At 61.7% G+C, this 112,443-nt stretch carries 114 protein-coding genes and 2 tRNA genes (2 of these 116 running past the window's edge); 51 read left to right on the top strand and 65 right to left on the bottom strand.

The annotated features are described in order from the left end of the window. From LPB73_RS11435 to LPB73_RS11425, 3 genes are all read right to left on the bottom strand, one after another. A protein-coding gene (locus LPB73_RS11435; RefSeq protein WP_231080632.1) for an acetyl/propionyl/methylcrotonyl-CoA carboxylase subunit alpha crosses the window boundary here: on the bottom strand, positions 1–1,218 show its 5' portion. 795 nt of this gene lie to the left of the window's left edge; only the first 1,218 of its 2,013 coding nucleotides appear in the window; it begins with the start codon at positions 1,216–1,218; the stop codon falls past the left edge of the window. 2 nt (positions 1,219–1,220) lie between these two features. Continuing rightward, positions 1,221–2,825 carry a carboxyl transferase domain-containing protein gene (locus LPB73_RS11430; RefSeq protein WP_120289612.1) on the bottom strand — a complete coding sequence of 535 codons (1,605 nt, stop codon included), beginning with the start codon at positions 2,823–2,825 and terminating at the stop codon, positions 1,221–1,223. A gap of 166 nt (positions 2,826–2,991) precedes the next feature. Then, positions 2,992–3,297, bottom strand: a complete 306-nt coding sequence (locus LPB73_RS11425) for an ETC complex I subunit (protein ID WP_089264254.1) — start codon at positions 3,295–3,297, stop codon at positions 2,992–2,994. A 263-nt stretch (positions 3,298–3,560) separates the two neighbouring features. Here LPB73_RS11425 and LPB73_RS11420 point away from each other — a divergent pair, with 263 nt between their 5' ends. Together LPB73_RS11420 and LPB73_RS11415 are read left to right on the top strand one after the other, a co-directional pair. Beyond that, a complete protein-coding gene (locus LPB73_RS11420; protein ID WP_093758518.1) occupies positions 3,561–4,745 on the top strand; it encodes an OpgC domain-containing protein in 1,185 nt (394 codons plus the stop codon). Between the two features lie 91 nt (positions 4,746–4,836). Then, positions 4,837–4,913 (top strand) — tRNA-Pro (locus LPB73_RS11415). Positions 4,914–4,934: 21 nt separating this feature from the next. On the opposite strand, the gene LPB73_RS11410 is transcribed toward LPB73_RS11415, so the two are convergent. The 5 genes from LPB73_RS11410 to LPB73_RS11390 form a co-directional block, all read right to left on the bottom strand. Then, positions 4,935–5,414, bottom strand: coding sequence for a DUF192 domain-containing protein (locus LPB73_RS11410; RefSeq protein WP_414716885.1), 480 nt, complete (start codon positions 5,412–5,414; stop codon positions 4,935–4,937). A gap of 164 nt (positions 5,415–5,578) precedes the next feature. Next, positions 5,579–6,238, bottom strand: a complete 660-nt coding sequence (locus LPB73_RS11405) for a cold-shock protein (protein WP_170849667.1) — start codon at positions 6,236–6,238, stop codon at positions 5,579–5,581. A gap of 193 nt (positions 6,239–6,431) precedes the next feature. Beyond that, positions 6,432–7,193 (bottom strand): SIR2 family NAD-dependent protein deacylase, encoded by a 762-nt coding sequence (locus LPB73_RS11400; RefSeq protein WP_231080631.1) that lies wholly within the window; start codon positions 7,191–7,193, stop codon positions 6,432–6,434. A gap of 104 nt (positions 7,194–7,297) precedes the next feature. After that, entirely contained in the window at positions 7,298–7,612 is a 315-nt protein-coding gene (locus LPB73_RS11395; RefSeq protein WP_120289604.1) for an H-NS family nucleoid-associated regulatory protein, read from the bottom strand. Positions 7,613–7,789: 177 nt separating this feature from the next. After that, entirely contained in the window at positions 7,790–8,029 is a 240-nt protein-coding gene (locus LPB73_RS11390) for a hypothetical protein (RefSeq protein WP_093758515.1), read from the bottom strand. 153 nt (positions 8,030–8,182) lie between these two features. On the opposite strand from LPB73_RS11390, the gene LPB73_RS11385 reads away from it, so the two are divergent. After that, positions 8,183–8,656 carry a hypothetical protein gene (locus LPB73_RS11385; RefSeq protein ID WP_120289602.1) on the top strand — a complete coding sequence of 158 codons (474 nt, stop codon included), beginning with the start codon at positions 8,183–8,185 and terminating at the stop codon, positions 8,654–8,656. A gap of 107 nt (positions 8,657–8,763) precedes the next feature. On the opposite strand, the gene LPB73_RS11380 is transcribed toward LPB73_RS11385, so the two are convergent. From LPB73_RS11380 to LPB73_RS11370, 3 genes are all read right to left on the bottom strand, one after another. Next, positions 8,764–8,961, bottom strand: a complete 198-nt coding sequence (locus LPB73_RS11380; RefSeq protein WP_068736505.1) for a DUF3606 domain-containing protein — start codon at positions 8,959–8,961, stop codon at positions 8,764–8,766. A gap of 119 nt (positions 8,962–9,080) precedes the next feature. Then, on the bottom strand, positions 9,081–9,329 hold the full coding sequence (locus tag LPB73_RS11375) for a DUF6719 family protein (RefSeq protein ID WP_139212548.1): 249 nt from the start codon (positions 9,327–9,329) through the stop codon (positions 9,081–9,083). Positions 9,330–9,490: 161 nt separating this feature from the next. Then, positions 9,491–9,697: a hypothetical protein gene (locus LPB73_RS11370; RefSeq protein ID WP_089264246.1), complete on the bottom strand. Its 207-nt coding sequence runs from the start codon at positions 9,695–9,697 to the stop codon at positions 9,491–9,493. A gap of 282 nt (positions 9,698–9,979) precedes the next feature. Here LPB73_RS11370 and LPB73_RS11365 point away from each other — a divergent pair, with 282 nt between their 5' ends. Continuing rightward, positions 9,980–10,147 carry a hypothetical protein gene (locus tag LPB73_RS11365; protein WP_158550333.1) on the top strand — a complete coding sequence of 56 codons (168 nt, stop codon included), beginning with the start codon at positions 9,980–9,982 and terminating at the stop codon, positions 10,145–10,147. A gap of 112 nt (positions 10,148–10,259) precedes the next feature. Next, on the top strand, positions 10,260–10,556 hold the full coding sequence (locus LPB73_RS11360; protein ID WP_120289595.1) for a hypothetical protein: 297 nt from the start codon (positions 10,260–10,262) through the stop codon (positions 10,554–10,556). Positions 10,557–10,680: 124 nt separating this feature from the next. Here the strand turns inward: LPB73_RS11360 and LPB73_RS11355 are convergent, their stop codons facing one another. Next, positions 10,681–11,007: a hypothetical protein gene (locus tag LPB73_RS11355; RefSeq protein ID WP_092143275.1), complete on the bottom strand. Its 327-nt coding sequence runs from the start codon at positions 11,005–11,007 to the stop codon at positions 10,681–10,683. A gap of 467 nt (positions 11,008–11,474) precedes the next feature. Between LPB73_RS11355 and LPB73_RS11350 the strand changes: the two genes are divergently transcribed. Continuing rightward, a complete protein-coding gene (locus LPB73_RS11350; protein WP_120289591.1) occupies positions 11,475–11,720 on the top strand; it encodes a hypothetical protein in 246 nt (81 codons plus the stop codon). 96 nt (positions 11,721–11,816) lie between these two features. After that, on the top strand, positions 11,817–12,182 hold the full coding sequence (locus LPB73_RS11345) for a PRC-barrel domain-containing protein (protein ID WP_231080630.1): 366 nt from the start codon (positions 11,817–11,819) through the stop codon (positions 12,180–12,182). Positions 12,183–12,264: 82 nt separating this feature from the next. On the opposite strand, the gene LPB73_RS11340 is transcribed toward LPB73_RS11345, so the two are convergent. After that, a complete protein-coding gene (locus tag LPB73_RS11340) occupies positions 12,265–12,438 on the bottom strand; it encodes a DUF3606 domain-containing protein (RefSeq protein ID WP_089264239.1) in 174 nt (57 codons plus the stop codon). A gap of 255 nt (positions 12,439–12,693) precedes the next feature. Between LPB73_RS11340 and LPB73_RS11335 the strand changes: the two genes are divergently transcribed. Beyond that, a complete protein-coding gene (locus tag LPB73_RS11335; protein WP_170849665.1) occupies positions 12,694–12,861 on the top strand; it encodes a hypothetical protein in 168 nt (55 codons plus the stop codon). A gap of 29 nt (positions 12,862–12,890) precedes the next feature. Here the strand turns inward: LPB73_RS11335 and LPB73_RS11330 are convergent, their stop codons facing one another. The 3 genes from LPB73_RS11330 to LPB73_RS29115 all read right to left on the bottom strand — a co-directional run bounded on the left by LPB73_RS11330 (position 12,891) and on the right by LPB73_RS29115 (position 13,931). Next, positions 12,891–13,112, bottom strand: coding sequence for a hypothetical protein (locus LPB73_RS11330; protein WP_231080629.1), 222 nt, complete (start codon positions 13,110–13,112; stop codon positions 12,891–12,893). Between the two features lie 299 nt (positions 13,113–13,411). Then, positions 13,412–13,597, bottom strand: a complete 186-nt coding sequence (locus tag LPB73_RS11325) for a hypothetical protein (RefSeq protein ID WP_231080628.1) — start codon at positions 13,595–13,597, stop codon at positions 13,412–13,414. A gap of 208 nt (positions 13,598–13,805) precedes the next feature. Beyond that, positions 13,806–13,931 carry a hypothetical protein gene (locus tag LPB73_RS29115; protein ID WP_256461297.1) on the bottom strand — a complete coding sequence of 42 codons (126 nt, stop codon included), beginning with the start codon at positions 13,929–13,931 and terminating at the stop codon, positions 13,806–13,808. A 161-nt stretch (positions 13,932–14,092) separates the two neighbouring features. On the opposite strand from LPB73_RS29115, the gene LPB73_RS11320 reads away from it, so the two are divergent. From LPB73_RS11320 to LPB73_RS11305, 4 genes are all read left to right on the top strand, one after another. Further along, positions 14,093–14,617, top strand: coding sequence for a PAS domain-containing protein (locus LPB73_RS11320; protein WP_175368960.1), 525 nt, complete (start codon positions 14,093–14,095; stop codon positions 14,615–14,617). A gap of 163 nt (positions 14,618–14,780) precedes the next feature. After that, positions 14,781–14,948 carry a hypothetical protein gene (locus tag LPB73_RS11315; RefSeq protein WP_231080627.1) on the top strand — a complete coding sequence of 56 codons (168 nt, stop codon included), beginning with the start codon at positions 14,781–14,783 and terminating at the stop codon, positions 14,946–14,948. Between the two features lie 138 nt (positions 14,949–15,086). Beyond that, positions 15,087–15,536, top strand: coding sequence for a VOC family protein (locus tag LPB73_RS11310; protein WP_089264233.1), 450 nt, complete (start codon positions 15,087–15,089; stop codon positions 15,534–15,536). Positions 15,537–15,866: 330 nt separating this feature from the next. Further along, positions 15,867–16,514 carry a glutathione S-transferase family protein gene (locus LPB73_RS11305; RefSeq protein WP_231080626.1) on the top strand — a complete coding sequence of 216 codons (648 nt, stop codon included), beginning with the start codon at positions 15,867–15,869 and terminating at the stop codon, positions 16,512–16,514. Positions 16,515–16,535: 21 nt separating this feature from the next. Here the strand turns inward: LPB73_RS11305 and LPB73_RS11300 are convergent, their stop codons facing one another. Then, on the bottom strand, positions 16,536–16,688 hold the full coding sequence (locus tag LPB73_RS11300; protein ID WP_231080625.1) for a hypothetical protein: 153 nt from the start codon (positions 16,686–16,688) through the stop codon (positions 16,536–16,538). 12 nt (positions 16,689–16,700) lie between these two features. After that, positions 16,701–16,955 carry a PilZ domain-containing protein gene (locus LPB73_RS11295; RefSeq protein WP_068736534.1) on the bottom strand — a complete coding sequence of 85 codons (255 nt, stop codon included), beginning with the start codon at positions 16,953–16,955 and terminating at the stop codon, positions 16,701–16,703. Positions 16,956–17,284: 329 nt separating this feature from the next. On the opposite strand from LPB73_RS11295, the gene LPB73_RS11290 reads away from it, so the two are divergent. The 3 genes from LPB73_RS11290 (at position 17,285) to LPB73_RS11280 (ending at position 18,429) form a co-directional block, all read left to right on the top strand. Beyond that, a tRNA-Glu gene (locus LPB73_RS11290) sits at positions 17,285–17,359 on the top strand. A gap of 158 nt (positions 17,360–17,517) precedes the next feature. After that, on the top strand, positions 17,518–18,057 hold the full coding sequence (locus LPB73_RS11285) for a hypothetical protein (RefSeq protein ID WP_231080624.1): 540 nt from the start codon (positions 17,518–17,520) through the stop codon (positions 18,055–18,057). A 135-nt stretch (positions 18,058–18,192) separates the two neighbouring features. Beyond that, the gene (locus LPB73_RS11280; protein ID WP_068736536.1) at positions 18,193–18,429 is read left to right on the top strand and encodes a hypothetical protein; all 237 of its coding nucleotides are present in this window, start codon (positions 18,193–18,195) and stop codon (positions 18,427–18,429) included. A 21-nt stretch (positions 18,430–18,450) separates the two neighbouring features. Here LPB73_RS11280 and LPB73_RS11275 read toward each other — a convergent pair whose 3' ends face one another. Next, the gene (locus LPB73_RS11275; protein WP_231080623.1) at positions 18,451–19,044 is read right to left on the bottom strand and encodes a DedA family protein; all 594 of its coding nucleotides are present in this window, start codon (positions 19,042–19,044) and stop codon (positions 18,451–18,453) included. Between the two features lie 198 nt (positions 19,045–19,242). On the opposite strand from LPB73_RS11275, the gene LPB73_RS11270 reads away from it, so the two are divergent. Then, a complete protein-coding gene (locus LPB73_RS11270) occupies positions 19,243–19,533 on the top strand; it encodes a hypothetical protein (RefSeq protein ID WP_199712062.1) in 291 nt (96 codons plus the stop codon). 3 nt (positions 19,534–19,536) lie between these two features. On the opposite strand, the gene LPB73_RS11265 is transcribed toward LPB73_RS11270, so the two are convergent. After that, a complete protein-coding gene (locus LPB73_RS11265) occupies positions 19,537–19,797 on the bottom strand; it encodes a hypothetical protein (RefSeq protein WP_068736902.1) in 261 nt (86 codons plus the stop codon). A gap of 156 nt (positions 19,798–19,953) precedes the next feature. Here LPB73_RS11265 and LPB73_RS11260 point away from each other — a divergent pair, with 156 nt between their 5' ends. Then, positions 19,954–20,979, top strand: coding sequence for a PrsW family glutamic-type intramembrane protease (locus LPB73_RS11260; protein WP_231080622.1), 1,026 nt, complete (start codon positions 19,954–19,956; stop codon positions 20,977–20,979). 122 nt (positions 20,980–21,101) lie between these two features. Continuing rightward, a complete protein-coding gene (locus LPB73_RS11255; protein WP_089264182.1) occupies positions 21,102–21,677 on the top strand; it encodes an HdeD family acid-resistance protein in 576 nt (191 codons plus the stop codon). Positions 21,678–21,700: 23 nt separating this feature from the next. On the opposite strand, the gene LPB73_RS11250 is transcribed toward LPB73_RS11255, so the two are convergent. The 3 genes from LPB73_RS11250 to epmA are packed head-to-tail and all read right to left on the bottom strand — an operon-like array spanning position 21,701 to position 24,169. Next, positions 21,701–21,979: a hypothetical protein gene (locus LPB73_RS11250; RefSeq protein ID WP_231080621.1), complete on the bottom strand. Its 279-nt coding sequence runs from the start codon at positions 21,977–21,979 to the stop codon at positions 21,701–21,703. A 40-nt stretch (positions 21,980–22,019) separates the two neighbouring features. After that, a complete protein-coding gene (locus tag LPB73_RS11245) occupies positions 22,020–23,120 on the bottom strand; it encodes a lysine-2,3-aminomutase-like protein (protein WP_231080620.1) in 1,101 nt (366 codons plus the stop codon). Continuing rightward, positions 23,117–24,169, bottom strand: a complete 1,053-nt coding sequence (gene epmA / locus LPB73_RS11240; RefSeq protein ID WP_231080619.1) for an EF-P lysine aminoacylase EpmA — start codon at positions 24,167–24,169, stop codon at positions 23,117–23,119. Before epmA ends, LPB73_RS11245 begins: the two co-directional genes overlap by 4 nt. 138 nt (positions 24,170–24,307) lie before the next feature. On the opposite strand from epmA, the gene efp reads away from it, so the two are divergent. Next, the gene (gene efp, locus LPB73_RS11235; protein ID WP_068736546.1) at positions 24,308–24,874 is read left to right on the top strand and encodes an elongation factor P; all 567 of its coding nucleotides are present in this window, start codon (positions 24,308–24,310) and stop codon (positions 24,872–24,874) included. 168 nt (positions 24,875–25,042) lie between these two features. Beyond that, positions 25,043–26,272 (top strand): lytic murein transglycosylase, encoded by a 1,230-nt coding sequence (locus LPB73_RS11230; protein ID WP_231080618.1) that lies wholly within the window; start codon positions 25,043–25,045, stop codon positions 26,270–26,272. Positions 26,273–26,281: 9 nt separating this feature from the next. On the opposite strand, the gene LPB73_RS11225 is transcribed toward LPB73_RS11230, so the two are convergent. From LPB73_RS11225 to LPB73_RS11215, 3 genes are read right to left on the bottom strand one after another with little or no spacing between them, the layout of a single operon-like run. Continuing rightward, the gene (locus LPB73_RS11225; RefSeq protein ID WP_231080617.1) at positions 26,282–27,670 is read right to left on the bottom strand and encodes a class II fumarate hydratase; all 1,389 of its coding nucleotides are present in this window, start codon (positions 27,668–27,670) and stop codon (positions 26,282–26,284) included. 9 nt (positions 27,671–27,679) lie between these two features. Beyond that, entirely contained in the window at positions 27,680–28,660 is a 981-nt protein-coding gene (locus tag LPB73_RS11220) for a tripartite tricarboxylate transporter substrate-binding protein (protein ID WP_231080616.1), read from the bottom strand. A 34-nt stretch (positions 28,661–28,694) separates the two neighbouring features. Further along, positions 28,695–30,044 (bottom strand): class-II fumarase/aspartase family protein, encoded by a 1,350-nt coding sequence (locus LPB73_RS11215; protein WP_231080615.1) that lies wholly within the window; start codon positions 30,042–30,044, stop codon positions 28,695–28,697. Between the two features lie 135 nt (positions 30,045–30,179). Between LPB73_RS11215 and LPB73_RS11210 the strand changes: the two genes are divergently transcribed. After that, positions 30,180–30,929: a GntR family transcriptional regulator gene (locus tag LPB73_RS11210; RefSeq protein WP_231080614.1), complete on the top strand. Its 750-nt coding sequence runs from the start codon at positions 30,180–30,182 to the stop codon at positions 30,927–30,929. A gap of 41 nt (positions 30,930–30,970) precedes the next feature. Here the strand turns inward: LPB73_RS11210 and recJ are convergent, their stop codons facing one another. From recJ to LPB73_RS11175, 7 genes are all read right to left on the bottom strand, one after another. Continuing rightward, positions 30,971–32,809 carry a single-stranded-DNA-specific exonuclease RecJ gene (recJ, locus tag LPB73_RS11205; protein WP_231080613.1) on the bottom strand — a complete coding sequence of 613 codons (1,839 nt, stop codon included), beginning with the start codon at positions 32,807–32,809 and terminating at the stop codon, positions 30,971–30,973. A gap of 47 nt (positions 32,810–32,856) precedes the next feature. Continuing rightward, positions 32,857–33,576 (bottom strand): haloacid dehalogenase type II, encoded by a 720-nt coding sequence (locus LPB73_RS11200; RefSeq protein ID WP_231080612.1) that lies wholly within the window; start codon positions 33,574–33,576, stop codon positions 32,857–32,859. 79 nt (positions 33,577–33,655) lie between these two features. Next, positions 33,656–34,108 (bottom strand): GNAT family N-acetyltransferase, encoded by a 453-nt coding sequence (locus LPB73_RS11195; RefSeq protein WP_231080611.1) that lies wholly within the window; start codon positions 34,106–34,108, stop codon positions 33,656–33,658. 10 nt (positions 34,109–34,118) lie between these two features. Next, a complete protein-coding gene (gene glpX / locus LPB73_RS11190; protein ID WP_068736567.1) occupies positions 34,119–35,117 on the bottom strand; it encodes a class II fructose-bisphosphatase in 999 nt (332 codons plus the stop codon). Positions 35,118–35,174: 57 nt separating this feature from the next. Then, on the bottom strand, positions 35,175–36,497 hold the full coding sequence (locus LPB73_RS11185; protein ID WP_120289462.1) for a homoserine dehydrogenase: 1,323 nt from the start codon (positions 36,495–36,497) through the stop codon (positions 35,175–35,177). A 77-nt stretch (positions 36,498–36,574) separates the two neighbouring features. After that, positions 36,575–37,795 (bottom strand): LL-diaminopimelate aminotransferase, encoded by a 1,221-nt coding sequence (locus LPB73_RS11180; RefSeq protein WP_089264170.1) that lies wholly within the window; start codon positions 37,793–37,795, stop codon positions 36,575–36,577. 93 nt (positions 37,796–37,888) lie between these two features. Then, positions 37,889–38,209 carry a hypothetical protein gene (locus LPB73_RS11175; RefSeq protein WP_414716883.1) on the bottom strand — a complete coding sequence of 107 codons (321 nt, stop codon included), beginning with the start codon at positions 38,207–38,209 and terminating at the stop codon, positions 37,889–37,891. Between the two features lie 351 nt (positions 38,210–38,560). Between LPB73_RS11175 and LPB73_RS11170 the strand changes: the two genes are divergently transcribed. From LPB73_RS11170 to LPB73_RS11160, 3 genes are all read left to right on the top strand, one after another. Beyond that, the gene (locus LPB73_RS11170; RefSeq protein WP_305801705.1) at positions 38,561–40,300 is read left to right on the top strand and encodes a PHA/PHB synthase family protein; all 1,740 of its coding nucleotides are present in this window, start codon (positions 38,561–38,563) and stop codon (positions 40,298–40,300) included. Between the two features lie 146 nt (positions 40,301–40,446). Next, positions 40,447–40,848 (top strand): MAPEG family protein, encoded by a 402-nt coding sequence (locus tag LPB73_RS11165; protein ID WP_089264168.1) that lies wholly within the window; start codon positions 40,447–40,449, stop codon positions 40,846–40,848. A gap of 27 nt (positions 40,849–40,875) precedes the next feature. Beyond that, the gene (locus LPB73_RS11160; protein ID WP_089264167.1) at positions 40,876–41,817 is read left to right on the top strand and encodes a glutaminase; all 942 of its coding nucleotides are present in this window, start codon (positions 40,876–40,878) and stop codon (positions 41,815–41,817) included. Between the two features lie 113 nt (positions 41,818–41,930). On the opposite strand, the gene LPB73_RS11155 is transcribed toward LPB73_RS11160, so the two are convergent. Then, a complete protein-coding gene (locus LPB73_RS11155) occupies positions 41,931–42,131 on the bottom strand; it encodes a DUF2735 domain-containing protein (protein WP_089264166.1) in 201 nt (66 codons plus the stop codon). 502 nt (positions 42,132–42,633) lie between these two features. Here LPB73_RS11155 and LPB73_RS11150 point away from each other — a divergent pair. Both LPB73_RS11150 and LPB73_RS11145 read left to right on the top strand, forming a co-directional pair. Beyond that, positions 42,634–43,668, top strand: a complete 1,035-nt coding sequence (locus LPB73_RS11150) for a glutamine synthetase beta-grasp domain-containing protein (RefSeq protein WP_089264165.1) — start codon at positions 42,634–42,636, stop codon at positions 43,666–43,668. 197 nt (positions 43,669–43,865) lie between these two features. Further along, positions 43,866–44,330, top strand: a complete 465-nt coding sequence (locus tag LPB73_RS11145) for a carboxymuconolactone decarboxylase family protein (protein WP_093758440.1) — start codon at positions 43,866–43,868, stop codon at positions 44,328–44,330. 103 nt (positions 44,331–44,433) lie between these two features. Here the strand turns inward: LPB73_RS11145 and argC are convergent, their stop codons facing one another. The 5 genes from argC to LPB73_RS11120 form a co-directional block, all read right to left on the bottom strand. After that, positions 44,434–45,492 (bottom strand): N-acetyl-gamma-glutamyl-phosphate reductase, encoded by a 1,059-nt coding sequence (argC, locus tag LPB73_RS11140; RefSeq protein WP_231080609.1) that lies wholly within the window; start codon positions 45,490–45,492, stop codon positions 44,434–44,436. Next, positions 45,489–46,175, bottom strand: coding sequence for an FMN-binding negative transcriptional regulator (locus tag LPB73_RS11135; protein ID WP_089264163.1), 687 nt, complete (start codon positions 46,173–46,175; stop codon positions 45,489–45,491). The genes argC and LPB73_RS11135 overlap by 4 nt, the downstream gene beginning before the upstream one ends. A gap of 232 nt (positions 46,176–46,407) precedes the next feature. Further along, positions 46,408–47,397 (bottom strand): MBL fold metallo-hydrolase, encoded by a 990-nt coding sequence (locus tag LPB73_RS11130; protein ID WP_231080608.1) that lies wholly within the window; start codon positions 47,395–47,397, stop codon positions 46,408–46,410. 146 nt (positions 47,398–47,543) lie between these two features. Next, a complete protein-coding gene (locus LPB73_RS11125) occupies positions 47,544–48,533 on the bottom strand; it encodes an MBL fold metallo-hydrolase (RefSeq protein ID WP_231080607.1) in 990 nt (329 codons plus the stop codon). A 148-nt stretch (positions 48,534–48,681) separates the two neighbouring features. Further along, on the bottom strand, positions 48,682–49,212 hold the full coding sequence (locus LPB73_RS11120) for a DedA family protein (RefSeq protein WP_089264160.1): 531 nt from the start codon (positions 49,210–49,212) through the stop codon (positions 48,682–48,684). 276 nt (positions 49,213–49,488) lie between these two features. Between LPB73_RS11120 and LPB73_RS11115 the strand changes: the two genes are divergently transcribed. The 5 genes from LPB73_RS11115 (at position 49,489) to LPB73_RS11095 (ending at position 53,940) form a co-directional block, all read left to right on the top strand. Further along, positions 49,489–49,869, top strand: coding sequence for a hypothetical protein (locus tag LPB73_RS11115; RefSeq protein ID WP_231080606.1), 381 nt, complete (start codon positions 49,489–49,491; stop codon positions 49,867–49,869). Between the two features lie 102 nt (positions 49,870–49,971). Beyond that, positions 49,972–52,020, top strand: a complete 2,049-nt coding sequence (gene parE, locus LPB73_RS11110) for a DNA topoisomerase IV subunit B (RefSeq protein ID WP_089264158.1) — start codon at positions 49,972–49,974, stop codon at positions 52,018–52,020. A 78-nt stretch (positions 52,021–52,098) separates the two neighbouring features. Then, on the top strand, positions 52,099–52,290 hold the full coding sequence (locus LPB73_RS11105; RefSeq protein ID WP_231080605.1) for a hypothetical protein: 192 nt from the start codon (positions 52,099–52,101) through the stop codon (positions 52,288–52,290). Positions 52,291–52,380: 90 nt separating this feature from the next. Continuing rightward, positions 52,381–53,151, top strand: a complete 771-nt coding sequence (locus LPB73_RS11100; protein ID WP_231080604.1) for an SDR family NAD(P)-dependent oxidoreductase — start codon at positions 52,381–52,383, stop codon at positions 53,149–53,151. A gap of 18 nt (positions 53,152–53,169) precedes the next feature. Further along, entirely contained in the window at positions 53,170–53,940 is a 771-nt protein-coding gene (locus LPB73_RS11095; protein WP_231080603.1) for an SDR family NAD(P)-dependent oxidoreductase, read from the top strand. A gap of 6 nt (positions 53,941–53,946) precedes the next feature. Here LPB73_RS11095 and LPB73_RS11090 read toward each other — a convergent pair whose 3' ends face one another. After that, the gene (locus LPB73_RS11090; protein ID WP_089264153.1) at positions 53,947–55,179 is read right to left on the bottom strand and encodes an FAD-dependent oxidoreductase; all 1,233 of its coding nucleotides are present in this window, start codon (positions 55,177–55,179) and stop codon (positions 53,947–53,949) included. Between the two features lie 94 nt (positions 55,180–55,273). After that, a complete protein-coding gene (locus LPB73_RS11085) occupies positions 55,274–56,773 on the bottom strand; it encodes a caspase family protein (protein ID WP_231080602.1) in 1,500 nt (499 codons plus the stop codon). A 228-nt stretch (positions 56,774–57,001) separates the two neighbouring features. Between LPB73_RS11085 and LPB73_RS11080 the strand changes: the two genes are divergently transcribed. The 5 genes from LPB73_RS11080 (at position 57,002) to LPB73_RS11060 (ending at position 62,897) form a co-directional block, all read left to right on the top strand. After that, positions 57,002–57,307 carry a hypothetical protein gene (locus LPB73_RS11080; protein WP_231080601.1) on the top strand — a complete coding sequence of 102 codons (306 nt, stop codon included), beginning with the start codon at positions 57,002–57,004 and terminating at the stop codon, positions 57,305–57,307. Positions 57,308–57,707: 400 nt separating this feature from the next. Next, the gene (locus LPB73_RS11075; RefSeq protein ID WP_089264150.1) at positions 57,708–58,322 is read left to right on the top strand and encodes a TetR/AcrR family transcriptional regulator; all 615 of its coding nucleotides are present in this window, start codon (positions 57,708–57,710) and stop codon (positions 58,320–58,322) included. Positions 58,323–58,441: 119 nt separating this feature from the next. After that, positions 58,442–59,818 (top strand): MFS transporter, encoded by a 1,377-nt coding sequence (locus tag LPB73_RS11070; RefSeq protein WP_231080600.1) that lies wholly within the window; start codon positions 58,442–58,444, stop codon positions 59,816–59,818. A gap of 376 nt (positions 59,819–60,194) precedes the next feature. Continuing rightward, positions 60,195–61,706 carry a DEAD/DEAH box helicase gene (locus tag LPB73_RS11065; RefSeq protein WP_231080599.1) on the top strand — a complete coding sequence of 504 codons (1,512 nt, stop codon included), beginning with the start codon at positions 60,195–60,197 and terminating at the stop codon, positions 61,704–61,706. 123 nt (positions 61,707–61,829) lie between these two features. Then, positions 61,830–62,897: a GGDEF domain-containing protein gene (locus LPB73_RS11060; RefSeq protein WP_184516910.1), complete on the top strand. Its 1,068-nt coding sequence runs from the start codon at positions 61,830–61,832 to the stop codon at positions 62,895–62,897. A gap of 53 nt (positions 62,898–62,950) precedes the next feature. Here the strand turns inward: LPB73_RS11060 and LPB73_RS11055 are convergent, their stop codons facing one another. The 9 genes from LPB73_RS11055 to LPB73_RS11015 all read right to left on the bottom strand — a co-directional run bounded on the left by LPB73_RS11055 (position 62,951) and on the right by LPB73_RS11015 (position 70,941). Further along, the gene (locus tag LPB73_RS11055; protein WP_231080598.1) at positions 62,951–63,418 is read right to left on the bottom strand and encodes a TfoX/Sxy family protein; all 468 of its coding nucleotides are present in this window, start codon (positions 63,416–63,418) and stop codon (positions 62,951–62,953) included. Between the two features lie 203 nt (positions 63,419–63,621). Then, positions 63,622–64,032, bottom strand: coding sequence for a HesB/IscA family protein (locus LPB73_RS11050; protein ID WP_231080597.1), 411 nt, complete (start codon positions 64,030–64,032; stop codon positions 63,622–63,624). A gap of 78 nt (positions 64,033–64,110) precedes the next feature. Next, positions 64,111–64,512: an SUF system Fe-S cluster assembly protein gene (locus tag LPB73_RS11045; protein WP_170849663.1), complete on the bottom strand. Its 402-nt coding sequence runs from the start codon at positions 64,510–64,512 to the stop codon at positions 64,111–64,113. After that, a complete protein-coding gene (locus tag LPB73_RS11040) occupies positions 64,509–65,756 on the bottom strand; it encodes a cysteine desulfurase (RefSeq protein WP_231080596.1) in 1,248 nt (415 codons plus the stop codon). The genes LPB73_RS11045 and LPB73_RS11040 overlap by 4 nt, the downstream gene beginning before the upstream one ends. Next, positions 65,753–67,072, bottom strand: a complete 1,320-nt coding sequence (gene sufD, locus LPB73_RS11035) for a Fe-S cluster assembly protein SufD (RefSeq protein ID WP_231080595.1) — start codon at positions 67,070–67,072, stop codon at positions 65,753–65,755. Before sufD ends, LPB73_RS11040 begins: the two co-directional genes overlap by 4 nt. A gap of 11 nt (positions 67,073–67,083) precedes the next feature. Beyond that, positions 67,084–67,842, bottom strand: a complete 759-nt coding sequence (sufC, locus tag LPB73_RS11030) for a Fe-S cluster assembly ATPase SufC (protein ID WP_089264143.1) — start codon at positions 67,840–67,842, stop codon at positions 67,084–67,086. Further along, complete coding sequence (locus LPB73_RS11025; protein WP_120289416.1) at positions 67,826–68,137, bottom strand: hypothetical protein; 312 nt, start codon at positions 68,135–68,137, stop codon at positions 67,826–67,828. Before LPB73_RS11025 ends, sufC begins: the two co-directional genes overlap by 17 nt. Before the next feature lie 5 nt (positions 68,138–68,142). Then, positions 68,143–69,624 carry a Fe-S cluster assembly protein SufB gene (sufB, locus tag LPB73_RS11020; protein WP_093758420.1) on the bottom strand — a complete coding sequence of 494 codons (1,482 nt, stop codon included), beginning with the start codon at positions 69,622–69,624 and terminating at the stop codon, positions 68,143–68,145. 108 nt (positions 69,625–69,732) lie between these two features. Next, positions 69,733–70,941, bottom strand: coding sequence for a cysteine desulfurase family protein (locus tag LPB73_RS11015; protein ID WP_231080594.1), 1,209 nt, complete (start codon positions 70,939–70,941; stop codon positions 69,733–69,735). A 276-nt stretch (positions 70,942–71,217) separates the two neighbouring features. Here LPB73_RS11015 and LPB73_RS11010 point away from each other — a divergent pair, with 276 nt between their 5' ends. Next, entirely contained in the window at positions 71,218–71,865 is a 648-nt protein-coding gene (locus LPB73_RS11010) for an alpha/beta hydrolase (protein ID WP_068736626.1), read from the top strand. A 104-nt stretch (positions 71,866–71,969) separates the two neighbouring features. On the opposite strand, the gene LPB73_RS11005 is transcribed toward LPB73_RS11010, so the two are convergent. After that, on the bottom strand, positions 71,970–73,493 hold the full coding sequence (locus LPB73_RS11005; protein ID WP_120289412.1) for a porin: 1,524 nt from the start codon (positions 73,491–73,493) through the stop codon (positions 71,970–71,972). A gap of 317 nt (positions 73,494–73,810) precedes the next feature. Beyond that, entirely contained in the window at positions 73,811–74,920 is a 1,110-nt protein-coding gene (locus tag LPB73_RS11000) for an anhydro-N-acetylmuramic acid kinase (RefSeq protein WP_231081129.1), read from the bottom strand. Between the two features lie 156 nt (positions 74,921–75,076). Here LPB73_RS11000 and tyrS point away from each other — a divergent pair, with 156 nt between their 5' ends. The 4 genes from tyrS to LPB73_RS10980 all read left to right on the top strand — a co-directional run bounded on the left by tyrS (position 75,077) and on the right by LPB73_RS10980 (position 81,283). Beyond that, positions 75,077–76,327, top strand: a complete 1,251-nt coding sequence (gene tyrS / locus LPB73_RS10995) for a tyrosine--tRNA ligase (RefSeq protein ID WP_231080593.1) — start codon at positions 75,077–75,079, stop codon at positions 76,325–76,327. Between the two features lie 84 nt (positions 76,328–76,411). Continuing rightward, positions 76,412–77,629, top strand: coding sequence for an MFS transporter (locus LPB73_RS10990; protein ID WP_231080592.1), 1,218 nt, complete (start codon positions 76,412–76,414; stop codon positions 77,627–77,629). Positions 77,630–77,739: 110 nt separating this feature from the next. Further along, positions 77,740–79,434, top strand: coding sequence for a methyl-accepting chemotaxis protein (locus tag LPB73_RS10985; RefSeq protein WP_231080591.1), 1,695 nt, complete (start codon positions 77,740–77,742; stop codon positions 79,432–79,434). Positions 79,435–79,588: 154 nt separating this feature from the next. Beyond that, positions 79,589–81,283: a methyl-accepting chemotaxis protein gene (locus LPB73_RS10980; RefSeq protein ID WP_231080590.1), complete on the top strand. Its 1,695-nt coding sequence runs from the start codon at positions 79,589–79,591 to the stop codon at positions 81,281–81,283. Positions 81,284–81,358: 75 nt separating this feature from the next. On the opposite strand, the gene LPB73_RS10975 is transcribed toward LPB73_RS10980, so the two are convergent. Both LPB73_RS10975 and LPB73_RS10970 read right to left on the bottom strand, forming a co-directional pair. Next, complete coding sequence (locus LPB73_RS10975) at positions 81,359–82,129, bottom strand: SDR family NAD(P)-dependent oxidoreductase (protein WP_231080589.1); 771 nt, start codon at positions 82,127–82,129, stop codon at positions 81,359–81,361. A 105-nt stretch (positions 82,130–82,234) separates the two neighbouring features. Next, positions 82,235–83,458 (bottom strand): ABC transporter substrate-binding protein, encoded by a 1,224-nt coding sequence (locus LPB73_RS10970; protein ID WP_231080588.1) that lies wholly within the window; start codon positions 83,456–83,458, stop codon positions 82,235–82,237. Between the two features lie 239 nt (positions 83,459–83,697). Between LPB73_RS10970 and LPB73_RS10965 the strand changes: the two genes are divergently transcribed. After that, positions 83,698–84,441, top strand: coding sequence for an IclR family transcriptional regulator (locus LPB73_RS10965; protein WP_175368901.1), 744 nt, complete (start codon positions 83,698–83,700; stop codon positions 84,439–84,441). 45 nt (positions 84,442–84,486) lie between these two features. Here LPB73_RS10965 and LPB73_RS10960 read toward each other — a convergent pair whose 3' ends face one another. Then, on the bottom strand, positions 84,487–87,720 hold the full coding sequence (locus tag LPB73_RS10960) for a DUF3971 domain-containing protein (protein WP_231080587.1): 3,234 nt from the start codon (positions 87,718–87,720) through the stop codon (positions 84,487–84,489). Here LPB73_RS10960 and LPB73_RS10955 point away from each other — a divergent pair. The 5 genes from LPB73_RS10955 (at position 87,676) to LPB73_RS10935 (ending at position 93,059) form a co-directional block, all read left to right on the top strand. Continuing rightward, positions 87,676–88,236, top strand: a complete 561-nt coding sequence (locus tag LPB73_RS10955; protein ID WP_231080586.1) for a hypothetical protein — start codon at positions 87,676–87,678, stop codon at positions 88,234–88,236. The genes LPB73_RS10960 and LPB73_RS10955 overlap by 45 nt on opposite strands. Positions 88,237–88,431: 195 nt before the next feature. Beyond that, the gene (locus tag LPB73_RS10950) at positions 88,432–88,572 is read left to right on the top strand and encodes a hypothetical protein (protein WP_158005733.1); all 141 of its coding nucleotides are present in this window, start codon (positions 88,432–88,434) and stop codon (positions 88,570–88,572) included. Between the two features lie 20 nt (positions 88,573–88,592). Then, on the top strand, positions 88,593–89,387 hold the full coding sequence (locus LPB73_RS10945; protein WP_231080585.1) for a peroxiredoxin: 795 nt from the start codon (positions 88,593–88,595) through the stop codon (positions 89,385–89,387). Positions 89,388–89,478: 91 nt separating this feature from the next. Continuing rightward, a complete protein-coding gene (locus LPB73_RS10940; RefSeq protein ID WP_231080584.1) occupies positions 89,479–90,837 on the top strand; it encodes a M23 family metallopeptidase in 1,359 nt (452 codons plus the stop codon). Positions 90,838–90,998: 161 nt separating this feature from the next. Then, the gene (locus LPB73_RS10935) at positions 90,999–93,059 is read left to right on the top strand and encodes a carbamoyltransferase C-terminal domain-containing protein (RefSeq protein WP_231080583.1); all 2,061 of its coding nucleotides are present in this window, start codon (positions 90,999–91,001) and stop codon (positions 93,057–93,059) included. Here LPB73_RS10935 and LPB73_RS10930 read toward each other — a convergent pair. Further along, the gene (locus LPB73_RS10930; protein WP_089264130.1) at positions 93,056–94,036 is read right to left on the bottom strand and encodes a tripartite tricarboxylate transporter substrate binding protein; all 981 of its coding nucleotides are present in this window, start codon (positions 94,034–94,036) and stop codon (positions 93,056–93,058) included. The genes LPB73_RS10935 and LPB73_RS10930 overlap by 4 nt on opposite strands. 196 nt (positions 94,037–94,232) lie before the next feature. Further along, entirely contained in the window at positions 94,233–95,102 is an 870-nt protein-coding gene (locus LPB73_RS10925) for a fumarylacetoacetate hydrolase family protein (RefSeq protein ID WP_231080582.1), read from the bottom strand. 228 nt (positions 95,103–95,330) lie between these two features. On the opposite strand from LPB73_RS10925, the gene LPB73_RS10920 reads away from it, so the two are divergent. Continuing rightward, entirely contained in the window at positions 95,331–95,960 is a 630-nt protein-coding gene (locus LPB73_RS10920) for a helix-turn-helix domain-containing protein (RefSeq protein ID WP_231080581.1), read from the top strand. Positions 95,961–96,045: 85 nt separating this feature from the next. Here LPB73_RS10920 and LPB73_RS29155 read toward each other — a convergent pair whose 3' ends face one another. From LPB73_RS29155 to LPB73_RS10895, 5 genes are all read right to left on the bottom strand, one after another. Further along, positions 96,046–96,429 carry a hypothetical protein gene (locus LPB73_RS29155; protein WP_116662286.1) on the bottom strand — a complete coding sequence of 128 codons (384 nt, stop codon included), beginning with the start codon at positions 96,427–96,429 and terminating at the stop codon, positions 96,046–96,048. Positions 96,430–96,602: 173 nt separating this feature from the next. After that, on the bottom strand, positions 96,603–97,481 hold the full coding sequence (locus tag LPB73_RS10910; protein WP_231080580.1) for an NAD(P)-dependent oxidoreductase: 879 nt from the start codon (positions 97,479–97,481) through the stop codon (positions 96,603–96,605). Between the two features lie 3 nt (positions 97,482–97,484). Next, positions 97,485–98,616, bottom strand: a protein-coding gene (prfB, locus tag LPB73_RS10905; protein ID WP_139285829.1) for a peptide chain release factor 2 whose coding sequence is annotated in 2 segments (ribosomal slippage) — positions 97,485–98,546 and positions 98,548–98,616 — 1,131 coding nt in all. Because the reading frame shifts where the segments join, the coding sequence is not laid out codon by codon here. A gap of 108 nt (positions 98,617–98,724) precedes the next feature. Further along, the gene (locus tag LPB73_RS10900; protein WP_231080579.1) at positions 98,725–101,217 is read right to left on the bottom strand and encodes a penicillin-binding protein 1A; all 2,493 of its coding nucleotides are present in this window, start codon (positions 101,215–101,217) and stop codon (positions 98,725–98,727) included. A 246-nt stretch (positions 101,218–101,463) separates the two neighbouring features. Continuing rightward, the gene (locus tag LPB73_RS10895; protein ID WP_093759080.1) at positions 101,464–102,762 is read right to left on the bottom strand and encodes an N-acetylmuramoyl-L-alanine amidase; all 1,299 of its coding nucleotides are present in this window, start codon (positions 102,760–102,762) and stop codon (positions 101,464–101,466) included. A gap of 699 nt (positions 102,763–103,461) precedes the next feature. Here LPB73_RS10895 and LPB73_RS10890 point away from each other — a divergent pair. After that, positions 103,462–106,644, top strand: a complete 3,183-nt coding sequence (locus LPB73_RS10890) for an Rne/Rng family ribonuclease (RefSeq protein ID WP_231080578.1) — start codon at positions 103,462–103,464, stop codon at positions 106,642–106,644. Positions 106,645–106,718: 74 nt separating this feature from the next. Here LPB73_RS10890 and LPB73_RS10885 read toward each other — a convergent pair whose 3' ends face one another. From LPB73_RS10885 to LPB73_RS10875, 3 genes are all read right to left on the bottom strand, one after another. After that, entirely contained in the window at positions 106,719–108,059 is a 1,341-nt protein-coding gene (locus tag LPB73_RS10885; RefSeq protein ID WP_120289380.1) for a dicarboxylate/amino acid:cation symporter, read from the bottom strand. Between the two features lie 118 nt (positions 108,060–108,177). Continuing rightward, entirely contained in the window at positions 108,178–108,792 is a 615-nt protein-coding gene (locus LPB73_RS10880) for a biotin transporter BioY (RefSeq protein ID WP_414716882.1), read from the bottom strand. Between the two features lie 11 nt (positions 108,793–108,803). After that, positions 108,804–110,006 (bottom strand): pyridoxal phosphate-dependent aminotransferase, encoded by a 1,203-nt coding sequence (locus LPB73_RS10875; protein ID WP_231080577.1) that lies wholly within the window; start codon positions 110,004–110,006, stop codon positions 108,804–108,806. Between the two features lie 114 nt (positions 110,007–110,120). On the opposite strand from LPB73_RS10875, the gene LPB73_RS10870 reads away from it, so the two are divergent. Then, the gene (locus tag LPB73_RS10870) at positions 110,121–111,533 is read left to right on the top strand and encodes a M48 family metalloprotease (RefSeq protein WP_414716907.1); all 1,413 of its coding nucleotides are present in this window, start codon (positions 110,121–110,123) and stop codon (positions 111,531–111,533) included. 114 nt (positions 111,534–111,647) lie between these two features. Continuing rightward, positions 111,648–112,443, top strand: partial view of a DUF3313 family protein gene (locus LPB73_RS10865; RefSeq protein WP_184516964.1) — the 5' portion only. 53 nt of this gene lie beyond the right edge of the window; only the first 796 of its 849 coding nucleotides appear in the window; the start codon lies at positions 111,648–111,650; its stop codon lies beyond the right edge, outside the window.

Genomic DNA, 112,443 nt, shown 5'->3' with positions numbered 1-112,443 from the left:
CGGCGCCCAGGCAATCACCTTCGCGAGCATGGCGTCATAGTTCGGCGACACCGCGTCACCCTCGCGATAGCCAGCATCGATGCGCAAGCCGTTCGTCTCAGCGGGCGTCCGCCAGGCGCGAATCTTGCCAACCGAGGGCATGAAATTCTTGTGCGGATTCTCGGCGTAAACCCGCGCCTCGATGGCGTGGCCGTTGAGCTTGATCTCGCTTTGCGTCAGCGGCAGCTTTTCGCCGAATGCCACACGCAACTGCCATTCGACGAGATCAACCGACGTAATCAGTTCGGTGACGGGATGCTCGACTTGCAGGCGCGTGTTCATCTCGATGAAGAACACGTCCTTGCCGTCAGAGACGAATTCGATAGTGCCGGCGCCGACATAGTTCACCGCGCCTGCGGCCTTGCGTGCAGCCGCGCAAACCGCCTCACGCTGCGCGCCGTTCAACGTCGGCGACGGCGCCTCTTCGATCACCTTCTGATGCCGTCGCTGCAGCGTGCATTCGCGCTCGAACAGCGAGACCAGATTGCCATGACTGTCGCCGACGATCTGCACTTCGATATGGCGGGGATTGTCGACATACTTCTCGATCAGCATGCGATCGTCGCCGAATGCTGCCTTCGCCTCGCGCTTGGCGCTGACGATGGCCGGAGCCAGTTCAGCCGCCGAACGCACCACGCGCATGCCACGCCCGCCGCCGCCGGCGGAAGCCTTCACCAGAACCGGGAAGCCGATCTTGTCGGCCGCCTTGGCCAGTGTCGCGTCATCCTGCGCTTCGCCGTGGAATCCCGGCACCAGCGGCACGCCAGCCTTCTCCATCAACGCCTTGGAGCCCGACTTCGAGCCCATCGCAGTGATCATCTCCGCAGTAGGTCCAACGAAGATCAGGCCGGCATCGGCACAAGCCTGCGCGAACTCGGCGCTCTCCGAGAGAAAGCCGTAGCCGGGATGGATCGCCTCGGCGCCGGTCTTCTTTGCAGCTTCGAGAATGCGCTCGATATTGAGATAGCTGTCGCGCGCACGCGCCGGGCCGATCAACACGGCCTCGTCGGCTTCCGCGACATGCAGCGCATTGGCATCTGCCTCGGAATAGACCGCGACGGTGCGCAAGCCCATGGCCCGCGCGGTACGGATGACGCGGCAGGCTATCTCGCCGCGATTGGCGATCAGGAGCGTGCGAAAGCGGCGATATAAAGCTTTTGAGATTTCGGCTTTGGCCATCATCACATCCTGAACAGGCCGAAGCGCGTCGGCTCGATCGGCGCATTGGCCGACGCTGACAAGCCAAGTCCGAGCACCAGGCGCGTATCTGCGGGATCGATCACGCCATCATCCCAGAGGCGCGCCGTTGCGTAATACGGGCTGCCCTGGGTCTCGAACTGGTCGCGTGTCGGCTTGCGAAACGCTTCCTCCTCTTCGGTCGACCAGGTGCCGCCCTTGGCTTCGATATTGTCGCGGCGCAGCTGACTCAGCACCATCGCTGCCTGCTCGCCGCCCATCACCGAGATACGGGCATTGGGCCACATCCACAGAAAGCGCGGGCTGTAGGCGCGGCCGCACATGCCGTAATTGCCGGCGCCGTAGGAGCCGCCGACAACCACGGTGAATTTCGGGACGTTGGCCGTAGCGACGGCTGTCACCAGCTTGGCGCCATCGCGCGCAATACCGCCGGCTTCGTATTTCTTGCCGACCATGAAGCCGGTGATGTTCTGCAGGAACACCAGCGGGATGTTGCGCTGGCAGCAGAGCTCGATGAAATGCGCGCCCTTCAGCGAGCTCTCGCTGAACAGGATTCCGTTGTTGGCGATGATGCCGACCGGGAAACCCCAGATATGCGCGAAGCCGCAGATCAGCGTCGTGCCGTAGAGCTTCTTGAATTCGTCGAATTCGGAGCCGTCGACAATGCGCGCGATGATGTCGTGCATATCGAACGGCTTGCGCGCGTCGGCAGGAATGACACCGTAGAGTTCTTCAGCTGCATACAGGGGATCGCGCGGCGACTGCATGTTCAGTGTGGCCCGCTGTGGTGGCTTCAGCGTTGCGACGATTTTTCGCGCGATGCCGATGGCGTGGCCATCGTTCTGTGCGTAGTGATCGGTGACGCCAGACTGCCGCGAATGTACATCCGCGCCGCCAAGTTCTTCGGCGGTGACCACCTCGCCGGTTGCGGCCTTCACCAGCGGCGGACCGCCGAGGAAGATCGTGCCCTGATTGCGCACGATGATGCTCTCGTCGGACATCGCCGGCATATAGGCGCCGCCGGCGGTGCACGAGCCCATCACGACAGCAATCTGCGGAATGCCCTGCGCCGACATCTGCGCCTGATTGTAGAAGATGCGGCCGAAGTGGCGCTCATCCGGAAAGATGTCGTCCTGCTGCGGCAGAAACGCACCGCCGGAGTCCACCATGTAGATACACGGCAGATTGTTCTGCCGCGCGATGTCCTGCGCGCGCAGATGCTTCTTCACCGTCATCGGATAGTAGGTGCCGCCCTTGATGGTCGCATCATTGGCGACGATCATGCACTCCCTGCCTGACACTCGGCCGACGCCAGTGATGACGCTGGCGGAATGGACATCGCCGCCATAGAGGCCGTTGGCGGCCAATGGCGAGAGTTCGAGGAAGGCCGTGCCGGGATCGATCATCAGATCGACACGCTCGCGGGCCAGCATCTTGCCGCGCGCGGTGTGCTTGGCGCGGGACGCCTTGCCGCCGCCGCCGGCGACCGCACCGAGCTTGTCCTTGAGCTCGGCAACCTGCGCCTTCATCACATCGACATTGCGTTTGAACTCGGCCGAGGTGGGATCGATCGTGGAGCGAAGCGACATCGGCTTCCGTTTCCTGGAGGGTCTGTTTCTTGTTTGCACGGCGGCCCGGCAACGGGCCTGCCATGATGGTGTCACCCCGTCGTGGCGGGACGCAACCCTAACTTTCGGTGCTGGTCAGGGTGAGATTTGGAGCGTTACCGGGGCTGATTTGCCCGCAAACCGGTCGTCAGTGCGACCATGGCTCCGAGCGGCGGAACGCAAAATTGTCGGCATAGGCGATGGTCCGGGGCGCACGCACCTTGGGCTCGATCACCTGATAGGCAATGCCTTCGCGTTCGCAGTAGGCGACCGCCTCTTCCTTACTGTCGAAGTGGATGGACAGCTGCTGCTTCATGTCACCGGACGACGTCCAGCCCATCAGGGGCTCGATCACCCGCGCCTGCTCCGGCTCATAATCGAGCTGCCAGTCCTTGGTCTTGGCGAGGCCTGCCTGCATGGCATTCTTGGGGGCTTTGAAGATACGTGCGGTCATGGAATGCGATAGCCTTTTAAGGATGGGCCTTCGTCTCGGGATTAGCGTCTCGGGATCGGCCTTGGTCAGCTGCGACACTGCGACAAATTGGTGAAAACGGCGGGGCTGGTATATCCATTTGTCACGAATTTGATCCGTGATTCCGTCGTTTGGCGGCTTCGTTATTGTGTATATTCGTTCCACGGCGTCGTGACAATCGGGGCACGAAGCGGTCTATCTGATCTCGCAATTCGGCATCACGAAGGGCTCCTGAAGCGGCACCCATGGATATTCACGCCATCCTTCCCCCCAAAGGCCGAGACCTTCGGCTGGACCTGTTCCGCGGTATCGCCAACTGGGCGATCTACCTCGATCACATCCCCGACAATGTGGTGAACTGGGTCACCACCCGGAACTATGGCTTCTCCGACGCGGCCGACCTGTTCGTCTTCATCTCCGGCTACACGGCGTCCTTCGTCTACGCCAAGATGATGCTGGAGCGGGGCTTCATCGTCGGCGCTACGCGCCTCACCAAGCGGGTCTGGCAGCTCTATGTCGCCCACGTTATCCTGTTCGTGATCTACATCGCCGCCATCGGCTATGTGGCGCAGCGCTATAACGACCCCGACATCATCAACGAGTTCAACGTTGCCGGTCTGGTCGACAATCCGATCCAGACGCTGACGCAAGGTCTGCTGCTCAAGTTCAAGCCGCTCAATCTCGACGTGCTGCCACTCTATATTGTGCTGATGGGCCTGTTCCCGCCGGTGCTGTGGATGATGCTGCGCAAGCCGGATCTGACGATGCTGGCGTCGCTGGCGCTGTATTTCGCGGCACGCCAGTTCGGCTGGAATCTGCCCGCCTATCCCTACGGCGTCTGGTACTTCAACCCGTTCACCTGGCAATTACTGTTTGTGTTCGGCGCCTGGTTCGCGCTCGGCGGCGCGCTCGAGTCACGCTCGGTGATCCGCTCCAAGGTGCTGCTGTATTTTGGCATCGCCTATCTCTTGTTCTCGCTTGTCATGACCATGGCCGGTCGCTTCCCGGACACCGGCCACATGATCATGCCGGACTGGTTGTTCGACGCGTTCAATCCAAACGACAAGACCAACCTCGCGCCCTATCGCGTGCTGCATTTCGTGATCATCGCCTTCTTCGTCACCCGCTTCGTGCCGAAGGAATGGAAAGGCCTGGAGTGGCCGGTGTTTCAGCCGCTCATCAAATGCGGCCAGCAGTCGCTTGCCGTATTCTGCGTCGGCGTGTTCCTGTCCTTCGTCGGCCACTTCCAGCTGATGATGTCGTCGGGCTCGCTGCTGGCGCAAATATTCGTCAGCGCCGCCGGCATCGGCATCATGACCGGCGTGGCCTATTACATCTCGTGGTCGAAGAAGCAGGACAAGCCGTTGCCGAAGCCGGCAGCTCCCGCAACGTCAGAACAGCAGGCATCGCCGTCGAAAGCCGCAGAATAGACCCGTTGTCGAACATGGTGCGGGACAGGCGAGAAATCGCCGGCAGATGCCTTGCTGCCCCCGGCCTAAGCGTGTATCGACACCGCATCGTCGGGGTATAGCGCAGCCTGGTAGCGCGGCGGTTTTGGGTACCGCAGGTCCTAGGTTCGAATCCTAGTGCCCCGACCATCCCCCATAATATTCAATGACTTAGCGCTTCTTGAACAGCGAATGGACCACTTGGTCTCCCGGCGCGATTCCGTATTTTTTGGCGGTGCCTGCGACCACTTCGAGAACAGCCCGTGCGGGGCCTCCCGATGAAATGATCTTGAGGGATTGTGGCTCGGTATTCTCCGCGATCCGGAGCACCCGGCCGTCGCCGGTAATGAAGACCATGTCGAGCGAAACGAAGGTGTTCTTCATCCACATGGAGACCTGCTGCTCCGGCGTGAAGTCGAACAGCATGCCGCGGCCGTCCGCGAGCTCCTTGCGGTACATCAGACCGGTCGCCCGCTCCTCGTCGGTCTTGGCGATTTCGACGGAGAACATCCGCACACCTGACTTGGTGACGATTTCGAGCGGCTGGAATTCGGCGGCTGCGGCTGGCTTGTAAGGGCCGACAAGGGCCAGAGCGGCGATCACCGCCAGCATCGAGAGGCGGCAGCGGGCGGCGAAGCGAAACAGACTCATGAAGGGCAATCCACGCAAAGAGCCCGGTCAGGACGCCGGGCGGCGCGACCCTAGCCTGACGACGCGTGCCAGCGCCAGACGGTCGTGATGCACAGCCGCGTGATGGCCCTCGGACAGTAAGGCTGGCAGGAAACCCGCAAGAAACTTGGAAAACCGTAGACGGCTTAGTGCGACGAAAGACCCGGCGTACCGCCTTCGGGCTGGATCTCGGCAGCCATCATGCCCTTGGAGCCGGGCCCAAAGCGCACCAGCACATACTGGCCGGGACGCAGCTCGGTCATGCCGAAGCGGCGCAGGGTTTCCATGTGGACGAAGATATCCGGCGTGCCTTCGCCGCAGCTGAGGAAGCCGAAGCCACGCAGCCGGTTGAACCACTTCACCTGCGCCCGCTCAAGGCCACTGGTAGGCGTCACGCTGACATGAGTGCGCGGCGGCAACATCTGCGCGGGATGGATGGCAGTCGACTCGTCCATCGAGACAACGCGGAAAGCCTGATAGCCCTTGGACCGCTGGGTGCATTCAACGACCACACGGGCACCTTCATAGGCCGTCTGGTAGCCGTCGCGGCGAAGCACGGTCACATGCAGGAGCACGTCGGCTGCGCCATTGTCAGGAATGATGAAGCCATAACCCTTGGAAGCATCGAACCACTTGATAACACCGCTGATCTCGACGAGATCGACGGCGTTGCCTTCGCCGACACCCGCAAAGGGGTCGAGTGCGTCGCGGCTTGCGTTGCCTGAAAGCTCATTCCCTGGTCGCGGACCACCCGCTCCGGGAATCAGTCCCCCCAACCGCTTGGACTCAAATGCGTCCGACCCCATGGCCCCGGATCCCACTATCATTTGCGCTGTCAGCCCTGTCAGCGCCATCTCACATGCCCCATCGAAGCTAATTCACGATGGCGCGGTGCGAATCTTTCGATTCGAAGATAACACTGTCGCCTGATCAGCAAAGACAAAAAACGAACACAGTGACAGCTATGAACAGCTTGCGCTCAAACGAATCAGATGCGCATCAATTTCCGACGAATGGTCCGAGCGTTTCGCCGATATCATGGCGAATGACAAGGTCAGCGTGATCGTCCTGCTCGGTCGCCTCATTGTTGATGATGACAAGACGTGCACCGGCATGTTTCGCCATCATCGGGAATCCCGCTGCGGGCCACACGACGAGCGACGATCCAATCGCAATAAACAGATCGCAGCGCTGCGATAGCTCAGCTGCGCGACGCATCTCATCTTCAGGCATCGCCTGACCGAATGAGATCGTCGCAGCCTTCACGGGCTCGCCGCATGCCGTGCAGTCTGGCGCCTGTCTTTCGGAATCGAATCTGCTCTTCACCCAATCGAGCTCATAGCGCCTCGCGCAACCGATGCAACGCGCATAGGTCGTATTGCCGTGCAGCTCGATCACAGCGTCAGCCTTGAAGCCGGACGCTTGATGCAAGTTGTCGATGTTTTGGGTGATCACAGCGGGAATCTTGCCGGCCTTGTAGAGTGAGGCGAGCGCGCGATGCCCGCGACCAGGCTTGGCGGCAGCGAATGTCTCTTCCATCGCAAAGCGCCGGCGCCAGGCTTCATCGCGCGCATCCTGACTGGCGACGAACTCGTCGAACGGAATTGGCCGGTTACGGGTCCACAAGCCACCAGGCGAACGGAAATCGGGAATGCCTGTTTCGGTCGAGATCCCCGCGCCGGTGAACGGCACGATGGTTCTCGCCTCGGCGATCATCTCGCCAAGACGATCCACGCCAGTGGGAAGGTCAGTTGCAATCATTGGAAGGTCCGAGAGGAAGTGATCCGACGACAATGCCGCAGACCGGGATCCGGTGCCATGCCGGGATCAACGCATGTTTCGCTTCGTCGCCACGTTTCCTGGATCTATTTCGCTTTGGCGCGTCCATTCCTTGCGGGCTTGTCGATCAAAAAGTCTTCCCGCTTGCGACCGGCGGCGATCTCCTTCGCGAGCCAGCCCGCTACACCGCCGCGCCCGGTCCAGGTCTCTCCCGTCTTGGGATGGCGATACTTCGCCGGAACCTTGATGCCTTTGACACGGCTGGTTTTGCCATCGACGCTTCTGATCTGTGCGAGTTGCGCCTGCAATTCGGCACGGTGGGCTTGCAGTTGCTTGTCGATATCCTCCCGCAATGCGAGGAGTTCGGGAACCGAAAGAGATTTGATATCAAGGGCCGGCATAAACAAGCTCCGATCAAATGCGTCCGCACTCCTTCCCAAGGCGCGCAAAATACGCGCCAGCGTGCGTCAATTAAATGAAATGCGGGCGGTGTCAAAACACCACATCAAAATCAAATATCGGGGCGAAGCTGAAATGAGCTCCGCCCTTAAGTAATTAAATACCGATTTGCGAAATCTTTATGCAGCCCGCGAGACATCGGCGGAGAGCTCGCTCTTCGGCAGATCGTCCTTCTTCGGCTTTGCCACCGGCGTTGCCTGAGACTTCTTCACGGACTTGCCGTACTGCGCGAGCTTATCCAGCTCGGCTTCGAGCTCAGCCTGACGCGCAGCAACTTTTTCCGCCAGCTTGTCGGATGCATGATCGCGCAGTGCCGCAAGTTCCTCGATGCTCAGTGAGTCCAGATCGATCTTGGCCATGGAAATCTCCGTTTGTTCCGAACTAGCGATAACATCCATGCGCCGCAAGCGCGGCAGCGCGATCATCCACCGAAGACATCATGATGGATGCAATTCAATTGACGTCGAGCTCTTGCTTCGCAGAGAATGGATGCGGGATTGGGGAAACGCGTCATGGCATCTTGGAAAGAAGAGCGTGACCGGCTGGTCGCGCAGACGCTCGCATTCGTACAGGAAGTCGCCGCAGCGCATCCGGTCGCGGCCCAGCGACTGAACATCTGGCAACCGCCGAGCCACGCGCCGTCGCACGCGTCCGATTCAACGGAAACCGTCACCTCGCCTGCCATCATGGAGGCAGATCGCTTGACGGCCCCTGCTTTGATTGTACATGCGGCGAACGCGGCAATTGAAACCTCGGAGCGCAGTTCGCAGGACCTTCCTGTTGCAGGTCCAACCAACGTGCCATCTCCTGCCCGGAGAGATCCGCTTTATTCGGGCCCATCCGAGCGGGCCGAGATCCTCAAGCGCGTTGCGTCGTTCAAGGCTCGCCAGGCCCAGATGATCCACGAGCGCGACGTCTATTACGAAGCTATGCAGACGCGTATCCGCACAACGCTGCGGAACGATTCCGGGCGCGACCGGTTGTAAAGCCGGAGCAGTTTCCCCGATGCTCTGTTTTCAGAAAGCCCCGTCCTCCCCCGGCGGGGCTTTCGCCTTGCGGGCTTCAACGTGAGGAGACGGTCTGTCGGTTCGGGTTATTTGCCGAGGTGTCGCCGCACGGCGGCAACCGACGAGCCGACCTTTTCGATCGCGGCGTTCAATTCGGTCGGCGAGACGCTCAGCCGATAGGCCCAATAGTCGCGTTGGGAAGCATCACTGGAATCGATCACCGGCGCCGGCCGGACGCCACGTTCGGACGCCAGGACGGCGGCGACTGGGACGAGACTGATCATGCCGGCAGGGTAACACGTCGCCCGCACAGCCCAAGCGAGTGCACACTCCAACGTTAACAGGCGATTGATGCGATCTCGGAAAGTCGTCCAGTCAAAGCAAGAAGTCTTGCCGCGAGCAATTACTGAACCACCGAGCCCAGCGAGGCCTGGATCTCATTGAGCGGGATGCACAACTTCTTGCGGCGCAGGCCACGAATGGCGCCGGTGACCTTTAAGATCTTGCCGGCCGCACATGACCCGTCCTGGACCAGCGCGCTCTCGTAAGGCGCCAGGATGAGCGGTTCAGCTGTCCGAATGGACTGAGCGGCGGAAGGTGTGGCCAACGCCACCAGAGAAATTCCGAAAGTCCCCAAAACCCAAAAACGCATGGTCGTCCCCAACACAGCAAATACGCACCGGTCCAAGGGTAATCGTTCACGCCCTTCAATTTTTGCAGTCAGCTCTCCCCGAGCCGTTACCGCAATTATTGCCCCGGACCACCGCGAAACACAAAGCAATTTTCGCGCCGATTTCCGGTTTCAGCATAGGGTCAGAGCGTGACCTGCTCGTGACCGCACTCCTTGCAGGTGAAAGACACCCGCGCGACACCCTTTGGCGCCGAGACCTTGTTCGCCGCGCCGCACTTGCCGCAGGTCGTCATAATCCGTGTGTCGCCCTGCTTCACCACCAGCGCCTTGCGCTCCATAGTCTCGCGGATCAGACGCTCGGCCTCTTCGCGCATTGCCTGCTTGCTCATGCAGCTCTCCTGACAGACGCCGAAGCAAAAGGCCCCGAGCGAGCGGCCTTATAGCTGATGACGATGACACTCTCCATCGCGATCAAAATCGGGAGCCCCGGATCGCACCATTCCCCTGCAGAATTCCGTGCATTCCAATCTCCCGTAGCGAGATCCCGATGGACAGAATGGCTGACCTGAGCTAGAACAAATAGAGAACATCATTCGCCAATGTTTTATCGGGACGTCACAGGAATCGCCGGATTGGCGGGGCATACGCGGCTGGAAAACTGGGAGACTGACATGGATTTGCAGGCACGTATCGACCTTTGGAAAAGCATCGATCCGGATCCGGAATTCTGCCGCAAGGCAGAACGAGAAATGCTGCTCTTGAGTTGTCAGGACGAAGACTGGGTCAACGCGCGGATGCGGGATTTCGAACAGGCGCTTGCGTTGGAGAGTGCTGAATAACGGAACCCTTTGGCGTCGACGGCGTTACGTCTGCGCTGGAATATCCAACCTCGCTTCACAGCGGTGATGCGAGGTTTTGTTTTGCCGGTGATTCGGTGCGAGAGATCTGAGCTTGCGTGAGCGTCGCGCGCTGCGACTTATCCACCGGTCGCCTTGCAAAGATCGGATTGATGCCGCATTCGGCATCGATGCTCTCCTTGGGGAGCGAAACGAAGAGAAGAAAATGAACGAAGAAAGAATTTCAGCGGCGCGCGCCGACATGGAACGCCGGGTGGCAGAATTTCGCGAGAAGCAGGCGAAGTTCCAGCGCGAACGTGAAGACTATTACGAGACCACGATCGAAAAGGTACGGGCAACCGACTGGAACGAGTTCGTGACACCCCGTCAGGAGCGCCGTGTGCGGCACTAGCTACGATCTGCTCGCAGCAGCGACCAATAAAAAGCCCGCCATTTCTGGCGGGCTTTTTATTGAATGCGCGTCACGCACGTGCAGCGCAATAGGCCCGAAGCAATGCTCCGGGCCGTGTTCGGCCCTACCAATAACCATAGCTGCGATAGTAACGCGGGCCATAGGCATAGGGGCCGGGACCATAGTAACCGCCATAGTAAGCCGGACGGTAATAACGCGGTCGGTAATATCCGTAGCCGGGACCGTAGCCATAATAGCGTGGGCCATATCCGTATCCGTACGGTCCGTACGCACCATAGGCCCCCGCGGCCAGCGCACCTGCGGCAATACCAAAGCCGATTGCGGGACCCGGTCCCCAACCTCTACCCCATCCGCGCGCTTCAGCAGGCGCCGTAACGGCGGTCGTGCCGATGGCTGCGACAGTGGCCAGGATCAATGCTGCTTTTTTCATGTGATACCCTTTCTGTTCACCACCGGCCAAATAACGCCAAGCTTTTTTGTTGGTTTCAGGGCCTGTAAGATTTCACCGCTCGGGTTCCGGACCGGAGGTGCGTCATGATGCCCATTCGCTATCGCCGTGCGCAACTCGCACGCCAGCTTCAGGCCTTTCACGCGGCGCATCCCGAATTCATCCGAGAGCGGCTTCGCGCTTTCGATGAACACAACGGACGCGACAAGATGATTCCCGTGACGCATCGCAAAATGAAACCGTCACCCTATGCGCGTCGCTTGGCTGCGCTCCCCCGCGACAAGGCGCCGATTAGCTCGGGGTGAAGCCTTAACGCGCCCCATATCGCCTTCACGTTTCATTAACCATGAGGGGCCGGTTATCGGAACGGCTCGCAAAGCCGACGCTTTCCTCTCCATGAATGTACGCGGAGTCGCACGGACACGCGTGCGAGCAGTGGAGTAATGGCGATGATTGAACAGATCGCAAAGATCGACAAGGCGCTCGATGAATTGCTCGTCGGCCTTGGCCAGATGGTGCTGCGCCTGTCGAGTCCGCATGTCACGCGTACGCGCGAGGAACGCGAGGCTCTTGTCCGCTCAGTCAATCAGTTCTCAACCTGCGCAGCCCGCTCCAGCGATCCGCGGGTCCTCAAGCTTGCTGACGACTTGCAAAATACGCTGAAGCCGCGCCTGCGTCTCGTGGCCAGTCACTGACGACGCTGGGCGTCCCAAAACATTTGCAGGGCAACGACGTAGGAACGTTTCTCCCTTTTACCTGTTGGCCAGACACAACCAAAAGGGAGGCTCTACATGCCCATCGAAGCAAGTGAACAAGGTAACCTGATTGGCAGCGACAAGGTCGAAGGCACCGCAGTGTTCGGCGCTGACGACCAGAAGATCGGTTCAATCGAGCGCGTGATGATCGACAAGAAGAGTGGCCGGGTGTCCTACGCTGTGCTCAGCTTTGGCGGCTTTCTCGGCATCGGCGACGATCACTATCCCCTGCCCTGGCAGTCGCTGAAATATGATACCGCACTGGGCGGTTATCGCACTGGCGTAACGCAGCAGCAGCTGGAGAACGCTCCCAAATACGGCAACGACAATAGTTGGAATTGGGCTGACACATCGCGGGCCCGCGCGGTGAACGATTACTACGGCGTTCCCATGGGCAGCTGACGCCAGGGATATACCACACAGCAGAACGGCACCCGATCGGGTGCCGTTCTTGTTTGTTCACCCAGTCCGATGCATCGGCACTCTAGTGCGCCAGTTCCTTGCGCACTGCCGCAGCCGCATTGCCGACTTTCTCTACTGTTGCCTGCAGCTTCTCGCGGGACACACCGAGCTGATGGGTCCAGTATTTCACCTCATGCGCCTCGTGCATGTTGATCTTGCTGCGATCCGGCTGACCCTTGTTCTTCCGGTCGTCCATCGTCGTCGGCCTCTTCAATTAACTGGTTGATGTACATGGCGAGCTGCTCGCCGGCGTCATTGAAATCTTCGTCCACGCAAGGTGTCCCATATGCCGTTTGGTGAGTGCAAAACATGCACGACTGTGACTTGTTCCGGGCGCCGCTCATCTGCCACACAAGCAATCGTTCAAATGCCGGAGATTCCGCCAACCCGGCTTTAACTGCACTTCCAGAGCTCGGAGAACCCAATCGCACCCGCGGCATTATGGGAGATGATGTCCACAGCCCTTGTCGTTCAAACCGTCGAACTGAGGCCGAACCCGCCGCCTTACGGTCGGCTGTCATTGCGCACGGGGGCATGGGACCAGTTGCAGGCGAAACGGGCCTATGACGACCATCACGAGCCGCCGGAGGCGCCGGTCGAGCTCGACAAGAAGGTCTGAGGAGCCAGCAGTCCGCGGCGATCCACGCTCTAGTGCGAAACGCTTCCACCAATGCCGACGCTCCCGCCGACCCTGATGCAGGTCGACGTCCCCTCAACCTGAACGAAGCCGGCGCCGTATTGCTTACACGGATCTGCTTTTCGTGGTGCCGGCGTCATGCTCTGCTTCGTTGCCACTGGCTTCTTCGACGCCGCAGCGAAGGCCTGCAGCGGTATGACAGCGATCAGCAATCCAACAACGACAATTCTCATGACCTTCCCCCGCCGCTCTTACGCGAGCCGTATAGCTCATTGGAACGAACGCCGCAGTGCGGTGTTTCCATGGCATGGGACCGAGAGAAGAAGATAATGGTGTATTGCTGCTCAGCGCGGTCGCGCTTGTCTGCGGAATGATCGCCTTCGTACCGTGGCTCCTCGAGCCGACACCCGCTGTTGCAAGCAAGAACGCCCGGCATGTCGCTTATGAACGACCTGTGTCGCAAGAGCCGGTGCGCGTGATCATGCCCTTTAGCCCGAACACCACGCCGAGCCAGCGTTGACGCTTTGCTTGGTTAGTTGGCAGTCACGGGCTGGCCGGCGGTGCGAGTGAGCTTGTCGGCTTTCAGCAGGACATGGTCCGTTGCCGGCTGCGGCCGGGCGAAGAAGCTCACCGCGACAAAGGCTGCGCAGAACAAAAATCCTACCAGCATCACCCGTCGATGCGTCGGCTTGTCGGCATTGTGAAACGAAGCGGACATGGTCACTCCCTCGATGGGAAATGAATAGCTCACTCTTATTTCCGCGCAATCATACTCTGGTTTTAACCTAACCGATGAAGGTTACTTGGCCGATCGGATTTTAACGAAGCCGTTGTGGACTGTTAATTTCCGGCGCTCCCGCGATCAAACTAAACTACAGAACCGCATCGTGAAGCGATAATACCTGGTTCGTTACTTCCTCTGCCTGTTACTTCTTATCGACGTTGTCCTGCGAAATCGGCGGAGTGCAGGTCTCCTTCGCATACTTCTCAGCGAGTTCGAATATTTCGCGACGGCGCTCCGGCTCGTTAATGGTGAGGTAAGTCACAACCATTTTTAAGGCCTCCTCGTCCGAAGCCCTTCCAAACCGCCACACGAGTAACACTCCCAAGTTGTACAGAAAGGTTTCGGAACCTTTTCCCTGTACGTTGAATTGAATGCCCATCAATATACGCAATATTACGGTCAGTTGGCCAATAAGTTCCGGGAGCGGTGATGATTGTCGGTCGGCCCATCTCGGAGATCTGCAGGGAGCTCGCCATCTCGGCGCAGGCGGGCCATCACACAGTTCTCGCGCAGATCCTGCGGATGGCTTCGCTCGAAGCCGCCCAGAGCGGCGTGCGTCATCATGAAGGCGATTCCAGTATCCAGGATCGATTGGTCGGCACCTGGGACTGGGACATCGCCAATGACCGCGTCTATGCAGACAGCAAATTCGCCCGTCTGTTCGGCGTCAATGCGGATTTGGCCTCGCGGGGCACGCCGTTGCAAGACTGGCTGGATGCCATTCATCCGGACGACATCGATGATGTCGCCGCCGCTATCACTCGCTCACTGACGACCGGTCAGGTGTTCTCCCGTGAATATCGTGTCGTCTCTCACGGCGACACGCATTGGGTCTATGCGCGCGGTAAGTGCACGCTCGATTCGTCGGGCAAGGCGGTTCGGTTTCCCGGCGCCATCGTCGACATCACGCGGGAGAAGATCGATGACCATCATTTCAGCATCGTCCCGACCTAATTCCGCACGGTTCGAGATTGCCCTTTACGACAGCGTTGCCGATAAAATGCTGCGGTCACGGCTTAATACATCGTCGCCGGGAACGTAGCCTTGCGCTGCCGGTTATGCCCGCATGGCAAGGAAATTTTTTAGCGTCGTCGTCGTTCGCTCCGTCGAGGAATCCGTGGAGATCGTCGTGGAGGCCAAGAGCGCCGATGATGCCCATGTGGCGGCCATTCAGCATTTGCGAAAAAACGGTGACGAATATGCGTGGGAGAAGCCGCGCAAGGATTTGACCGTCTGGCACAAGCGGGAAATCGATACGCCCGCCATCGTGGATGTCAGCGCCTGAGGGCAACGCTCTTCACAATTCAGATGGTGCGCCCTCTTTCTCAAGACGACATCTGCCATTTATCTTGTTTAGCTGCTATGGCAAGCGCCGCTGCCCTAGTGGTTGCACGCTTGTGTCGATCCCATGGAGACAATCCCAATGCGCTACCTTCACACCATGCTGCGCGTCCGCAATCTGGATGCGGCCCTGAAATTCTATGCCGATGCGCTCGGGCTCAAGGAAGTCCGCCGGGTCGACAACGACAAGGCGAAATTCACTCTGGTGTTCTTGTGCGCCGCCGAAGACGAGGCGTTACTTGCCAAGACCAAGGGACGAGGCGCGCCGCTGGTCGAACTCACTTACAACTGGGACGAAGAGAAATATGGCGAGGATCGCTATTTCGGTCATCTCGCTTATGAGGTCGACGACATCTATGCGACCTGCGACCGGTTGATGAAGCTCGGCATCACCATCAATCGTCCGCCGCGCGATGGCCAGATGGCCTTCGTTCGCTCGCCGGATCTGCATTCCATCGAGCTTCTGCAGAAAGGCGACGCACTGCCGCCGCAGGAGCCATGGTCGTCAATGCCCAACACCGGACATTGGTAACTCACAAAACGCATCGCTGCAGGTGCAGCGGTGGAACGCCATGAGCAGTGCCGCGTTGTTGATGCGATACTGATTTCATGGAGGCTGAGACAATGGGACGTGGAATTCTGCTCTGGCTGCTGGGTGTACCGATTCCGGTGATCATTCTGCTGTGGCTCTTCTTCGGTCGCTGACGCCTCCCAAGCTGAACCCATGAACAGGCCTCGCTCACGCGGGGCCTGTTTTGTTTGCGGGCTCGCTCCTTTGTGAGAGGTCAGCACCAGACCGGCCTTGCGATGGCGGCGCGTTGCTGGCTAAACCTGCGGCGCTTATTCGCCAGCGAGGTTCATCGTGCCACAGACTCCCACTCCATCCCTGCAGATCTGGGGCCGCGCCAATTCGGTCAATGTGCAAAAGGTTCTGTGGTGCTGCCATGAACTCGACGTCGCCTATGAGCGCATCGATGCCGGCATGCAATTTGGCCGCAACAGCGAGGCCGACTATCTGGCGATGAATCCCAACGGTCGCGTCCCCACCTTGGTGCAAGGCGATTTCGTGCTGTGGGAATCCAATTCCATCATGCGCTATATCGCCCTGGCCCATGGCGCTACATCGCCCCTCTACCCATCCACGCCAAAAGTGCGCGCCGGGATGGAGCGCTGGCTCGACTGGACATTGACGACATTGCAGCCGGCCGAGCGCCCGTTGTTTTGGGGACTGGTGCGGACGCCCGTCGCCGACCGCGACATGGCCGCGCTGCAGAAGGCCGCGGATGCCAATGCGGCGCTGTGGGAGATGGTCGACCGGCAACTTTCCCATCAGACCTGGATGGAAGGCGACGATTTCAGTCTCGCCGATATCGCCATCGGTTGCTATGCGCGGCGATGGTTCGGCGTCGAGGGTGTCACGCGCCCTGCACTTCCGCATCTGCAACGCTGGTATCAGGTGATCTCGGCACGGCCTGGCTTCCAGACCTATGTCGCGCCGCCGCTCTCCTGAGCGCAGGCGTTCGCTTGAACGTTAGTACAACGAACGTTCGAGCAGCAGGATGCCCATGATCACCACCAGCGTGATCGCGGCCACGATAAGGCGCGTGGACCAGTTCATGCCACGGCCGATCCACCACAGCAGCGCGCAGCCCATCAATACGGGAATGACGATATCGGGGCGCACGATGGTGCAGCCCTATGCGATGAAGCGAACGCCCAGCGTCTTGCCGCGGCGCCAGACCACTTCACACATACGCCCGGTGCGTGCGTCGCGCGAGAAGGCCAGCTTCATCTTGTTGGGGACCGACGTGGGATCGTCGACGACGACTTTCGCGCCGGAAGTCGAGAGATCCAGCACATTGCATTGCCGGGCCGCGAATCCACCGTCCAGCGTGATCCATGCGGCCTGGTGTACGGACCGGCGTGTGTCGCGTTTTTTCGTCACTGCCATCGCATCACTCCACGCCCCCGGGAGAGAGCCTTAAGCCTGCATGCTTTAAGAACCGTTGAGAGGTGCAGAAGAGTTCGAAATGTCCTGTGCACAAGGTCCGTGCGCCGCGCATGGGGATCATCCACCTGATCCCTCACCGCCCACTTGCCGACCCGAACAAACGTCACTATACGTTCGGCCGCTGGCACCAAACTGATTTGCTTTCGGTCGGTGCCGCCCGCGATAGATCAGCCCTAAAGCTTTGATGTTGCGGCGATTTTAGAAATAGCCGTGCAGAACCGCGGTATCCTTGGCCTGATTTCGGGCCGCTGGATCGGCCGGGGTTTTTTGCTCCCTTCGTCTATCGGTTAGGACGCCACCCTTTCACGGTGGAGAGAGCGGTTCGATTCCGCTAGGGAGCGCCATTCGCGCACTGCCCTGGGTTAGGCCACGTTATTGCCACCCGAGCCTTATTTTCGTTGAACTTGGCCGCGACCCTCCCGAAATTCACCCGTTCTGGATGGTTTTGTCGCGGATTGGAACGATCACACGCCATAGGACTTCGAGCTTCATGGTCGAAATCATGCCGAGCGCTTCCCAGCACAGTTACGCGTCCGAACCCAGTCACCCCTGGCGCATTAGCCAGCAGCCGATCATGGTTGCGGCTGCGGCCCTGTTTCTGGTCGTGATCGGCATCGGCGGCATATTCACGTGGCGCAGCTACAGCGGCGCAACGCCGGAGCCGGAGCGGCTCACCGCATCGCGCCTGCAACAGGCCCGTGTGGCGCAGGCGTCCGAACAGCTGATCGAAAAGACCAAAGGCATCGAGGCCACGCAGCAGCAGTCGATCGATCAGCTTCAGGTCGTGCAGGATCAGTTGCAGACCATGCAGCGTCTGATGACAGCGCAGCAGAACGAAGCGCGCAAGCTCAACGAGCAGGTCGGCGCCCTCACCTCCACGCTCGACACTCTCCGGCAGTCTTTTGCCAGCACCTCGGCAACTGACGACAAGCCTGCCGCGCGAGAGCAACCGCGCCGCTCACGCTCCCGCGCCGCGGCAAGCAAGGGCCGTCAGAAGATGAAGATCGTTGTGCAGCGCAAGCGCCCCGGGGCGCGCGGCTAAGCCATCCCGCGCGATTGCTCCCGAGCACACGTGAACTGCTTGTACTCTCCACAGCACCGCGCCTAGTCTGTCTGGCCGAACGCAATCTGCACTGCTCAAGGTGCGAGATCATGCGATACCGGCAGGGAGCGAGACATGAAGCATGACGGCGGCGATCACCTTCACGCGCACGACAGCGCGATGACCGAGAAATACGGCAGCACCACACTGGCAACACTCCGCAAGATCTACGGCAAGTTTTTCGCAGCCGGGCATCCCGACACGCTCACACTCAGCGAAGTGCTGCCGAAGCTCAACGACACGTCGCTCAGTCAGCTCCGCCGCGATCACGACACCGGACATCTCAAGAAAAAGATTTCGAAGGCGGCGTGATGCAACGCATTGGCGCTGTGCCTAGAATGCTTTGCGCAGCAACATCACGGTGAGCACGATCACGACGACCGGTGCTCCGAATGTCACCGGGAGCAACCATGGACTGTCGGCGTCGATGAGTGTGCCGGGGATGACGCCGATCAAGGCGTGATCGACGATCCAGACCATTGCTGACACGATACTGGCAATTTCGAACTTCAGACGCGGCATGCCGGCGATGCCTGCGACGCTGGTGACCAGTGCGCGCGCCGGCCCGATATGGTAGCCGACCATGATCGCCGCGATGCCGTAGCGCTCGAATAGCCCGCGTACCCGCGCCACCAGTTGCTGACGCGATTGGAGCATCCGCATCTCAAGCAGCCTCGGCCCACACCGTTTGCCGAGCTCATAGGACACGCTCATGCCGAGCACCGCGCCGCCGATGGCCCAAAGGACGAAAGTCCAGGACACCACGCCGGCGCCGATCAGCACCCCCGTCGCCGTCACGATGGCCGCAGCCGGAACGACGAAACTGGAGCCGACCAGACATCCGAAGAAGGCGATGACGAAACCGAGCGGTCCAGCCAAATCGGCTTGCGCCGCGATCAGCGCCGAGATTTTCTGAATGATGTCCATCAGGGGTGGGATTCCGACCGGCGCGCTGTGTTTCGTTCAGGCTGTGTTTCGTCCGTCACGAGCAATGAAACAAAACCGCGGTCGAAGAAACCATTTCCTCGCCTCCGCGCAAACCGCCTGAAGCGCACGCCCTCTATCCCATCGTTCCAACGACGCGCCGATCGGCGCACGGATGGACACAAGATCGAGGGACATACGATGACATTCACCACCGCCAAGCTCGCAGCCGCCACTGTTCTTGCATTCGGCATGCTGACCACCGTCTGCCACGCCTACAGCGCCGAGCAGGAACAGCTTTGCACGGGCGATGCGATGCGTCTCTGTAGTTCGGAGATCCCGGATGTCGATCGCGTCACGGCTTGCATGATCCGCAACAAGTCTCAGCTCAGCGACGGCTGCAAGTCGGTGTTCGCGCCGGCTTCGGCCTACCAGCCAGCATCGCTGCGGACCTCGAAGCCGGTCAATCTGGTGCCGGCCCGGATTCGCTGACGCCTAGCGCCGGCGCGCCACGGCGACGCCCAGCAGAAAAGCAACCAGCAGCGATCCCAGCGGCGCTTCACGCGCAACATTGGCCAGGATGCTCAAGGGCATGCCTGGCTTCTTGCCGGACTCGATGGCACCGCCGATGCGGTGCGCGGTCTCGGTCACCGCCTCTTTCACATCCGTGATCGTTTCTGTGATTGTCGACCTGGCCTCAGGCACGGGCTCGACGCCTTCGTAGATGTAGGGGGGTGTCTTTGCGTCGTCGGCCATGGTCATTTCCCGTGCGGCATGAGCTGTGTCAGCCCAATCGACCGAACACTGATTGGTTCCGGCCCTGGCCCGGGCCCGCCAGCTTCTCTTTTGTCGCAGGCGGCTCCCGCAAGAGTCACTCTTTCCGGCCTGCCCGGCCGTCTATAATTAAGTTCCATGAATCTGCTCGAATCGCTCCCCACCGTGATCGGTATCGCCGCCGTGGCACCAGCTCTGCTGGTGCTGTGGCTGGTGATTGCTGCCGATGAACGGCCGGGACCGCCCGGGTTGGTCTGGGCGTCATTCCTGCTGGGGGCCGCCAGCATCTCCCTGCTCGGCTATGCCCGCGCGCTGTTCGCGGCAATTCCGGGTCTTACGGACAACCCGACCCTGGCCATGGTGCTCCACGCTGTGTTTGGCGTCGCCGCGCCGGAGGAGATCGTGAAGATCTTCGTCATCATCGCGGTGTCCACCCAGCGCGCCCGGACGGCCGATCCAATGGACACGGTGGTTTATGGCGCCGCCGCCGGCCTCGGCTTCGCCGCCTACGAGAATCTCGTCTATCTCCTGCAATATCCCGAGATGTGGCGGACGCTCGCGGTGCTGCGCAGCGTACTGACCGTACCATTTCACGGCGCGCTCGGCGTCATCGCCGGCGCTTACATCGCCATCACCCGTTCCGGCCGTGCGCTCGGCGCCCATCGCCGCGACGGCTGGGCTTTCATTCGCACGCCCATGCTCATTGTTCTCGCGCCGGTGACGCTGCATGCCTGTTTCGATCTTCCTTTGCTGACGCTGCAGCGTCATCCGGAAATCGTCGGCGTGATGCGCCGCGTGCTGGAAGCTGCCGGCGTGGTGATCGGCTTCGGCACCATTGCGCTGGCGGCGCGGCTGGTCCGGCGGATCGGCGCGCATCATGCACCGCATACGGAGGTGTCACGCGAGAGGCTCAGCCAGTTGCGCGGCATGTGGGCACTGCTGGTTGCCGGCGGCGGTGCGGGCTTTGCCGGCACGGCCTTTTTGCTGACTTCGATTCATCACTGGTTTACGAACCCGGCGCGCAACGTCACCATGGTGCTGATCCCGCTCGGTCTGGCATCGATCGCCATCGGCGCCGTGCTGCTGGTGCTGACGACGACAGCCTATATTCTCGGGCGCAACCGCATGCGCACGGCCGCACCGGCCATGACCGCGCAGTCGTAACGTTCAAGACCTCACGCGACATTCGAGCTATTCCCGATCAACAAACTTGCACGCTTCCGCGTGTGAGCGGATAAATGCAAGGTACGGCCAGCATGCTGCCGGCCAGATCAGGACATGCCGCCATGACCATGCCGCCCAACCTCGCCGAGCTGCAATCGAAGATGAGCGACGCCGTGCGCGCGCATTGGAAGGCATTTCTAATCGAGGGCATCGTGCTGGTGATCCTCGGCTTCGCCGCGATGATCGTGCCGCAGGTGGCCAGCATCGCCGTCACCGTCATGCTGGGCTGGATGTTCTTCATCTCGGGCGTCGCCGCGCTGCTGATGACCTTCTGGGCGCGCCAGACGCCGGGCTTCATCTGGTCGCTGATTTCAGCAATCCTTGGCATCGGCGCCGGCATCATTCTGCTTACGCGCCCAGCCGAAAGCACGCTGACACTGACATTCGTGGTTGGCGTTTATTTCCTCGCCGAGGGCGTCGCGACCATCATGTACGCGCTTCAGCACCGCAAAGAACTGTCCGAGCGCTGGAGCTGGATGGCCTTCTCCGGCCTGATGGATATCGTGATCGCCTTCATCATCATCTCAGGTCTGCCCGGCACGGCAGCCTGGGCCATCGGCCTGATGGTCGGCATCAATCTGGTGATCGGCGGCGCTTCGCTAATCGGCTTGGCGATGGCCGCCCGCAAGAAGGCCTGACCCCGCCAACTGTCTGCAGGGACTCAGCAGCCCTTGCAGATATTCTTGATCATACGATCAAGCTCGCGATCCTGCGCGTCGATGCGAGACGGATCGTTCTTGCCGGTCTCCGGCGGCAAATCGCCCGGGCGCGGCTGGCGATGGCCGATGGGAGCCTCTGGCAGAGCACCGCCGCTGTTGGTCTGTGTGGTCGGCTGCGAGCGCAGGCCCTTGGGTGGCAGGTTGCGGGACGAATCCTGCGCCAGAGCCAGCGAATGGCCGAGAACGAACAGGCCTGCCGTCATCACGAACAATGTTTTCATTTTTTGTCTCCGACACCAGGTGGCGCGTGTAAGCCGATCGCTACGGCTTCGGTGGATAGATATGAACGTCGCCGCAGTAATCCACAACACGATAGACCGATTCCGCAGAAGCTTCACCGTCAGGCTTGAGGTTGACTGAAGAATTCTCGGACAAATATTCGGGACCGATCGGCGCCTTGCCATAACCGCCGGGAATATCGAGCACATAATCCGGCTGGCACAATCCGGAAACATTGCCTCGAATGGCGCGCATCAAGGCCTGTCCCTCCGCGATGCTGGTCCGCAAATGTGCGGTGCCAGGCGCGAGGTCGCCGTGATGCAGATAATAGGGCTTGATGCGGCACTCGACGAAACCGCGCATCAGTGCCGTCAGCGTCGCCGCATTGTCATTGACGCCGCGCAGCAATACCGACTGGCTCACCATGGGAATGCCGGCATCAACCATCAGCGCGCAGGCCGCACGTGCAGCATCCGTCAGCTCGCGCGGATGATTGGCATGCAGCGCCACCCATGTGCTGGCACCCGTGACTTTCAATGCATCCACCATTTCCGCACTCACGCGGCCGGGATCAGCCACGGGGACCCGCGTATGCAATCGAATGATCTTCACATGCGGGATATCAGCGAGATCCGCCATGATCTCGCTCAATCGCCGCGGCGACAGCATCAGGGGATCGCCGCCGGTGAGGATTACCTCCCAGATCTCGTCATGGCTGCGGATATAATCCAGCGCGGCTGAATAGGCGTCGGGTGACAGCGCGGTCTCCTTGCCCGGCCCCACCATCTCGCGGCGGAAACAGAACCGGCAATACACCGCGCAGACATGTACCAGCTTGAACAGCACACGGTCGGGATAGCGATGCACGATGCCGTCGATTGGCGCGTGAGCGTGGTCGCCGATCGGATCAGCGTTCTCTTCGGGCTGCGCGTTCAGTTCATCCACACTCGGAATGTACTGGCGCGCGATCGGATCGTCGGGATCGCTGCTGTCGATCAGTGCGGCTACGGCCGGCGTCACCGCGACTGCATAACGCGCGGCGACTTTCTCCAGATCGGCCAGCGTCGAGGCTGGCGCCAGACCGTTTTCAATAAGGTCGCTGGCTTGCCGCAGGGTTGTCGCAACTTTCACGTGACGGTTCATGACACACCTGCCGGCGGCGTCCACACCACCTGATCAATCCGCGTCGCGCCCGACGCGAGCATCACCAGCCGGTCGAATCCGAGTGCAACACCGGACGCAGGCGGCATCGTTGCGACGGCCTCAAGAAACTCCTCATCGAGCGGATAGCGCTCGCCATAGCGACGCTCCTTTTCATCCATCGCTTCCGTGAAGCGGCGGCGCTGTTCGTCAGCGTCGGTCAATTCGCCAAAGCCATTGGCAAGTTCAACACCGCAGGCATAGACCTCGAAGCGTTCGGCCACGCGTCGGTCACCTTCTTTGGTGCGCGCCAATGCCGCTTCCGGCGACGGGTATTCTAACAGCACGGTCATCCGTCCCTGCCCGAGATGCGGCTCGACATGTTCGACGAGAATCTTGCTGAAAATATCCGACCAGGTATCGTCATCGCTGATCCGTACCTTGCCAGTTGCAGCAGCCGCCAGCTTAGCGCGATCGCCCTCGGAGCCATCGATGCTCGCAAGCAGATCGATATCCGCAAAGCGTGTGAACGCTGCTGCCACGGTCAACATCTCCGGCTCGGCAAACGGATCGGCAACCTGACCGCGAAACGTGAACTGCTTGATGCCTGTTGCCTGCGCCGCGCATGAAATGATCGCCACGCAATCGGCGATCACGGCCTCATAGCTCTCCTCGGCACGGTACCATTCCAGCATCGTGAATTCAGGCAGGTGCTTGTCGCCGCGCTCGCGGTCGCGAAACACCCGGGCGAATTCGAAGATTTTCGTCTCCCCTGCCGCCAGCAGCTTCTTGCAGGCGAATTCCGGCGATGTCCGCAGATACCGCGAGAACCGCTCGCCGTCGCGGTCGATCAATGTCGTCTTTGGCGCATGCAGATGGGTCTCATTGCCCGGTGAGACCTGCAGGACGCCAGTCTCGACCTCCAGGAAGCCCTGAGCCTCAAACCACGTCCGGATACCCTTCGTGATCGCTCCCCGCGCCAGCAGGAAGCCCCGGCGGTCCTGATGTCGCGCCGGGCTCCACCAGGGCGACGGCCGGTCGGTTCCAGTCATCGGCAAACGGCCCTTTTGGGTTGCAAAACGCTGGCATCGCCGCGTGAAATCAGTATGTTGCCCCCCGAAACCGCTTCGCTGGCCACAGGACACACACGTCCGGATCGGTCCCGGGCCTGAAATCTAGGAAACATATCTGTGAAAGTCATCGCCAGTTCTATTCGCAAGGGCAACGTCATCGAGCAGGAAGGCAAGCTCTACGTGGTTCTGTCCGCGGAGAACATCCACCCCGGCAAGGGAACCCCGGTCAGCCAGATCGAAATGCGCCGAATCAGCGACGGTGTGAAGATCTCGGAGCGCTACAAGACCACTGACCAGGTGGAAAAGGCGACGATTGAAGACCAGAACTTCAATTACCTCTACAAGGACGCCGACGGCTTCCATTTCATGAACAACGACAATTACGACCAGGTTCAGGTGCAGAAGGACGTCATCGGCGATGCCGAGCCCTATCTGCAGGAGAACATGACCGTAAAGCTGTCGCTGCATGGTCTGGTTCCGGTGGCGATCCAGATGCCGCAGCGCGCGACCCTCGAAGTCGTCGATACCGAGCCGGTGACCAAGGGCCAGACCGCGTCGTCGTCCTACAAGCCTGCCATGCTGTCCAACGGCGTCCGTACCAACGTGCCGCCGCATGTTGGTACCGGCACACGCATCGTGGTGCTGATCGAGGACGGCTCGTACATCGAACGCGCCAAGGACTAAAGGATCCCGGCTGTCGCAAGACTGCCGCAAGTTTTTCGCAAGACCGCCGGTGGCCAGAAAAAGGCTGCCGGCGGTCTTTTTCATGCGTGACTTCAGCACGTTGGTTGCCTCCCCGCGCCGCGACGCATTGCCCCTGCCGCCGCGCAGGTCATGCGGCTACAATGGGGCATGACCACGCGCGATTCCCTGATCGACCGACGCAGCCTGCTCCGCTCCGGCCTGGGTGCAGGCGCGTTGCTGGCCATGCCCAGGACCGCCGTTGCGGCGCCCGCGGGCTTCGACGCGTGGCGCGACGGCTTTCGTGCAAAGGCAATTGCCAAAGGCGTCTCCGACGCGACCTATTCGCGCGTGATGGGCCGTATCGAGCCGGACATGTCCGTGTTCACCAAGATGCAGAAGCAGCCGGAATTTCACGAGCAGCTCTGGCAATACATCAACCGCCGCGCCTCCGACTGGCGCATCGCCGCCGGCAAGGAAGCGCTGCGCAAGTATGACGGCGTGTTCGACCGTATCGAGCGCGACTTTGGTGTCGAGCGCGGCACGCTGCTGGCGCTGTGGGGCGTGGAGTCCGCTTATGGCGATCCCATCGTGCAGCAAAACCATATGCGCCCGGTGTTTCCGTCGCTGGCCGCACTGGCGTGGAACGAGCCGCGCCGCCGCGCCTACTGGGAAACCGAACTGATCAACGCGCTGAAGATCGTCGACAAGGGCTGGAGCACGCCCGACGAGATGCGGGGCTCCTGGGCCGGCGCGATGGGGCATACGCAATGGATGCCGGAAGTCTGGCTCAATGTCGGCATCGACTATGACCGCGACGGCCGCGTCTCGCCGTTCGGCAAGCCTGACGATGCGCTGGGCTCAAGCGCACGCTTCCTCGTCAATCGCGGCAAATATCCGCGCGGCGAACACTGGGGCTATGAGGTCCGCGCCAGTGGCGCCGGCTCATCGGAGAGCAATCGCAGTTTTGCAGCATGGTCCGCTGCAGGCGTCACCCGCGCCGATGGACAGCCGTTCCCGCAGCCTTCCGCCAATGCCAAGCTCTGGGTGCCTGTACAGGGCGGCCCGGCCTTCCTGCTCGGCCAGGGCTTCTACGCCGTGCGCAGCTATAATCCGTCGATGAACTATGCGCTGGCGATCTGCCATCTCGGCGATCGCATTCTCGGCGCACCGCCTTTCATCCAGCCGTTCCCCGGCTCCGAACGCGCGCTGACACTGGCCGAAGTGCAGGAAGTGCAGACACGCCTCACCCGCGCCGGTTTTGATACCGGCGGCACGGATGGCCGCGTTGGCAACGACACGATGAAGGCGGTGAAGGACTATCAAACGAAGATGGGTCTGCTGCCGGCGGATGGCTATGGCGGGCTGAAGGTGCTCGCGCGGTTGCGGCAAGGCGGCTGAGCCGTTCCGTCAAATCCCCGCCATGCGCAGCGGATCGACATAACGATCATAGTCTTCACCTAAGAGCAGTCCCAGCGCGATCGCGGCTTCGCGCGGCGTGATGGCTTCATCCAAAGCTTTGGCTGTGATGAGTGCGACCTTGTCGTAGCCGATCACGGGATTGAGGGCTGTCGCGAGCAGCGGCGCGTTGGCGACATTCGCGGCGAGCTGTCGCCGATCGACGTCGAGATCGCGGATCAATCGGGACGTAAAGACATCGACGCCATCGGCGAGGATGCGGATCGACTGCAAGACGTTGTAGATGATGACCGGCTTGGCAACGTTGAGCTCGAAATTGCCGGATGCGCTGGCTGCGGTGACGACGGCGTTGTTGCCCGTCACCTGAAAACAGACCTGCACAAGCATCTCAGCGATCGTCGGGTTGCGTTTGCCAGGCATGATCGACGATGTCAGCCCGTCATGCGGGATGACAAGCTCACCAAGCCCGCAGCGCGGACCCGAGCCGAGGAAGCGCACGTCGTTCGCGATCTTCAGCAACGTGACGGCAAGGCCATTGAGCGCGCCGGACACTTCGACAAGCGCGTCATGTGCACCCATGCCTTCGAACTTGCTCGGGTTCGGGACGAACGTAACGCCGGTCAGTGCGTTCAGGTGCTCGCAAAAGGCGCTGTCGAATCCCTTTGGCGCATTGAGCCCCGAGCCGACGGCCGTGCCGCCCTGGGGCAGCATCAGCAGACGCGGAAACACTGCTTCGATGCGGTCAATCGCATGGCCGATCTGGCGGGCGAAGGCATCGAATGCCTGCCCCATGGTCATCGGCACGGCATCCATCAGATGCGTGCGTCCGATCTTCACGACGTCGGAGAACGCGTCCGCCTTGGCGCGAAGATCATCGCGTAGCGTCTTTAAGGCCGGGAGCAAACGCCCGCGCAACTCCAGCGCCGTTGCCACATGCATCACGGTCGGAAAGCTGTCGTTCGATGACTGTGAGCAATTGACGTGATCGTTGGGATGAACGGGTGATTTGGTCCCAAGCGGCTGGCCCAGCAATTCATTGGCGCGGTTTGCGATCACCTCATTGGCGTTCATGTTGGTCTGGGTGCCGGAGCCAGTCTGCCAGATCGGCAACGGGAAATGATCGTCGAAACGGCCTTGCTGAAGTTCGAGTGCCGCTGCTTCGATCGGCGCTGCGATCTCCGGCGCGATCGTCCCGAGTTGCAGATTGGCGCGAACGGCCGCGATCTTCTGCAGGGCGAATGCACGGATCAGCGCGACCGGGAGACGCTCATCGCTAACCTGGAAGACCTCAAGCGCGCGTTGGGTCTGCGCGCCCCAATAGCGATCCGTCGGCACCGCGATGGTGCCGAAGGAGTCATGTTCCGTGCGAACGTCACTCAAGAGTCTGGCTCACTGCGCGCCGACAACGCCCGCTGCCTTGATGATCGGCGTCCATTTGTCGATCTCTGACTTGAGATGCGCGGCCAGAGCATCGGGCGTCGCCCGTTCCGGCGCCACCGGCTGCACGCCGAGCCCGGCAAGCCGGCTCTTCACAGTCTCGTCCCTCAGCGCCACGTTCAACGCGGCAACGAGTTTGTCGATGATCGGCTTGGGCGTGCCCTTTGGCGCGAACAGACCGTACCAGACCGTGTAGGTAAAGCCCGGCAGCCCGGCTTCGGCTGTCGTGGGCAGTTTTGGCAGCGCCGGCGCCTTCTCGGTGCTGGTGACGGCGTAGCCCTTGATCGTGCCGCCATCCACATTGCCGACCACGTTGACGATCTGGTCGCACATGACATCGACCTGCCCGCTCATCATGTCGTTCATTGCCGGACCAGCGCCGCGATAGGCGATCTGGGTCGGTTGCGTACCGGTCGCCGTATTGAGCAGCAGGCCACACAGATGCGAGGCCGATCCGATGCCGGCATGCGCGTAGTTCACTTTCTCCTTATTCGTCTTCATCCAGGCGATCAGCTCGGCGAGATTGGCGGCCGGGAGATCCTTGCGTGCCACGAACACCGACGGGAGATCGACAGCGAGACCGATCGGCTCGTAGTCCTTGATCGGATCGTATTTGAGTTTTGGATACAGCGCCGGATTGGTCGCGTGGCTGATATGGATCAGCAACAGATTGTAGCCGTCCGGCGGCGAGGCCGCGACCTTGGCGCTGCCGATGGAGCCGCCGGCGCCCGTTGTGTTCTCGACGATGACCTGCTGCTTCAGCGGGCCGCTCATGCCCTGCGCCAGCAGCCGCGCGATGGTGTCGCCAGGGCCGCCTGCCGAATAGGGCATGTTCATGGTGATGGTGCGTGTCGGAAAGTCCTGGGCCGAGGCCGGAACGGCAAGGAGCGCACCGGCGAGCACGAATGCGGTCGTCAAAATGTTCTTCGTCATCGAAATTCCTCCCCTGTTGTGTATGTATGTTGTTTCAGCGTCCGCTCATGCTCAGCACGCGATCGACCATCGGACCGCACAGGCCGAGATAGTTGGCCGGGTCGCAGTGACGACGGATGGCATCCTTGCTGCCAAGCGCTTCGGTAATTTCCGGGACCTCGGCGAGGATGTCCGCAAGCTGTCCGCCGCCTTCGATTGCCTTGCGGCAGGCATCGTAGACGACGTCATGCGCATGCTGGCGGCCGAGTTTCGGCGCCGCTGCCATCATCACCGCTTCGGCGACGATAAGGCCGCGTGTCAGATCCAGATTCTCCAGCATGCGCTTCTCATGAACCACAAGTCCGGCCAGCATGAATTTGGCATTTGCCAGCGAAGAGGCGGTGAGCAGGAAGCTCTCCGGCAACGACACCCATTCGAGATGCCACGGCCCGGTTGCACGTTCCAGGTCATGGATCATGCCGTCGAGCATGGTCGCGACATGCTGGCGCACCGCCTTGGCAGCGGCGAGCATCAGTTCGCTTGAAATCGCGTTACGCTTTTGCGGCATCGTCGATGACGCCCCGCGACCGGGCACGAAAGGCTCAGACACTTCGCCGAATTCGGACGATGACAACAGCATGACGTCGGTAGCGATCTTGCCGAGCGTGCCGGTGATCAGACCAAGCAGTGTGACCGCTTCGGCGATGCCGTCGCGGGCGACATGCCAGGTGATCGAGGGCTGATGCAGGCCGAGCTCCTCGCAGAACAGCTTTTGCATCTCCAGGCCGCCCTCGCCCACCGATGCGAGCGTCCCCGCGGCGCCGGAGAACTCGCCGAGCAGGATGCGCGGCAATGCCTGATCGACGCGCTCAATGTGCCGATCGATGGAGGACAGCCAGACGGCAGCCTTGTAGCCGAAGGTCACCGGCAGCGCCTGCTGCAGATGGGTGCGACCGGCCATCGGCGTGTCGCGATATTTGCGGGCCATCGCGCTCAGGATGTCGCGGACCTCGCGCAGATCGCGTGCAACAATCTCAAGCGCTGCGCGTATCTGCAGGACGTTGGCGGTGTCCATAATGTCCTGGGTGGTCGCACCCCAGTGAACGTAGCGGCCCGCCTCTCCGGCAGCTTCAGAGAGCTGATGAACCAGCGGCAGGATCGGGTAGCCGACGATTTCGGTCTCAGCGCGGAGCTTGTCGAAATCGATCCGGATGGATTTGGCGGCGGCCTCGATGGCCTGCGCGGCTTCCTTTGGCACGACGCCGAGACGGGCCTGGGCGCGGGCCAGCGCGACTTCGACCTCGATGTAGCGGCCGACCAGGGCTTCGTCGGCGAAGACCGCCCGCATTTCCGCGGTGCCGAACATGTCCCGAAACAGGACCGAATCGAAAACCGTGCTGCCCATAACGCTTCCTCTTATTATGTTCGTACATATTAAATTGTCCGAACATAAACCGTGTGTCAATCTCCTTCCTTGACGAGATGGTCGCCAATCAGGCTTCCATCCTGCGATCAGGGACTTAGGGGTCGAGGGACGACGGTGGAAAAGCGTTACGCGTTCGTGGCCCGAGCACTGACCGAGGCCATTGCAGACGGACGGCATCCGGTCGGGTCCGTGCTGCCGACAGAGTTCGAGCTGGCGGACCAGTTCGCCGTGAGCCGATCAACCGTGCGCGCGGCGATGCAGGAGCTTCAGGCGTCCGGCCTTGTCAGCCGAAAACGTAATGCGGGCACGCGCGTCGAGGCGGCCTCTCCCGCCAAGGGCGGTGATGGCTTTACGCAGGCACTCAATACGATCGAGGCGGTACAGCAGTTCGGCACCGAGACGGAGCGCCACGTGCAGCATGTCGCCGACATTGTCGCGGACAGCGAGCTGGCCAGCCAGCTCGGATGCCGACCGGGTCGCCGCTGGCTGTGCATCTCAAGTCTGCGCACGATTCCCGGCGACGTCACACAGACGCCGATCTGCTGGACCGATGTCTATATCGACGGCGCCTTCGCCGACGAGGTACGCACGAAAATGGCGGGGCATCATGAGATCTTCGGCACGCTGGTCGAGAAAATCTCGGGACGACGCTTTGTCGAGATCCGGCAGGACATTTCTGCGGTTGGCGTGTCGGACGCGATGGCGGAGCCACTGAAGGCAACGGCTGGCGCGCATGCGCTGTCGATCCGGCGGCAGTATCTGTTCGCGTCAAACGAGCTGGCTGAGGTCTCGCTCAGCATTCATCCGGCGGACCGCTATCGATACTCGACCAGACTGCTCCGCCGGCAAGACATAAATGGATGAGTGCGCCGGTCAAGCCGGGAGCCGACAGACTGAGATTGATATCATCTGATCATCTTCGGCCCGGGATCCGGCGCCGCCACGTCGATCACGCGCATCTGCACGCGCTCGGCACCTTGCCAGCGATCGACGGTCAGCGAGCCCGCCACATGGACAGGCTGACCACGCAACTCCTGCAACGCGTTGCCGAGCTTCTGCCCCACTGAACGAAACGCGATGCCGTTGACGATGGCGCCGTCCGACGCCTTGAAGCGCAGCCGCAGATGCGCCTGCCCGACTTCATCGACATAGACGAGCTGATGCGCCGGCAGAGCGATCACTGGCTCCGGATTGGCAGCGCCAAATGGCCCGGCGCGATTGAGCGTATTCACCAGATCCGTCGTCACGCCGCGCGCGGTCACGGCGCCGTCGATGAACAGTTCTTTCTCGTTGCGTGACTTGCCGACATCGGCGGCCAGCGCGCTTTCGATATAGGCGCGGAATTCACCGAGCCGTTCCTTGCGCAGCGTGATGCCGGCGGCCATGGCGTGGCCACCGCCTTTCATCAGCAATCCGTCAGTGACCGCCTGTCGCACGGCCTTGCCGAGATCGACGCCGGAGATCGAACGGCCGGAGCCGGTGCCGATCCCGCCGGGCTCAAGCGCAATGGCAAAAGCGGGCCGCGCGAATTTCTCCTTGAGCCGGGATGCGACGAGCCCGACCACACCGGGATGCCAGCCTTCACTGGCTGTCACGACCACGGAGCCCTTATCCTCCAGCCCCAGTGACGCCAGCGCCTCCGCTTCGGCCTGCGCTTCCGCGGCCTGCTCGATCACGCGTCGTTCGATGTTCAGTCGATCGAGTTCGGCAGCGATCTTCGCGGCCTCGGAAATATCGCCTTCAAGTAGCAGCCGCACGCCCAAGTCTGCGCGCCCGATCCGGCCGCCGGCATTGATGCGCGGTCCCAGCATGAAGCCGAGATGCCACGCTTCCGGCGGACCGTTCAAACGCGCCACATCCATCAGTGCGGTGTGGCCGATGTGATCGCGGCGGCGCAATGCGATGAGACCCTTGGCGACGAAGGCGCGGTTCAGGCCGATCAGCGGTGCCACGTCGGCCACGGTGCCCAGGGCCACGTGATGCAGCATGCCGAGCAGATCCGGCTCCGGCATCTCGGCGGTCCAGAAGCCGCGCTTGCGCAATTCGCGATTGACCGCGACGAGCGTGATCAGCACGAGGCCGACGGCGGCGAGATGACCGAGACCGGAAATATCGTCGAGCCGGTTCGGATTCACCACGGCATCCACGTCAGGCAATTCCTCGCCGGTCTGATGGTGATCGATGACGACCACGGACATGCCGAGCTTCTTGGCCTCGGCCAACGGTTCGAAGCTCGTCGTACCGCAATCGACGGTCACGAGCAGTGTCGCGCCCTTGCCGGCCAGCGCTTTGATGGCATCCACATTGGGGCCGTAGCCCTCAAAGATGCGATCGGGAATGTGAATCTGCGGGTCGAGTCCGCAATGGCGGAGATGCCAGGCCAGCAGCGCCGACGACGTCGCGCCGTCGACGTCGTAGTCGCCGAAGATCGCCACTTTCTCGCGGCGCTGCGCGGCATCCGCGATGCGCTTCGCCGCCGCTTCCATCTGCGTGATGGTGAACGGGTCCGGCATCAGCTTGCGGATTGTGGGATCGAGAAAGTCTTCGACCGCGTCGAGTTCGATATTGCGGCCGGCGATGACGCGCGCCAGCATTTCCGGCAATTGGAAACGCTGCACCATGGCCAGCGCCCGCGCCGCCCCGCGCTGGTCCACCCGGTCGCGCCAGATCCGCCCGGTGGCGGATTCGGTGACGCCGAGAAAGGCCTGTTGGGATTCGACGGGAATGATGGTCGGTGGCGTCATGGCATCAGCAATAGGCCGCGCAGCCGCTTTCGGCAAATCTCAGGCCGTCAGCAGCCCATCCGCTTCGCCAGATCGTTGAAATCATCCGCCACCACGTCCCACGGGCCCTCGGCCTTGAAGTCGCGGTTCTGGTGCGGACCATATTCAGTAACGCGCGGCACGAAGGCGGTCTTGAGGCCGAGTTTGTGTGCGGCATCGAGATCGCTGTTATGGGCGGCGATCATCATGACTTCCGCAGGCTTCAGATTGAGCAGTGCGGCCGCGCCGAGATAGGCCTGGGGATCGGGCTTGTAGTGTTCGAACAGTTCCGCGCTCATGATCAGGTCCCATGGCAGGCCGGCGAATTTCGCCATGTTGGTCAGCAGCGCGACATTGCCGTTCGACAACGGGCTGATGACGTATTTTGTCTTCAGCCTGGTCAAGCCGCTCACCGAATCCGCCCACGGATGCAGCCGGTGCCAGCCGAGTGTCATGTAATGCAGATCGTTGTCCGAGAGCCCGTTGATGCCGAACTTGGCGACCAACACATCGAGTGACTGCCGATGCAGCGCGTCGAGCTTGACGAAGCCGCGCTCGGGATGATGGCGCACCACGTCCATCGACGGCATATAGGCCTGCCGCCAGGCATCGACGAGCGCGGTCCAGTCAGCCGTGATACCGCGCGCTTTGCCGAACGCGGTACAGTCAGCAATCAGGCTGGAACGCCAGTCAACCACGGTGCCGAACACGTCGAACACCAGAGCCTTGACGTTATCGGTCTCGCTCATGGTCTCATCCCCGTTTTGTTTTCTTGGTTTTTAGTTCGATTAATCCGAGCGCATGTTGGCGCGCTCGGATTGCCTTTGATCAGAGTATCTTCCGGTACTGCATAAATCCGGAATTGTCCGCGACCTGATCGTAGAGAGTCCTGGCCTGCGCATTCTCGTTCTGGGTCAACCAATGCACGCGGCTGCAGCCGTCAGCCTTGGCCTTTGCATAAACCGCTTCGATCAGAGCGCGGCCGATGCCAAGTCCCCGCGCGCCGTTGTCGACGAACAGGTCCTGCAGGTAGCAGTAGTTACCCGGCGTCCAGGATGAGCGGTGATACAGGAACTGCACGATGCCGGTGAGCTTGCCGTCCACATAGGCACCGAGCAGAAACATCTGCTCGGTGGCGTCGTGGAAACGCTTCCACGCGGTATCGGTCGCGATCTGTGGCAGCGTCGCCTTGTAGAAGGTCAGATAGCCCTGCCACAGCGGCTCCCAGGCAGCCCGTTCATCGGGGCCGACTGGGCGGATGTCAACATTCGCCTTCGCCATGTGACCGAACTCAATCCAGGTGGAATTTTTCGAGCTGGCGATGCTCGCCCTTGATGATGCGCACGGTGCCGGTCACCGAACGCATCACGATGGTCTCGGTCTCGATGACGTCGCCGCGGAACTTGACGCCCGACAGCAATGCGCCGTCGGTAACACCGGTGGCGGCAAACAGGCAGTCGCCCTTCGCCATGTCCTCGATGCCATAGATCATCTTCGGATCGGTGACACCCATCTTCAGCGCACGCTCGCGCTTCTCGTCGGTATCGAGGATCAATCGGGTCTGCATCTGGCCGCCGATGCAGCGCAGTGCTGCAGCTGCCAGCACGCCTTCCGGTGCGCCGCCAATGCCAAGATAGATGTCGATGCCAGATTTGGCGGGATCGGTGGTGTGGATGACGCCGGCGACGTCGCCGTCCGGAATGAGACGCAGCGCCGCCCCGGTCGAGCGGATCGCTGCGATCAGTGCTTCGTGCCGCGGCCGCTCAAGCACGAGGGCGGTGATCGCCGACACCGGCACGCCCTTGGCCTTGGCGAGGCGCTTGATGTTCTCTTCCGGCGATGCGTCGATGTCGATCACGTTCTTGGCGTAGCCCGGGCCAATCGCGATCTTGTCCATATAGACGTCGGGCGCGTGCAGCAGCGTACCGCCGTCGGCCATCGCCATGGTGGCGATCGAGCCCGGCATGTCCTTGGCGCACAGTGTCGTGCCTTCCAGCGGGTCGACGGCAATGTCGACCTTCGGGCCGGCATTGATGCCGACCTTTTCGCCGATATAGAGCATCGGCGCTTCGTCGCGCTCGCCCTCGCCGATCACGATGGTGCCGTCGATCGGCATCTTGTTGAGCTCGCGGCGCATCGCATCAACCGCTGCCTGATCCGCCGCCTTCTCCTGCCCATGACCACGCAGCCGCGCAGCCGACACTGCCGCGCGCTCGGTCACGCGAACGATCTCCAGCGTCAGAATGCGCTCGAGCAGTTGCTGCGGCGGGACGGTAATATGGGTCGACATGGGCGGGCTCCTTCTACGGTGGGACGAATGTCCCCGTACAACTCTCAACGCGTGGATTTAGTTCTTCTCGATGCGAATAACCTGCGGCTTGCCCGATATCACCTTGTCGCTTTGCACGGCCTGGAGGGCGCGACGCATGGCGTCCTCGGTGGTGGCGTAGGTGATCAGGATAACAGGCACCGGTGACGATTTCGTGCTCTTGCCGACCGGCTCGATGCCGCCATTCGGATGGCGCTGCACGATCGACTCCAGCGAAATCTTCTGTTCGGCCAGACGCGTTGCGATACGCGCGGCGGTGCCGGCGAGATCCCGCGCCATCAGGCGGATGTAATAGCCACCTTCATGGCGTTCCATCGGCGCCTTGGTGGTGGTCTTGAGCTTCTCGACCGGCCGCCCGAAAGGCAGCGCGCGAACGTTGCGTGCGACATCGGCAATATCAGCCAGAACAGCAGACGCGGTTGCAGCGCCGCCGGCGCCGGGACCGACCAGCGTAATCGGCGCAATGCCCGCACCATCAACCGTGACGGCGTTAGTGACGCCCATGACCTGCGCAATGGAGGACGACAGCGGCACCATGGTCGGATGCACGCGCTGTTCGATGCCAGTCGCGGTGCGCATGGCAACGCCCAGCAGCTTCACACGATAGCCAAGCTCTGCAGCAGCACGCAGATCTTCAGCCGCGATTGACGAAATGCCCTCGACTGACACTGCGCTCTGCGCGACCTTGGTGCCGAATGCGAGGCTGGCGAGAATAGCCAGCTTCTGCGCGGTATCGTGGCCATCCACGTCGAAGGACGGCTCGGCCTCGGCGTAGCCAAGCCGCTGCGCGTCTTTAAGGCATTCCTCGAAGGACAGGCCCTCCAACTCCATGCGCGACAGGATGTAGTTGCAGGTGCCGTTGAGAATACCGTAGACGCGATTGATATCGGTGCCGACGAGACCTTCGCGGATGGTCTTGATGATCGGAATGGCGCCAGCGACTGCGGCCTCATAGTTCAGCGCGCCGCCGTGCTTCTCAGCCGATGCGGCGAGCTTCAGGCCATGCTTGGCGATCAGGGCCTTGTTCGCGGTCACGACCGACTTGCCGGCGCGCAGCGCCGCCTCGATCGACGACAGCGCGGGATCGCCGACACCGCCCATCAATTCAACAAAGCACTCGACATCGGGATGCTGCGCAACAGCGAGAGGATCCTTCATCCAGTCGATGCCACGCAGATCGACACCGCGCTTCTTGGTCTTGGAGCGCGCAGTGACAGCAATCACCTTGACGCCACGACCGCAGCGCGCGGCCAAAATCGAGTTCTGCTGTTCGATGAGACGGACGACTTCGGCACCAACGGTGCCGAGTCCCGCGATACCCACTTTGAGGGGTGCGACCATTAAGCTTCAGACCTGTCGGAATTCTTGTTGAGCGATGACCGGTCCGAAAACCGGTTGCCGGTTTTCGGGGATCACGCCTATCGCCGGTTGGCGAGAGGAACCACGTTGTGCAACGTTTCGAGACCGCTTTCAAGGAAGCGGCGAATGCCGCGGGCAGCCTGGCGAATGCGCTGTTCGTTCTCGACCATCGCGATGCGGACGTAACCTTCGCCATGCTCGCCGAAGGCGACACCGGGAGATACCACCACACCGGACTTTTCAACGAGAAGCGTTGCAAACTGCATGCTGCCGACTTCGCGGAATTTCTCGGGCAGCGGCGCCCAGGCGAACATCGACGCCGATGGCGGCGGAATGTCCCAGCCGGCCCGGCCGAAAGACTCCACCATGGCGTCGCGGCGCTTGCGATAGGTGTCGCGCATCTCGCGGATGCAGTCGTCGGGGCCGTTCAGCGCAGCAGTCGCCGCGACCTGCACAGGCGTGAACGCGCCGTAGTCGAGATAGGATTTCACCCGCGTCAGCGCGGCAATGATGCGCTCGTTGCCGACCGCAAAGCCCATGCGCCAGCCGGCCATCGAGAATGTCTTCGACATCGAGGTGAATTCGACGGTGACGTCCATCGCGCCCGGTACCTGCAGCACCGAGGGTGGCGGGTTCTTGTCGTCGAAATAGACCTCGGCATAAGCGAGGTCCGAAAGAATGTAGATCTCATGCTTCTTCGCGAAGGCCACGAGGTCCTTGTAGAAGTCGAGGCTCGCCACCTGCGCCGTCGGATTCGACGGATAGCAGACGATCAGCGCGATCGGCTTCGGGATCGAATGGATGATGGCGCGCTCGACGGCCGCGAAGAAATCCGGCGTCGGCTCGGACGGCACCGAACGGATCACGCCGCCAGCCATCAGGAAGCCGAAGGCATGGATCGGGTAGCTCGGATTCGGGCACAGCACGACATCGCCAGGCGCGGTGATCGCCTGAGCGACGTTGGCGAAGCCTTCCTTGGAGCCCAGCGTCGCCACCACCTGGGTGTCGGGATTGAGCTTCACGCCAAAGCGGCGCTCGTAATAGCCGGCCTGGGCCTTGCGCAGGCCGGTGATGCCCTTCGAGGCCGAGTAACGATCGGTGCGCGGCTTGCCCAGGGTCTCCTTGAGCTTCTCGATCACATGCGGCGGGGTCGCAAGATCCGGATTGCCCATGCCGAGGTCGATGATATCGGCGCCAGCGTTTCGCGCGGCGGCCTTGGCCCGGTTGACCTGTTCGAACACATAGGGCGGCAATCGGCGGATGCGGTAGAATTCTTCCATGGGATCGGGCTCCAGAACCGCTTCATCATGCGGTTGAATCGCTTCTTTTTATCACGGAAGCCCGGTGACACCAGTCACGACGGGCAGTTTTGACTATTTGGCCGCCGGTTTGGCCGGCAGCACGACGGCCTGGCGATCGCGGGCGGCAGTCAGTTCGGCCTGCATCTTGGCCTGATCCGCCGGCGCCATGGCGGTGCCTTCGCGGGTGGTCGGCAGATCATGAACCGGCAGATAGGTGCCCACCTCGGCCGGACGCGCCGGAGCGCCCGCCGGCGTCCCCACCATGGGCATGTCGGCGATGGTCGAGGCGCAGCCGCCCAGAGGCAAGCCAAGCCCCAGCACCAGCAAGGCGGCCGCTGTCGCCGCCCGCCCGCTGCGACCACCAATTGCCCTGAATGTGCCTCTACGCGTCACGCCACAACCCTACATCGCATTAGAATCGATTTCATCCCTATCGCAGCGCACCATCAAGCCAATCTGGTCACAAACGATTAATGCCGGGAGAAGAAGCTAAAGGCTTGGAGCTTCAATATGACGGAAGCAAGACCCAACGCCGACTATATGACGCGGTGCAGCACATCGAATCCTGCGGCAATCCGCGAACTGTGCCATCATCGATTTGCGTGGCGACGTACCGTTGCCCGACTGGAATGAAGCTGTTGTTGCGCCATGACCGAAGTTGCCGCCGACGCCAAAGCTGCTAACGATAAAATCTCGGGCGACGCGTCCGCCAAACCGTTCAATCCCGAAGCTTTTGCGCTCAACATGGCCAAGGCGATGGAGAATGGCGGCAAGGCGCTGGCCGCCTATCTGCAGCCACGCCAGACCGGCGAGACCGTCGACAAGCCGCCGAACGAGCTGACGGAGCTGATCAAGACATTCAGCATCGTCGCCAATTACTGGCTGTCCGACGACAAGCGCGCCGCCGAATTGCAGATGAAGCTCGGCAAGGCCTATCTCGACCTCTGGGGCTCAGCGATGCGCCGGATGGTCGGCGAAGCCGGCTCGCCCGCCATCGAGGCAGCGGCGCGCGACAAGCGCTTCAGCGATCCCGAGTGGAAATCGAACCAGTTCTTCGACTTCGTCATGCAGGCCTATCTGCTGACCACGCAATGGGCCCACGACCTCGTCAAGAATGCCGAAGGTCTGGATGCGCATACCCGCAAGAAAGCGGAGTTCTATGTCCAGCAGATCACCAACGCGATGGCGCCGTCGAATTTCGTGCTGACCAATCCGGAAGTGCTGCGCGAGACCGTGATGTCGAACGGCAGCAACCTGATGCGCGGCATGACCATGCTTGCCGAGGATATCGAGGCCGGCAAAGGCTCGCTGCGCATTCGCCAGTCCGATCCGAAAAACCTCGAAGTCGGCGTCAACATGGCGACGACGCCGGGCAAGGTGATTTTCCAGAACGAGGTGATGCAGCTGATCCAGTATCAGCCGGCAACCGAGAACGTGCTGCGCACGCCGCTCCTGATCGTGCCGCCCTGGATCAACAAGTTCTACATCCTCGATCTCAAGCCCGAGAAATCCTTCATCAAGTGGGCTGTCGATCAGGGCGTCTCGGTGTTCGTGATCTCCTGGGTCAACCCCGACAAGCGCCTCGGCGCCAAGACCTTCGATGACTATATGAAGGAAGGCCCGCTGACCGCGATGGACGTCATCGAGAAGGTCACCGGCGAGATGACCATGCATACCATCGGCTATTGCGTCGGCGGCACCCTGCTCGCCTCGACGCTGGCCTGGCTCGCCGAGAAGCGCCGCGTCCGCGTGGCATCGGCAACATTCCTGGCCGCGCAAGTCGACTTCACCCATGCCGGCGACCTCATGGTGTTCGTCGACGAGGATCAGATCTCGGCGCTGGAAAAGGACATGCAGGCGGCTGGTGTGCTGGAAGGCAGCAAGATGGCCATGGCCTTCAACATGCTGCGCTCGAACGACCTGATCTGGTCCTACGTGGTCAACAACTACCTCAAGGGCAAGCCGCCTTCGGCCTTCGATCTGCTGCACTGGAATTCGGATGCGACGCGGATGCCGGCGGCAAACCACTCGTTCTATCTGCGCAACTGCTATCTCGAGAACAAGCTCTCGACCGGCAACATGATCCTCGACAACACCCGACTCGATCTCTCCAAGGTCAAGGTGCCTGTCTACAATCTCGCCACCCGCGAGGACCACATCGCGCCGGCGCAATCGGTGCTGTACGGCTCGCAATTCTTCGGCGGCCCGGTGAAATACGTGTTGTCCGGCTCCGGCCATATCGCCGGCGTGGTCAATCCGCCAGCCTCCGGCAAGTACCAGTACTGGACCAACGACAACGCCCACGCCACCGATCTTGTCGACTGGATGAAGACCGCGCAGGAACATGCTGGCTCGTGGTGGCCGAACTGGCGGGAGTGGCTCTCCGGCATCGATGGCGAGGAAGTTCCTGCCCGCCATGTCGGCACCGACGCATTCCCCGCACTGGAAGACGCCCCGGGCAGTTATGTGCGGGTGCGGGCGTAACGGCCCGCCTCTCCGCGCTTGCTTGGCGTCGTCACAGCAAACGTCTATGATTTCAGCTAGGACGCGTCGCATCCGCTTGCGGCGCGTGTGTTTTGCATGACCATCTCCGCGTTTTCCGCGGGAATTTCGACTGAAAGGATACCCGGATGACGCGCGAATTGTTCTGGCTGACGCTGACCGTGATTCTCACCGGCCTGCTCTGGGTGCCTTATATGCTGAACCGCATCATGGTCCGCGGTGTCACCGGCGTCATGGCCAATCCGACGCGAACCGACAGGCCGCAGGCTGAATGGGCTAACCGGATGATGTTCGCCCATGACAACGCCGTCGAGAATCTCATCATCTTCGCGCCGCTGGTGCTGATCCTGAATGCCGCCGATGTCTCGACCCCGACCACCGTTCTGGCCTGCGCGGTCTATTTTTGGTCGCGCGTGGTGCATCTGATCGTCTACACGCTCGGCCTGCCGATTTTCCGCACGCTGGCCTTCGTGGTCGGCTTCATCGCCCAGGCGGTCCTCGCCATCGCGATCCTGCGGATTCCATACTAACGCTTCTTCTCGCCAGATTGATCTGCAATGAACCACGCTGCCCCAAGTCTCGATCTCGTCGTCAAGGAAATTGCCGACGAGATGGCGCAGCGAACAGACCGCGGCGACGTCGCGAGCTATATTCCGGAACTGGCGGGTGTCGATCCCAACCAGTTCGGCCTTGTGGTCATCGATGCCGATGGCCAGGTTGCGGCTGGCGGCGATGCCGATGTGCCGTTCTCGATCCAGAGCATCTCGAAAGTCTTCACGCTGACGCTGGCGCTCGGCATGGTCGGCGACCGGCTGTGGAAACATGTCGGCCGCGAGCCCTCGGGCAATCCGTTCAACTCCATCGTCCAGCTCGAACGTGAGCGCGGCGTGCCGCGCAATCCCTTCATCAATGCCGGCGCCATCGCCGTCACCGACGTCATCCTGTCCGGCCATCAGCCGCGCGAGGCGATCGGCGAAATCCTGCGTTTCATGCAGTTTCTGTCCGGCGACAGCTCTATCGTGATCGATGAGACGGTCGCCGCGTCCGAGAAACGCACCGGCTTTCGCAACACCGCGCTGGCGAACTATATGAAGTCGTTCGGCGTGGTCGAAAATCCCGTCGACTTCACGCTCGGCGTCTATTTCCACCACTGCGCGATCGCGATGTCGTGTCGGCAGTTGGCCATGGCGACGCGCTACCTCGCTTATTCGGGCCGCAATCCGTCGACCGGACTCTCGGTGGTGTCGTCGGAGCGCGCGCGCCGTATCAACGCGCTGATGCTGATGTGCGGCCATTATGACGGTTCGGGTGAGTTCGCCTATCGCGTCGGCCTGCCCGGCAAAAGCGGTGTCGGCGGCGGCATTATCGCGGTCGCGCCCGGCAAGGCCTCGATCGCAGTCTGGGCGCCGGGTCTCGACAAGCACGGCAATTCGCATCTCGGCCGCATTGCGCTCGAAGCGCTCACGAAGCGGCTCGGCTGGTCGATCTTCGGCGTCTGACACCAACCCGGTTTCCGGTCATGAAAAAGGGCTGAAACATCGCTGTTTCAGCCCTTGATCGTCGTCGATAAACCGCGCCCGGGGCGGTGAACCTTGCGTCCGGCCAGGCACCGTCAATGTTCGTAGGTCCGGTTGGCTTCCTGGATGGCAGCCTCGTGGTACCAGCTGTCATAGTCGGCCACGGTTTTCACGGTCGAGGCACGCAGGTCCAACGGCTTGCTGAGCCGTCCCCGCGGGCCGACCGATGCACGGCCACCAACCGGGAATTGGTAGATTTTAGCGGTATGGGGGTGATGCGTTTGAGACGTCGGCATCGCTTCTCTTCCTTCCTCTGATCTGTTTTTTCCTTTCGGATCATCATTGTAACAGAGGCGCCCTTCTTTTGTGCCGACTGCCTCGTAAGAAGCATCCAAATGACTACAATATGCGCACTCGATGGACATGCGCTTTGGGCGCGCAGGTTTTGAAGCCGCCTACGCAGCGCCTGACCTCTCATTTGAGCGTCTGAAAGGCAGAAAAGTTCCGGTCCAAAATAGCCTGCAAGGGAATTGGGCAGCCGGTATTTTCGCGCGCGGTCGAATTCCTCTGAAAAATTCGCGAATCCGGACCGATTCCCGGCCTCCGATGCCCTCTCCAGACAGCGAATGACAGCCCCGTTGGGGACGCGCCGCGGTTTTCGTCACAAAAGCGTTGCGCCGCGACAAGTTGGCATACTACGTGCTTTATATGCAGCGCCGCTGGGGGCGGATTTTGCGTCCGCCCGCCGGCAAGCTCAGGGCTCACGCCCTACGCATCGCCAACTCATGAGAGACCCGCATGACAAAGTATAAGCTCGAGTATATTTGGCTCGACGGTTACACGCCGGTTCCGAACCTGCGTGGCAAGACGCAGATCAAGGAATTCGAAGATTTCCCGACCCTCGAACAGCTCCCGCTGTGGGGCTTCGACGGTTCGTCGACCATGCAGGCCGAAGGCCACAGCTCCGATTGCGTGCTGAAGCCGGTTGCGATCTATCCGGACGCGGCCCGTGAGAACGGCGCTCTGGTGATGTGCGAAGTCATGATGCCGGATGGCGTCACCCCGCACTCGACCAACAAGCGCGCCACCATTCTCGACGATGCCGGCGCCTGGTTCGGTTTCGAACAGGAATACTTCTTCTACGAGAACGGCCGTCCGCTCGGTTTCCCCGAGGATGGCTATCCCGCGCCACAGGGCCCCTACTACACCGGCGTCGGCTTCAAGAACGTCGGCTCAATTGCCCGCGAGATCGTCGAAGAACATCTCGACCTCTGCCTCGAAGCCGGCATCAACCACGAAGGCATCAACGCCGAAGTGGCGAAGGGCCAGTGGGAATTCCAGATCTTCGGCAAGGGCTCCAAGAAGGCCGCTGACGAAATGTGGATCGCCCGTTACCTGCTGCTCCGTCTGACGGAGAAGTACGGCATCGACATCGAATTCCACTGCAAGCCGCTCGGCGATACCGACTGGAACGGCTCGGGCATGCACGCCAACTTCTCGACCGAATATATGCGTACGGTCGGCGGCAAGGCTTACTTCGAAGCTTTGATGGCCCAGTTCGACAAGAACCTGATGGACCACATCAACGTCTACGGCCCGGACAACGACAAGCGTCTGACCGGCAAGCACGAGACCGCTCCGTGGAACAAGTTCAGCTATGGCATCGCGGACCGCGGCGCCTCGATCCGCGTCCCGCACTCCTTCGTCAAGAACGAGTACAAGGGCTATCTGGAAGATCGTCGTCCGAACTCCCAGGGCGACCCCTACCAGATCGCTTCGCAGATCCTGAAGACCATCTCGGAAGTCCCAACCGCCAAGTCGGCTGCCGCGTAAGCGTCTGACTTCAGATCAAATATGAACGGCCCGAACGCAAGTTCGGGCCGTTTTGTTTCGCCCCTGCGTCCTTTCGCCGCCTTAGAGGATTGGACAAGAGATCGGCAGGATCGGTCTAACGCCGAGCGCGCCACATGCCCCAATGCTTGTCCGCTGTCGCAACATTCGCGCGGCGAGAAAAACAGGGAGAAGCGATCATGTCATATCGAACGACCGCTTTCGTTGCGGCATTCTGCATGCTGGCATCTGCAGCAAGTCTTTGCGCGGAGACGACGGAAGAACGCCTGCGACGCGGCGACGAGGTTGTTCGATCGCTCAATGCCGGCAGCAGCCAGCCGACCCTCGAAGGCCTGCGCGCCGAGTTTCCCTTTCTCGCCGATGCTATCACGGGTTACGCACTCGGCGACGTCTGGGCACGGCCGGTTCTCGACGCGCGCACGCGACAGTTGGCAGCCGTCGCCGCTTTCGCGGCGCTGGGACATCGGCCGTTCATGAAGATCCATGCGGGCTACGCGCTCAACGCTGGCGTGAAAGAGGAAGAGCTGAAGGAGATCGTCTATCTGACGACGGTCCATGCCGGTTTCCCGCGCGCCATTGAGGCGGCGCAGACACTGAGTGAGCTGTTCAAGGAGCGCGCACAAAAGCCAGGATCGGCGAAGTGACAAGAGCATAGAAAAAAGGCCCGAACGCAAATTCGGGCCTTTTCTGTTGTCTCTCGCTGTCGTCGCCCGGCCTGTAATGCGGGCCAAGGTGTATGCGCGCGCTCTACGGGAACATCGCCGGCTGATCGATGCCGAGCGTCTCGACGAAACCAAGCACCAGATTCATGTTCTGCACCGCCTGCCCCGATGCGCCTTTAGTGAGGTTGTCGAGCGTCGAGACGATGATGGCGCGGCCCGGGATACGGTCAGCGGCAACGCCGATGAAGGTCATGTTGGAACCGCGCACATGCCGCGAATGCGGCGTCTTGCCGAATGGCAGGATGTGCACGAACGGCTCCTTCTCATACTGTTTAACCAGCACCTCGTGGAGATCCTGCGCCGTCTTGCCGCGCCGGCCCCGCACATAGATGGTCGAGAGGATACCCCGGTTCTGCGGCAAGAGATGCGGCGTGAAGCTGACGACAACCTCCTTGCCGGCAGCTTTGGAGAACTCCTGATCGAGCTCCGCCATGTGCCGGTGATGGCCGACGCCATAGGCGTTGAAGCCTTCGGACACTTCCGAGAACAGCATCTCTTCCTTGGCGGAACGCCCTGCTCCCGTCATGCCGGACTTGGCATCGATCACGATCTCGTCGGTCTCGACGGCGCGCGCCTTCAACAGCGGCACCAGCGGCAGGATCGCACACGACGTGTAGCAGCCGGGATTGGCAATCAGCCGCGCTTTCTTGATGTCGCGCCGATAGAGCTCGACGAGGCCGTAGACGGCTTCCTTCTGCAGCTCCAGCGCATGATGTTCGTGGCCATACCACTTCGCATAGGCGGCTGCGTCCTCGAGCCGGAAGTCGGCCGACAGATCCACCACCTTGGTCTCCGGCGCCTTGGCCAGCAAATCCTGCAGCACCTTCTGCGTGGTCGCATGCGGCAGCGCGCAGAACACCAGATCGAGGCCAATGGTCGTCCAGTCGACGGAGTCGATGCTTACGAGCGTCGGCAGCTCATAGGGTGCGAATTGCGGGAACACATCGCCCATCGCCTGCCCGGCGCGCCGGTCGGCCGTCAGCAGCACGAGTTCGACCTTGGGATGACGCAGCAGCAGCCGCACCAGTTCGGCTCCGGTGTAACCGGACGCACCGAGAATGCCGATTTTCTTCTTCGTGCTCATCCCATAAATCCTTCGGCCTCAGCCATAGCAGTCAATTGTGTCGTCTCTTCCGCAAACAAATGCGGCCGCAATTTGCGCATCGCATTTGAAATCTCGAACGCGGCAGGCTCCGGCCGCAGCGCCAGTGCGCTCATGACAGCCAGATGATCGGCATCTGACTTGTGCTGGTTGAGCTTGGAGCTACCCTCCACCTCGTCCACTGTCATCACCACACCGACGATCGCCTTCTTCATCGCCTCAAGCCGCCCCGCCGCCATCTTATCGGAGGTCCAGGGCTTCTTCGGCGCCAGCCGTGTTTCGAACCTTGCGCTCAGCGCGTCAAGATGCGGGCCCAGTTCACCACCCGACAGGATGCGCACCGGTCCGGTGAGATGGACCGCCTGATAGAGCCAGGTCGGCACCTGATCGGGCGATACGTACCAGTCGGCCGACACATAGGCATCAGCGCCCAGGATGGCCATGGCCCATGGCGTCACGCCGTCTGCAAGCTTGAGCAGCGGATTTTGTCGCGCAAGGTGAAAGGCCAGACGCGGCGTGCCGTCATTGCCGTAGTCGAGGCAGAAAGGCACCGCGGAGGCGATCGGCTTCCTGCCATCGAAGGCGCAGACCGTGCCGAAGCCGCGAGCGTCCGCAAACGCAAGTGCGTCGGTCCGGTCGGTCTGAAATTTGGGCGGCGTATACATGACGGGCTCCTTCCTGAGTGAAGGCCGCCGGATGGGTCGCGCTGCTGTTTGGGAGAAAGACTGCCGCGGACCGTATCCGGCGGCAGTGAGAGATCGAAACGCTTATGCGCGCATATCTCCACCTGCCGCGAGAATGCGGCGGCGGCGGGCGATGATGCTGGTCGCAAGGTTGATCATGGGCGCGGTCATAGGGCCGCGCCCGCGATCCGTCAAGATCACCAGAGCGCAGACCTCAGAGAACTGGGCTCCACGGCGCCGGCACGACGCGGTAGCCGTCGCCATCCTTCTCGACGAAACCGTTGGCCGGGAACGGATAGTGGAAGCCTTGCACCCGCATCCTGTCGGCGACCAGCATGTCATAGACCTTGCGGCGGGTGGCTTCGGCCTGCACCGGATCCTGGTCGAAATTCACGTGCCAGCCGGGATTGGCGGCGAATAGCGCTGGAAGGTTAGTGACGTCCGACTGGATGAAGACCTTGTCCGATCCGGACGACAGCACATAAGACGTGTGGCCCGGCGTGTGCCCAATTGAGGCGACAGCCAGCAGCCCGGACGCGACATCCTTGCCCCATTCATAGGGCGTGACCTTCTTCTTCAACCCGGCCTCGAACACCCGCCGATTGTTCTTGAACAGACCGGTCATGCGATCGCCGGTGGCACGGCTCATCTCGCCGTCGTCCATCCAGAACTTCCACTCTACTGCCGGCACCAGCACTTCGGCATTGGGAAACGCCAGCACGCCGTCCGCCGTCAGCAGGCCGTTCACATGATCGCCGTGGAAGTGCGAGATCACGACCATGTCGATCATCTTCGGATCGATCCCCGCTGCCATCATGTTGGTGGTGAACTGCCCGACATTGCCCTTGGTTGCCGCAAAGGCGCCGGGCCCGTTGCCGGTGTCGATCACCACCAGCTTGCCGCCGGTGTTGATCACCAGTGGCGCATAGAAGTTGGTGATCTGGTTTGTCGGCAGAAATGCCCTGGCGAGTGCGGCATTGATATCATCGCGCTTGGCGTTGGAAATATACGTATCGGCCAGAGGAAATGTCGCCGCACCATCGGAAATGGCGTTCACCTGAATATCGCCGACCTTGTAGCGATAGAAGCTTGGCGCCTGCTTGTCGGCCGGCGGAGCTGAGGCTCTGGCAGAATCGGTGGCGAGCAATGGCGTCGCTGCGAGCGCGGCGGCACCCGCCAGTGCTTGTCGTCGTGACAGATCCATGAAGTCTTCTCCCCTTGCTTTGCATGGTCGCTGTTGGCGCGACTCCGGCGCAGAGACTGGCACGACGCACCGACGGAGGCGATGGGTGTTTACGAGGCCAGCCGGCCTGCACTGCAGCGCAGGCCGGGAAATTTGCCAGGCTTCGTTTAGATCACCGGGCTCCATGGGGCCGGCACCAGCCGATAACCACTGCCATCCTTCTCGACGAAACCGTTGGCCGGGAATGGATAGTGGAAGCCCTGCACACGCATCTTCTCGGCCACCAGCATGTCATAGACCTTGCGGCGCGTGGTTTCCGCCTGCGCCGGGTCCTGATCGAACATCAGATGCCAGCCGGGATTGGTGACGAACAGCGACGGATGGTTGGTGACGTCGGACTGAATGAACAGCTTGTCGCTGCCGGACGACAGCACGAACGAGGTGTGGCCAGGCGTATGGCCGACCGACTCCACGGCGAGCAGGCCTGGCGCGACGTCCTTGCCCCATTCATAGGGCGTGACCTTCTTCTTCAGCCCATCGTTGAAGAGCTTGCGGTTGCTGGCGAACAGACCCTTCATGCGGTCATTGGCGGCCTTGGCCAGTTCGCCATCGTCGTTCCAGTACTTCCACTCAGCGGCCGGGACGAGGACTTCGGCATTCGGAAAAGCCGGCGTGCCATCGGCGGCCAGAAGCCCGTTCACGTGATCGCCGTGGAAATGCGAGATCACGACCACATCGACGTTCTTGGCGTCGATGCCGGCGGCGGCCATGTTGTTGGCGAACTGGCCGACATTGCCCTTGGTCGCCGCGAGGGCTCCGGGGCCGTTGCCCGTATCGATCACCACCAACTTGCCGCCAGTGTTGATGACCAGCGGCGCAAAGTGGATGGTCATGTTGTCCTTCGGCAGGAAGGCCTTGTCGAGCGCCGCGTTGACCTCATCCTTCTTGGCGTTGAGCACGAAGGTGTCGGCCAGCGGGAAAGTGTTGGCGCCGTCGGAGATCGCATTCACCTGCGCATCGCCGACCTTGTAGCGGTAGAAGCTCGGCGCCTGCTTGTCGGCGGGTGGAGCAGACGCCTTGGCAGAGCCTGCGGTGAGCAATGGAGATGCGGCGAGCGCGGCGGCTCCGGCAAGGGCGTGGCGGCGTGACAAGTCCATGATGTTCTCCGGGGTGAGGCAGTGAGAGGCGGGGGCTGGCGGAATTATTTACCAGCGTTCGATGACTTCTGCGAGATGTCGCGGCATTCAGACACCGCGACATGTCAGCCCGTTCAACACCCGGAAACGGCGGTTATTCCCCGCCGGACTACTTCAGCTTCCAGAGCCATTCGATAGCGACGGACAGGCCGTCGCCGAACAGCAGCAGGACGCCCGCCCAGATAAAGGCCGAGGTGAAGTTGGCAACTTGGAAACGCCAATACGGCATTTCGAAAATGCCGGCAGCCAGCGGCACCGAGGCCCGCAATGGGCCGAAGAAGCGGCCAATATAAATGCTGGGCACGCCCCATTTCTGGACGAAGGCTTCGCCGCGCGGAAGCAACTCAGGGAATTTGGACAGCGGCCATATCTGGGCGACCTGGTCCTTGTACTTGAAGCCGAACCAATAGGAGAGCCAGTCGCCGAGCGCCGCGCCGAGAGCGCCGGCAATCAACACCGGCCAGAAGCTGATCCCGCTCGCGCCGACAAGTGCGCCGATGGCCACCAGCGCGCCCCAGGCCGGCAGCAGCAGGGAGATGAAAGCGAGCGATTCCCCGAAGGCCAGCAGCAGGACGATCGGCGCCGCCCAGACCTGGTTCTGCCGCACGAATTCGATCAGCCCGTGCATCCAGCCTTCCATATGGAGAGTGTCCCTTTACGGCTCTGGCCCGGCCTGATTGGCCGCGAACCGCTTTAACCTTCAAACGCCCGCGACAGGTAATCCAGCGGCACCGATCACATCAAGTCACAACATCTGAGGGTCTATAGCCGCGGTGCGGGTGCCCAACGGTAAATTTGAACCTTTTCCCGACTTCTGCGACCAAGGTCAGAGACCGGCTTACCCAATGGCAACTCTGTACCGCCGTTGGCTGACTTCCCGCCCGGCTGTCAAAATCAAGAACGCAAAGGACTGAAGATGATCGGATCGCTGATGATGTGCGTGAGCGCGCTGGTATTGCTGATCGGCATGGTCGCCGGCATCGTAATGGGCATTCGCCAGGACTTCCTGCTGAGCCCCGCGCATGCGCATCTCAACCTGGTCGGCGGTGTGCTGCTCTTCCTGTTCGGGTTGTATTACCGCCTGATTCCCGCGGCCGGACGCTCGCTACTGGCCAAGGTCCAGGGCGCGATGCACATCGTCGGCGGCATCATGTTCCCCGTTGGCATCGGCATCACCCTGCTCGCCAACCACGCCTATATGGCCATTCCGATCATCGGTTCACTGATCATGCTCGCGGCCATGGCCCTGTTCGCCGTGATTGTGCTACGCACCGAGCGCTCTGGCACGGCCGCATGAGCCCTGAGGTCGCAGCCACATTGCCAACCTGAACGTGGCATAGTCACAGCAACGATTCGCCGCGCCGCGCGCGGCGCCAACCGAGACAAAACTTTAAGACATATGGCCAAGGCACAGAAATCAAACGCGAAAGCTGATCTTTTTGGTGGCGCCAGCGCGCCAAAATCGGCTGCGGCACCGAAGGCGTCCACCCGCTCCGCCAATGCCGAAGACGGCTACACCGCCGCGGACATCGAGGTCCTCGAAGGCCTCGAGCCGGTCCGGCGTCGCCCGGGCATGTATATCGGTGGCACCGATGAAAAGGCGCTGCATCACCTGTTCGCCGAAGTGATCGACAACTCGATGGACGAGGCGCTGGCTGGCCATGCGACCTTCATCGAGGTGGAACTCACCGCCGACGGCTTTCTGTCGGTGTCGGACAACGGCCGCGGCATCCCGGTCGATCCGCATCCGAAGCACCCGAAGAAGTCCGCCCTCGAAGTCATTATGTGCACGCTGCATGCCGGCGGCAAATTCGACTCCAAGGTCTACGAGACGTCAGGCGGTCTGCACGGTGTCGGTGTCTCCGTGGTCAACGCGCTCTCCTCGCTGCTTGAGGTCGAGGTCGCGCGCAACCAACAGCTCTACAAGATGACGTTCGCCCGCGGCATTCCCCAAGGCAAGCTTGAGGATCTCGGCAAGGTTCATAACCGCCGCGGCACCCGCGTGCGCTTCAAGCCGGATACCGACATCTTCGGCGCCAAGGCGGCCTTCAAGCCGCAGCGCCTGTTCAAGATGGCGCGCTCCAAGGCCTATCTGTTTGGCGGCGTGAAGATCCGCTGGAAGTGCGATCCGGAACTGCTCAAAGGCCTCGAGGACACTCCGGCCGAGGACGAATTCCACTTCCCCGGCGGCCTCAAGGACTATCTCGCCGCGGCGATCCATGCCGATACGCTGGTGCATCCGGAAATCTTCTCCGGCAAATCCGGCCGCAACGGCGCCCATGGCGCCTGCGAATGGGCTGTGGCCTGGACCGCGGACGCCGACGGCTTCATGTCGTCCTATACCAACACCGTGCCGACGCCCGATGGCGGCACCCATGAAGCCGGCATGCGCAGCGCCATGCTGCGCGGATTGAAGGACCACGCCGAGCGCGTCGGTCAGGGCAAGCGGTCCGGCACCATCACTTCGGAAGACGTGATGGTCGGCGCCGCCGTGATGCTGTCGGTGTTCGTGCGTGAACCGGAATTCCAGGGCCAGACCAAGGATCGTCTCGCCACCGCCGAAGCCCAGAAGATCGTCGAACAGGCCATCAAGGATCCGTTCGACCATTGGCTGTCCGGCAATCCGGTGCAGGCCAACAAGCTGCTCGAATTCGTGCTGGAGCGCGCCGACGAGCGTCTGCGCCGCCGCGCGGAGAAGGAAACCTCGCGCAAGACCGCGGTGAAGAAGCTGCGCCTGCCCGGCAAGCTCGCCGACTGCACCAATACCGCGACCGAAGGCTCGGAGCTGTTCATCGTCGAGGGCGACTCGGCAGGCGGCAGCGCCAAACAGGCGCGTGACCGCAAGACCCAGGCGATCCTGCCGCTGCGCGGCAAGATCCTCAACGTCGCCTCGGCGACCAAGGAAAAGCTGACGGCCAACGCGCAGATATCAGACCTCATGCAGGCGATCGGCGCCGGCACCGGCGCGCATTACCGCGAAGAAGACCTGCGCTATTCACGCATCATCATCATGACCGACGCCGATGTCGACGGCGCCCACATCGCGTCATTGCTGATCACCTTCTTCTACCGGCAGATGCCAAAGATGATCGATGAAGGGCATCTCTATCTCGCAGTGCCGCCGCTCTATCGCCTGACCCATGGCAGCAAGACGGTCTATGCGCGCGACGACGCACATAAGGATGCGTTGCTGAAGAGCGAATTCAACGCCAATGCCAAGGTCGATGTCGGTCGCTTCAAAGGCCTCGGCGAAATGATGCCGGCGCAGCTGAAGGAAACCACCATGGACCCGGCGCGCCGCACCTTGCTGCGCGTGCAGCTGCTGCCGGAAGACCGCGACGGCACTGCTGACTCCGTTGAGCGCCTGATGGGCACCAAGGCCGAAGCGCGGTTTGCGTTCATCTCGGACAAGGCGGAATTCGCCAACGAGGAATTGCTGGACGTCTAAAATTTCAGTGGGCATCGCCTCCCCGCGATGCCCGCGCGGACGTTGAAACTATCGACGACGATGCGCGTATCTACCTTCATGCGCGCACCATTCCTCACCCTCGGCATTCTCGCTTTTCTGATCGGCGCCCTCTGGATCGGCCAGGGCACCGGCCTCGTGAACTGGCCGAAATCTAGTTTCATGATCAGCCAGATGCAGTGGGCCTATTATGGCGCTGCCCTCGCCGCGCTTGGCGTCGGCCTGATGGGATTGGCGCTCGCGCGGCGCTGACGCCCTCTTCCATCTTCCCGCCAGTCTTGCGATGATCCGTCCCAGACGCGCCACAGAACGCGTCAGGAACAATCATGCGGGGCGGACATCTTGACCAGTAATCTCTTCGATCTCACCGGCAGGGTCGCCATCGTTACCGGCGGCAACACCGGCATTGGCCTCGGCATGGCACGTGGGCTGGCGAATGCCGGTGCGACCCTCGTGATCGCCGATCGCAACAGCGATAATGCCGCTTCAGCAAAAGCCGAACTGGAGACGTCCGGACATCCGGTGCTCGCATTGACGACCGATGTTACCGACCCGAACTCGATCGCGCAGATGGTGTCCGCAACGTTGAACGCGTTCGGCCGCATTGACATCCTCGTCAACAATGCCGGCATCAGCATGTCCGCGCCAATCGAAGAAATGGCGCTGGCCGACTGGCAGAAGGTCATCGACGTCAACATGACCGCGCCTTTCATCTGCGCGCAGGCTGTCTACCCGACGATGAAAGCCGCAGGCCGCGGCAAGATCATCAATATCGCCTCGGTGTTGGCCACGCTCGGCGCCGGCGGCGCGGCGAACTACGCCTCAAGCAAAGGCGGCATCCTGCAATTCACCCGCGCGCTGGCGACTGCCTGGGCTGCGGACAACATCCAGTCTAACGCCATTCTGCCCGGCTGGATCGACACCGACCTGACCAAGCGCGCCAAGGACATCCGACCCGAACTGCACGATAGCATTCTCGGGCGTGTACCGGCGCAGCGCTGGGGCAGGCCTGATGATCTTGCGGGCGCGGCCGTGTTCCTGGCCAGCGGGGCTTCCAACTTCGTCAACGGTGCCGCGCTCACGGTCGATGGTGGCTTTTCAATTCAAGGCTGATGCAATGAGGACAACACCATGACTGCAGGACTGTTCGATCTCTCCGGCAAAGTGGCCATCGTCACCGGCGGCAATGGCGGCATCGGGCTCGGCATGGCGCGGGGTCTGGCGCAGGCCGGCGCCGCCATCGCCGTGGTCGGACGCAACCAGACGAAATCCAAGGATGCCGTCGCGGAGCTGACCGAGAGCGGCGCCAGAGCAGTCGCCATTGCGGCCGATGTGACCGACAAGACCGCTGTCGATGGAATGATCGCACGCGTGCTGAAAGAACTGGGCCGCATCGATATCCTCATTAACAATGCCGGCATCAACATCCGCAAGCCGCCGCACGAGATCGCACTCGACGAATGGGACAGCGTGATCAAGACCAATCTCACCAGCGCCTTCGTCTGTTCGCAGGCGGCGCATCCGGCGATGAAGGCCGCGGGCGGTGGCAAGATCATCAATATCGGGTCGATGCTGTCGATCTTCGGCGCGTCTTTCGCGCCAGCCTATGCCGCCAGCAAAGGCGGCATCGTGCAGTTCACCCGCTCCTGCGCGGTCGCATGGGCGCCGCACAACATCCAATGCAACGCCGTTCTGCCGGGCTGGATCGATACCGAACTGACACAGAATGCGCGCCGTGAAATCGACGGCCTGCATGACAAAGTACTCGCACGAACGCCCGCCGGCCGCTGGGGCGCGTCGGGAGATTTCGCGGGCATTGCCGTGTTCCTGTCGTCGCGCGCGTCGGACTTCGTCACCGGAACGGCAATCCCCGTGGACGGCGGCTTCTCGGTGCAGGGATAGCCTCTCCTACGCTTCCGGCGACTGCACGTGCTCCGGTCGTACGCCAATGGCCAGGAAACGCGCGGTTAATCCCTGCAGCGGCGGAAACGCGCTGACCAGGCGCATGATCAGCGGCGGCGTCAGCGGCTCGCCGCCCTTGGCCAGTGCACGGCTGATGATGTTGTTTTGCATCACGACCTGCATGCCCTGTGTTGCGCGCATCGGGAATTCGCGGCGGCGACGCACCGCGCCGAGGTCGTCCTCGGTCACCGGTCCCTTCGCCAGCTTCGCCGCCAGCAGGTTAGCGGTCGCGACGGCGTCCTGCACCGCGATATTCACACCGACGCCGCCAACCGGGGACATCGCATGCGCGGCGTCGCCGATGCACAACAGCCCCGGCCGGGTCCAGCGCTTGAGCCGATTGATCGCGACGGTCAGTAGTTTGACGTCGTCCCAGCTCTTCAGCTCTTCGATATGCGCGCTCAGGATCGGCGCCAGACGTGACGTTTCGGCACGGAAAGCCTCAAGGCCGCGCACCTTGATCTCCTCATAGTGCCCCTTGGCGATCACATAAGCGCATTGCCAGTAGTCCCCGCGATCGATGGTCACCATCATCTTGCCGGGCTCGAGCCGCGCGAACACGCTCTCGGTCTCCGCGCCCTTGGCAACGCGAAACCACAAGATGTCCATGGGCGCTCCGATGTCTTCGACCTCCAGCTTCGCCGCCGGCCGCACGATCGAATGCCGGCCATCGCAGGCCACTGTCAGATCTGCATGGATCTCGACCGGCCCCTGCTGCGTGATGGCCTTGACGCCGACCACCTGCTCGCCCGACCAGATGAGATCGGTCGCCTCGGTGTTCATCATCACCTTGAGATGCGGATAGCGCTGCGCCTTGTCGCGCAGGAAATTGAGGAAATCCCACTGGGGCATGAAGGCGATAAACGGATACTTCGCGCTGGTGCGGCTGATATCCGCGATGCGCAGCTTATGCGTTCCGAAGAAGCCATCCATCTTCTGGATACGATCGTGCTTGATCTTCAGGAAGTCGTCGATCAGGCCAAGCTCGTCCATCACCTGCAGCGTCGATGGATGCACGGTGTCGCCGCGGAAATCGCGGAAGAAGTCGGCGTGTTTCTCGATAACGATCGTATCGACGCCGGCGCGGCCGAGCAGATAGCCGAGCATCATTCCGGCAGGGCCACCGCCAACGATGCAGCAGCGCGCGGTCAGCGAGTTCTCGTTCGCGCCTGCAGCCATTCGCTACTCCTCCGGCGAGTCGAATTTCTTGATCAAGGAATGCGAGCTTGCGATAGTCGAAATGCCGTGGTTCGCAGGGCGGTGTCGATCATGCTCATCGATTTCCCGAACGTCGGAAGCTCTTGGTTTCGGAGATGCTGCCGTCCCGGAACGTCAATTCGACCGACACGAACTTCGTCGAGGCCGGGATTTTGATGTAGGTCTCGGCATCCGACGGCGTCGCAATGGGGTCGCGCAGGTCGCAGGGCGGGAATTTCAGCAGCTTGTCCGGCACGGCGCTATCGATCCCGACGCGGGCCTCGCGAATGGCACAGCGATACGACATCAGATGCGTATAATACATCAGGGGCGTGTTGTAGCCACCGAAGGCAAGCCAGCTTCCAGCGGTCATATCGAGGATCTTGCGCTGGTCGCGAACCAGCGCCGCCTCGGGATCGAAGCGGATCGGAAACGGGCCCTGCATCTCGCCGTTCGCGTCGACGTAACGCAGATAGATCGTCGTCGCCGCGGCGTCGGCGTCGAGCTGGATCGCCGGATTCGGCATTCGCTTGCGCGTGCGCGGATCGAGCGTGTCCATGAAGCCCGTCTCGCGGAAATTACCTCCCTCGCCCATCCGCCAGGAGATACCCAGTGTCGGATCGGCGATCGAGAACATCACGGTCCAGCCGCCATTGTGGCGCGAGAAGCTGGCGATCGGTGCGTTCACCGCATCGTTGGCCGGCGGTAGTTGCGGAACGTTGACGGGCGGCAGCGCAGCGACCTGCTGCAGCGGTTCGGCCGGCCGCGCATCAGCCTGCTTGAGCGCCACACCATTGAGAAAGACGTCATCGACCATCTGGTCGAAATACACCGGCACCTGACGGTGCTTCACGGTCTCTGCCATCTCGCTGACGGTCCGCCGGGTGCGCTGCGCGACCTGCACGAGGTTCAGCGATGGCTCCTGCAGCTCCTTGATGAAGGCGCGCGTGAAAACCGAATTCGGATCGGTGTCGTTGTTCGACAAACGATCCAGCGCGGTCTGCCGCGGCCCGGCCGAGAAGATCGAAAACACGCCTTCCGGGAGCGTCGTCATCGGAGCGAGGCCACCGCTGCCGGCCACTGCACGGGTGCCAGCGCGCTCGAATGGATTGTTGCGACAGGCATCGAACACCAGAATCGACGTCCGCGCGCCGCGCATCTGCAGGCGCGTCACAATACGGTCGGCGAGGATTGCGGAGTCGCGCACCAGCTCTTCCTGACCCTCGGTGGCGGCAGGAACGTCCGTCGGCAGCAGGAAGTTCTGACCGGCGATCTCGAAGCCGTGGCCAGCAAAAAAGAAAAAGGCGGTGTCGCCTTTTTCAATCGTTGAATCGAAAGCGAGCAACGATTGACTGAAGGCCTGCCGGGTCTGGTTCTCGGCCACCATGACGCTGAAGCCGAGACTCTTGAGGGCATCGCCTATGCTGCGGGCATCGTTCACGGCCTTCTGCAGCTTCGGCACGTTGCGGTAGTCGTTGTTGCCGATCACCAGTGCCACGCGTTTCGCAGCAAAAGCCGGCGCCGCCGAAAGTGCTGCCGCCACCATCGCCGCCAGCAGGATCAAAAGCCGTCGCATTGTTCTATCCCCGCCCCGCCAGCGCATTTATCTCTATGGTGGCTCGACCGCGCGATTGTCTGCCTTGGTCGAGGCAGAACGGCGGCCGGTTCAAACCAAGGTCTAGCCATTACAGGTAATTTTGTCTTGCCCACAAGCAGATCATCTGCCCTCACATTGCGGCGCCGCTGCCACAAATTCTGCCTTAATCTCCATTAGCCCGAGCCAAATCAAAGTCAGGAGATCGACGTGAAGTCACTGGTCCTCGCAGCCGCACTGCTGCTTCCTACCATCGCACTCGCCCAGGATGCAGCCCCCGCTCCTGCAGCCAAATCTGCACCGGCCGCCAAACCAAAACACGCACCGGTGGCTGCCAAACCGGCGCAGACCACACCAGACGTGTTGGCCATTACCCAGATCATCGCTATTCGCCAGATCGACCCGGCGACCTATGAGATCGACGCTCGCCTGCAAAGCGGTAGCGAGGTGCATCTGCGTATGAATGCTTTCGTAATGCAGAATCTCGGCATGCAGCTTGGTACCTACGGTAAGTAGTCCAGCGCTGGTATCATCTCCTCCGACGCCGGCCGATAGGCCTGATTCGGTAAATTTGTACGGATATGCGCCGACTATGGTCGGCGAACGGTACCAACGAGGTCGGTGGCAGCGCGCTCAATCTCGCGATCTTGTGGATAAAGAATACAGGGCAAATCCTCGACATGTTTGCCCTGAACTATGCTAAGCGACATATCACGAGGGTCCGGACCAAAATCCGGGGAGCCGGCTGGTCAAACCGCTACTCCTGCTACAGGCAACCAACGTCAGGAAGCGCGCTTCAGGAACTTTGCGTTCCTCGTAGCTTGGCGATTTGAGGATGGGATTTTTTAGACTGTAAGATTTCAGGCAGTTTTAATCACCCGCCCGAAGCCTGCTACGACTGGATACCTGACGACCAATGGCAAAGAAGATGATTACGCCCGGGCACGAGTTGCTGCTTCGGGTCAACAAGGCATTTCTCGACCACGGCTATGCCGGCCTGTCGATGGTCGGTCTCGCGAGAGAGTGCGGCTTCACGCAGCGCGCGCTCTATTACTATTTCAGCAACAAGGAAGAGGCATTTCGTGCCTCGATCGGCCATCGCAATGAAGTCGCGATAGCGCAGGCACTCGAGGCCGGCCAGAAGATCCGGGAAAGTGGCGGCAGCGCACTCGACATCTTTGCGACGATCATCGACCTGAGATACGGCGAAACCCGTCGGATGCTGACATTCTCACCGCATACCGTCGAGCTCAATGCAGAAGCCTTTCGGCGCTGCCGCGATCTCATGATCGAGTCCGCAATCGCCTTCCAGGCCGAGCTGGAAAAGCTGATTATCGATTTCCACTACAGCAAGCTGCTGATCCTGACCGGCCGTTTTACGGCCGCGCAGATCGCGCAGGCGCTGGCCGACGGCGGACGGGCTGTCAATCAGGCACTCCCTCCGATCGCAGCGAATGACTTCTCGGCGCGCTATCGCCAGACCTGCGAGATGATCCTGTATGGCTGCGCGGCAACGCCGACGCAGATTTGAGACGCTGCGGTTCGCCGCCACATACCCTCCTCTCGACTCATCCAGCTCCATCGACATATGGTCCGCGCGGGCAGCGGAGGACGCGCATTGCGTTGCCGCTATGAGATGCGGGGCGTCAGATGAACGACCAGGTGCGGACGCACGGGACGCCAGCGGGCGCAGCCGTGCTAACTATTGCGGCACGCCTGGACGGGCTGCCAGTCACGCCGCTTCACCTCGGCATCTTCGCGCTCTGTGCCTTCGGCCTGTTCGCAGACATCGCCGAAGTGGCGCTCAGCAATGCCTTTTCCGGCATCTTCCTCGCGCCGCCCTACAGCATCTCGCGCGGCGAGCTCTCGCTGTTGTTGGCATCGGTCTTTGCCGGCGGCGCCGTTGGTGCACCTGTGTTCGGCTGGATTGCGGATCGCTATGGCCGCCAGATCGCGCTGCAGAGCGCGCTTGCCGTCCTGACGCTGAGCTCGCTCGCCGTCGCCGCCAGTCGCGATGTGGCAACCATGACGGCCTTCCGCTTCATCTCCGGCCTCGCCATCGGCGGCTATCCGCCTTTGACATCGGCCTATCTGTCAGACCTGCTGCCGCCCCGGCGGCGTGGCCTCTTGATGATGCTGTGCGGCGCGCTCGCCTTTCTCGGCGCACCGGCGATCATCCTGATGATCCGCTGGCTGACGCCCATCGCGCCATGGGGCATCGAGGGCTGGCGCTGGGCTTTGATCTTCGGCAGCGCGTGCTCGACCCTGACAGCCCTGCTGTTCTTCCTGGTGCCGGAATCGCCGCGCTGGCTCGCATCGGTCGGACGCGACGCCGAGGCTGATGCCGCCTGCCGCCGCTTCGAGGCATCCGCGCGTCAGCCATCACCGCCGGCGATCTCCGCTCCCGAAACTATTGCGACCAGATCCAGCGGCTTCCGAGCGCTCGCCCGCGATCGGATCAGCCTGCGGCGCACAGCGCTCCTTGCCGCGCTCTATGTACTCGGACCCTGGGCCACCATTGGCTTCCCGCTGCTCAGCGCCGCGGTGATGGTGCAGAAGGGATTTCATGTCAGCGAGTCCCTGCTGTTCGCGGGACTTACGATGTTCGGTCCATCGATCGGCATCGCGGCGGCATCGGCCTTCGTCGATCGTATCCCGCGGCGCCTCGCTCTGGTCGCGTGTGCCGTGGTGATGATCGCAACTGGGCTGACTTTCGCTGTCAGCACGGTGCTGACGCCGCTCATCGTCACCGGAATCGTGTTCAACCTCGCCAGTGCCGTCTACAGCGCCGTGCTTAGCCTCTACGCTGTCGAACTGCTGCCTACGCATCTGCGCGCCTCTGCCACCGCTGGCGCGTGGGGCCTCGGCCGCGTCGTATCGGCGCTGGTACCGATCGCGCTGCTGCCGCTGCTCGGCAACTACGGTGCGATCGCGATGTTCACGGTGATCTCGACCGCGCTGTTACTGAGCGGCGCGCTCATCGCCATTGCTGGTCCACCCGGCCGCGAACGCAGGCCGGTCGACTAACGGTCAGCGCTGCATCGACGTCACACGCGACGTCGCGTAGCGGCCGTCCGGCGGGGCCCCAAGCCCCCGCCAATATCCCGGTTTTGGCCCTTTTCCGCTAAAACATTAAGCTTTTTGGGATGTTCCAGGGTGTGGCGGATTGACTTTGGCCGATTCCAGCCTATGTTCCGGCTCGACGCGGCCCGGTATCGAAACGCGATATCTTGAGTAAGCCGCCTGTCAGCGCCCAGCGTCTCCGTGCATGTTTGCGTGCCGCTCCGGGGATAAGCGCTGCAGTATTTCCCGAGAATCCAAGCGGCGGTTTCGACCTGAGGCGTGATTCCGAACGGTGATCATCCGGATACCGGATCAGATCATGCCCCCATACAGAGGCTCAATGTCCTTCTCCAATCTCGGCTTGTCCGACAAGGTTCTCGCCGCCGTTGCGGCCACCGGTTACACCACCCCAACCCCCATTCAGGAACAAGCGATTCCTCATGTGCTGGCGCGCAAAGACGTGCTCGGCATCGCCCAGACCGGCACCGGCAAAACCGCTGCCTTCGTTCTCCCGATGATGACCATGCTGGAAAAGGGCCGAGCCCGCGCCCGCATGCCCCGGACGCTCATTCTCGAACCGACCCGCGAACTGGCCGCACAGGTCAAAGAGCAGTTCGACAAATACGGCGTCGGCCAGAAGCTCAACGTAGCGCTGCTGATCGGCGGCGTCTCGTTCGGTGATCAGGACAGCAAACTCACCCGCGGCGTTGACGTCTTGATCGCCACGCCGGGGCGCCTGCTCGACCATACCGAACGTGGCGGACTGCTTCTCACCGGCGTCGAATTGCTGGTCATCGACGAAGCCGACCGCATGCTGGACATGGGCTTCATCCCCGACATCGAACGCATCTGCAAGCTGGTGCCGTTCACCCGTCAGACTCTCTTTTTTACGGCGACCATGCCCGCCGAAATCCGACGCGTCACCGAGACCTTCCTGCATAATCCGGTGAAGATCGAAGTCTCCAAGCCCGCCTCCACCGCTGTCACCGTGACCCAGTCGCAAGTGGCCGTCGGCCGCGAACCGCACGAGAAGCGCGAAGTGCTCCGGGCCCTTCTCCGCGAAGCCACCGACCTCAAGAATGCGATCATCTTCTGCAACCGCAAGCGTGAAGTCGCGTTGCTCGCCAAGTCGCTTCAGAAGCACGGCTTCAGTGTCGGCGCCCTGCATGGCGACATGGAGCAGTCGGCCCGCACAGCCGCGCTGGACCAGTTCCGCAAGGGCGAGCTGCCGATCCTGGTGGCTTCCGACGTCGCAGCCCGTGGTCTCGATATTCCCGCCGTCAGCCACGTCTATAATTTCGACGTCCCGCATCATTCCGACGACTACGTGCACCGCATCGGCCGTACCGGCCGCGCCGGCCGCACCGGCTCCGCGATCTCGCTGGTGTGCCCATCCGACCAGAAGTCCATGCTGGCGATCGAAAAACTGATCGGCCAGTCGATCCCCAAGGTCGAAACTTCCATAGCGATCTCCGAGCCTGTCGAAGGCGAAACCGCTGAGGCGTCGCGCCAGTCGCGCAACCGCACCGGCAATCGCGAAGCCAATGCCGAACAGCCGCGCGGCGGCCGCAACGATCAGCCCCGCGAAGGCGGACGCGATCGCAAACCGCGCCGTGAGCGTGGCCCGCGCCGTGAAGGTGGTCGTTCGGAAGGCGGCGAGCGCAGCCCGCAGCCGCAACCCGCGGAAGCCGCTTTGGCAGCACCGGTCGTGGCAGCGGCAGCCCCGCAAGCGCAGCGTCCCCCCTCCATCGGCCGCGCCGAAGCGCCACGTTCGCGCCGCGAAGACAACGAACCGGCGGATCATTCGCACCTGCCCGCCTTTCTGTTGCGTCCGATCCGGGCACGCGCATAGGTAGTACCGCGCCAGGAACGTTTACTTGCCGTTCACTCTCGTCCCCTAATCTGAATGCGATATTTTTAACGAATTTGCATTTCAGAGGACCGCGTATACCCGCTGTCCACGAGGGCACAGAACGTGACCGGCATCCTGGACGAACAAGAGCGGACTTTGGCCTTTGCCGAAGTCGCGCTGGGCCAAATTCGCTCGCTCCGCCAGACGGCGATTCCGCGCAATTATGAGATCTGGTACGTCTACGCGACTGGCTACAATTCGGCGCTCAACAAGGTCATCAATGAGACGCTGGCCCGCAACGGCCGCCTGACCGAAGCCGATCTCGACCTGATCCACGACACTTATCTCTCACAGATTCGCACCACCGATCGCATCGATCAGGTCGGCGCCCGCGTCATCGGCGAGATCGACGACGTGATGGCGCTCATCACCGATGCTCTGGGCATGACCACGAACTTCAATGCCAGTCTGGATGGTGCCAGCAAGGATTTGTCGCGGGCGCACGATCCCGCTGCGGTGAAAGCTGTGATCGAGAGTCTCGTCAAATCCACCCGTGAAGTGCATGACACGAACAAGGCGCTGGAAGAACGGCTACTGTCCTCGAAGAGCGAGGTCTACACGCTGCAACAGAGCCTCGAAGCGATCCGCGCCGAAAGCCTGACCGATCCCCTCACCGCGCTCGGCAACCGCAAATATTTCGACCGTGCGCTGATGACGGCAATCGATACCGCGGTGAAGCGCGGCGAACCGTTGTCGCTCCTGATGCTCGACATCGATCACTTTAAGTCCTTCAACGACAATTATGGCCATCTCACCGGCGACCAAGTTCTGCGTCTTGTCGGCCAGTCATTGAAGCAGACCATCAAGGGCCAGGATATCACCGCGCGCTATGGCGGCGAGGAATTCGCCGTGGTGCTACCGAACACGCCGCTGCGTCAGGCGCTCACGGTGGCCGATCACATCCGCCGCGCCGTGATGTCAAAGGAGCTGAAGAAAAAATCGACTGGCGAGATCCTGGGACGCGTCACGATTTCCGTCGGCGTCTCGATGCTGCAGATCGGCGACGATATGGAATCGCTCATCGGCCGTGCCGACGCCTGTCTCTATGCCGCGAAGCGCAGCGGCCGCAACCGCGTGATCTGCGAAGTCGATCCGGAATATTCGGCGGAGCTGCAGTTTCAGGTGGCATGACGCCCCACACTTGGCACCATTCGCAAGGAGACGCCGCGCAAGCGCACGGCTCCTCAGGATGAGGATTTGCGCTTCTTTGCGGCTTTACTGGCTTTCTTGCTGGCGACCGTCTTAACCGCAGCCTTCTTGGCAGCCTTCTTTTTCGCCGCGGTCTTCTTCACGACCTTCGCTTTCTTCGTTGCCCGCTTCTTGCTTGCTTTTGCCAGCGATGCACGGATCGCTGCGGCATGCGCGACCCTCGCCCATTCGGTGACTTCATCGGGATCGTCATAGAGCCGTTCCGGCAGCTGCCAATAGGATCCGATCATCCGCAGCTTGCCGCGCATCTCATACTGAAAACACTGCGAGCCCTCGCTCTCGAAACGCGGGATCGAGTTTTCATCGGCGCGCAGATAGACCGCGCCGCGCAGCACCAGCGCGAAGTTGATGCCATCGGCGGAAATGCCAAAGCCGGAAAACATCCGGCGGATCGTTACCGGGCCAAAGCCGGCGAAAAGTTCACTGAGAAATTCGCGGTCCATCGGGGAAGTGTAGGATGCGACGCGCGATTGCGGAAGCGGTCCGTCCGCGTCGTCTCCCTACGTCATGGCCGGGCTTGACCCGGCCATCCAGTCTCCCTCGCTTTCACCGAAGCCCAGAAAAATGGATGCCCGGGACATCTAGCGAAGCCGCGCTTCGCGCTTTGCCCGGGCATGACAGAGTTTTAATTTCGAAAAGACAACTCTCAGCCGTCGATCTTCGCCGGCGTCAGTTGCACGGACTCGCCGCAGCCACAGGCCGAGATCTGGTTCGGGTTGTTGAACACGAACTGGGCCTGCATGCGGTCGGTCTTGTAGTCCATCTCGGTGCCGAGCAGGAACAACACGGCCTTAGGATCGACCAGGATCTTGACGCCCTTGTCCTCGACGATTTCGTCGGTCGGCTTGATGTCGTGGGCATATTCGACGGTGTAGGACTGGCCGGCGCAGCCACCGTTCTTGATGCCGACGCGCAGGCCGACGATCTCGGAATCCGCACGCTCCGTCAGCTCCCGGATCCGCGTTGCGGCAGCATCCGTCAGGCGCATCACCTGCGGACGGGGTCGCGGCTTCGGCTTGGCAGCCGGTACGGTTGGGTTCGGTGTCATCTCAGTCATGTGTTCAGTCCCTTCGGCGGTTCAAGGCCGCCATAGGAATTCAAGCGACTTGGGCGTATTCAGCAAACCGGACGCAACTCACCACATATTCAGAACGAGACGGGCCTCGTCGGTCATCCGGTCCGGCGTCCAGGTCGGCTCCCAGACGATCTCGACCTTGACCAGACCGACGCCGGGCACGCTGGCCACGGCGTTCTCCACCATGGTCGGAAGCTCTTCGGCCGCCGGACAATTCGGCGTCGTAAGCGTCATCTCGACCTGGACGGAGCGATCGTCCTTGATGTCCACCTTGTAAATCAGGCCGAGCTCGTAGATATCCGCGGGGATTTCCGGGTCGAACACGGTCTTCAGTGCAGCGACGATCTCGGTGCCCAGGCGTTCGGTTTCGGCGGGATCGAGCGCCGAGGTGGTCTGCATGTGAGCGGGCTTCTCAGCCTCGGGGGTGGCGTCCGGCGTCTTGGCTTCTGCAATGTCACTCATGCAAACAACTCCCGTGCCTTGATCAGCGCCTGTGCGAGGTGGTCGACCTCCTCGCGGGTATTATACATTCCGAATGATGCACGGCACGTGGCCGTCACATTGAATCGCTCCAGAAGCGGCATCACGCAGTGGGTCCCCGCGCGGACAGCGACGCCCTGTCGGTCGATCACGGTCGCCACGTCATGGGCGTGCGCGCCCTTCAGTTCGAACGAAATCACCGGGCCCTTGTTCTTGGCAGTGCCGATGATACGCAGCGAATTGATCTCGCGCAGCCGGTCCTGTGCATAGACCAGGAGGTCGTGCTCATGGGCGGCAATTCGCTCCTTGCCGATCGAATTGACGTAATCGATGGCAGCGCCGAGGCCGATGGCCTCGACGATGGCCGGCGTGCCGGCCTCGAACTTGTGCGGCGGATCACCATAGGTGACCCACTCCTTCGCCACTTCGCGGATCATCTCGCCGCCGCCGGCATAGGGCCGCATCGCGACCAGGCGGTCATATTTGCCATACAGCACGCCGATGCCGGTCGGTCCGTACAGCTTGTGGCCGGTGAAGATGTAAAAATCGGCGTCGATATCCTGCACGTCGATCGGCATGTGCACGGCAGCCTGGCTGCCATCGACCACGACCGGAATGCCGCGCGCATGCGCGAGCTTCACCACGTCCTTGACCGGAACCAGCGTACCCAGCGCATTGGACATCTGGGTGATGGCGACGATCTTGGTACGATCGGTCAGCAGCTTCTCGAACTCATCGATCAGGAAGTTGCCTTCGTCATCGACTGGTGCCCACTTGATGACGGCGCCCTGGCGCTCGCGCAGGAAGTGCCACGGCACAATGTTGGAATGGTGCTCCATGATCGAGAGCACGATCTCATCGCCTGGCTTGATGTTGTCGCCGCCCCACGATGCCGCGACAGCATTGAGCGCATCGGTGGCATTGCGGGTGAAGATGATTTCCTCGGGGCGCTTGGCATTGAGGAAGTGCTGCACCTTGATGCGCGCGCCCTCATAGGCCTCAGTCGCGGCATTGGCGAGGTAATGCAGTCCGCGATGCACATTGGCATATTCGGACTTGTAGGCCTCGGTCATGCGGTTGAGCACGGCATACGGCTTCTGCGCCGATGCCGCGTTGTCGAGATAGACCAGCGGCTTGCCATAGACCTTCATCTCGAGCGCCGGAAAATCCTCGCGGACGCGAGCGACGTCATATGACCCGTTCGAGACCGCGGGATGCAATGTCATGCGCGCGCCTCCAGCCAGCGCTCCGCAGCCGATATCGCAACGTCGCGCAGATCGTCATTCACGATCGACTCCAGCGCTTCGCCAACGAATGCCTGGATCAGCAGCGCCTGTGCCGCCTTCTCCGGCAGGCCGCGAGCCCGCAGATAGAACAGCAGGCTGTCATCCAGCGCGCCAATGGTCGCGCCGTGGCCGCACTGTACGTCGTCAGCGAAGATCTCGAGCTCGGGCTTGTTGTCAATCTCGGCCTCGTCGGACAGCAGCAGCGCCCGTGACATCATCTTGCCGTCGGTCTTCTGCGCGATCTGATGGACGTTGATGCGGCCCTGGAACACCGAATGCGCGCGATCATCGAGCACGGCACGAAATAGCTCTCGGCTGAGGCAATTCGGGGCTGCATGCTCGATCACGAAGGTACAGTCACCATGCTGCTTGTCGCGCAGCAGATGAACGCTGTTGGTCGACAGCTCCGAATCCACACCAGCCAGCGTGATGAAGCTCTGATAGCGGCTGACGCCACCGCCAGTGGTCAGGCTGAAGGTGTTGAACTTGGTGCGCGCACCGATTGTGACGATGGCCGTTGCGATATTCGCTGCATCGCCGGCGTCTTCCATCACGCGCACATGCTGCAGATCGGAATCGTCGCCGATCCAGATCACGACAGCATCATGGGCCTGATACGCCTTCGCGGATTCTGTCGCGACGAAGCTTTCGACCAGCGTCACGCGCGCGCGATTGCCGATACGCACCAGCGACCGCGTGAATGCGGCCACGCTCGGGCGTGTCGCGACATGCACGATATGCAGCGGCCGGGCCGGAACGGCATCGTCGGCGATATCGATCAACATGCCATCGGTGGCAAAGGCGGCATTCAGGGCGATCATCGGATCGACCACACGTGAGCGCAGCAGGTCCGCCCGCGTCGCACTAGTGGCGTCGTCGAGCATGGCGCTGAGCGCATGTACCGTTACGCCGCCGCCCGACGTCAGATCGGAAAGACCCGCTGCGAAGACGCCGTCAACAATGACGAGCTTCTGCGTATCACCCGTACCGAGTGTTTCGACCAGTCTGCCGGCTTGCGCCAACGCAGCCTGATCCGGCGTGGGCGCAAGCGGCGCCACGTCGCGCAGCAGGTTGCGCAGATCGGTATATTTCCATTCTTCGATGCGCCGGGTCGGCAGACCGGTGCGCGCGAAATCGTCGAACGCCTGCTGGCGCGTTTCCGCCACCGTGCCGACGCCCGGCAGCCGGCCGCGCGCAGCGGCGAATGTGCCGTCCAGCACCGCGCCCGTCGTTGTCTTTGCGAGAGCTACATTCATGATTGTCTCACTCAGGCCGCCGCGTCTTCATACTGCGCGTAACCGGACTCTTCGAGTTCCAGCGCCAGTTCCTTGCCGCCACTCTTCACGACGCGGCCCTTCGACATCACGTGCACATGATCCGGCACGATGTAGTTCAGCAGGCGCTGGTAATGGGTGATCACCACCATGGCGCGATCCGGGCTGCGCAGCGCATTGACGCCGTCGGCAGCGACGCGCAACGCGTCGATGTCGAGACCGGAGTCCATTTCGTCGAGGATGCACAGGCTCGGCTGGAACAGCGCCATCTGCAGCACTTCGTTGCGCTTCTTCTCTCCGCCGGAGAAGCCGACATTGACGCCGCGCTTCAGCATATCCATTGGGATGTTCAGCGAAGCAGCGACCTCGCGGACCTTCCTGAGGAAGTCCGGCACCAGATATTCGGATTCGCCGCGCGCCTTGCGCTGCGCGTTCACCGCAGTGCGCAGGAAGTTCATCGTGGTGACGCCGGGAATTTCCACGGGATACTGGAACGCCAGGAACACGCCCTTGGCGGCGCGCTCGTCGGGCTCCATTTCCAGCAGGTCTTCGCCCTTGAACAGGATTTCGCCGCCGGTCACCTCATAACCGGGCTTGCCGGCGATGACGTGGCTGAGCGTCGATTTACCCGAACCGTTCGGTCCCATGATGGCATGCACTTCACCGCCATTCACGGTCATCGTCAGCCCATGGAGAATCTCGCGATCCTCGACACGAACCTGCAGGTCTTTCACTTCAAGCAATGCGGTCATCAGTAACTTCCTTCTTGCCCGGCTTGCCTGGATTCGGTGGCGCCGATGCATTGACGTTCAATTGAGACGATCCGGTAGGCGTCGACGTGCCCAGCAGACCGAGAAGTTCTCCGAGAGGCGACAGAAGCAGAGCAAAGAAACCAAGTGCTCCAATCCCGCTGACCGCCCCTCCAGCTACCCTGGCATTTTCAAATCCGGCCATGCCGCCGAATAACGCAACGATCGCGCCTGCGAATGCGAGAAACAGCGTGATCGCAAACAGAAGACCCACGGCACCTCCGAGGATCTTCAGCATTCTCACTATCCCACGCTGCCTTCGAGACTGATCGAAATCAGCTTCTGAGCTTCCACCGCGAATTCCATCGGCAGTTGCTGCAACACGTCCTTCACGAAACCGTTGACCACGAGGCCGACGGCTTCTTCCTGCGACAGGCCACGCTGGACGCAATAGAACAGCACGTCTTCGGAGATCTTCGACGTCGTTGCTTCGTGCTCGAACAGCGTCGAGGCGTTCTTCGCCTCGATATACGGCACGGTATGCGCACCGCACTGATCGCCGATCAGGAGTGAGTCACAGGCCGTGAAGTTACGCGCGTTCGTCGCCTTGCGATGTGCGGTGACGAGGCCGCGATAGGTGTTCTGCGACTTGCCGGCAGCGATACCCTTCGAGATGATCCGGCTCGTCGTGTTCTTTCCGAGGTGGATCATCTTGGTGCCGCTATCGACCTGCTGATAGCCGTTCGAAATCGCGATCGAATAGAACTCGCCGCGCGAATTGTCGCCGCGCAGGATGCAGCTCGGATATTTCCAGGTGATGGCGGATCCGGTCTCGACCTGGGTCCAGGAAATCTTCGAGCGGTCGCCGCGGCAGTCACCACGCTTGGTGACGAAATTGTAGATGCCGCCCTTGCCTTCGGAATTGCCGGGGTACCAGTTCTGGACCGTCGAATACTTGATCTCGGCATCGTCATGGGTGACGAGCTCGACCACAGCCGCATGGAGCTGGTTCTCGTCGCGCTGCGGCGCCGTGCAGCCTTCGAGATAGCTGACATAGGCGCCCTTATCGGCAATGATCAGCGTTCGTTCGAACTGGCCGGTGTTGCGCTCATTGATGCGGAAATAGGTCGACAGCTCCATCGGGCAACGCACGCCCGGCGGCACATAGACGAACGAGCCGTCGGAAAACACCGCGGAGTTCAGCGTGGCATAGAAGTTATCGGAGGTCGGCACGACCGTGCCGAGATACTGCTTCACCAGGTCGGGATGTTCGCGGATGGCTTCCGAGATCGGCATGAAGATCACGCCAGCCTGCTTCAGTTCTTTCTGAAACGTGGTCGCGACCGATACCGAGTCGAACACGGCGTCGACGGCGATCCTGCGCTCACCTTCCGGACGCACGACGCCTTCCAGCGCCTCGATCTCGCGGAGCGGAATGCCGAGCTTCTTGTAGGTCTCAAGAATTTCAGGATCGATCTCGTCGATCGAGCCAATGGTCTTCTTCGGCTTCGGCGCCGAATAGTAATAGAGATCCTGGAAGTCGATCTTCGGATACTCGACCCGCGCCCACTTCGGCTCTTCCATGGTCAGCCAGCGGCGATACGCCTCAAGACGCCATTCCAGCATCCATGCCGGCTCGTTCTTCTTGGCGGAGATGTAACGAACGGTGTCTTCGGAAAGGCCCTTCGGGGCCTTCTCGGATTCGATGATGGTCTCGAATCCATAACGATATTGATCGACGTCGATCTGGCGAACCCGATCAACGGTCTCTTGTACGGCAGCCATTTTATCCTCCGCTCGCGGTTTCAAGGACCGCGGTGGATCAATCCAGAAACGTGAAACTCAAAGCTTGTCGGGGTTCTTTACGATGTTCCCGCGGGGAAATCACCCCTCTTAGAACCGTTCAAGCTGTGTTTCGTCGCTATGTTTAAGTAGTGTACCCGAGAGCTTTCGCCAAGCCTCCAGGCACCGATCGACGTCCGCTTCGGTGGTCGACCAGCCCAGACTGAGACGCACAGCACCCCGGGTCAGCTCCGGCCCGAAACCCATGGCTTCCAGCACGTGGGACGGCTGCACCTTACCAGATGAACAGGCGGAACCGGACGATACCGCAATACCTTCGAGATCAAATCCAATCACGGCGGTCTCGGCGCGCAATCCGGGGGCGCCGAACAAGACCGTATTGGGCAGACGCGGCACATCCTGGGCGAACACAAGTCCATTGCTGGATTGCCGCAAGCCCGCCTCAAGCCGCTGACGCAGTTTTTCGACCCGTTTCATGTCATCAAGCGACGCGATAGCGGCCGTCACGGCGGCGCCGAAGCCGGCGATTCCGGGCACATTCTCGGTTCCCGCCCGACGCCCCAGTTCCTGCCCGCCGCCGCTGAGCAGCGCATTGAGCCCGGCGACGCTATTGGCCATGACCAGCGCGCCAATGCCCTTTGGGCCACCGATCTTATGCGCAGAAATTGATAGAAGATCAGCCTGCAATAAATTGATATCTATCGGTATCTTTGCAACCGCTTGCACAGCGTCGACATGCAGCAAGCCGCCGGCGTCATGCACGATGGCCGCAAGCTCAGGAATCGGTTGAAGGGTGCCGGTTTCATTATTGGCCAACATCACGGAAACCAGCGCCGGCTCCCCACCCGCCAGGAGCGCCTGCAACTCATCCGGTTTCACGACGCCATCCTGGTCCACGCCCAGCACCTGGAGGTCTCCCGCGGCGAAGCGGCCTCCCGCCAGCACCGAGGCGTGCTCTACCGCGGAGACGATCAGCCGCCGCACGGCCGCGCCTGGATTGCGCACCAGCCCGGGCGTCAGCGCCAGCACATTGGCTTCGGTTCCGCCTGAGGTGAATATGACGTTTCGCGAATCTGCGCCCAAGGCGCCTGCGACCGCCGCACGGGCGTCCTCGACGATCCGGCGGGCCTGACGGCCCTCGGCATGGACCGATGACGGATTACCAGCCAAATCCCATGCGGCCACCATCGCCGCCCGCGCTTCCGGGCGCAGCGGTGTCGTCGCATTCCAGTCGAGATAGACCCGGTCTCTGCCCAATTCTGTTTTACCTTGAAGGACTTGAAGCCTCGATAGCCGCATCGGACGTCGTCCGGTGCCGCGCGCCGTCTCTCTTAGCTCAATTGCTCACCAAATGCGCCCGCGGCAACGCATGTCACGGCCCCCGACACGTTCAATATGCTTGCTTTTCGCCCCTGCGCTCATGGTAGAACGCGGCCTCAACTTCACCCGGTGCCGCCCACCATCAACCTGGCGGTGCCCGATCGCCCTTTCCTCGCAGGGTCCCCTCCGAGCCATTCTCGCCGAGCCCTGCGCGAAACCGGCTGATCACGCCAAGAACGGGACCTAAGGATCACTATGCCCGAAGTTATTTTTACCGGTCCCGCAGGCCGTATTGAAGGCCGCTATCATCCGGCCAAGCAGAAGAACGCGCCGATCGCCATGGTGCTGCATCCGCATCCGCAATTCGCGGGCACGATGAACCACCAGATCGTCTACCAGTGCTATTACGCCTTCGTGCATCGCGGTTTCTCCGTGCTGCGCTTCAACTTCCGCGGTGTCGGTCGCAGCCAGGGCTCGTTCGACCACGGCACCGGCGAATTGTCGGACGCGGCAGCCGCGCTCGACTGGGCACAGACCATCAATCCCGAAGCGCGCGCATGCTGGGTTGCCGGTTTCTCGTTTGGCGCCTGGATCGGCATGCAACTCCTGATGCGCCGCCCTGAGGTCGAAGGCTTCATCTCGATCGCGCCGCCGGCCAATCTCTATGATTTCTCGTTCCTCGCACCCTGCCCGTCGTCGGGCCTGATCGTGCACGGCGAGAAGGATGCGGTCGTGCCGCCGAAGGACGTCAACACGCTGGTCGAGAAGCTGAAGACCCAAAAGGGCATCGTGATCGATCAGCACATCATTCCGGGTGCTAATCACTTCTTCGATAACAAGCTCGAGCCGCTGATGGAATCGGTCACCGGCTATCTCGACATGCGCCTCGCCAACGTGCGCTGAGGCGTCGATCGGCCTCACGCCTGCCGCTTCATGTCAACCTAACAAAAAGCCCTCGGCCAGATCGGCCGAGGGCTTTTCAGTTTCAGTTTTAGGCCTGATCGGGATCAGAACGAGCGCAGGATCTGGACCGAGCCGTTGTAAAGATTCTGATCCTTGATCTGGTAGGCCTGATTGGGCTTGCCAGTTGCCGTGCCGGTATAGGTGCCGTCGAGATTCTGATCGAGGCGGCTATAGGTGAATTCAGCCGACAGGGTCAGGTTCTTGACGGGGGTCCATGCAGTACGTGTACCGACCTGGGCAATTCCGAAATCAAAATTGTTGGTCGTGCCAGTAATGCTGCCAGCCGTAGAGCCCGGGTTGGACGAACTGCTCGTTCCCAGGCGACCGCCGGCCGGGCTGAATGCCGCGGCGAGCATCGCGTTGCCGGCATCGCCATAGGAGATATGGCTGTAGTTGCCGAAAACCGAGGTGCGCCATGCCGTGTTCCAGTAGTGCTCATAGAAGGCACTGACTTCCCAGGCATCACTCTGCTGGATCGAGCTTCCCGGCGAATACACACCATCGAGCACGTAGCCGAAGCCAACCGTGTTGCCATCGAATTTGGCAAAACGACCGCCGCCGGAGGTTTCGAGCGAGCCGCCGGTGAAGGCGTAACGCGCGGCGCCCTTGGCATAAGACGCTTCGATCTTCAGGCTGTCGTTTGCACCGGTCGGCAGGACCTTGAATTCCACCGCGCCGCTGACGGCAAAGCCGTAGACATCGTCAGGATGCCCGAAGGATTCATTTGCCCCGTAGAAACCGGCCGTCGACGTGTGCATGGCCGCAGCGAAATGCAGCGAGCCCCACTTCTGATCGAGCCGAAGGTTGCCGACGACATCGGGAATATGATTGCCGCCCGTAGCGTTGCCGAAGAACGTGTTTGAATTGGTGCCGTAGAAGGCACCGGTGAACGACCCCGCGCCCGGCGCGACAATGAAGGTCGCAGTATTGTAGAGGCCAGCATTGCGATAGGGCGACGCATTCTCGAGCGCGATGGTGCCCGAGAAGCCGTTGCCGAATTCAGCTGTGTAAGCGATTTGGGGAATGCCGGTCGTATTGCTCGAACCCGCAAGGAAGCCCGATGAGATCCAAGGCTTGGTCAGCGCCCATTGCGGATCGAAATTCGACACAGCCTTACCGAAGGTGAAGCCGGCGAACTGGATGAATGCGAAATCCACTTCTGTGAAGCCGCCGGCGATGCTGTCGCGGTTCTGCGTGAAGTCGAGCTGCATGTTCGCATAGGTACGCACCACGCCGTATTCGGACGCCGTGCGCGTATCGGTCGTAATGTTGATACGTTCGCGTGTGAGGAAGTTATCCTTGGTCCAGAGATTGTTGCCGCCGGCGCCGCCCTGCCAGAACGGCGCGTCGTACGGGCCACCGTTAAAAGTCGTATCGAGGCGGATCGCGCCGCCGATCTTGATGCAGGTGTCTGTGCCCGGGATGTAGTAGAAGCCGGCACCGTAGATCGAGCAGATCTTCACATATTCGACAGCCTTGGCCTTCACCGGAAGGTCCGCCGCCTGAGCAGTGCTCGCTGCCAGCAACGCTGCAGCGGAACCAAGTATCATTTGCTTCATCGTGGTCATGTTGCCTCCAGACCGATCGTATCGGCACGCGCGATTGCCCCGGGCGTGCCATTCATGAGGCAGAGTTGTGGAAGATCATGTTGCGAAACAATGCGCGCGGTCGATTGTCGCAGCATCATTTTCCGGCTGTGTGCTTTCGGCAACATATTAGGCAAACCGCGGCATTTCCGTACCAAATTCATCACGAGATTTGGTTATGCCCTCACGCATTCGTGTCCGCGGCAGCTTGCCGACTACCACAGGCATAGACGCCGTTATTCGCGATCAACCTGATTCGTTGAGTGAGTCGAATCGCCCTCACCACGGCGAACTTCGCACTAGCTCGCGAGGTAGTCCGCTCTCACACCGCCCGTCATCGGCTCCGGCACACCAGTCGTTGCCGGATAGCTCAACGGCAAGCCCGCAAGCGAGCGCGCCGCCAGGAACGCGAAGGCCTGCGCTTCCATCGCATCGGCCGACCAGCCCAGGTCATTCGCACTCTCGACGCTAGCGGCCGGCAATCGCTCCCGCAGCATGCGCAGCATCGTCGGATTGCGCGCGCCGCCGCCGGTGATGATCCAGCTGCGCGGCGGCTTCGGTAACAGCGGCGCAATGCTGGCGATGGTCGCAGCGGTGAACGCCGTCAGCGTCGCTGCACCATCAGCCGGAGTCGTATCGCTCAATTGCAATGCAGCGAAGTGATTGCGATCAAGCGACTTCGGCGGCGCTGCCGCAAAGAACGAATTCTGCAACCCCTTTGCGACCCACGCATCATCGACACGGCCCTGCGCCGCCAGTGCGCCATCCGCATCGAACGGCTGCCCCGTTGCACGCAACACGAAATCATCGAGCAGCGCATTGCCCGGACCGGTGTCGCAGGCAATCAACGCGATGTCGCCGTCAATGTAAGTCACATTGGACACGCCGCCGATATTGACCACGGCAATGGGCCCGTCACGATGCAGTCCCTGCGCCAACGCACGGTGATAGACCGGCACCAGCGGCGCTCCCTGCCCGCCCGCAGCCACATCAGCCGCCCGCAGGTCGTGGATCACCGGCAGGCCGACCATCCCGGCAAGACTCGCCCCATCGCCAATCTGCACGGTGAGTCGATCGGCGGGACGATGCAGCACGGTCTGGCCGTGAAAGCCGATGATGTCGATGCTGCCTCGTGCGATGCCATGATCAGTCAGAAACGCCTCGACGGCCTCGGCATGGGCCGATGTCACCACCCGCTCCGCCTCGGCCAGACTGCCCGGCCTAATATCGCGCCGGCTCAGTTGCACGGCCTCAGCCAGCGCCTGGCGCAACACGGCACGCTCAGCCTCGCTATATGGCCGATACCCTGACGGGCCGAACGACCCGACCCGTTCGCCATCGGTCTCGATCAGGGCGACATCGACGCCGTCCAGCGAGGTTCCGCTCATTAGTCCGATCGCGGTCAGCATATCAGGCACGCGGCAAAGCCCTCATTTCCGGTCAAAACTTGTGTCGAAGCGCCCAATCTTATAATGCCACAGGCACTTTGGGACGGCCAGCACGCCCCCACCTTGCCGCCAATCCATTGAGACAGCGTAAAATTATCCGAACCGAGCCGTAAACCGATGACCAGCTACAAGTCCGATTTTCTCAACGTCCTCCAGAGCCGCGGCCTGATCCATCAGGTCTCCGATGCCGAGGCGCTGGACGCCGCCTGCTGCAAGGGACCGGTCACGGCTTATGTTGGCTATGACGCCACGGCGACCAGCCTGCATATCGGCAATCTGATCTCGGTGACCATGCTGTACTGGTTTCAGCAGACCGGCCATCGCCCAATCACGCTGATGGGTGGCGGCACCTCGATGGTCGGCGACCCGTCGTTCCGGGACGACCAGCGACAATTGCTAACGGTCGAGAAGATCGCGGAGAACATCGAAGGCATCAAGAAGATCTTCGGCAAGATGCTGGCGTATGGCGACGGCCCGACCGACGCACTGATGGCCAACAATGCCGACTGGCTGCTGAAGTTGAACTATGTCGAATTCCTGCGCGATGTCGGCCGCCACTTCTCGGTCAACCGCATGCTGTCCTTCGACAGCGTGAAGTTGCGCCTCGACCGCGACCAGTCGCTGTCCTTCCTTGAATTCAACTACATGATCATGCAGGGCTACGACTTCGTCGAGCTCAACCGCCGCTATGGCACGCTACTGCAAATGGGCGGCTCCGATCAGTGGGGCAACATCATCAACGGTGTCGACCTCAGCCACCGCATGGGCGGCCCGCAGCTTTACGCACTGACAACGCCGCTGCTCACCAAGTCATCTGGCGAGAAGATGGGCAAGTCGGCCTCCGGCGCCGTCTGGCTCAATGGCGATCTCTTCAGCCCCTATGACTTCTGGCAGTACTTCCGCAACACCGAAGATGCAGACGTTGGCCGTTTCCTCAAGGTCTTCACGCGCCTGCCCCTCGACGAAATCGCCAAGCTCGCGGCCTTGGGCGGTTCGGAGATCAACGAGGCGAAGAAGATTCTCGCCACCGAAGCGACGGCGGTGGTGCACGGCCGCGATGCAGCAAATGCCGCTGCGGAGACGGCACGCAAGACCTTCGAGGAAGGCGCGCTCGCCGACAGCTTGCCGACCGTCAATATTCCGCAAGCTGAACTTGAAGCAGGCGTCGGTGTCCTCGCGGCCTTCGTCAATGCCGGTTTCGTCGCGTCGAACGGCGAAGCGCGGCGGCAGATCAAGGGCGGCGGCTTGCGCGTCAACGATGTTGCGGTGACCGACGAGAAGATGATGCTGACCCCCGCGTTGCTGACGGAAGGCGTCATCAAGCTCTCGCTCGGGAAGAAGCGGCACATCCTGCTCAAGCCTGCATAGCCACATTCATCCAGCGCACTTGTTCATGCACGGTGAAACGCGCTCCATGGCGCAGCTGTCGCAAACGCCGTGAAGAAGAGCCAGATGGATTTGAAGTCGTCGCAACGCATCGGACTATCGGTCCTCGGCCTCAGCTTCACCTTTGCGCTGTTCGGCCGGGGACTGCAGGAGAGTTTCTCGGTCTTCCTGCTGCCTATTTCACAATCATTCGGCTGGGACCGTAGCGAAGTCGTTTCGATCTATTCGTTGACGGCGCTGTGCGTCGGCCTGTCATCTCCATTGATCGGCCGGCTGTTCGATCGCTCGGGGCCGCGCACGGTATTCGTCATCGGCCTTTCGGTCCTTGGACTTTCGTTGCTGGCCGCCGCCTATGCCCAGCACCTGTGGCAGTTTCAGCTCGCCCTCGGTGCCTGTTTCGGCTTTGCCATCGCCTGCATCGGCAACGTCCCGAATGCGCTGCTGCTGGGACGCTGGTTCGGCAAGCGACTGCCGCTGGCAATGTCGGTTTTCTATTCCGCCACCGGCGCAGGCGTCCTGGTGATGCTGCCGCTTGCCCAGCTTCTGATCGATCACATCGAGTGGCGTGGCGCCTACCGCACCTTCGGCATGATCGCGCTGGCCCTGCTGGTACCCACCATATTGCTACCTTGGCGTAAGATCAGCGCGGGGTCGCCGCATCTCGATAAATCGGAGAAGCACGACGACATCATCGACGAAGGATGGACACTGGTCGGCGCCATGCGCCATCACGCATTCTGGGCGCTATTCGGCACATTCTTCTTCACTGCCATCGGCATGTTTGCAATCACGCCGCAAGTGGTCGCCTATCTCGTCGATGTCGGCTTCCCGCCTCTGCAAGCAGCGACGGCTTGGGGTTTCAGCGGCATAGCGCTGCTGTTCGGCATGATCGGCGTCAGCTGGCTCGACGGCGTGATCGGTCGACGGCCGTCGATCCTGTTCAGTTATTCAATGTCGATCCTCGGCATCGTGATGCTGTGGCTGCTGCAATGGTATCCGAACTACGCGCTGCTCACCGGCTTCGTCGTCTGCTTCGGCAGCATGATCGGATCGCGCGGCCCGCTGCTGTCAGCGACCGCCATGAAGATCTTTCGCGGCAAACGGATGGGCACCATTTATGGGACGATCACCTTCGGCAGCGGGCTCGGAGCGGCACTTGGCTCATGGACCGGCGGCCTGCTGCATGACTGGACCCAGAGCTATAACGCGCTGCTCGCCTTTGCCTTGATCAGCGTCGTGATCGGCATGATCCCGTTTCTCGTCGTGCCTGCCTTGCGCCGCTAAATCGCTACACATGCGTTCGCACAGCGAACTCATTGAGTTTGTCAGCCTTCACGATTGGTAAGCGACTCGCTGGTATCTCTTTGCCAGTAGTGCTCCGATTAGAGGTCGACATGAGTTTGCTTAGCCGTTTCACCATTCGCACCAAGCTCACCAGCATGGTGCTGGTTTCTGCTGCGTCTATTTGCGCTATCATCGCGGTGGCCGCTTCGCTGAGCCAGAAGCGCATGCAGCAGGATCGGATGGAACAGCTCCATACCGCGGTCGACCTGATGGTCGGCATGGCCGACAGCATGCAGGAAGAAATTGCGGCCGGAAAGATCACCTTGGCTGACGCCCAGATGCGCTATCGCCAACTGGCTCGCAACATGACCTTCGGCAACAAGCAAGGCTATCTCGTCGCCTACAAACCTGATGGCGTTCTCCTGGTGAATGCCGGCAACCCGAAGCTGGAAGACAAGAATACGGGCGCCAAGGATTCCAATGGCATCCTGATTTCCAGAGCAATCATCGACGCCGCACGCCAGACCGCCAATGGCGGCAGCACTTACTATCTCTATCCGCGTCCCGGCCAGACCGAGCCGACCGCCAAAATGGTCTTTGCTCGTTACTATGCCCCATGGGATATCACCTTCAGCACCGGCCTTTATATCGACGACCTCGACGCCGACGTTAATGCTCTCCTCGTCCGCCTCGGCTCGCTCGGCGCCGGCGTCCTCGCTGTGATGGCACTGCTGTCCTTTCTGATGGCCAGCGATATCCTCGGCGCGCTCCGCCGCCTGCAAGCACGCATGCACGCCATCGCCAATGGCGCACTCGACGAGAACGTCGGCGAAACCGACCGCGGCGACGAAATCGGCCGCATGGCCGAAACGCTGGAAATGCTCCGCCAGACCTCGCTGACCGCCCGCTCCCTCGAAGCCGAGCAGGCCAAGTTGAAGCAGATGAGTGAAGCCGAGAAGCGCGACGCGCTGATCGCCCTCGCCGATCGTTTCGACTCCTCCGTCGGTCAGTTGGTCGGCCTGATGGCGTCCGGTTCCACCGAACTCGAAGCCACCGCGCAGTCGATGAGCGGCACCGCCGCCCGCACCAATGACCAGGCCGGCATCGTCAACACTGCCGCCTTGCAAGCCAGCACCCGCGTGCAGACGGTCGCCGCCGCCGCCGAGGAACTGTCATCGTCAATCGCCGAGATCGCGCGTCAGATGGCGCAGTCGGCCAAGATCACCACCCACGCCGTCGACAGCGCCCGCCGCACCGACACCATCGTGCGTGCCCTCGCCGACGGTGCTCAGCAGATCGAGCATGTCGTCGAATTGATCTCCACCATCGCCGGCCAGACCAACCTACTGGCGCTGAACGCAACGATCGAAGCAGCCCGTGCAGGCGATGCAGGCCGCGGCTTCGCCGTCGTGGCGACCGAAGTAAAGAGCCTCGCCGGTCAGACCGCCGACGCCACCAAGGAAATCAGCACCCGCATCGCGCAGATCCAGAGTGCAACCAAGGAAGCTGTCGACGCGATCCAGGGCATCACCGCCACCATCGAGGAAGTCAGCGCCATCGCCACCACGATCGGATCGGCCATCGAAGAACAAGGCGCAGCGACCGCGGAGATCGCCCGCAACGTCACCCAGACCGCGCAGGCTACGCAGGACGTCACTACCAATATTGGCGGCGTCAGCGCTGCCGCGCATGAGACCGGCGACGCTGCCGGCATGGTGCTCAACGCCGCTTCCGGCCTATCGAAACAAGCCGAGCAATTGTCCGGCGAAGTCACGACGTTCCTCGCCGGCGTGCGGGCTGCCTAAAATACAGCTACATCCTTGTATGAAAGGCGCGGTCAGCAATGACTGCGCCTGACGAAGCGGCACATGCTGAAAGGGACGCATTGCAACCCGTGATTTACCATTGGTAAGCAGGTTGACGGTATTATTGTCTGGTCACTCTCACGCCGAGGTCCAGATGAGTCTGCTCAGTAACTTCACGATCCGCACCAAGCTCGTCAGCATGGTCGCGGTCTCTGCCATTGCGGTCTGCGCCGTCATCGCGGTCGCCGCTTCGCTTAGTCAGAAGCGGATGATGGAGGATCGGATTTTGCAGCTCCGCACCGCCGTCGATCTCGTCACTGGCCTCGCGCAATCGCTCCAGGACGAAGTTGAAGCGGGCAAGATGAAGCTGCCGGAAGCTGAAGATCAGCTTCGCCTGCGCAGCCGGCGCATGTTGTTCGACAAGGGACAGGGCTACGTGCTCGCCTATCGCGCCGACTCCACCGTGATGGTCCACGGCACGCTGCCGAAGCTCGAAGGCACCATCACCAACGGCAAGGATTCCAATGGCGTCCTGATCGCCTCCGCCGTCATCGCCGCCGCCAACAGCAAGCCTGAAGGTGCGACCGCGACCTATCTGTATCCACGTCCTGGACAGGATGAGCCCCGACCGAAAGTCGTGTTCGCCCGTAAATTCGCGCCGTGGAACGTCGTCATTAGCATTGGCGTCTATGTGGACGACCTCGATGCCGACATGAACGCCCTGCTGATGCGGCTCGGCTCTATTGGTGCCGGCGTGCTCGCACTTATGGCGCTGCTGTCCTGGCTGATTTCCAGCGACATTCTGGGCGCACTGCGCCGGTTGCAGTCACGCATGCATGACATCGCCAATGGCGCGCTCGACGCCAAGGTTGAGGAGACTGATCGCGGCGACGAAATCGGCCGCATGGCGGAAACGCTGGAGATGCTGCGCCAGACATCGCTGACGGCGCGCTCCCTCGAGGCCGAGCAGACAAAAATGAAAAGCCTCAGCGAAGCCGAAAAGCGCGATGCGCTCATCGCTCTCGCCAATCGCTTCGACGCATCCGTCGGCCAGCTGGTCGGACTGATGGCGTCGGGTTCGACCGAGCTCGAAGCCACCGCGCAATCCATGACGGGCACGGCCGATCGGACCAACCAGCAGGCCACGATGGTCAGCTCGGCTGCGACCGAAGCCAGCACGCGCGTGCAGACGGTCGCATCTGCCGCCGAGGAGCTATCCTCGTCGATCACCGAGATCGCACGTCAGATGGCCCAGTCCGCCAAGATCACGTCGCACGCGGTGGATAGTGCACGCCGCACCGATACCATCGTGCGGGCGCTGGCGGATGGCGCACAGCAGATCGAACATGTCGTCGAGCTGATCCAAACCATCGCTGCCCAGACCAACCTCCTCGCTCTGAACGCCACCATCGAAGCTGCGCGCGCTGGCGATGCCGGCCGCGGCTTCGCGGTGGTCGCCACCGAAGTGAAGAGCCTCGCCGGGCAGACCGCCGATGCCACCAAGGAGATCAGCACGCGCATCGCGCAAATCCAGAGCGCGACCAAGGAAGCCGTCGATGCCATCCAGGGCATCACGGCCACCATCGAGGAAGTCAGCGCCATCGCCACGACGATCGGCTCGGCCATTGAGGAGCAAGGCGCGGCGACTGCCGAAATTGCTCGCAACGTGACGCAGACAGCGCAGGCGACCCAGAACGTCACCACCAATATCGGCGGTGTCAGCTCGGCAGCGCACGAGACCGGCAACGCTGCGGGCATGGTGCTGAGTGCGGCAACCGGCCTGTCGAAACAGGCCGAGCAACTGTCCGGCGAAGTCAAAACCTTCCTCGCCGGCGTTCGCGCCGCCTGACGCAGATATCCCTCAAGCACGAAGGGCGCGGTCAGCAATGACTGCGCCCTTCGCTATTTTAGGAGTAACTGCCGATCAACGCGCGGTGAAGCCGCCGTCCACCGGCAGGGCAACGCCCGTGATAAAGGAGGCATCGTCCGAACCGAGCCACAGCGCGGCATGCGCTACATCCTCGGCCTTGCAGAGACGGCCCATGGGCACCGCCGCCAAAAGCTTGGCCTCGTTGGCCGCAGCTTCCGCTGCGACGCCCGAGCGGCCGGTGAAACCGAGCTTCATCGGCGTATCCGCAAGACCCGGGCAGATCACGTTTACGCGGACCTGATCGGGAGCGAATGCCTGTGCCAGCGACTTGGTGAGGCCGACCACAGCGAACTTAGCAGCCGAATAGATCGGGCTCATCATGGAGCCGACAATGCCCGACACCGACGAGGTGAAGATCACCGAGCCGCCGCCGCGCTTGCGCATGTGCTTGATCACTTCGCCGGCCGCCAGCGTCGCCGAGGTGACGTTGAGCGCCATCGCAAATTCATAGGCCGTGAGGTCGAGATTCTCGACGCCGGCCGGACCCGGCGTGCCGGCATGAGCCCAGAGGATATCGATACCGCCAAGTGCGGCAGCCGCCTCGTTGATTGAACTCTTCATCTGTTCGGTTTTCGACAGATCGGCCTGGATGGTGGTGAGCTCATAACCCAGCTTCTTCATGTCGGATTTGAGCTGCGCGAGCGCGTCCGCATTGACGTCAATGGCGGCGACCTTGGCGCCTTCCTTGAGGAACAGTTCGACGCCGGCGCGTCCCATGCCCGATGCTGCAGCGGTGACGGCGGCGAGTTTATTGGCGAGACGCATTCTGTTGTCCTTGTGATGGTTTTGATATCGCGGTTCAGAAAAAGAAAAACGCGCAGCGCGGGGTCACCGACATCTGCGCGTTCTCATCGTTCGTTGCTGCAGCCGTTACTTGATCAGCGGGCAACCGCCGTCCTTGATCGGACGGAAGGCCGTGTCGGCCGGGATCGTCGCCAAAACATTGTAATAATCGTACGGCTTCTTCGACTCAGCGGGCTTCTTGACCTGGAGCAGATACATGTCGTGCAGCACGCGGCCGTCTTCACGCAGCGTGGTCTTGCCGAACAACGGATCGTCGAACGTACCCATCTCGCGGATCGCCTTGACGACCGCCGCGCCATCCTTCGGCGAGCCAACCTTGGCGACCGCCTTCAGATAGGTGAGCGACGCCGAATAGGCGCCGGCCTGGTTCATACTGGGATAGCGACCGTTGTTGCGCTTGGCGAACCGCTCGCCAAAGGTGCGGGTCTGCTCGTTCAGATCCCAGTAGAAGCCCTCAGTGAGCTGCAGGCCCTGCGCCGTGTTGAGACCGAGAGAGTGGATATCCGAAATGAACATCAGCATGCCGGCGAGCTTCTGGCCCGCCTGCACGATACCGAATTCAGACGCCTGCTTGATCGCCTTGATGGTATCGCCGCCGGCATTCGCCAGTGCGATTACCTCGGCCTTGGAGGCCTGCGCCTGCAGCAGATAGGACGCGAAATCGTTCGAATCAGTCGGGTGCTTGATACTGCCGAGCACCTTGCCACCATTGACATTGATGACGGCTGTAGCATCACGCTCTAGCGAAGCGCCCAGCGCGAAGTCGACAGTAAGGAAGAACCAGCTCTTGCCGCCGGCCTTGGTCATGGCGTCGGCCGTCCCGTGCGCCAGTGCCCAGGTGTCATAGGTCCAATGCACCGAGTTCGGCGTGCAGGCCTTGCCCGTCAGGTCCGACGTGCCTGATGCCGTGAACAGCGCGACCTTGTTGAGCTCCGCCGTGAGCGGCGCGACAGCCAGCGAGGTGGCGCTGGTCGGAATGTCGACGAGGACGTCGACGCCTTCGGTCTCGTACCACTTGCGCGCGATGTTGCGCGCGATGTCCGGCTTGTTCTGCGGATCGCCCTGGATCACCTCGACCTTGAACTTGTCGGCGCCCGGAAGCTTGTTGAAATCCTCGATAGCCATCTTGGTGGCGTCGAACGAACCCATGCCGCCGATATCAGAGAAAATGCCGGACATGTCGGCGAGGACGCCCAGCTTCACTGGCGTCTGTGCCGACGCCATCTGCGCGGACAGCAATCCGAGCGACAGCGCCACGGCTGACACGGCAACAGTATTGCGAATGGTCATCTAGTCCTCCCCTGACAAATTCCGTGATTCCCCCCTGGCAAGGCGCCAGCCCGGCAATCACGTGAATAATTCTTGTTTATGAATTTATAAGACCTATACGTGAATTGTAAGTCAAGACCACCGCCGCCGATCTGGATGGCTTCAAGGACGTTTCAGCGATACAGGGGCCAAACAGAGCGCGCAGAATCGCAAGCGTGTCGCGACGCGTGACGTGCCAACAAGGAAGAATGAGAATTCCAATGCTGGTCAGACAAGCTGCCAACGTCCTGGAACTGATGGAATATTTCGCCCGGCGCAAACGCCCCGCGACGCTGGCCGAAATTTCGGATGACCTCGGCTGGCCGCGCTCCAGCACGTTCAATCTCGTCGGCACCATCGCCGACAAGGGCTGGCTCTATGAGCCCCGTGCGCGCAACGGCTACTATCCCAGCCCCCGCTGGTTAATGCTTGCCCGCGCTGTCGCAGATGCCGAGCCGCTCCCGGACGCGGCCCATGCGCTGGTGACCGAAATCGCCGACCAGACCGGCGAAACGACCGGCGTCGCCGCCCTCGCCGGAACGTCAGCAATCTTCCTGGATGTCGTCGAGTCCACGCATTCGGTGCGCTACTTCGCGCAGATAGGCGACCGCGTTCCGGTCCATGCAAGTTCGGTGGGCCGCGCCATTCTCGAGCAGCATTCGCCCGAGGAACGCAAGGCGATCTATCGCAAGATCAAGTTCGAAGCCTTCTCCCACACGACACCGACAACGGCAGAGGCGATCGAGGACGAACTCAGAGAGGCGGCCGAGCGCGGTTATCAGCAAAGTTCATCGGAATATATCGCCGACCTCGCGGGCGTCGCCGTGCCCTTGCCGGTGCAACATCGCCGGTTGTCGCTCGTGGTTGCCGGTCCGACGTCGCGCTGCCTGACACGGCGTCCCGAAACGGCAGCCATCATCCAGAAGCTGATACAGAGATTCGCATCCGAACTCGCGTCAAGCTAAGCCCCGCACAATGCGGCGAGCGCTGCGCTTGAGCCACAGACGTCGTTAGTTGCTGTTGTTGTTCTGGTTCGGGAATTCGACCGAATTGTTCTGCTTGCCGGTGCCGAATTCGAAGATCTTGCGGAACACGCCCGGTGCCATGGCCGAGATCGGATTGACGCGCAGCACCGGCGCACCGGGCGTACCGACGACTTCGTAAGTGACGCCGATCAGGCCTTCATTGCTGCCGCCGCCGAGAAACAGTCCGACAATCGGAATCTGGCCGAACATGTTGTTCAGCCCATACATCGGCACAAAGGTGCCGCTCATCCGAACCTGGTTGAGCGGGTAATCGATGCTGCCTTCGATGGTCGCACCGACGGTCGGGCCTTTGACGACGCCGTCCCGAATGGTCAACTGGCCGTTCTGCCGCGTAAACTCGGCACGCAACCGCGAGAACGCGACGCTGCTCTGCGCCGCGTTCTGCCCGCCTCCGGCGACGCTGGCCAGTTGCGCCTCGCCCTTGACGTTGAAGTCGCGGATGTTGATCAGGCCTTCCTTGGCGCGGGCGTCCGACGATGGCGGATCCATTGCCAGTGCGAGCTGGCCCCCCGACATCTTGGAATAGGTGTCGGTCGCGCGCAGGAAGGCGCCGGCATCGTTGGTCTCGATATAGATGACATCACGGCCGGCGCCCTGGGAGCGTCCGCGCATGTCGCCCGTCAGCGGTGTGTCGCGTCCGAGCTTTCCGCTCAGGGAGAATTTCTGGATCGTACCGTTGCGCCGCGAAATCTTGGCATCGACGCTGCGAACCGCCTCGCCGTAGTAACCGGCAACAGCGCCGAGCTTCACGTCAATATCGAAGTCGACCGATTTGGTTTTGCTCTTGGGATCCCCATCCTTGCCTGAAATCGCCGATTTCAGGAAGCCGCGGCCGTCGAACACGTCGCCACGCATCGTGACTTTCAATACGCCATCCGGACCACGGTCTGCCTTCAACGACGTCTTGTCGCCTTCGGACGGCGAATAAGTCGGGAAGTTCACACCGACGAGGTCACCGTTCTGATCGACTTCGACGGAGCCCTTGATCGAAGCCCCACCGCCATCGACGACGATATCTTCCAGACGGGTTGTGTCGCCCTTCTTCACGACGTTGAAGACCGCACGAGCGCTCTTGCCGGGCAGCTTCATCCAGCCCGGTAGGATATTGTCGAGCTTCAACGGCGTCAGATCGGCGTCGACCCCGAGCTTGCTGTCACGGTCCCCGGAGCCAATCTTGCCGACAACCTTGATCGGGAGATTGCCGACCACCGCCGGTCCGAGGTCCACACCGAGCCGCGCGCGGCTTGCATCGTCGAGCGTCGCGTTGAGACGCACATCGGCATCGCCATCGGTCGGCTTGCGATAGTCGAGCGATGCCGCCTGCCCGTTGATCTTGACGTCACCCTTGACCTGATAGCCCTGATTGTTCGCTGTGACCTTCAGCGAATTGGCTTCGAGCTTCTGGTTCATCACCAGCTTGTCGGCGGAAAATGCCGTCAGATCCGCGGTGATGTTGTAGGTCGTATCGGCCTTGGTCAGTTCGTGCTGGATAGGCATGCCCATGGCGACCTGCGCGGTCACATTGCCCTTGGTGGTCGCCGGGTCGAGCATGTTGCCGGTGACTTCGCTCAGACGGTTGGAGTTGAGAACATCGGCCACGGCCGCCACCGGTCCCTCCAGTTTGAAACGCACGCGAGCTGGCGATGGCTTCGGCGCCATGTCCGGAACTTCGAACACGATATCGCTGAGATTGAGCTTCCGTCCGCCCGCGGTCTCGGAGTTCGCCTGACCGATGGTCACGGTCGCGGTCCGTCCCGTGACGCGCGCGCGCAGATCGCCGTCGCGGATCACCGGCATGCCATCCACCGGACGTAGCGCCACCCCATTGGCGAGGATCTTCACCGACAGCCCCTCATCGGGGATTGGCGGCCCACGCCGTGTCAGGTTCTTGGTCGGCGAATTGACCCCGATCTCGATGCTCTGAAGCTGCCCGCCCTCGATGCGTTCGGTAACCCATTCGCGCACTTCCGGCACAATCAGGATCGGCCACATGCGCTTGAGCGCCGAGGCGGACATCGGCGTTCCCGCAAAGCCGAGGGTCATGCGCGGCTCGCCGGCGTAGTCAATACTGCCTGTGCCGGCGACGCCGATCTCGCCGTTGCTGATATTCGCCCGCGTCAGCAAAACCCGACGGTTGTCGGAATCGAAACGCAAGCCAATGTCGATGCTGTTGAAGATCAGCGGCGCTTCACCCGGACCTCCACCCAATACGATGGTGCCGCCGCTGATCCCTGCCTGCCACGAGTCGGTCGCGCCATTGGGTGGCTCGACATGGGCAAGCGAAGTGACGCGGTTCTCACCGGACACGAACTTGAACGGCGCCAGCAGCACACGGCGGCCGGCATCCCACTCGACGCTCAGCTCCGCCTGATCAATCGGCATCGGATAATCCGGCGTGTCATTATCGATGATGTTGCCGGCGCCTGCAGTGAGCTTGCCGCGGAAATAGGTCGGGAGGCCGTCGCGCCCGATTTCGCCCCTCAACTCACCGGTCAGCGGCAGATCGGCGCTGTAAGTCAGATCCTTCATGCGCAGTGCAAGCAGGATATTCCGGGTCGAGACCTTGTCGGCCCGCAGACTGACCGCACGCACGCCATTGGCTGGCGCACCGACTGTGACGCCGAGTGTCCATGGGGCCTTGCCGCCTTCGCCCACTGTCATCATGACGCCGCCGCCGCTCGGTCGGCGCAGGGTCAGGCTGATATTGTTGAAGTCCCACGTATTGCCGCGCTGCTGGTCATCAACCACCAGCTTGCCGTTCTTCAGGCCGATCTCGTTGAGGTTCTGTCCGTCGAGGCCCGACAGAGTCAGGCTGTCGAGCCAATCGAGGCCCGCAAGCAAGCCGGTGGATGCCTCGCGCTTGTCAGCAGGGGGCTGCGGAATCTGGACCACCGGCGGCTGCGGCTGCCGCGGGAAAGTGAGTTCCGGTTGTCGACCCGGACCGAGCCACGACCCGGGTGTGCGCGGCGATGCGACGCCCGTCGCAATCGGGCGAGCATTCTCGCCGGTCGACACGGTCACCTGCCCATCCGGCGTAATGCGCACAGCCAGCACGACATCGACCAGGTTGAGGCTTTCGGCGCGCAAGCGGCCCATCATCATGGCAGCAGCGGAGAGTCGGACTTCGGCCTTCGGAGCACTGGCCACGACGGCGTGATCACGATCGCGGACGACGATGTCGCGGATACGCACAGCCATCCGGACCCGCCCGGCGCGTTCGATCTGCGTGCCACCAACTTCGACCGTATTACCCTGCCCGATATTGTCCTGGATCGCCTCGACCAACCACGGTGTGGCCATGTCGAAATTGATCGGGCCTGCGCCCAGCCGAACCCACAAGGCGCCAAAGCAAACGCCAAAAATAATCAGAAGGATGCCGAGAACAGCCGCGATCCGCTTAACCCATCGACCGCCGGACAGCCAATCGCGAACCGCAATGAGCCGATCGCCGAAACGATGCCAGCCACTATCTTTCTTGGACAGCAAGCGGCGTGCACGGTGATGCCCGGCCTCGTCATGTTGATGATCCCAATCGGCATCATCCCATTGCAAGGACTCGTCATCGGCGCGCGATCGATACGCTTGTGGCGGCTTATTTCTGGCCATTGCCTCTCGGTGCTGGCGCTGACTATGAGAATGATCGTCACCGGCCCTTCGCGCATCGACAACCGACGAGCGCTTTTCTGCCGGCATCGCTGCCAATCCTCGGTTTGAATTATAACTCGTCGTGCGGTCGTTGCGGCGCCCCTATGGCGCACGGAACGTGTGTTGCGTCGAATCCTTTGTAACCATACTCCGAGACCAGCATATTTGGGCCAGCGCATTTGCACCGCAACGTGCCGCCTCCCGATCGCCGGTGCTTTGCAATGTCATCACACTGAGCCGCTGAAAGCGACGAAAGGAAGGCGTATGTCCAAGAAATCGCGCAAGAATCCCTCGAAACGGGCCATCTGTACAGTGGCAGAAAACGCATCGGGCGCGAAAGCCGGATTGACGCTGGAAACTGCGGCCAAGCGCCTCGTCGGGCGCGCCGCGCAATTGAACCGCTGAACGCGAAGAAAGGAACATCCATGGCCAAGAAAGCCAGCAAGAAACCCGCCAAGGCCGCCGCCAAGAAAACGGCCAAGACTGCTTCTCCCTCGAAGGCGAAGAAGCCTGCCAAGGTTGCGACAAAGTCCCCAGCCAAAAAGGCTGCCGCCAAGCAAGCCAAGCCTGTGGCGAAAGCCGTGTCCAAGGCGCTAGCCAAGCCAGCCGCCAAAGTCGCGAAGGCTCCTGTCGCCAAAAAGGCTCCAGCGACTAAGACGATCGCCGCGAAGGCGTCGCCCAAAGCAGTTACGAAGCCTGCGCCGCCCTCCGTGGAGGCACCGAAAACAACTAGCGAAAAAATCGCACCGGCGCCTAGTGTTGCAGCCGAGGGCGCCAAGGCTCCGGCCTTCCAGTTGCCTCGCGACGGCGGCGCCACGGTCTCACTGTCGGACTATGCCGGCCAGAAGCTCGTGATCTTCTTCTACCCCCGCGCCAGCACTCCGGGCTGCACCAAGGAAGCCATCGACTTCACCCGCCTGTCCGCCGATTTTCAGGCAACTAACGCCGCCGTGCTTGGCGTCTCGGCCGACCCGCTAAAGGCTCAGGAGTCGTTCCGCGACAAGTTCGCGCTGGGAGTTCCGCTGCTGTCGGATGCGACGCAATCGATGCTAAAAGCCTATGGCGCCTGGGGCGAGAAATCGATGTACGGCAAAACCTTTGAAGGCGTTCTTCGCACCACGGTTTTGATCGATGCAAAAGCCAACGTCGCGAAGATCTGGCACAGCGTCAAAGTGGACGGACACGCAGACGCGGTGCTCGAAGAGGCACGGCGGATTTGATCAATGTCATTTGCTCAAAATTAACCATAAAGGGCTCAAATCGCCTCCGTTGAGCCAGCCGACGAGTCTCCGGCTGGCATCAGGAGTGCTGATGTCGAACCGCCCTACCCAATATGCCGAGTACCCTCAACACCACGCACACGACCATGGACGGCCACAGGCGCGCCGCGTCGGGCCGGTCAAGGTGCCCGCCTCCAAAGCCAGTCAAAGCGATTACACGATCGCCCATCGCGGCAAGCAGGTTCGCATCGGACCTGTGGTGTTCTGGATCGTCGTCGGCACGGTGACCGTGCTGGGAGCATGGTCTGCGGCCACAGCCACTTACTTTGCCTTTCGCGACGACGTGCTGACCAAGCTCATCGCGCGCCAGGCGGACATGCAATATGCCTACGAAGATCGCATCGCAGAACTCCGCGCCAAGATCGACCGCACCACCAGCCGCCAGATGCTGGACCAGGAACAGTTCGACCAGAAGCTCGATCAGGTCATGCGCCGGCAGACCACGCTGGAATCGCGCGCCACGGCGCTCGGCGCCATGCCCGATCTGTCGATTACAGGTTCGATTGGCAAGCCGCCGGCCCGTGGAGCCGCGATCGAGCCGACGACATCGATCCCCAAGCCTTCGCCGATCAGCGACACGGTGACCTTCGTGGCGCCGCCGGACCGCGAAGCGCGGCTTGAGTCCCGCACCCCCGCGCTCACCGCCCAGCAACCCAACCAGTTCGCCAAACTCGGCGGCGTCGACAATGTGATCGGTCGCTTGCAGGCTTCGCTCGATCAGGTCGAGAGCCGCCAGATCGCGACACTCGCCGCGGCTGAAGAATCCATGGACTCCAAGGTTCGCCGCATGCGTGGCGCGATTTCGGACCTCGGGCTGAATATGGCGAAACTCGAATCCGCCACACCGCGCGCGCCCATGGGCGGCCCGTTTGTGCCGGTCAAATTGTCATCGAGCGCGGATCCGTTCGAACGCCAGCTCTACCGCATCCACGTGACCCGCGCGCAGATGGACAAGCTCAACCGGACGATGGCGCTGGTGCCCTATCGCAAGCCGGTCGTCGGCGAAGTCGAATTCACCTCAGGCTTCGGCGTCCGCAGCGACCCGTTCCTCGGCCGCCCCGCAATGCATACGGGCCTCGATTTCCGCGGCGCCACGGGCGACCCGATCCGCGCCACGGCCAATGGCCGTGTCGTTTCCGCGGCCTATGCCGGCGGCTACGGCCGCATGGTCGAGATCGACCATGGCAACGGATTGTCGACCCGCTACGGCCATATGTCCGTGATCAACGTCAAGGTCGGCGATATCATCAAGATCGGCCAGATGATCGGCCAAGTGGGCTCGACCGGCCGCTCCACCGGTCCGCATCTGCACTATGAAACCCGGATTGACGGCGAGGCCGTCGACCCGCAGAAATTTCTCCGCGCCGGCGTGCGCCTCAACGCAGGCTAATTGCAGCATGCGGGGCATTGTTGCCCTGCCCCTGATGTGATTGAAGCGGGTCTCCGTCAATCCGAGGCACCCCGTTGAAATCCCCCCGACGCATTGGTCCCCGTTTCCCCCGCCTCGGCCGGTTCTGTTTCCGCGCCACACGTCGGGTCGCGACCTGGGCGATGACGCTGGCAGGATTTCATGCCAACGACTCCCACTTTACGGTCCGTCGCATCTCGGAGCTCCGCGCCAAGCTGGCGCGCGGCGAAACGGTTCTGCTCGCCGGCCTCGGACTGCCCGGCACGCACAATTCCGGCGTAGCGCTGGTCGAAGTCACGCGGGCTCACGGGCCGCGCCTCATCGTCAACAACGAAGAAGAACGCTTCTCGGGCGACAAGCACACCACGCAATATCCGCGCGCAGCACTCGATGCGATGCGCGTCACGCTGCAAGCGATGGGCCGTGACGTCGCCGATATCGATGCATGGATGACGACCTGGGACTATCCCGATCTGCTCGGCACGCTGGTGCGAAGCATCGTCGAAGAACTTCCCGACGGATTGAAGCTGCTGCGCACCAAGAACTCCGTCAGCTTCGACGCACGGCGCCTCGAGCAGATGACGCGGACCCCGAAGCTGCTCCGCAAGCAATTCGGCCTGCCCGCGCGTGTCCCGCTGCTGATGGTGCCCCATCACGACAACCACGCCTGGTTCTCCTTTGCCGCATCGCCCTTCCCCGATGACGAACCGGTCGCGATCGCCGTGCTGGATGGTACAGGGGATCTGGGCTCGGTCTCCCTATATGTCGCCAAGCATGGCGAGATGCAGCGGCTCTATTGCAATAACAGCGTCTTCGACTCCTTGGGTGCGTTCTACAGCGTCATCTCGTCGACACAGGGCGGCTGGACATGGCTGTCGAGCGAAGGCCGCTATATGGGCGCTGCTGCCTGGGGCGACATGGATCGCGCCAGCAATCCGTATTACGCACGGTTGCGCGAGGTGCTGCATTTCGGTGCGAATGGTGAGATCCAACTCAACCGCGCCATGGGCAACTGGTATTGCGACCCGTTCGAGGCGCCTTATAAGTCCGCATTGATCAAGATTCTCGGCGAGCCGCTCAAGCCAGATCAGCTCTGGAATCCGGACGCCGTGCTGCGCGTCGAAGATATCCAGCACCGGCCGGATACGCAGGACCGTCTCGATAAAGCGGCAGCGACGCAGCTTGTGTTCGAGGACGCGATGAAGCACGTCGTCGATCATCTGCTGCGCACCACCGGCGCGCATCGGCTGGTGCTCACCGGTGGCGTGGCGCTGAACGCACTCGGCAATATGCGGCTGCTACAGCATTTCGACGAGAACTGGTTCAAGCAGACTCAGGGGCGTGCAAAACGACTGCATCTGTGGATTCCACCGACACCCGGCGACCCCGGCGTGACCATCGGCGCGGCCTGGATGTTAGCGCATCTCGCCGGCGCGCCACGCGGCGCCCCGATGACGCACGCTTTCTATTGCGGTGATGCGCCGACGCAGGGCGACATCACCGCGGCACTGCAGGCCGATGACATCAAGACACAGACGATCGGCAATATCTCAACGCCTGAGGGCTGCGATACAATTGCCGACCTGATGGCCTTCGTGGTCGGACAGAACGCCATCATCGCGCTCTATCAGGGCGCGGCGGAAACCGGCCCACGCGCGCTCGGACATCGCTCGATCCTCGCCAATCCCTGCGACGCCGGTACGCGGGAACGGCTCAATGAACGCGTGAAATATCGCGAGGCGATCCGCCCGTTGGCACCGATGGCGACGCTTGACGCGGCGCACGAGTATTTCGATTTGCTGGAGGGCGCATCCGACGCGAACTACAACGCCTACAATTACATGGTGCTGACGGCGCAATCGAAGCCGCATGCACGGGAGAGAATTCCGGCCGTTATTCATGCCGATGGCACCGGCCGTATCCAGATCGTCCGCGCCGAGGACGATCCACTAACCTATGCCTATCTCAAGGCGCTCGGTCGCCATATCGGCGTTGAGCTCTCGGTGAATACCTCATTCAACGTCGCTGGCCCGATCGCACAGACGCCGCAGCAGGCCGTCGAGACCCTGCGCCGTTCGGCGGGTCTCGACGTGGTGCTGATGGTTGCAAGCGACGGTCAGGTGACTGCCGCCTGGCATGGCGGCACCCGCGACAACGGCCGCTTCACGGCTTGGCTGTCGGAGTGGACGCGCAGCCGCAGTTAGACCTTGCCGATCTTCCTTGCGACGGCAACCAGACGCGCGCTGTCCTTGGCCACAAATGCCGCGAACTCTTCCGAGTCCTGATAGGCGGGCATATTGCCGGCAGCCTCGAATGTCTTCGTGACTTCCGGATCGCTCATCGCCTGCTTCATTGTCTCACGCAACTTGGTCACGACCGGTGCGGGCATTCCCTTCGGCGCAAACAGGCCGGCCCAGATGTAGAATTCGACATCGGGATAGCCCAGTTCCTTGAACGTCGGCAGATTCGGGAAGGCAGCGAGGCGTTCGCCGCCGAAGTTTGCGAGAACACGCAATGTCCCGGCATCCACATGTTGCTTGAGCGTGCCCGGCGCCGAGGCGAGCGCCTGGATTTGGCCACCCAGGAGATCGCTGATCGCAGGCGTTGCGCCGCGATAAGGGACGTGGAGCAGCTTGATGCCGGCGGCGATCGCAAACATCTCCATCGAAACGTGCAGCGTACCGAACGGACCCGACGATCCGTACGATATCGCTCCGGGACGCGCCTTGGCGTCAGCGACGAATTCCTGAATCGTCTTCCACGGCGCGCTGGCCGGCACGGCGAACAGGGTCGGATCTGCGAGCACGCGCGCAACAGGCTGCAGTTGATCGACTTCATAGGCGACCGGCCGATCGTAGATGCGATCCGACTCAGGCAGCACCGCAAGCGACGACAGCGTCATCAGCAGCGTATGCCCGTCAGGCTGGGCGCGGGCAACGGTCGCGTTGCCGAGCGAGCCGCCAGCGCCGCTGCGGTTGTCGATGATGACCGGCTTGCCGAGGACCTTCTGCATATAGCTCGCGACCGGACGCGCGGCGATGTCGGCCTGCCCGCCAGCCGGAAATGGCACGACCATGGTGATGTTGCGGCTCGGCCAGGCTTCCTGCGCGCGTACACCCTGACCGGTCAAAGCGAGCGTCGACAAGCCCCCGAGGCCGGCAATGAAGTCACGACGTTTCATATTTGTCTCCCGTTTTGTTTTTGAGCAACGCATTGGTTTCAGTCGCATCCAGGGGACGACGCACCATCTCGGGAGACAGCGCCTGCGCGCCTTGGAGCTCTTTCAAAGCTCTAAGTTGCTGAAGCTCGCAGAATTGAGCGTGGGGCAGATGATGCCCCGCGCCTCTTCATCAAAACCGCAACCTGTGTAGGCTTAATCAGCCGACCGGGTTTTCGAGTTTGCCGATGCCGCTGACCTCGATCGTAACCACGTCGCCCTTCTTCAGGAAGCGCGGCGGCGTGAAGCCGAGGCCGACGCCAGCCGGCGTTCCGGTCGCGATCAGATCGCCCGGCTCCAGCGTGATCCCTGCCGAGAGCGTCTCGATCAGCGTCGGAATGTCGAAGATGAGATCGGTCACCGACGCATCCTGGCGCTTTTCGCCGTTGACGGATGTCGTCAGTCGCATTTTCGTCGGGTCGGGCATCTCGTCAGCGGTCAGGATCGCCGGACCCATCGGGCAGAAACCGTCGATGCCCTTGCCGATGAACCACTGACGATGCTTGTGCTGCAGCGTGCGTGCCGTGACGTCATTGATGATCGTGTAACCGAACACATGCGCCAGCGCGTCTTCCTTCTTGATGCCGCGGCCGCCACGCCCGATGACGACCGTCAGCTCGCCTTCGTAGTCGGTGCTGTCGGTCGGATCGAGATAATTCGGAATCGACTTGCCGGAACCGATCACCGTGCTCGACGGCTTCGTGAAGATGACTGGCGCTTCCGGCACGACTTCCTTTGCCGAGGAGTCGAAACCGCTGCCCGCGAATTCCTTCGCGTGCTCATGGTAGTTCTTGCCAACGCAAAACACGTTGCGTGCCGGGCGCGGGATTGGCGCAAGAAGCTCAACGCTGGCGATAGGAAGGGGCGCGCCCGCTGAAGCGGTAAGCGTACCCTTCAGGCTATCGAAATTGGCAATTAGCGCGATCATATCGGGGGCAACGTCGCGCGGCAGCGGCGAGACCTGAGTGAGCGCCTGATCCGCAATGCCAACCGTGGCCCGGCCCTCATGCAGGAAAGTAACAAGGTGCATTCTTCCTCCTGATATGTCTGCTTGTCCGGCGAACGGATCGCCAGCATCTTCTAAAGATACACCTATCTTCGATAGAAGATTTTGGCAAGCTGATCATCCCGGCTATTTATTCTTTAGAAGACGCACGCGGTCATCTGCCGCAGCAGGATGTGACATGGCGGGCAACGGCGCCTAAGATGGAATCATCGGCGGATTACATCCGCGAATGACATTGGAGCAGCACCCGATATGGCGAAACCGGCGACGCGGAAGGTCGTTCGTGAAGACCCCGTCAGTCGCGCATTCGGCGATCGGGTTCGCATATTGCGTGAACAGGCCAACCTCACCCTGGAGCAGTTCTCCAAGCAGTCCGGTGTCAGTCGGGCGATGCTGTCGAAAGTCGAACGCGGCGAGAAGAGCCCGACGATCGGGGTCGCGCGACGTATCGCGCTGGCTCTGGAAACATCGTTCTCGACGCTGATGGGCGACGACGACGCGCCGCGCCGCGCCTTCGCCGTGGTGCGCAAGGATCAACGCCAGATCTTTCGCGATTCAAAGACGGGCTTCGAGCGCTTCCTGCTGTCGCCCGTCATGGCCGGCATGGCAGTGGAAGTCGTCCTGCATCACCTGCCCCCGAAAACCTCGACCGGCAAATTGCCCGCCTACCCGCAGGGCACATCCAAACACGTCCTTGCCACGCACGGACGCGTCACCGTGAGAACCAAGGATACCGAGACCGTTCTGGATGAGGGTGACTCGCTGTATTTCGAAGTCGATGTCGAGCACTGGTTCGAGAACAAGACCGCGCGCCGGTGTGAATACTATCTCGTGATTTCGGTGCCTCCGAGTTACGGACGACGCAGCGACGGCAAGGTCTAGCACGCATCCGCAAGTTTGAAGGTCCCTCGCTCACCTGCGAGCGAGGGGCCGGTTTGCTAGCAGCCGATTTCAATCTGCCACACAATTACTTCTTCAAACAGAGACCAACGGTTGGCGTCGTGGTGCACTTCGTGCCATCCGGTGCGCCGCCACTCGGGCAGACAACGGACACCAGCGTCTCCGTCGCCTCGCAGCTAATCGCGCCATCTGCCTGCACCGCGCGGAAGCTCACTGGTGCCGCATCGCCCTTGTCACCCTTGGCGCCGGGCGTGCCCTGCGGACCTTGAGGTCCCTGTGCACCCGCCTGCCCCTGCGCGCCGGGAATGCCCTGAACGCCTTGCGCACCCTGCGGACCGGCCGGCCCCTGCGCGCCGGTTTCGCCCTTCGGACCTGCTGGTCCGGGATCGCGGCCGCAGCCGCCCAGCATCAATGCAACGCCAACAGCAAGAATTGGAATGATCTTCTTCATGCCCCACACCCCGTTGAATTCGTGACACCGCGACATGCGGCGTCAGGATAAGCCAGCGCCGGATATTGAGTTCCGGCATGGGGATGATATCGGGTGAAAGGAAGAACGGAAGCGGCCACGCAGCGACGCGACTGTTTCAAGACGCCGCAGACTTTGGCGGGCGGTTAGCTTGCTCAGCCGTCTCTCGGTTGCGAGATGAGCTCGATCATTTTGGCTTCGTCATCGTCGGGCGCGAAAGCCTTTGCCTTTTCATAGGCTTCAACAGCCGCCGCGCCGACCAGCGGCCTGGCCTGCAAAAGCTGCTCCGCCAATCTCACAGCATAGGCCGCATCCTTATGGCGCAATGCAGCGGTGAAGGATGCACCTGAATAATCGCGGGCCACCATCCGCGGCGCATGTCGCAGCACCTGTGGGCTTGCCGCGACGCCGCTCGCGATGGACTCCAGCACCAGCTTCATGTCCAGCCCGGCATGTTCTGCGATGGCCAGACCTTCGGCGAGCCCAGCGATATGGATTGCGCCCATCAGGTTGTTGATCAGCTTGTAAACCGTACCCGATCCGACGGGGCCGAAATGCCGGATCGTCGATCCGATCGGCGCCAGGAACGGCCGGGCCTTGTCGAGGTCCGCAGTATCCGCACCGACCAGCAGCGTGAGTTTGCCGCACGCAGCCGCATCCGGCAGACCGGTGACAGGGCAATCGATGTAGGTCAGCCCGCGATCCTGCAGCGCCTTGGCAAGGTCGAGCGCGTGCTGGTGCGACACTGTCGAACATTGGATCGCCAGCGCGCCCGCCTTCGCGGTTCGCCCGGCACCATCAATGCCGAGCCACACAGTCTGTGAAGCCTCGTCATCGGCGACCATCGTGACGATGGCATCGGCACCTTCGGCTGCATCCGCCGGTGAAGCTGCCCAGCGTGCGCCACGTGCGATCAGATCTTCTGCTTTCGCCCTGCTGCGATTCCAGACGGCAACGCTGAAGCCGGCTTCGAGATAGCAGCCGGCCATGCCGTGCCCCATGCGTCCCAAACCGATGAACGCAACATGGGGCATGGCTCAGTCCACGTCGTCGATTGCGCCTGGCGATGTGCCGAAGGCACGCTGCGCCAGTGTCGCCGCCATGAACTCATCAAGATCGCCGTCGAGCACGCCTGAGGTGTCCGACGTCTGCACGCCGGTGCGCAGGTCCTTCACCATCTGATAGGGCTGCAGCACATAAGAACGGATCTGGTGCCCCCAGCCGATATCGGTCTTGGCAGCCTGATCGGCAGCGGCCTTCTCTTCGCGCTTCTTCAACTCGATTTCGTAGAGTCGCGCGCGCAGCATGTCCCAGGCCTGGGCCTTGTTCTTGTGCTGCGAACGGCCGGCCTGACAGACCACGGCCACGCCACTCGGAATATGCGTCAGACGTACGGCGGATTCCGTCTTGTTGACGTGCTGACCGCCGGCGCCGCCTGAACGCATCGTATCGACGCGCACATCGGACTCGTTGATGTCGATCTTGATGCTGTCGTCCACGACCGGGAAGATCGCGACGCTCGAGAACGAGGTGTGACGACGGGCATTGGAGTCGTAAGGCGAGATACGCACTAGACGATGCACGCCGCCCTCGGTCTTCAGCCAGCCATAGGCATTGTGACCGGAGATCTGAATGGTCGCCGATTTGATGCCGGCTTCTTCACCCTGCGTCTCTTCGAGATACTCGATCTTGAAACCGTGCTTTTCAGCCCAGCGCGTATACATGCGCAGCAGCATCGAGGCCCAGTCCTGGCTCTCGGTGCCGCCGGCGCCGGCATGGACTTCGAGATAGGTGTCGAAGCGATCGGCCTCGCCAGAGAGCAGCGCTTCCAGCTCGCGGCGCGCAACCTCTTTCTTCAGCGCCTTGAGCGCATTCTCGGCTTCGGTCACCACGCCCTGATCGCCCTCGGCCTCGCCGAGCTCGATCATTTCGATATTATCGTCGAGTTCGCGCATGACCTTGCCGATGCCCTGAAGCGAATCCTCTAGCGAGGTGCGCTCCTGCATCAGCCTTTGGGCCTTTTGCGGGTCGTTCCAGAGATTGGGGTCTTCGGCGAGAGCGTTCAGCTCTGCAAGTCGTGCCGTGGATGCATCGACGTCAAAGATGCCTCCTCAGCAGCCCGACTGACTGCTTGATCTCTTCTACGAGGCGTTCGATTTCAGCGCGCATGGAAACTCTGATCTGGCGGCATCAGCCGCAATACGAATGGTGATCGGGATGTAGCGGCGTGCGCGGCAAAGCGCAATCCGCAAGGATCTGCTGTAGGTCAGACAGGCCTCAATACAGGCCGCCCGTTCCCGGTCGCATGAAACTGCGGTCGGTTTCCGGCGACACCGAGAGCGAACGACCGTCCGCATCGGCGACACCGATCACAGAGTAGTTGTCCGGCGGCGCGGTGCCCGGCTTGAAGGCCTCGAGGATGGTGCGACCGCCATCGCCCGGTCCGGCGCGCATGCCCGACTTGGCGTCGACGCGGATCAGCTTGATGCCGGCAGGCACGCGGAACGGCACGGCCGGCTTGTCGGCGAGCGCAAGCTTCATGAAGTCCTTCGCGATTGGCGCAGCCAGCGCACCGCCTGTGGCCTTGTTGCCGAGGTTCCGGGGCTTGTCGTAACCGACATAGATACCGACGACGACGTCAGGCGAGAAGCCGATGAACCAGGCATCCTTCTCGTCATTGGTCGTGCCGGTCTTGCCGGCTATCGGTTTACCGACTTCGCGGAGCACGGTCGCAGTACCGCCCTGCACGACGCCTTCCATCATCGAGGTGATCTGGTAAGCGGTCATGGCGTCGAGTACCTGCTCGCGGCGATCGACCAGCTGCGGCTCGGCCTGGTTTTTCCAGCCCTCGGGCGCGTCGCAACCGCGGCATTCGCGCTGGTCGTGCTTAAAGATCGTATGCCCGTAACGGTCCTGAATACGGTCGATCAGCGTCGATTTCACGCGGCGGCCGCCATTGGCGAACATCGAATAGGCCGTCACCATCCGCATGACGGTCGTTTCACCGGCGCCGAGCGCATAGGACAGATAATTCGGCAATTCATCATAGACGCCGAACCGCTTGGCATATTCGCCGATCAGCGGCATGCCGACGTCCTGCGCCAGACGTACCGTAACCGTGTTCAGCGAGCGCATGAGCGCGTTGCGCAGCGTCACCGGGCCGTAATACTTACCGGTCGAATAGTTTTCCGGACGCCACACCCCGGCGCCCTGCCCCTGATCGATCTCGATCGGCGCGTCGACCACGACGGTGGACGGCGTGTAGCCATTGTCCATCGCTGCCGAATAGACCAGCGGCTTGAAGGATGAGCCGGGCTGACGATAGGCCTGCGTGGCGCGATTGAACTGGCTCTGGTCGAACGAGAAGCCGCCGACCATGGCGAGCACACGTCCGGTCAAGGGATCCATCGCAACCATGGCGCCGGACACTTCCGGATACTGCCGCAGCCGGAACTGGCCTTCGACGACCGAGCCGTCCTTGTTTGTGAGCGGATCGACATAGATGACGTCGCCCGCGGCCAAAACCTGCGACACGGCCGTCGGTGTTTTGCCCTTTGTCGGGCCGGCGGCGGGTTTGGCCCAGCGCACGCCATCCAACGTGAGGATGCCGGTCTGGCGATCCTTGAGCACGGCACCGCCGAGTTCACGGCCCGGCTGAAAGCCGATCCGCGCCGACTGATCGCTGACATCCAGCACGACCGCGAGCTTCCACGGCGCGATGTCGGACAGCGCTTTGACCTCGGCGAGCTTCACGCCCCAGTCACCGGAAATATCGATCTTGTTGGTCGCCCCGCGCCAGCCACGCACCTCGTCGAAATTGATCAGGCCGTTGGTCATGGTCTTGCGCGCCATCACCTGCAGCTTGGGATCCAGTGTGGTGCGGACCGAGAGACCGCCTTCATAGAGCTTCTTTTCGCCGTAGCGTTCCAGGATGTCGCGGCGCACTTCCTCGGCAAAATACTCGCCGGCAAAGATGTGACCCGAACTGTTGCGGCCGGTGACGGTCAGCGTCTCCTTGCGCGCCTTGTCGGCATCGGCCTGCTTGATCCAGCCGTTCTCCAGCAGACGATCAACCACATAGTTGCGGCGCTCGATGGCACGGTCGCGGTTCTTGATCGGATGCAGCGACGACGGCGCCTTCGGCAAAGCTGCGAGATACGCTGCTTCCGAGACGGTCAGTTCGTTCACCGACTTGTCGAAATAGACCAGCGAGGCGGCGGCGATGCCATAGGCACCGAGGCCGAGATAGATTTCGTTGAGATACAGTTCGAGGATCTTGTCCTTCGAATAGGTGCGCTCGATGCGCATCGCCAGCAAGGCTTCCTTGATCTTGCGGGTGAAGGAGACCTCGTTGGTCAGAAGGAAGTTCTTCGCAACCTGCTGCGTGATCGTCGACGCGCCCTGCGGCCTGCGGTTGGAGCCAAGGTTCTGCGCGTAAAGCACCATCGCGCGCGCCATGCCCGAATAATCGAGGCCACCATGCTCGTAGAAATTCTTGTCTTCGGCCGCGAGGAACGCGTTGATCACCAGCTTCGGCACGGCCTGAATCGGCAGATAGAGCCGGCGCTCCTTGGAGTATTCGCCAAGCAGTGCACCGTCTGCCGCATGGACGCGCGTCATGACCGGCGGCTCATAATCCTGAAGCTGCGAATAGTCTGGTAAGTCCTTGGAATAATGCCAGATCAGCCCGGCTGCGGCGGCGACGCCCACCAGGAACACCACGGTTCCTGCAGCGAACAAGAAACCCAGAAACCGTACCAGCAGACGCATTATCGACGATCCGTTTCAATCGCTGTGCCGCAATATAGCATACGGCGGCCCCATGGGCGCGAAGTCAGCAACAAGTCCCGCGGCAAAAATCAGCTAAGGAGACAACCCGAAATGGCCGTCAGTCTTGACCGATTCTGACGGCCGCTCGGAATTTTTTATAGAGCGCCGGCTGTGGCCAAACTAGGGCTTTCATACTGAAGACCAAGGCTTTCGTACTGAAAGATTTGTCATTTTCAGTTCCGGTCGTCAGTTTCCCGGGCCGGCAGAGACCATCCGCTTGGAGAAGAACCCGTCGATCGCCTTGGCGACTGCCCCGACAGTCTTGGAGCGCCAGTTCTCGGACATCAGTTGCTGGAGATCGTCCTTGTTGGACACGTAACCCAGTTCGATCAGCACTGAGGGGACGTCCGGGGCCTTGAGCACGCGGAAACCTGCCGATTTCAGGGGATGCTTGTGCATCCGCGCCGTGGTCTTCATCTCGCCCACCACCAGCCGAGCAAAGCGATTCGAGAAGGTCCGGGTTTCGCGCTGCGCCAAGTCGATCAGGATGTCGGCGACGTCGGTTGGCTCTTCCGTCAGATTGACACCGGCAATGGCGTCCGCCTTGTTTTCCGAGTCTGCCAGCCGCTCCGCCTCCGCGTCGGAGGCCTTGTCGGACAGTGTGTAAACAGTAGCGCCCTGCGCATCGCCCTCGCCGCGCGGCAATGCGTCGGCATGGATGGAGACAAACAAGGCGGCCGACTGGTTGCGCGCCACCTTCACCCGTTCATCCAGGGGAATGAACGTATCGTCGGCGCGGGTCATCACGATGCGGTATTTGCCGAGCTTCTCCAGACGGTCACGCAGGGCCAAACCGAAACCCAGCACGATCCCCTTCTCGCTCTCGCCGCCAGCCTGGGTGCCGTTGTCGATGCCGCCATGACCGGGATCGATCACGATGACTGGACGGGCGTCCGGCGCGGCATCGGGCGCGGCGCTGGCGACCACCTTGGTGGCAACCGGAGATGCCGCAGCAGTCGTTCCGACGGCCGGTCGCAGATCCGGGCGATTCTCAACCGCCAGCGCCTGTACGAATGTGGTGCGATCGACCGATTCGAGTTCGATCACCATCCGCGCCGGCTGCCCGTTAGCGGGATCGAGCGCGTAGGAATTCTTGATCTTGGCTGGTCCGGTCAGGTCAAACACCATGCGCGACCCGCCCGGCATCACCAGACCGTAGCGGAACGCCTTGATCAGGCCGCGGGAGACCGTCCCGGCGCCGGGATCGAGATGGAAATTGACCTGGGGAAGATCGATGACCACCCGATATGGGTCAGCCAGCGCAAAGGCACGCAGCGGGATCTTCCGGTCGAGATCGAGAATGAAACGGGTCTGTTTCTCGTCGCCCGCGATCCGCACGTCGGAGGCGATCGGGAAAACGCCCTCGACTTCCGCGCGTGGCGTCTCGCCGGCGGCCTGGGCGGAGTTCGGGCACCAAAACAGCCCAAAACCGGCACTGAAGAGCACCGTGGCCAGCCTGACGATGTGGTTTGCGCGGCTCGTCAACGAATCCACTGCCTCCGAAGCAGCCCCTCATTAACCCAATAGGATTGCAGGGTTAACCGGAGCTTAAGTCGGCCATATCGAATAAGCCTGAGTGTTGCAGCCTTGTGACGCTTCCCTTGCATGCGACCCCCATTCCTCGTATGTACGAAGAGCTGACGGTTTAACTCCCGGTTGTGTCGCGTTCAGCCTCCCGGTGCAACGCTCGTTCCCCCGACCATCTATCGGTGGATCCAGCGTTTTCCGGCCTCCTCTCTACAACCAGCGCAGCGCGCGGTTGCCCAGAGAGGCGGTCTTAGCCCAGGCGGTGTCCGGTCCCAGGTCCTTTCTCGCTCCCGGGGCGGCTTTAGACACTTCATGACCGATTATTCCGGCCTTACGGGCGGAGTATGCGACAGCCGGTGACCGCGTTCTGCGGCGCGCCGGACGTCAGCAAAAGGCGGCGCCTTTGCCGCCAAGATGTTCAGACGGGCCGACGCTTGATGCGCCAGACTGTGATGCCGACCGAGACCCAGGTGGGAACTATGCCGATGCGAGGCCCAAGCCTCGCGCGTCGCCCCGCACTGACCTCGCGATCGGCACGGCGTTCAGGGCTGTGTTTCGGCCTTCCCCTCACCCCCGAATCAGGTGGACCGTTGCGTCACCCGGCTGCGCGACACGCGCTTGCCGCCACGCATGCCGTCCGCCTCCATGAGCTTCCAAATGCCAAACAAAATGTTGATCGATGCGACCCACCCGGAAGAGACCCGGGTCGTCGTGGTTCGCGGCAATCGCGTCGAAGAGTTTGATTTCGAGACTGCGCAGCGCAAGCAGCTCCGCGGCAATATCTACCTCGCCAAGGTCACGCGCGTCGAACCGTCGCTGCAGGCCGCCTTCATCGAATACGGTGGCAACCGCCACGGCTTTCTCGCTTTCAGCGAAATTCATCCGGACTATTACCAGATCCCGGTCGCCGACCGTCAGGCGCTAATCGAGGCGGATGAACGCGCCCATCGCGAAGCTGAGGAAGAGACCGAAAACCGCTCCAACCGTAAGCGCTCGCGTCATCGCAACTCCCGTCGCCGCGACCGTGGCGAGCGGGTGCAGAGCGATGTCGTCGATACGACAGCGATCGATCCGTCGCAGGCCGAACAGCCGCGCGATCCGGCCTTCGAGGTCCACAGCCATACCCATGATGACGGGCACCACGCTGCCGATCACGACCATCATGACCATGACGGTCACGAGCACATCCACGCGCATGAGCACGCCGCAGGCGATCATGCGCACGACCATGATCACCACGATCATGCCGCCGCACCGGTCGCGTCCGAGAGCGTCGCTGCCGAAGCTGCGGCTCCCGAGGTCGTCGTGTCCGAGGTCGTTGCATCCGAGCCTGTGACCGAACAGCCTGTTTCGGCAGGCTTCTCGCCTGCCCCGGTTGAAGCCGTTACGGAGACGCCGGCGCCAGTCGCCGCCGAAGCGCATGATGATCACGCGCATGACGAACAGATTCAGGCCGCTCATGCCGAAGAGAACGCGGCGCATGCCGAGGACGTTCACCACGAAGAGCGTGCCGAGAGTGAGCACACCGCTGCCGCTGACAGCGACGAACACGACGACGAGGAAGACGAAGACGACGGCGAGGAAGAAGCCGAAGAGGATCAGGTCGAATCCGTCGGCGGTGACGACGTTCTCGAGGAAGTCCCCGAGCGCGCCTTCCGTCCGCGTCGCCAGTACAAGATCCAGGAAGTCATCAAGCGTCGCCAGGTCATGCTGGTGCAGGTCGTCAAGGAAGAGCGCGGCAACAAGGGCGCTGCGCTGACCACCTACCTGTCGCTCGCCGGCCGCTACGCCGTGCTGATGCCGAACACTGCCCGTGGCGGCGGCATCTCGCGCAAGATCACCTCGGCACAGGATCGTTCGCGTCTCAAGGAAGTGGTGTCGGACCTCGACGTGCCGGAAGGCATGGGGATCATCCTGCGCACCGCCGGTGCCTCGCGCACCAAGCCGGAAATCAAGCGCGATTTCGAATACCTGATCCGGATGTGGGAAACCGTCCGCGACATGACGCTGAAGTCGCAGGCCCCAACCCTCGTCTATGAGGAAGGCTCGCTGATCAAGCGTTCGCTGCGCGACCTCTACAACAAGGAAATCGACGAAATTCAGGTCGCTGGCGAAGCCGGCTATCAGGAAGCGCGCGACTTCATGCACATGTTGATGCCGAGCAATGTGCGCGCGGTGAAACAGTATCGCGACGGCCAGCCGCTATTCTCGCGCATGGGCGTCGAGAGCCAGTTGGACGCGATGTTCTCGCCGACCGTGCAGCTCCGCTCCGGTGGCTACATCGTCATCAACCAGACCGAAGCCTTGGTTTCGATCGACGTGAACTCGGGCCGTTCGACCCGCGAGCACCACATCGAAGATACCGCGCTGAAAACCAATCTCGAAGCGGCCGAGGAAGTGGCGCGTCAGCTCCGCCTGCGCGATCTCGCCGGTCTGATCGTGATCGACTTCATCGACATGGACGAGAAGCGCAATAACCGCGCTGTCGAACGCAAGATGAGCGACTGCCTGCGCCAGGATCGCGCGCGCATTCAGGTCGGCCGCATCTCGCATTTCGGCCTGCTCGAAATGTCGCGCCAGCGCATCCGCGCCAGCGTGCTGGAAAGCTCCACGGATATCTGCCCGCATTGCGGCGGCAGCGGTCATGTCCGTTCGGTGTCGTCGGTGGCCCTGCAGTTGCTGCGCGGTCTCGAAGAAATCCTGATGAAGGGCGCCACGCATAACCTGATCGTGCGCACCCGCACCGATGTCGCGCTCTATGTGCTGAACCACAAGCGTGGCCATCTGCGCGATCTCGAAAACAGCTTCAAGGTGACCCTCGCCGTCATCGCCGATCCGAATGTCAGCGGTCAGCAGTCCTTCGTGATCGACCGCGGCGAACAGGTCCACACGCTGGAAGCCGCCAAGGCACTTCTCGCGGCGCAGGTCGCAGCCTTCCCGCCGCCGCTGGAAGAAGAACCTTTCGACGACGAAGATCTGTTCGAGACGGAAGCCGAGATCGAAACCGAGGAGACCGAAGGTCTCACCGACGACGATACCTCGGGTGAAAGCGCCACCGGCGATGCAGACAGCGATGGGCGCAAGCGCAAGCGCCGTCGGCGCCGTCGTGGTCGCTCCGGTGAGGCACGCGAAGGCGGCGCTCCCGGTCGCGAGGGCGGCGATCTCCAGAACGCCGCTGAAGGCACGGTCGAAGGTAACGTCGAAACCGTTGGCGACGACAGCGAAGGTGAAGACGACGAGGCCGACGATCAGCCTCGTGAGGCCCGCGCCGATCAGCCGGCCGATGGCGAGCGTCGCCCGCGTCGCCGTGGCCGTCGCGGCGGACGCCGCCGGCGTGGTGGTAACGACGAAGGTCTGGCCGGATCGATCTCCGATGAACTCGGACCGACGCAGACCTCGGAAGCCAGCGATGCCGTGGCCGATCTCGAAGGTCAGGACACGCGTGACGACGCACAGCCGCACCAGTACGCAGCTTCGGACACCGTGACGTCCTATGCAGCGCCACAGCCAGAGGCCGAACAGAGCCGTCACAACGCCGTGCCAATGTTCGCTCCAGCCGTGCCCGAGCCGACGCCGGTCGCTCCTGCTCCCGTCGCAGCACCTACCCCCGTGCAGGAAGCCGCGGCACCGCAGGAAGATGACAAAGCCGCAGCCCGCCGCCGCTCGACGGTCCGCGAAAAGGTCAACTTCGGTTCGACATCTCCGGAGCCACAGCCCGCGGCAGCGCCCGTCGCTACAGCCCCGGAGCCGGCACCTGCTCCAGCCGCTGCACCGGCCCCCGCGGTCGAAAGCCAGCCCCGTAAAGCCGGCTGGTGGTCACGCGTCCTCGGCAACGACTAAGCGCTCTCAACGCAACAACGAAAAGCCGCCCGGCAAAACCGGGCGGCTTTTTTATTGCTGCAATCTACTGCGGATCAGTCCGTCGTGATTGCCGTTTCGACATCCGACGGATCGATGGTCTTGTTGAGATTGGCATGCATCGTGTCATGATCAAGCTCGCCTTCCCACCACGACACGAACACCGTAGCAATGCCGTTGCCCGTGATGTTGGTAAGCGCGCGCACCTCGCTCATGAACTTGTCGATCGAGAACACGATCGCCATGCCTGGCACCAGACGCGGATCAACCACCGACAGCGTGGCTGCCAGCGTGATGAAGCCGGCGCCGGTGACGCCCGAAGCGCCCTTGGAGGTCAGCATCGCCACGATCAGGATAGTCACCTGCTGGCCGAACGACAGATCCACACCGAGCGCCTGGGCGATGAACAGCGTCGCCAGGGTCATGTAGATGTTGGTGCCGTCGAGGTTGAACGAATAGCCGGTCGGCACCACGAGGCCGACAACCGACTTCGAACAGCCCAGACGCTGCAGCTTCTCCATCAGCTGCGGCAACGCGCTTTCCGACGAAGAAGTGCCGAGCACGATCAAAAGCTCATCCTTGATGTAGACGATGAACTTGAAGATGTTGAAGCCGACGATGCGGGCAATGATGCCGAGCACGACCACCACGAACAGTGCTGCGGTCGCGTAGAACAGCACGATCAGGCTCAACAGGTTGGTGAGCGCCGCCGGGCCGAACTTGCCAATGGTGTAGGCCATCGCGCCGAATGCGCCGAGGGGGGCTGCCTTCATGACAATGGCGATCACGCCGAACACGGCATGCGACGTCTCATCAATCATGTCGCGCAACCTGTGGCCACGCTCGCCCAGCGCCATCAGCGCGAAACCGAACAGGATCGCGAACAACAGCACCTGCAGGATGTCGCCCTTGGCGAAGGCGCCAACGACACTGTCAGGAATGATGTTGAGCACGAAATCGACCGACTTCGTCGCTTCAGCCTGCTTGACGTAATTGGCGACTGCGCCCGCGCTGCCCTCGGTCTTGGTCACCAGACCATGGCCGACCTGGAACAGGTTGCCCATCACAAGGCCGAGGATCAGCGCGAAGGTCGAGACGATCTCGAAATAGACCAGCGCCTTGATGCCGACGCGGCCGACCTTCTTGGCGTCCTGGATATGGGCAATGCCAGACACCACGGTACAGAAGATGATCGGCGCGATCACCATCTTGATCAGCTTGATGAAGCCGTCGCCGAGCGCCTTGATCCATTCATTGGTGGCGAACTGAGGCTCCAGCCACCCGACCAGCACACCGATCACGATAGCGATCAGCACCTGAATATAGAGAACCTTGTACCAGGGCTTTTTGACCGGAGCGGCCGCTCCCGGACCCGCCGTTGCCGTTACCGCAGACATTCCGCTTCAACTCCCTGAGCATTTTTACTGCCGCGGTCATTAGTCACATGGGCGGCCTCTTGCAAGCCGCCACGCGGAATTACTTGGGCGATTAACGAACAAATATCGCGCCGAGCGTTCAGCGATACCGGCGATCAACCATTCCGCGCAGGACGGGCACTAGGATCGCGCCCAATGTGTTCTTCACTAATGCCCCCGCCAGGAACGGCATGACGCCGACCAACCAGGCTTTCTCGGCGCCGAGCTTCATACCGTAAGCCAGCCAGACAAAGCCCATGGCCATAATCACGATGTGGCCGATGGCCATGGCAACGAACAGGCGGACCATCGAGCGATCCCATCCGCGTTCGCTGAACCAGCCCGTGACGAACGCAGCAACGACGAAACCCGACAGGAAGCCGGCCGTCGCCCCTGTGAGCGGTTTGAGACCGCCAACGGGCCCGGCGAACACCGGCAATCCCAATGCACCGACGGCGAGATAGGCGATGATCGTCAACGTGCCGAGGCGCCAGCCATAGACGGCGCCGATCATCAAAACGACCAGCGTCTGCAGGGTCATCGGCACATATGGCAGTGGCAGATTGATCTTCGCCGAAACCGCCAACAACGCGACTCCAAACGCCGCCAGCACTATGGCACGCCGTACGACGGCGAAGCCTTTGCGGCGGGCCGGCCACCACACGTCGGCGATCGAGACGTGGCGTGCATTCGAGAAGGATGAATCAGCCGGCAAAATCTGCTCCCTCACTTCGGGCCGCCCTGCCCGAGCCATTTGCTGATCCGTGCGACCGCCTCATGCATGTCTTCGCTCGAGCTCGCATAGGAGAAACGAATATAGGACTTGCCGTGGATCGGATCGAAGTCGCTGCCGGGCGTTGCGGCCACATGTGCCTGTTCCAGCATCTGCTTGGCGAAATCGAAGCTGTCCGACGTGAATTTCGATACGTCTGCATAGAGATAGAAGGCGCCGTCGGCCGGCAGGAAGTCCGTGAGACCCGCTTGCGGCAATCCTGCGGTCAGGATGCGGCGGTTCTCCTGATAGCCATGCTTGATGTCTTCCATCTGTGCATGACCGTCGAACGCAGCTTCTGCCGCAATCTGCGACAGCGTCGGCACCGAGATCGACAGGTTCTGCTGCAGTCGTTCCATGGACCGCACCAGCGGCTTGGGCACAACCATCCAGCCGACGCGCCAGCCGGTCATGCAAAAGTATTTCGAGAAGGAATTGATCACCAGCGCGTTCGGCGACAGCTCGGCCGCGGTCACGGCCGGAAATGCATAATCGAGCCCATGATAGATCTCGTCGGAGATGAAGCGAATGCCCGCATCATCGGCCGCGTGGATCAGGCTGGTGAGCGCTTCGCGCGACATCATGGTGCCCGTGGGATTGGCCGGGCTCGCGACCAGCACGCCCTTCAGCGGCTTTTCGCGATGCGCGGCGAGCAGATCCTCGGCAGTCAGAGCGTGCCGCTTGTCGGCATGGGTTTCGATCAGCACCGGCTCGCAGCCCAGCGCAGTCAGAATATGCCGATACGGCGGATAGCCAGGCACGGTGACGGCGACGCGGTCGCCGGGCTCGAACAGGGCCAGGAAGGACAGGATGAACGCGCCGGAGGAGCCGGTGGTCACCACGATCTGCTCCGGATCGACCGTGCAGCCATAGACGTCGCGATAATGCCTGGAGATCCGCGCACGCAGCGACGGGGTGCCAAGCGCAGCGGTATAATCGATCCGCCCGTGCGCCAGTGCAGCCTGTGCAGCCTCGATGGCCACCTTGGGCGCGGGCGCTGCCGGCTGTCCGACTTCCATGTGAATCACGTGCCCGCCAGCGGCCTCGATCCGCGCCGCAGCGGCCATCACATCCATCACCATGAACGGGGGAACGTTGCTGCGGCCGGAGGCTGCAAGAAGGCTGTGTGCCCGGGTTTTGAGGATCGTATCTGGCATGGAAATCTGCTATCTGCGCGGCGTTATGCACGTTACGGCATGGGAGCAACGCCGCGCTCCCGCCGCAATATTTGACTTGTTAGGGCTTATATCGAATCCGAACCTCGGCCAATGATGAAAGACCTGCAGCTGCAGCCTAAAAGGGCTGCATCTCGATTGTTCTCGAAGCTGACCACGCTGCTGACCGCGGCGGCGTTGACGCTGACGCCAATGGCCGCCCATGCGCAGCAAGGCGACGCTCCGCGCCTGCTGCGCGACGCCGAGATCGAACAGCTGCTGCGTGACTATACGCGCCCGATCCTGCGCGCCGCAGGCCTCGAAAAGCAGAACATCCAGGTCGTCATCATCAACAATGCCAGCTTCAATGCCTTTGTCGCTGACGGTCGCCGCATCTTCGTCAATCACGGCGCGCTGATGCAGTCACAGACGCCGAACCAGCTGATCGGCGTGCTCGCCCACGAAACCGGCCATCTCGCCGGCGGCCATCTGTCAAAGCTGCGCGAGCGCATGGCACAGGCACAGACCCAGATGATCGTGGCGATGCTGCTCGGCGTCGGCGCCATGGCGGCCGGAGCGCGCGGCGGCAACTCCAATGGTGCTGCCGGCAATATCGGCGCCGCAGCGGTCGCCGCGCCGCAAGCGATGATGATGAATACGATGCTGTCCTATCAGCGGCAGCAGGAAGAAAACGCCGATCGCGCCGGCGTCAAATTCCTGAACCAGACCGGCCAGTCGTCCAAGGGCATGTACGAGACGTTCCAGCGCTTCGGCACCGACAGCCTGTTCGCAGCACGCGGAAGCGACCCGTATATGATGTCGCATCCGATGCCCCGAGAGCGCGTTGCCGCCCTCGAGGAGCTTGCGAAGTCGAGTCCCTATTGGGACAAGAAGGACGATCCGGCGCTGATGCTGCGCCACGAGTTGATGCGCGCCAAGACCGCCGGCTTCATGGAGCAGCGTGACACGGTGCTGCGGCGCTATCCGCCATCCGACACCAGCCTGCCCGCGCAATATGCCCGTGCCATCGCCACCTATCGCCATGGCGATCTGCGCGTGGCTGTCGAGCAGATCGATGCGCTGATCAAGGCGCAGCCTAACGATCCATATTTCTACGAGTTACGCGGCCAGGCACTGCTGGAAGGCGGCAAGCCCAACGAGGCGATCGCGCCGCTGCGCCGTGCGGTGCAGCTCTCCAACAACGCGCCACTGATCGAGATGATGCTCGGCCAGGCGCTCGTCGCCTCCGACAACAAGGCCTATACCGACGAGGCGATCCGCATCCTGCGCACTGCCGTGGCGCGTGAGAGTGAAGCGCCCGTCGGCTACATGCAGCTCGCCATGGCCTATGGCCGCAAGGGCGAACTCGCAGAGGCCGACCTGGCCTCGGCCCAGGCGGCCTTCCTGCGCGGCGACAACAAGACCGCCCGCGATCTGGCGTCACGTGCGAAGGCACGCTTCGCGGTGGGCACGCCCGGCTGGGTCAAGGCCGATGACATCATCGCCGCGAAAATGCCGGGCAAGAACTAGCGCGCCTCCCTCTGCAATGTTCTGAAACAAATGGCGGCTGATCCGTAATCTTTCGCAATGTGGCTGACAATTTGTCTCCGTACGCAGTGTCCCTGACTATTGGGGGACATCTCTATGCGCGCGAACGCCATCAACCACGTGTTGAAACTGATATGCCTGCACGCTCTGACAGCAACTGTCGCTGGATGCGCCACGGCGCAGCTGGAGACATCAGGGTCTCTCGCCTCGTATAACGATCTCGCGCCGGCCGACGGCATCACTACCAAATCCAAGATGCGCGTCGACAAGGCCGGTGTCCTGGCGGCCAGGAGTGTCAGCATCATACCCACGTCATTCTCTCATGCCGCATCTCGAGCCGCCCTCACCGACAAGCAACGTCGCGTCATCGCGAATGCTGTCGACCGTTCCGTCTGTATCGGACTGAGCGACCGCTTCAATGTGGTCCCATCCGGGCAACCCGCCGACCTAACGGTGCATGTCACCGTGACGCGTGTGACCGTCACCGATCCGAATGTCGCTGGGGCCGCCAAAGTTGCCTCCGCCGCACCTATGTTCATCAGTGCAGGCTTTCCCATCGTCGTGCCCAGAATCCCGTACGGCATGGGCGGCCTGTCGGTCGAGGCGGAAGCCCGCGACGTACAAGGCCAGCAGAAAGCGGCATTCGTCTGGGCCCGCGATGCCGACATGTTGACGAGCACGCCGCGCGTTGCGGCATCCGGCGATGCCTACGATCTGGCGGGCGAGTTCGGCGCAGATTTCAGCAAGCTCCTCATTACCGGTGAAAATCCGTTCGACAAGAAGCTGTCCACGCCCAGTCTACAGCGCGTGAATTCGGCCTTTGGGGGCAAGCCCAAATACGCCGCCTGTGATGCTTTCGGGCGCACCGGCGTTTCCGCCTTCATCGGCGGGA

It is taken from the genome of Tardiphaga sp. 37S4, from assembly GCF_021044645.1.
Taxonomy (GTDB): domain Bacteria; phylum Pseudomonadota; class Alphaproteobacteria; order Rhizobiales; family Xanthobacteraceae; genus Tardiphaga; species Tardiphaga robiniae.
The sequence above is the reverse complement of the archived record's forward strand: the minus strand, read 5'-3'. Positions and strand labels throughout refer to the sequence as shown.

Excerpts from the sequence above, each read along its gene's own strand:
- LPB73_RS11430 (WP_120289612.1), bottom strand. The coding sequence starts at position 2,825 with ATGTCGCTTCGCTCCACGATCGATCCCACCTCGGCCGAGTTCAAACGC.
- LPB73_RS11425 (WP_089264254.1), bottom strand. The coding sequence starts at position 3,297 with ATGACCGCACGTATCTTCAAAGCCCCCAAGAATGCCATGCAGGCAGGC.
- LPB73_RS11420 (WP_093758518.1), top strand. The coding sequence starts at position 3,561 with ATGGATATTCACGCCATCCTTCCCCCCAAAGGCCGAGACCTTCGGCTG.
- LPB73_RS11410 (WP_414716885.1), bottom strand. The coding sequence starts at position 5,414 with ATGAGTCTGTTTCGCTTCGCCGCCCGCTGCCGCCTCTCGATGCTGGCG.
- LPB73_RS11405 (WP_170849667.1), bottom strand. The coding sequence starts at position 6,238 with ATGGGGTCGGACGCATTTGAGTCCAAGCGGTTGGGGGGACTGATTCCC.
- LPB73_RS11400 (WP_231080631.1), bottom strand. The coding sequence starts at position 7,193 with ATGATTGCAACTGACCTTCCCACTGGCGTGGATCGTCTTGGCGAGATG.
- LPB73_RS11395 (WP_120289604.1), bottom strand. The coding sequence starts at position 7,612 with ATGCCGGCCCTTGATATCAAATCTCTTTCGGTTCCCGAACTCCTCGCA.
- LPB73_RS11390 (WP_093758515.1), bottom strand. The coding sequence starts at position 8,029 with ATGGCCAAGATCGATCTGGACTCACTGAGCATCGAGGAACTTGCGGCA.
- LPB73_RS11385 (WP_120289602.1), top strand. The coding sequence starts at position 8,183 with ATGGCATCTTGGAAAGAAGAGCGTGACCGGCTGGTCGCGCAGACGCTC.
- LPB73_RS11380 (WP_068736505.1), bottom strand. The coding sequence starts at position 8,961 with ATGATCAGTCTCGTCCCAGTCGCCGCCGTCCTGGCGTCCGAACGTGGC.
- LPB73_RS11375 (WP_139212548.1), bottom strand. The coding sequence starts at position 9,329 with ATGCGTTTTTGGGTTTTGGGGACTTTCGGAATTTCTCTGGTGGCGTTG.
- LPB73_RS11370 (WP_089264246.1), bottom strand. The coding sequence starts at position 9,697 with ATGAGCAAGCAGGCAATGCGCGAAGAGGCCGAGCGTCTGATCCGCGAG.
- LPB73_RS11365 (WP_158550333.1), top strand. The coding sequence starts at position 9,980 with ATGGATTTGCAGGCACGTATCGACCTTTGGAAAAGCATCGATCCGGAT.
- LPB73_RS11355 (WP_092143275.1), bottom strand. The coding sequence starts at position 11,007 with ATGAAAAAAGCAGCATTGATCCTGGCCACTGTCGCAGCCATCGGCACG.
- LPB73_RS11350 (WP_120289591.1), top strand. The coding sequence starts at position 11,475 with ATGATTGAACAGATCGCAAAGATCGACAAGGCGCTCGATGAATTGCTC.
- LPB73_RS11345 (WP_231080630.1), top strand. The coding sequence starts at position 11,817 with ATGCCCATCGAAGCAAGTGAACAAGGTAACCTGATTGGCAGCGACAAG.
- LPB73_RS11340 (WP_089264239.1), bottom strand. The coding sequence starts at position 12,438 with ATGGACGACCGGAAGAACAAGGGTCAGCCGGATCGCAGCAAGATCAAC.
- LPB73_RS11335 (WP_170849665.1), top strand. The coding sequence starts at position 12,694 with ATGTCCACAGCCCTTGTCGTTCAAACCGTCGAACTGAGGCCGAACCCG.
- LPB73_RS11330 (WP_231080629.1), bottom strand. The coding sequence starts at position 13,112 with ATGAGAATTGTCGTTGTTGGATTGCTGATCGCTGTCATACCGCTGCAG.
- LPB73_RS11325 (WP_231080628.1), bottom strand. The coding sequence starts at position 13,597 with ATGTCCGCTTCGTTTCACAATGCCGACAAGCCGACGCATCGACGGGTG.
- LPB73_RS29115 (WP_256461297.1), bottom strand. The coding sequence starts at position 13,931 with ATGGTTGTGACTTACCTCACCATTAACGAGCCGGAGCGCCGTCGCGAA.
- LPB73_RS11320 (WP_175368960.1), top strand. The coding sequence starts at position 14,093 with ATGATTGTCGGTCGGCCCATCTCGGAGATCTGCAGGGAGCTCGCCATC.
- LPB73_RS11310 (WP_089264233.1), top strand. The coding sequence starts at position 15,087 with ATGCGCTACCTTCACACCATGCTGCGCGTCCGCAATCTGGATGCGGCC.
- LPB73_RS11295 (WP_068736534.1), bottom strand. The coding sequence starts at position 16,955 with ATGGCAGTGACGAAAAAACGCGACACACGCCGGTCCGTACACCAGGCC.
- LPB73_RS11285 (WP_231080624.1), top strand. The coding sequence starts at position 17,518 with ATGCCGAGCGCTTCCCAGCACAGTTACGCGTCCGAACCCAGTCACCCC.
- LPB73_RS11280 (WP_068736536.1), top strand. The coding sequence starts at position 18,193 with ATGAAGCATGACGGCGGCGATCACCTTCACGCGCACGACAGCGCGATG.
- LPB73_RS11275 (WP_231080623.1), bottom strand. The coding sequence starts at position 19,044 with ATGGACATCATTCAGAAAATCTCGGCGCTGATCGCGGCGCAAGCCGAT.
- LPB73_RS11270 (WP_199712062.1), top strand. The coding sequence starts at position 19,243 with ATGACATTCACCACCGCCAAGCTCGCAGCCGCCACTGTTCTTGCATTC.
- LPB73_RS11265 (WP_068736902.1), bottom strand. The coding sequence starts at position 19,797 with ATGGCCGACGACGCAAAGACACCCCCCTACATCTACGAAGGCGTCGAG.
- LPB73_RS11260 (WP_231080622.1), top strand. The coding sequence starts at position 19,954 with ATGAATCTGCTCGAATCGCTCCCCACCGTGATCGGTATCGCCGCCGTG.
- LPB73_RS11255 (WP_089264182.1), top strand. The coding sequence starts at position 21,102 with ATGACCATGCCGCCCAACCTCGCCGAGCTGCAATCGAAGATGAGCGAC.
- LPB73_RS11250 (WP_231080621.1), bottom strand. The coding sequence starts at position 21,979 with ATGAAAACATTGTTCGTGATGACGGCAGGCCTGTTCGTTCTCGGCCAT.
- LPB73_RS11245 (WP_231080620.1), bottom strand. The coding sequence starts at position 23,120 with ATGAACCGTCACGTGAAAGTTGCGACAACCCTGCGGCAAGCCAGCGAC.
- epmA (WP_231080619.1), bottom strand. The coding sequence starts at position 24,169 with ATGACTGGAACCGACCGGCCGTCGCCCTGGTGGAGCCCGGCGCGACAT.
- LPB73_RS11230 (WP_231080618.1), top strand. The coding sequence starts at position 25,043 with ATGACCACGCGCGATTCCCTGATCGACCGACGCAGCCTGCTCCGCTCC.
- LPB73_RS11220 (WP_231080616.1), bottom strand. The coding sequence starts at position 28,660 with ATGACGAAGAACATTTTGACGACCGCATTCGTGCTCGCCGGTGCGCTC.
- LPB73_RS11215 (WP_231080615.1), bottom strand. The coding sequence starts at position 30,044 with ATGGGCAGCACGGTTTTCGATTCGGTCCTGTTTCGGGACATGTTCGGC.
- recJ (WP_231080613.1), bottom strand. The coding sequence starts at position 32,809 with ATGACGCCACCGACCATCATTCCCGTCGAATCCCAACAGGCCTTTCTC.
- LPB73_RS11200 (WP_231080612.1), bottom strand. The coding sequence starts at position 33,576 with ATGAGCGAGACCGATAACGTCAAGGCTCTGGTGTTCGACGTGTTCGGC.
- LPB73_RS11195 (WP_231080611.1), bottom strand. The coding sequence starts at position 34,108 with ATGGCGAAGGCGAATGTTGACATCCGCCCAGTCGGCCCCGATGAACGG.
- glpX (WP_068736567.1), bottom strand. The coding sequence starts at position 35,117 with ATGTCGACCCATATTACCGTCCCGCCGCAGCAACTGCTCGAGCGCATT.
- LPB73_RS11185 (WP_120289462.1), bottom strand. The coding sequence starts at position 36,497 with ATGGTCGCACCCCTCAAAGTGGGTATCGCGGGACTCGGCACCGTTGGT.
- LPB73_RS11180 (WP_089264170.1), bottom strand. The coding sequence starts at position 37,795 with ATGGAAGAATTCTACCGCATCCGCCGATTGCCGCCCTATGTGTTCGAA.
- LPB73_RS11170 (WP_305801705.1), top strand. The coding sequence starts at position 38,561 with ATGGCCAAGGCGATGGAGAATGGCGGCAAGGCGCTGGCCGCCTATCTG.
- LPB73_RS11165 (WP_089264168.1), top strand. The coding sequence starts at position 40,447 with ATGACGCGCGAATTGTTCTGGCTGACGCTGACCGTGATTCTCACCGGC.
- LPB73_RS11160 (WP_089264167.1), top strand. The coding sequence starts at position 40,876 with ATGAACCACGCTGCCCCAAGTCTCGATCTCGTCGTCAAGGAAATTGCC.
- LPB73_RS11155 (WP_089264166.1), bottom strand. The coding sequence starts at position 42,131 with ATGCCGACGTCTCAAACGCATCACCCCCATACCGCTAAAATCTACCAA.
- LPB73_RS11150 (WP_089264165.1), top strand. The coding sequence starts at position 42,634 with ATGACAAAGTATAAGCTCGAGTATATTTGGCTCGACGGTTACACGCCG.
- LPB73_RS11145 (WP_093758440.1), top strand. The coding sequence starts at position 43,866 with ATGTCATATCGAACGACCGCTTTCGTTGCGGCATTCTGCATGCTGGCA.
- argC (WP_231080609.1), bottom strand. The coding sequence starts at position 45,492 with ATGAGCACGAAGAAGAAAATCGGCATTCTCGGTGCGTCCGGTTACACC.
- LPB73_RS11135 (WP_089264163.1), bottom strand. The coding sequence starts at position 46,175 with ATGTATACGCCGCCCAAATTTCAGACCGACCGGACCGACGCACTTGCG.
- LPB73_RS11130 (WP_231080608.1), bottom strand. The coding sequence starts at position 47,397 with ATGGATCTGTCACGACGACAAGCACTGGCGGGTGCCGCCGCGCTCGCA.
- LPB73_RS11125 (WP_231080607.1), bottom strand. The coding sequence starts at position 48,533 with ATGGACTTGTCACGCCGCCACGCCCTTGCCGGAGCCGCCGCGCTCGCC.
- LPB73_RS11120 (WP_089264160.1), bottom strand. The coding sequence starts at position 49,212 with ATGGAAGGCTGGATGCACGGGCTGATCGAATTCGTGCGGCAGAACCAG.
- LPB73_RS11115 (WP_231080606.1), top strand. The coding sequence starts at position 49,489 with ATGATCGGATCGCTGATGATGTGCGTGAGCGCGCTGGTATTGCTGATC.
- parE (WP_089264158.1), top strand. The coding sequence starts at position 49,972 with ATGGCCAAGGCACAGAAATCAAACGCGAAAGCTGATCTTTTTGGTGGC.
- LPB73_RS11105 (WP_231080605.1), top strand. The coding sequence starts at position 52,099 with ATGCGCGCACCATTCCTCACCCTCGGCATTCTCGCTTTTCTGATCGGC.
- LPB73_RS11095 (WP_231080603.1), top strand. The coding sequence starts at position 53,170 with ATGACTGCAGGACTGTTCGATCTCTCCGGCAAAGTGGCCATCGTCACC.
- LPB73_RS11090 (WP_089264153.1), bottom strand. The coding sequence starts at position 55,179 with ATGGCTGCAGGCGCGAACGAGAACTCGCTGACCGCGCGCTGCTGCATC.
- LPB73_RS11085 (WP_231080602.1), bottom strand. The coding sequence starts at position 56,773 with ATGCGACGGCTTTTGATCCTGCTGGCGGCGATGGTGGCGGCAGCACTT.
- LPB73_RS11075 (WP_089264150.1), top strand. The coding sequence starts at position 57,708 with ATGGCAAAGAAGATGATTACGCCCGGGCACGAGTTGCTGCTTCGGGTC.
- LPB73_RS11070 (WP_231080600.1), top strand. The coding sequence starts at position 58,442 with ATGAACGACCAGGTGCGGACGCACGGGACGCCAGCGGGCGCAGCCGTG.
- LPB73_RS11065 (WP_231080599.1), top strand. The coding sequence starts at position 60,195 with ATGTCCTTCTCCAATCTCGGCTTGTCCGACAAGGTTCTCGCCGCCGTT.
- LPB73_RS11055 (WP_231080598.1), bottom strand. The coding sequence starts at position 63,418 with ATGGACCGCGAATTTCTCAGTGAACTTTTCGCCGGCTTTGGCCCGGTA.
- LPB73_RS11050 (WP_231080597.1), bottom strand. The coding sequence starts at position 64,032 with ATGACTGAGATGACACCGAACCCAACCGTACCGGCTGCCAAGCCGAAG.
- LPB73_RS11045 (WP_170849663.1), bottom strand. The coding sequence starts at position 64,512 with ATGAGTGACATTGCAGAAGCCAAGACGCCGGACGCCACCCCCGAGGCT.
- LPB73_RS11040 (WP_231080596.1), bottom strand. The coding sequence starts at position 65,756 with ATGACATTGCATCCCGCGGTCTCGAACGGGTCATATGACGTCGCTCGC.
- sufD (WP_231080595.1), bottom strand. The coding sequence starts at position 67,072 with ATGAATGTAGCTCTCGCAAAGACAACGACGGGCGCGGTGCTGGACGGC.
- sufC (WP_089264143.1), bottom strand. The coding sequence starts at position 67,842 with ATGACCGCATTGCTTGAAGTGAAAGACCTGCAGGTTCGTGTCGAGGAT.
- LPB73_RS11025 (WP_120289416.1), bottom strand. The coding sequence starts at position 68,137 with ATGCTGAAGATCCTCGGAGGTGCCGTGGGTCTTCTGTTTGCGATCACG.
- sufB (WP_093758420.1), bottom strand. The coding sequence starts at position 69,624 with ATGGCTGCCGTACAAGAGACCGTTGATCGGGTTCGCCAGATCGACGTC.
- LPB73_RS11015 (WP_231080594.1), bottom strand. The coding sequence starts at position 70,941 with ATGCGGCTATCGAGGCTTCAAGTCCTTCAAGGTAAAACAGAATTGGGC.
- LPB73_RS11010 (WP_068736626.1), top strand. The coding sequence starts at position 71,218 with ATGCCCGAAGTTATTTTTACCGGTCCCGCAGGCCGTATTGAAGGCCGC.
- LPB73_RS11005 (WP_120289412.1), bottom strand. The coding sequence starts at position 73,493 with ATGACCACGATGAAGCAAATGATACTTGGTTCCGCTGCAGCGTTGCTG.
- LPB73_RS11000 (WP_231081129.1), bottom strand. The coding sequence starts at position 74,920 with ATGCTGACCGCGATCGGACTAATGAGCGGAACCTCGCTGGACGGCGTC.
- tyrS (WP_231080593.1), top strand. The coding sequence starts at position 75,077 with ATGACCAGCTACAAGTCCGATTTTCTCAACGTCCTCCAGAGCCGCGGC.
- LPB73_RS10990 (WP_231080592.1), top strand. The coding sequence starts at position 76,412 with ATGGATTTGAAGTCGTCGCAACGCATCGGACTATCGGTCCTCGGCCTC.
- LPB73_RS10985 (WP_231080591.1), top strand. The coding sequence starts at position 77,740 with ATGAGTTTGCTTAGCCGTTTCACCATTCGCACCAAGCTCACCAGCATG.
- LPB73_RS10980 (WP_231080590.1), top strand. The coding sequence starts at position 79,589 with ATGAGTCTGCTCAGTAACTTCACGATCCGCACCAAGCTCGTCAGCATG.
- LPB73_RS10975 (WP_231080589.1), bottom strand. The coding sequence starts at position 82,129 with ATGCGTCTCGCCAATAAACTCGCCGCCGTCACCGCTGCAGCATCGGGC.
- LPB73_RS10970 (WP_231080588.1), bottom strand. The coding sequence starts at position 83,458 with ATGACCATTCGCAATACTGTTGCCGTGTCAGCCGTGGCGCTGTCGCTC.
- LPB73_RS10965 (WP_175368901.1), top strand. The coding sequence starts at position 83,698 with ATGCTGGTCAGACAAGCTGCCAACGTCCTGGAACTGATGGAATATTTC.
- LPB73_RS10960 (WP_231080587.1), bottom strand. The coding sequence starts at position 87,720 with ATGGCTGTGCGTATCCGCGACATCGTCGTCCGCGATCGTGATCACGCC.
- LPB73_RS10950 (WP_158005733.1), top strand. The coding sequence starts at position 88,432 with ATGTCCAAGAAATCGCGCAAGAATCCCTCGAAACGGGCCATCTGTACA.
- LPB73_RS10945 (WP_231080585.1), top strand. The coding sequence starts at position 88,593 with ATGGCCAAGAAAGCCAGCAAGAAACCCGCCAAGGCCGCCGCCAAGAAA.
- LPB73_RS10940 (WP_231080584.1), top strand. The coding sequence starts at position 89,479 with ATGTCGAACCGCCCTACCCAATATGCCGAGTACCCTCAACACCACGCA.
- LPB73_RS10935 (WP_231080583.1), top strand. The coding sequence starts at position 90,999 with ATGACGCTGGCAGGATTTCATGCCAACGACTCCCACTTTACGGTCCGT.
- LPB73_RS10930 (WP_089264130.1), bottom strand. The coding sequence starts at position 94,036 with ATGAAACGTCGTGACTTCATTGCCGGCCTCGGGGGCTTGTCGACGCTC.
- LPB73_RS10925 (WP_231080582.1), bottom strand. The coding sequence starts at position 95,102 with ATGCACCTTGTTACTTTCCTGCATGAGGGCCGGGCCACGGTTGGCATT.
- LPB73_RS10920 (WP_231080581.1), top strand. The coding sequence starts at position 95,331 with ATGGCGAAACCGGCGACGCGGAAGGTCGTTCGTGAAGACCCCGTCAGT.
- LPB73_RS29155 (WP_116662286.1), bottom strand. The coding sequence starts at position 96,429 with ATGAAGAAGATCATTCCAATTCTTGCTGTTGGCGTTGCATTGATGCTG.
- LPB73_RS10910 (WP_231080580.1), bottom strand. The coding sequence starts at position 97,481 with ATGCCCCATGTTGCGTTCATCGGTTTGGGACGCATGGGGCACGGCATG.
- LPB73_RS10900 (WP_231080579.1), bottom strand. The coding sequence starts at position 101,217 with ATGCGTCTGCTGGTACGGTTTCTGGGTTTCTTGTTCGCTGCAGGAACC.
- LPB73_RS10890 (WP_231080578.1), top strand. The coding sequence starts at position 103,462 with ATGCCAAACAAAATGTTGATCGATGCGACCCACCCGGAAGAGACCCGG.
- LPB73_RS10885 (WP_120289380.1), bottom strand. The coding sequence starts at position 108,059 with ATGTCTGCGGTAACGGCAACGGCGGGTCCGGGAGCGGCCGCTCCGGTC.
- LPB73_RS10875 (WP_231080577.1), bottom strand. The coding sequence starts at position 110,006 with ATGCCAGATACGATCCTCAAAACCCGGGCACACAGCCTTCTTGCAGCC.
- LPB73_RS10870 (WP_414716907.1), top strand. The coding sequence starts at position 110,121 with ATGAAAGACCTGCAGCTGCAGCCTAAAAGGGCTGCATCTCGATTGTTC.